General features: G+C 65.9%; 108 protein-coding genes (2 of these 108 cut by a window edge). 55 read left to right on the top strand and 53 right to left on the bottom strand.

Annotated elements, in window-relative coordinates:
* The 6 genes from DFR24_RS13500 to DFR24_RS13475 all read right to left on the bottom strand — a co-directional run.
* Positions 1-564: the 5' portion of a pyruvate carboxylase gene (locus DFR24_RS13500; protein ID WP_133881926.1), read on the bottom strand. Its footprint begins 2,880 nt before the window's first position; only the first 564 of its 3,444 coding nucleotides appear in the window; it begins with the start codon at positions 562-564; its stop codon lies off the left edge, out of view.
* 360 nt (positions 565-924) lie between these two features.
* Positions 925-1,641, bottom strand: coding sequence for a type III pantothenate kinase (locus DFR24_RS13495; protein WP_133881925.1), 717 nt, complete (start codon positions 1,639-1,641; stop codon positions 925-927).
* A complete protein-coding gene (locus tag DFR24_RS13490) occupies positions 1,641-2,621 on the bottom strand; it encodes a biotin--[acetyl-CoA-carboxylase] ligase (protein ID WP_133881924.1) in 981 nt (326 codons plus the stop codon). Before DFR24_RS13490 ends, DFR24_RS13495 begins: the two co-directional genes overlap by 1 nt.
* A complete protein-coding gene (plsY, locus tag DFR24_RS13485; RefSeq protein ID WP_133881923.1) occupies positions 2,606-3,253 on the bottom strand; it encodes a glycerol-3-phosphate 1-O-acyltransferase PlsY in 648 nt (215 codons plus the stop codon). The genes DFR24_RS13490 and plsY overlap by 16 nt, the downstream gene beginning before the upstream one ends.
* 118 nt (positions 3,254-3,371) lie before the next feature.
* On the bottom strand, positions 3,372-3,743 hold the full coding sequence (locus DFR24_RS13480) for a PaaI family thioesterase (RefSeq protein WP_133881922.1): 372 nt from the start codon (positions 3,741-3,743) through the stop codon (positions 3,372-3,374).
* A 132-nt stretch (positions 3,744-3,875) separates the two neighbouring features.
* Positions 3,876-4,616: an SDR family NAD(P)-dependent oxidoreductase gene (locus tag DFR24_RS13475; RefSeq protein ID WP_133881921.1), complete on the bottom strand. Its 741-nt coding sequence runs from the start codon at positions 4,614-4,616 to the stop codon at positions 3,876-3,878.
* Between the two features lie 81 nt (positions 4,617-4,697).
* Here DFR24_RS13475 and DFR24_RS13470 point away from each other — a divergent pair, with 81 nt between their 5' ends.
* The 3 genes from DFR24_RS13470 to DFR24_RS13460 all read left to right on the top strand — a co-directional run bounded on the left by DFR24_RS13470 (position 4,698) and on the right by DFR24_RS13460 (position 6,940).
* Positions 4,698-5,243 (top strand): winged helix-turn-helix transcriptional regulator, encoded by a 546-nt coding sequence (locus tag DFR24_RS13470; RefSeq protein ID WP_133881920.1) that lies wholly within the window; start codon positions 4,698-4,700, stop codon positions 5,241-5,243.
* A 302-nt stretch (positions 5,244-5,545) separates the two neighbouring features.
* Positions 5,546-6,040: a flavin reductase family protein gene (locus tag DFR24_RS13465; RefSeq protein WP_133881919.1), complete on the top strand. Its 495-nt coding sequence runs from the start codon at positions 5,546-5,548 to the stop codon at positions 6,038-6,040.
* Positions 6,041-6,190: 150 nt separating this feature from the next.
* On the top strand, positions 6,191-6,940 hold the full coding sequence (locus DFR24_RS13460) for an SDR family NAD(P)-dependent oxidoreductase (RefSeq protein WP_133881918.1): 750 nt from the start codon (positions 6,191-6,193) through the stop codon (positions 6,938-6,940).
* A 78-nt stretch (positions 6,941-7,018) separates the two neighbouring features.
* On the opposite strand, the gene DFR24_RS13455 is transcribed toward DFR24_RS13460, so the two are convergent.
* Positions 7,019-8,668, bottom strand: a complete 1,650-nt coding sequence (locus DFR24_RS13455; protein WP_133881917.1) for a fatty acid--CoA ligase — start codon at positions 8,666-8,668, stop codon at positions 7,019-7,021.
* A 198-nt stretch (positions 8,669-8,866) separates the two neighbouring features.
* Between DFR24_RS13455 and DFR24_RS13450 the strand changes: the two genes are divergently transcribed.
* Positions 8,867-9,472 (top strand): 2-hydroxychromene-2-carboxylate isomerase, encoded by a 606-nt coding sequence (locus DFR24_RS13450; RefSeq protein ID WP_133881916.1) that lies wholly within the window; start codon positions 8,867-8,869, stop codon positions 9,470-9,472.
* Between the two features lie 181 nt (positions 9,473-9,653).
* Positions 9,654-11,747 (top strand): 3-hydroxyacyl-CoA dehydrogenase NAD-binding domain-containing protein, encoded by a 2,094-nt coding sequence (locus tag DFR24_RS13445; protein ID WP_133881915.1) that lies wholly within the window; start codon positions 9,654-9,656, stop codon positions 11,745-11,747.
* Positions 11,748-11,984: 237 nt separating this feature from the next.
* Here DFR24_RS13445 and DFR24_RS13440 read toward each other — a convergent pair whose 3' ends face one another.
* From DFR24_RS13440 to DFR24_RS13430, 3 genes are all read right to left on the bottom strand, one after another.
* The gene (locus tag DFR24_RS13440) at positions 11,985-12,689 is read right to left on the bottom strand and encodes an SDR family NAD(P)-dependent oxidoreductase (protein ID WP_133881914.1); all 705 of its coding nucleotides are present in this window, start codon (positions 12,687-12,689) and stop codon (positions 11,985-11,987) included.
* On the bottom strand, positions 12,686-13,711 hold the full coding sequence (locus tag DFR24_RS13435) for an acyl-CoA dehydrogenase (RefSeq protein WP_133881913.1): 1,026 nt from the start codon (positions 13,709-13,711) through the stop codon (positions 12,686-12,688). The genes DFR24_RS13440 and DFR24_RS13435 overlap by 4 nt, the downstream gene beginning before the upstream one ends.
* Before the next feature lie 124 nt (positions 13,712-13,835).
* Entirely contained in the window at positions 13,836-14,993 is a 1,158-nt protein-coding gene (locus DFR24_RS13430) for an acyl-CoA dehydrogenase family protein (protein WP_210772611.1), read from the bottom strand.
* Between the two features lie 263 nt (positions 14,994-15,256).
* On the opposite strand from DFR24_RS13430, the gene DFR24_RS13425 reads away from it, so the two are divergent.
* From DFR24_RS13425 to DFR24_RS13410, 4 genes are all read left to right on the top strand, one after another.
* The gene (locus tag DFR24_RS13425; protein WP_133881911.1) at positions 15,257-16,078 is read left to right on the top strand and encodes a crotonase/enoyl-CoA hydratase family protein; all 822 of its coding nucleotides are present in this window, start codon (positions 15,257-15,259) and stop codon (positions 16,076-16,078) included.
* A gap of 110 nt (positions 16,079-16,188) precedes the next feature.
* A complete protein-coding gene (locus tag DFR24_RS13420; protein ID WP_133881910.1) occupies positions 16,189-16,974 on the top strand; it encodes an SDR family NAD(P)-dependent oxidoreductase in 786 nt (261 codons plus the stop codon).
* A gap of 334 nt (positions 16,975-17,308) precedes the next feature.
* On the top strand, positions 17,309-17,728 hold the full coding sequence (locus tag DFR24_RS13415) for a pilin (RefSeq protein ID WP_133881909.1): 420 nt from the start codon (positions 17,309-17,311) through the stop codon (positions 17,726-17,728).
* A 72-nt stretch (positions 17,729-17,800) separates the two neighbouring features.
* Entirely contained in the window at positions 17,801-19,660 is a 1,860-nt protein-coding gene (locus DFR24_RS13410; protein ID WP_133881908.1) for a tetratricopeptide repeat protein, read from the top strand.
* Positions 19,661-19,965: 305 nt separating this feature from the next.
* Here the strand turns inward: DFR24_RS13410 and DFR24_RS13405 are convergent, their stop codons facing one another.
* From DFR24_RS13405 to DFR24_RS13365, 9 genes are all read right to left on the bottom strand, one after another.
* Complete coding sequence (locus tag DFR24_RS13405; RefSeq protein ID WP_133881907.1) at positions 19,966-20,430, bottom strand: GtrA family protein; 465 nt, start codon at positions 20,428-20,430, stop codon at positions 19,966-19,968.
* 9 nt (positions 20,431-20,439) lie between these two features.
* The gene (locus tag DFR24_RS13400) at positions 20,440-20,922 is read right to left on the bottom strand and encodes a KdsC family phosphatase (protein ID WP_133881906.1); all 483 of its coding nucleotides are present in this window, start codon (positions 20,920-20,922) and stop codon (positions 20,440-20,442) included.
* Positions 20,919-21,797 (bottom strand): N-acetylneuraminate synthase family protein, encoded by an 879-nt coding sequence (locus tag DFR24_RS13395; protein WP_133881905.1) that lies wholly within the window; start codon positions 21,795-21,797, stop codon positions 20,919-20,921. The genes DFR24_RS13400 and DFR24_RS13395 overlap by 4 nt, the downstream gene beginning before the upstream one ends.
* A 28-nt stretch (positions 21,798-21,825) precedes the next feature.
* Complete coding sequence (locus DFR24_RS13390) at positions 21,826-22,860, bottom strand: NAD-dependent epimerase/dehydratase family protein (protein ID WP_168710471.1); 1,035 nt, start codon at positions 22,858-22,860, stop codon at positions 21,826-21,828.
* 71 nt (positions 22,861-22,931) lie between these two features.
* Positions 22,932-23,774, bottom strand: coding sequence for an SDR family oxidoreductase (locus DFR24_RS13385; RefSeq protein ID WP_133881903.1), 843 nt, complete (start codon positions 23,772-23,774; stop codon positions 22,932-22,934).
* Positions 23,771-24,820 carry a Gfo/Idh/MocA family protein gene (locus DFR24_RS13380; RefSeq protein WP_133881902.1) on the bottom strand — a complete coding sequence of 350 codons (1,050 nt, stop codon included), beginning with the start codon at positions 24,818-24,820 and terminating at the stop codon, positions 23,771-23,773. Before DFR24_RS13380 ends, DFR24_RS13385 begins: the two co-directional genes overlap by 4 nt.
* Before the next feature lie 14 nt (positions 24,821-24,834).
* Positions 24,835-25,710 carry a sugar phosphate isomerase/epimerase family protein gene (locus DFR24_RS13375; protein WP_133881901.1) on the bottom strand — a complete coding sequence of 292 codons (876 nt, stop codon included), beginning with the start codon at positions 25,708-25,710 and terminating at the stop codon, positions 24,835-24,837.
* A complete protein-coding gene (locus DFR24_RS13370; RefSeq protein ID WP_133881900.1) occupies positions 25,707-27,503 on the bottom strand; it encodes a thiamine pyrophosphate-binding protein in 1,797 nt (598 codons plus the stop codon). Before DFR24_RS13370 ends, DFR24_RS13375 begins: the two co-directional genes overlap by 4 nt.
* Positions 27,504-27,525: 22 nt before the next feature.
* Positions 27,526-28,716 carry an FkbM family methyltransferase gene (locus DFR24_RS13365; RefSeq protein ID WP_133881899.1) on the bottom strand — a complete coding sequence of 397 codons (1,191 nt, stop codon included), beginning with the start codon at positions 28,714-28,716 and terminating at the stop codon, positions 27,526-27,528.
* Between the two features lie 226 nt (positions 28,717-28,942).
* Between DFR24_RS13365 and DFR24_RS13360 the strand changes: the two genes are divergently transcribed.
* The 8 genes from DFR24_RS13360 to DFR24_RS13325 all read left to right on the top strand — a co-directional run bounded on the left by DFR24_RS13360 (position 28,943) and on the right by DFR24_RS13325 (position 39,078).
* Entirely contained in the window at positions 28,943-29,965 is a 1,023-nt protein-coding gene (locus DFR24_RS13360) for a glycosyltransferase family 2 protein (RefSeq protein WP_133881898.1), read from the top strand.
* 103 nt (positions 29,966-30,068) lie between these two features.
* A complete protein-coding gene (locus DFR24_RS13355) occupies positions 30,069-31,292 on the top strand; it encodes a class I SAM-dependent methyltransferase (RefSeq protein WP_133881897.1) in 1,224 nt (407 codons plus the stop codon).
* Between the two features lie 19 nt (positions 31,293-31,311).
* Positions 31,312-33,606 (top strand): GtrA domain-containing protein, encoded by a 2,295-nt coding sequence (locus DFR24_RS13350; protein WP_133881896.1) that lies wholly within the window; start codon positions 31,312-31,314, stop codon positions 33,604-33,606.
* Positions 33,603-34,373, top strand: coding sequence for a glucose-1-phosphate cytidylyltransferase (gene rfbF, locus DFR24_RS13345; protein WP_133881895.1), 771 nt, complete (start codon positions 33,603-33,605; stop codon positions 34,371-34,373). Before DFR24_RS13350 ends, rfbF begins: the two co-directional genes overlap by 4 nt.
* 6 nt (positions 34,374-34,379) lie before the next feature.
* Entirely contained in the window at positions 34,380-35,468 is a 1,089-nt protein-coding gene (gene rfbG, locus DFR24_RS13340) for a CDP-glucose 4,6-dehydratase (protein ID WP_133881894.1), read from the top strand.
* Positions 35,465-36,826: a lipopolysaccharide biosynthesis protein RfbH gene (gene rfbH, locus DFR24_RS13335; RefSeq protein WP_133881893.1), complete on the top strand. Its 1,362-nt coding sequence runs from the start codon at positions 35,465-35,467 to the stop codon at positions 36,824-36,826. The genes rfbG and rfbH overlap by 4 nt, the downstream gene beginning before the upstream one ends.
* A gap of 122 nt (positions 36,827-36,948) precedes the next feature.
* Positions 36,949-37,809, top strand: coding sequence for a TfpX/TfpZ family type IV pilin accessory protein (tfpZ, locus tag DFR24_RS13330; RefSeq protein ID WP_133881892.1), 861 nt, complete (start codon positions 36,949-36,951; stop codon positions 37,807-37,809).
* Between the two features lie 60 nt (positions 37,810-37,869).
* Entirely contained in the window at positions 37,870-39,078 is a 1,209-nt protein-coding gene (locus DFR24_RS13325) for a PQQ-dependent sugar dehydrogenase (protein WP_133881891.1), read from the top strand.
* An 18-nt stretch (positions 39,079-39,096) separates the two neighbouring features.
* Here DFR24_RS13325 and DFR24_RS13320 read toward each other — a convergent pair whose 3' ends face one another.
* From DFR24_RS13320 to DFR24_RS13300, 5 genes are all read right to left on the bottom strand, one after another.
* Positions 39,097-40,107, bottom strand: a complete 1,011-nt coding sequence (locus DFR24_RS13320; RefSeq protein ID WP_133881890.1) for an NADP-dependent oxidoreductase — start codon at positions 40,105-40,107, stop codon at positions 39,097-39,099.
* 241 nt (positions 40,108-40,348) lie between these two features.
* A complete protein-coding gene (locus DFR24_RS13315; RefSeq protein WP_133881889.1) occupies positions 40,349-40,660 on the bottom strand; it encodes a putative signal transducing protein in 312 nt (103 codons plus the stop codon).
* Between the two features lie 123 nt (positions 40,661-40,783).
* A complete protein-coding gene (locus tag DFR24_RS13310) occupies positions 40,784-41,623 on the bottom strand; it encodes a hypothetical protein (protein ID WP_133881888.1) in 840 nt (279 codons plus the stop codon).
* Between the two features lie 177 nt (positions 41,624-41,800).
* Positions 41,801-42,928, bottom strand: coding sequence for an OpgC domain-containing protein (gene opgC / locus DFR24_RS13305; protein WP_133881887.1), 1,128 nt, complete (start codon positions 42,926-42,928; stop codon positions 41,801-41,803).
* A gap of 141 nt (positions 42,929-43,069) precedes the next feature.
* Positions 43,070-43,813, bottom strand: coding sequence for a pteridine reductase (locus tag DFR24_RS13300; protein ID WP_133881886.1), 744 nt, complete (start codon positions 43,811-43,813; stop codon positions 43,070-43,072).
* Positions 43,814-43,905: 92 nt separating this feature from the next.
* Here DFR24_RS13300 and DFR24_RS13295 point away from each other — a divergent pair, with 92 nt between their 5' ends.
* Both DFR24_RS13295 and DFR24_RS13290 read left to right on the top strand, forming a co-directional pair.
* A complete protein-coding gene (locus tag DFR24_RS13295; RefSeq protein ID WP_133881885.1) occupies positions 43,906-44,691 on the top strand; it encodes an undecaprenyl-diphosphate phosphatase in 786 nt (261 codons plus the stop codon).
* A 191-nt stretch (positions 44,692-44,882) separates the two neighbouring features.
* Positions 44,883-45,182: a hypothetical protein gene (locus tag DFR24_RS13290; RefSeq protein WP_246051655.1), complete on the top strand. Its 300-nt coding sequence runs from the start codon at positions 44,883-44,885 to the stop codon at positions 45,180-45,182.
* Positions 45,183-45,317: 135 nt separating this feature from the next.
* Here the strand turns inward: DFR24_RS13290 and DFR24_RS13285 are convergent, their stop codons facing one another.
* Positions 45,318-48,071, bottom strand: coding sequence for a M16 family metallopeptidase (locus DFR24_RS13285; protein WP_133881884.1), 2,754 nt, complete (start codon positions 48,069-48,071; stop codon positions 45,318-45,320).
* Positions 48,072-48,128: 57 nt separating this feature from the next.
* Between DFR24_RS13285 and ampD the strand changes: the two genes are divergently transcribed.
* The 4 genes from ampD (at position 48,129) to DFR24_RS13265 (ending at position 51,022) form a co-directional block, all read left to right on the top strand.
* Entirely contained in the window at positions 48,129-48,695 is a 567-nt protein-coding gene (ampD, locus tag DFR24_RS13280; RefSeq protein ID WP_133881883.1) for a 1,6-anhydro-N-acetylmuramyl-L-alanine amidase AmpD, read from the top strand.
* Between the two features lie 137 nt (positions 48,696-48,832).
* Entirely contained in the window at positions 48,833-49,717 is an 885-nt protein-coding gene (gene ampE / locus DFR24_RS13275; protein WP_133881882.1) for a regulatory signaling modulator protein AmpE, read from the top strand.
* 34 nt (positions 49,718-49,751) lie between these two features.
* Positions 49,752-50,189 carry a PaaI family thioesterase gene (locus tag DFR24_RS13270; protein ID WP_133881881.1) on the top strand — a complete coding sequence of 146 codons (438 nt, stop codon included), beginning with the start codon at positions 49,752-49,754 and terminating at the stop codon, positions 50,187-50,189.
* Entirely contained in the window at positions 50,186-51,022 is an 837-nt protein-coding gene (locus DFR24_RS13265; RefSeq protein WP_246051654.1) for a helical backbone metal receptor, read from the top strand. Before DFR24_RS13270 ends, DFR24_RS13265 begins: the two co-directional genes overlap by 4 nt.
* Positions 51,023-51,083: 61 nt before the next feature.
* On the opposite strand, the gene DFR24_RS13260 is transcribed toward DFR24_RS13265, so the two are convergent.
* Together DFR24_RS13260 and tsaD are read right to left on the bottom strand one after the other, a co-directional pair.
* A complete protein-coding gene (locus tag DFR24_RS13260) occupies positions 51,084-51,647 on the bottom strand; it encodes a cob(I)yrinic acid a,c-diamide adenosyltransferase (protein ID WP_133881880.1) in 564 nt (187 codons plus the stop codon).
* Positions 51,648-51,721: 74 nt separating this feature from the next.
* Complete coding sequence (gene tsaD / locus DFR24_RS13255) at positions 51,722-52,744, bottom strand: tRNA (adenosine(37)-N6)-threonylcarbamoyltransferase complex transferase subunit TsaD (protein WP_133881879.1); 1,023 nt, start codon at positions 52,742-52,744, stop codon at positions 51,722-51,724.
* A gap of 359 nt (positions 52,745-53,103) precedes the next feature.
* Here tsaD and rpsU point away from each other — a divergent pair, with 359 nt between their 5' ends.
* The 5 genes from rpsU to DFR24_RS13230 all read left to right on the top strand — a co-directional run bounded on the left by rpsU (position 53,104) and on the right by DFR24_RS13230 (position 58,633).
* A complete protein-coding gene (gene rpsU, locus DFR24_RS13250; protein ID WP_133881878.1) occupies positions 53,104-53,319 on the top strand; it encodes a 30S ribosomal protein S21 in 216 nt (71 codons plus the stop codon).
* A 79-nt stretch (positions 53,320-53,398) separates the two neighbouring features.
* Positions 53,399-53,845: a GatB/YqeY domain-containing protein gene (locus DFR24_RS13245; protein WP_133881877.1), complete on the top strand. Its 447-nt coding sequence runs from the start codon at positions 53,399-53,401 to the stop codon at positions 53,843-53,845.
* A gap of 152 nt (positions 53,846-53,997) precedes the next feature.
* Complete coding sequence (dnaG, locus tag DFR24_RS13240) at positions 53,998-55,740, top strand: DNA primase (protein ID WP_133881876.1); 1,743 nt, start codon at positions 53,998-54,000, stop codon at positions 55,738-55,740.
* A gap of 139 nt (positions 55,741-55,879) precedes the next feature.
* Positions 55,880-57,739: an RNA polymerase sigma factor RpoD gene (gene rpoD, locus DFR24_RS13235; protein WP_133881875.1), complete on the top strand. Its 1,860-nt coding sequence runs from the start codon at positions 55,880-55,882 to the stop codon at positions 57,737-57,739.
* Positions 57,740-57,886: 147 nt separating this feature from the next.
* Positions 57,887-58,633 (top strand): ParA family protein, encoded by a 747-nt coding sequence (locus DFR24_RS13230; RefSeq protein ID WP_133881874.1) that lies wholly within the window; start codon positions 57,887-57,889, stop codon positions 58,631-58,633.
* A gap of 83 nt (positions 58,634-58,716) precedes the next feature.
* Here the strand turns inward: DFR24_RS13230 and DFR24_RS13225 are convergent, their stop codons facing one another.
* The 4 genes from DFR24_RS13225 to DFR24_RS13210 form a co-directional block, all read right to left on the bottom strand.
* Positions 58,717-59,682 carry an MBL fold metallo-hydrolase gene (locus DFR24_RS13225; RefSeq protein WP_210772510.1) on the bottom strand — a complete coding sequence of 322 codons (966 nt, stop codon included), beginning with the start codon at positions 59,680-59,682 and terminating at the stop codon, positions 58,717-58,719.
* Complete coding sequence (locus DFR24_RS13220; RefSeq protein WP_133881873.1) at positions 59,679-60,770, bottom strand: 5-(carboxyamino)imidazole ribonucleotide synthase; 1,092 nt, start codon at positions 60,768-60,770, stop codon at positions 59,679-59,681. The genes DFR24_RS13225 and DFR24_RS13220 overlap by 4 nt, the downstream gene beginning before the upstream one ends.
* Positions 60,767-61,282, bottom strand: coding sequence for a 5-(carboxyamino)imidazole ribonucleotide mutase (gene purE / locus DFR24_RS13215; protein WP_133881872.1), 516 nt, complete (start codon positions 61,280-61,282; stop codon positions 60,767-60,769). Before purE ends, DFR24_RS13220 begins: the two co-directional genes overlap by 4 nt.
* 109 nt (positions 61,283-61,391) lie before the next feature.
* Positions 61,392-62,111 (bottom strand): SIMPL domain-containing protein, encoded by a 720-nt coding sequence (locus tag DFR24_RS13210; RefSeq protein ID WP_133881871.1) that lies wholly within the window; start codon positions 62,109-62,111, stop codon positions 61,392-61,394.
* 182 nt (positions 62,112-62,293) lie between these two features.
* Here DFR24_RS13210 and sufT point away from each other — a divergent pair, with 182 nt between their 5' ends.
* The 5 genes from sufT to DFR24_RS13185 all read left to right on the top strand — a co-directional run bounded on the left by sufT (position 62,294) and on the right by DFR24_RS13185 (position 67,113).
* A complete protein-coding gene (gene sufT / locus DFR24_RS13205; RefSeq protein ID WP_133881870.1) occupies positions 62,294-62,839 on the top strand; it encodes a putative Fe-S cluster assembly protein SufT in 546 nt (181 codons plus the stop codon).
* Between the two features lie 162 nt (positions 62,840-63,001).
* Complete coding sequence (locus tag DFR24_RS13200; protein ID WP_133881869.1) at positions 63,002-63,613, top strand: YdbL family protein; 612 nt, start codon at positions 63,002-63,004, stop codon at positions 63,611-63,613.
* A 183-nt stretch (positions 63,614-63,796) separates the two neighbouring features.
* Entirely contained in the window at positions 63,797-64,777 is a 981-nt protein-coding gene (locus DFR24_RS13195) for a CobW family GTP-binding protein (RefSeq protein ID WP_133881868.1), read from the top strand.
* A gap of 298 nt (positions 64,778-65,075) precedes the next feature.
* Complete coding sequence (locus tag DFR24_RS13190; protein ID WP_133881867.1) at positions 65,076-66,236, top strand: epoxide hydrolase family protein; 1,161 nt, start codon at positions 65,076-65,078, stop codon at positions 66,234-66,236.
* Between the two features lie 115 nt (positions 66,237-66,351).
* Positions 66,352-67,113 (top strand): SDR family NAD(P)-dependent oxidoreductase, encoded by a 762-nt coding sequence (locus DFR24_RS13185; RefSeq protein WP_133881866.1) that lies wholly within the window; start codon positions 66,352-66,354, stop codon positions 67,111-67,113.
* Between the two features lie 83 nt (positions 67,114-67,196).
* Here DFR24_RS13185 and DFR24_RS13180 read toward each other — a convergent pair whose 3' ends face one another.
* On the bottom strand, positions 67,197-67,781 hold the full coding sequence (locus DFR24_RS13180; protein ID WP_133881865.1) for a peroxidase-related enzyme: 585 nt from the start codon (positions 67,779-67,781) through the stop codon (positions 67,197-67,199).
* A 115-nt stretch (positions 67,782-67,896) separates the two neighbouring features.
* Here DFR24_RS13180 and DFR24_RS13175 point away from each other — a divergent pair, with 115 nt between their 5' ends.
* A complete protein-coding gene (locus DFR24_RS13175) occupies positions 67,897-68,748 on the top strand; it encodes a hypothetical protein (RefSeq protein ID WP_133881864.1) in 852 nt (283 codons plus the stop codon).
* Positions 68,749-68,858: 110 nt separating this feature from the next.
* The gene (locus DFR24_RS13170) at positions 68,859-70,040 is read left to right on the top strand and encodes a sterol desaturase family protein (protein WP_133881863.1); all 1,182 of its coding nucleotides are present in this window, start codon (positions 68,859-68,861) and stop codon (positions 70,038-70,040) included.
* 22 nt (positions 70,041-70,062) lie between these two features.
* Here DFR24_RS13170 and DFR24_RS13165 read toward each other — a convergent pair whose 3' ends face one another.
* Complete coding sequence (locus tag DFR24_RS13165) at positions 70,063-70,419, bottom strand: DUF1428 domain-containing protein (protein WP_133881862.1); 357 nt, start codon at positions 70,417-70,419, stop codon at positions 70,063-70,065.
* A gap of 231 nt (positions 70,420-70,650) precedes the next feature.
* On the opposite strand from DFR24_RS13165, the gene DFR24_RS13160 reads away from it, so the two are divergent.
* Both DFR24_RS13160 and ligD read left to right on the top strand, forming a co-directional pair.
* Entirely contained in the window at positions 70,651-71,226 is a 576-nt protein-coding gene (locus tag DFR24_RS13160; RefSeq protein ID WP_133881861.1) for a superoxide dismutase, read from the top strand.
* A gap of 35 nt (positions 71,227-71,261) precedes the next feature.
* The gene (ligD, locus tag DFR24_RS13155) at positions 71,262-73,916 is read left to right on the top strand and encodes a DNA ligase D (protein ID WP_133881860.1); all 2,655 of its coding nucleotides are present in this window, start codon (positions 71,262-71,264) and stop codon (positions 73,914-73,916) included.
* A gap of 59 nt (positions 73,917-73,975) precedes the next feature.
* Here the strand turns inward: ligD and DFR24_RS13150 are convergent, their stop codons facing one another.
* Entirely contained in the window at positions 73,976-74,254 is a 279-nt protein-coding gene (locus tag DFR24_RS13150; RefSeq protein WP_133881859.1) for a hypothetical protein, read from the bottom strand.
* 290 nt (positions 74,255-74,544) lie between these two features.
* On the opposite strand from DFR24_RS13150, the gene DFR24_RS13145 reads away from it, so the two are divergent.
* Positions 74,545-74,937: a hypothetical protein gene (locus DFR24_RS13145; RefSeq protein WP_133881858.1), complete on the top strand. Its 393-nt coding sequence runs from the start codon at positions 74,545-74,547 to the stop codon at positions 74,935-74,937.
* A gap of 372 nt (positions 74,938-75,309) precedes the next feature.
* On the opposite strand, the gene DFR24_RS13140 is transcribed toward DFR24_RS13145, so the two are convergent.
* Both DFR24_RS13140 and DFR24_RS13135 read right to left on the bottom strand, forming a co-directional pair.
* Entirely contained in the window at positions 75,310-76,017 is a 708-nt protein-coding gene (locus DFR24_RS13140) for a S1 family peptidase (protein WP_133881857.1), read from the bottom strand.
* A gap of 299 nt (positions 76,018-76,316) precedes the next feature.
* Positions 76,317-77,267, bottom strand: coding sequence for a YihY/virulence factor BrkB family protein (locus DFR24_RS13135; RefSeq protein ID WP_133881856.1), 951 nt, complete (start codon positions 77,265-77,267; stop codon positions 76,317-76,319).
* Positions 77,268-77,733: 466 nt separating this feature from the next.
* On the opposite strand from DFR24_RS13135, the gene DFR24_RS13130 reads away from it, so the two are divergent.
* The 4 genes from DFR24_RS13130 (at position 77,734) to DFR24_RS13120 (ending at position 79,446) form a co-directional block, all read left to right on the top strand.
* Complete coding sequence (locus DFR24_RS13130; protein WP_133881855.1) at positions 77,734-78,204, top strand: hypothetical protein; 471 nt, start codon at positions 77,734-77,736, stop codon at positions 78,202-78,204.
* Positions 78,205-78,265: 61 nt separating this feature from the next.
* The gene (locus tag DFR24_RS13125) at positions 78,266-78,571 is read left to right on the top strand and encodes a hypothetical protein (protein WP_133881854.1); all 306 of its coding nucleotides are present in this window, start codon (positions 78,266-78,268) and stop codon (positions 78,569-78,571) included.
* Positions 78,572-78,601: 30 nt separating this feature from the next.
* The gene (locus DFR24_RS24455; protein ID WP_162851202.1) at positions 78,602-78,796 is read left to right on the top strand and encodes a hypothetical protein; all 195 of its coding nucleotides are present in this window, start codon (positions 78,602-78,604) and stop codon (positions 78,794-78,796) included.
* A 92-nt stretch (positions 78,797-78,888) separates the two neighbouring features.
* The gene (locus tag DFR24_RS13120) at positions 78,889-79,446 is read left to right on the top strand and encodes a pyridoxamine 5'-phosphate oxidase family protein (RefSeq protein ID WP_210772511.1); all 558 of its coding nucleotides are present in this window, start codon (positions 78,889-78,891) and stop codon (positions 79,444-79,446) included.
* A 135-nt stretch (positions 79,447-79,581) separates the two neighbouring features.
* Here the strand turns inward: DFR24_RS13120 and DFR24_RS13115 are convergent, their stop codons facing one another.
* From DFR24_RS13115 to DFR24_RS13090, 6 genes are all read right to left on the bottom strand, one after another.
* Positions 79,582-80,391 (bottom strand): sensor histidine kinase, encoded by an 810-nt coding sequence (locus tag DFR24_RS13115; RefSeq protein WP_133881853.1) that lies wholly within the window; start codon positions 80,389-80,391, stop codon positions 79,582-79,584.
* 11 nt (positions 80,392-80,402) lie between these two features.
* Positions 80,403-82,421 carry an AsmA family protein gene (locus tag DFR24_RS13110; RefSeq protein ID WP_133881852.1) on the bottom strand — a complete coding sequence of 673 codons (2,019 nt, stop codon included), beginning with the start codon at positions 82,419-82,421 and terminating at the stop codon, positions 80,403-80,405.
* A 35-nt stretch (positions 82,422-82,456) separates the two neighbouring features.
* On the bottom strand, positions 82,457-82,774 hold the full coding sequence (locus tag DFR24_RS13105) for a hypothetical protein (RefSeq protein ID WP_133881851.1): 318 nt from the start codon (positions 82,772-82,774) through the stop codon (positions 82,457-82,459).
* A 122-nt stretch (positions 82,775-82,896) separates the two neighbouring features.
* Positions 82,897-83,283, bottom strand: a complete 387-nt coding sequence (locus tag DFR24_RS13100; protein ID WP_162851201.1) for a phage holin family protein — start codon at positions 83,281-83,283, stop codon at positions 82,897-82,899.
* A gap of 58 nt (positions 83,284-83,341) precedes the next feature.
* Positions 83,342-83,677, bottom strand: coding sequence for a DUF883 family protein (locus tag DFR24_RS13095; protein WP_133882542.1), 336 nt, complete (start codon positions 83,675-83,677; stop codon positions 83,342-83,344).
* A 156-nt stretch (positions 83,678-83,833) separates the two neighbouring features.
* Positions 83,834-85,201, bottom strand: a complete 1,368-nt coding sequence (locus DFR24_RS13090) for a sigma-54-dependent transcriptional regulator (RefSeq protein ID WP_246051652.1) — start codon at positions 85,199-85,201, stop codon at positions 83,834-83,836.
* 189 nt (positions 85,202-85,390) lie between these two features.
* Here DFR24_RS13090 and DFR24_RS13085 point away from each other — a divergent pair, with 189 nt between their 5' ends.
* A complete protein-coding gene (locus DFR24_RS13085; protein ID WP_133882540.1) occupies positions 85,391-85,564 on the top strand; it encodes a DUF1328 domain-containing protein in 174 nt (57 codons plus the stop codon).
* Positions 85,565-85,865: 301 nt separating this feature from the next.
* Here DFR24_RS13085 and DFR24_RS13080 read toward each other — a convergent pair whose 3' ends face one another.
* On the bottom strand, positions 85,866-86,957 hold the full coding sequence (locus DFR24_RS13080) for a hybrid sensor histidine kinase/response regulator (protein ID WP_133881849.1): 1,092 nt from the start codon (positions 86,955-86,957) through the stop codon (positions 85,866-85,868).
* Between the two features lie 342 nt (positions 86,958-87,299).
* Here DFR24_RS13080 and DFR24_RS13075 point away from each other — a divergent pair, with 342 nt between their 5' ends.
* A complete protein-coding gene (locus DFR24_RS13075) occupies positions 87,300-87,479 on the top strand; it encodes an entericidin A/B family lipoprotein (protein ID WP_133881848.1) in 180 nt (59 codons plus the stop codon).
* A 211-nt stretch (positions 87,480-87,690) separates the two neighbouring features.
* Here DFR24_RS13075 and DFR24_RS13070 read toward each other — a convergent pair whose 3' ends face one another.
* The 3 genes from DFR24_RS13070 to DFR24_RS13060 form a co-directional block, all read right to left on the bottom strand.
* Entirely contained in the window at positions 87,691-88,164 is a 474-nt protein-coding gene (locus DFR24_RS13070; RefSeq protein ID WP_210772366.1) for an MgtC/SapB family protein, read from the bottom strand.
* Between the two features lie 28 nt (positions 88,165-88,192).
* Complete coding sequence (locus tag DFR24_RS13065) at positions 88,193-88,495, bottom strand: hypothetical protein (protein WP_162851200.1); 303 nt, start codon at positions 88,493-88,495, stop codon at positions 88,193-88,195.
* A gap of 91 nt (positions 88,496-88,586) precedes the next feature.
* The gene (locus DFR24_RS13060) at positions 88,587-88,910 is read right to left on the bottom strand and encodes a hypothetical protein (RefSeq protein ID WP_133881846.1); all 324 of its coding nucleotides are present in this window, start codon (positions 88,908-88,910) and stop codon (positions 88,587-88,589) included.
* A gap of 309 nt (positions 88,911-89,219) precedes the next feature.
* Here DFR24_RS13060 and DFR24_RS13055 point away from each other — a divergent pair, with 309 nt between their 5' ends.
* The 4 genes from DFR24_RS13055 to DFR24_RS13040 all read left to right on the top strand — a co-directional run bounded on the left by DFR24_RS13055 (position 89,220) and on the right by DFR24_RS13040 (position 92,944).
* Positions 89,220-89,546: a hypothetical protein gene (locus DFR24_RS13055; protein WP_133881845.1), complete on the top strand. Its 327-nt coding sequence runs from the start codon at positions 89,220-89,222 to the stop codon at positions 89,544-89,546.
* Positions 89,547-89,556: 10 nt separating this feature from the next.
* Entirely contained in the window at positions 89,557-90,624 is a 1,068-nt protein-coding gene (locus DFR24_RS13050; RefSeq protein ID WP_133881844.1) for a zinc-binding metallopeptidase family protein, read from the top strand.
* Between the two features lie 81 nt (positions 90,625-90,705).
* A complete protein-coding gene (gene otsB / locus DFR24_RS13045; RefSeq protein WP_162851199.1) occupies positions 90,706-91,443 on the top strand; it encodes a trehalose-phosphatase in 738 nt (245 codons plus the stop codon).
* Positions 91,436-92,944 carry an alpha,alpha-trehalose-phosphate synthase (UDP-forming) gene (locus tag DFR24_RS13040; protein WP_133881842.1) on the top strand — a complete coding sequence of 503 codons (1,509 nt, stop codon included), beginning with the start codon at positions 91,436-91,438 and terminating at the stop codon, positions 92,942-92,944. The genes otsB and DFR24_RS13040 overlap by 8 nt, the downstream gene beginning before the upstream one ends.
* Before the next feature lie 40 nt (positions 92,945-92,984).
* Here the strand turns inward: DFR24_RS13040 and DFR24_RS13035 are convergent, their stop codons facing one another.
* Together DFR24_RS13035 and DFR24_RS13030 are read right to left on the bottom strand one after the other, a co-directional pair.
* Complete coding sequence (locus tag DFR24_RS13035; protein ID WP_407075121.1) at positions 92,985-94,145, bottom strand: DNA topoisomerase IB; 1,161 nt, start codon at positions 94,143-94,145, stop codon at positions 92,985-92,987.
* A 317-nt stretch (positions 94,146-94,462) separates the two neighbouring features.
* A complete protein-coding gene (locus tag DFR24_RS13030) occupies positions 94,463-94,756 on the bottom strand; it encodes a DUF4326 domain-containing protein (protein ID WP_210772364.1) in 294 nt (97 codons plus the stop codon).
* Between the two features lie 309 nt (positions 94,757-95,065).
* Between DFR24_RS13030 and wrbA the strand changes: the two genes are divergently transcribed.
* Positions 95,066-95,683, top strand: coding sequence for an NAD(P)H:quinone oxidoreductase (gene wrbA, locus DFR24_RS13025; protein ID WP_133881839.1), 618 nt, complete (start codon positions 95,066-95,068; stop codon positions 95,681-95,683).
* A gap of 206 nt (positions 95,684-95,889) precedes the next feature.
* Here wrbA and DFR24_RS13020 read toward each other — a convergent pair whose 3' ends face one another.
* Positions 95,890-96,996, bottom strand: coding sequence for a BON domain-containing protein (locus DFR24_RS13020; protein WP_210772363.1), 1,107 nt, complete (start codon positions 96,994-96,996; stop codon positions 95,890-95,892).
* 268 nt (positions 96,997-97,264) lie between these two features.
* Between DFR24_RS13020 and DFR24_RS13015 the strand changes: the two genes are divergently transcribed.
* Both DFR24_RS13015 and DFR24_RS13010 read left to right on the top strand, forming a co-directional pair.
* Positions 97,265-98,086, top strand: a complete 822-nt coding sequence (locus DFR24_RS13015) for a mechanosensitive ion channel family protein (RefSeq protein WP_162851198.1) — start codon at positions 97,265-97,267, stop codon at positions 98,084-98,086.
* 71 nt (positions 98,087-98,157) lie between these two features.
* Positions 98,158-99,537, top strand: a complete 1,380-nt coding sequence (locus tag DFR24_RS13010) for a PQQ-dependent sugar dehydrogenase (protein WP_168710406.1) — start codon at positions 98,158-98,160, stop codon at positions 99,535-99,537.
* Positions 99,538-100,168: 631 nt separating this feature from the next.
* On the opposite strand, the gene ku is transcribed toward DFR24_RS13010, so the two are convergent.
* Positions 100,169-101,080, bottom strand: coding sequence for a non-homologous end joining protein Ku (ku, locus tag DFR24_RS13005; RefSeq protein WP_133881837.1), 912 nt, complete (start codon positions 101,078-101,080; stop codon positions 100,169-100,171).
* 137 nt (positions 101,081-101,217) lie between these two features.
* The gene (locus DFR24_RS13000; protein WP_133881836.1) at positions 101,218-101,673 is read right to left on the bottom strand and encodes a PA2169 family four-helix-bundle protein; all 456 of its coding nucleotides are present in this window, start codon (positions 101,671-101,673) and stop codon (positions 101,218-101,220) included.
* A gap of 533 nt (positions 101,674-102,206) precedes the next feature.
* Between DFR24_RS13000 and rpoN the strand changes: the two genes are divergently transcribed.
* Positions 102,207-103,703: an RNA polymerase factor sigma-54 gene (gene rpoN, locus DFR24_RS12995; RefSeq protein WP_162851197.1), complete on the top strand. Its 1,497-nt coding sequence runs from the start codon at positions 102,207-102,209 to the stop codon at positions 103,701-103,703.
* A gap of 74 nt (positions 103,704-103,777) precedes the next feature.
* Here rpoN and clsB read toward each other — a convergent pair whose 3' ends face one another.
* Both clsB and DFR24_RS12985 read right to left on the bottom strand, forming a co-directional pair.
* Entirely contained in the window at positions 103,778-105,079 is a 1,302-nt protein-coding gene (clsB, locus tag DFR24_RS12990) for a cardiolipin synthase ClsB (RefSeq protein WP_133881834.1), read from the bottom strand.
* 5 nt (positions 105,080-105,084) lie between these two features.
* Positions 105,085-105,888 (bottom strand): endonuclease/exonuclease/phosphatase family protein, encoded by an 804-nt coding sequence (locus tag DFR24_RS12985; RefSeq protein WP_407075120.1) that lies wholly within the window; start codon positions 105,886-105,888, stop codon positions 105,085-105,087.
* A gap of 189 nt (positions 105,889-106,077) precedes the next feature.
* Here DFR24_RS12985 and DFR24_RS12980 point away from each other — a divergent pair, with 189 nt between their 5' ends.
* The 3 genes from DFR24_RS12980 to treS all read left to right on the top strand — a co-directional run.
* Positions 106,078-106,989 carry a lysylphosphatidylglycerol synthase transmembrane domain-containing protein gene (locus DFR24_RS12980; protein WP_168710405.1) on the top strand — a complete coding sequence of 304 codons (912 nt, stop codon included), beginning with the start codon at positions 106,078-106,080 and terminating at the stop codon, positions 106,987-106,989.
* A gap of 340 nt (positions 106,990-107,329) precedes the next feature.
* Positions 107,330-109,273 carry an alpha-1,4-glucan--maltose-1-phosphate maltosyltransferase gene (locus DFR24_RS12975; protein ID WP_133882535.1) on the top strand — a complete coding sequence of 648 codons (1,944 nt, stop codon included), beginning with the start codon at positions 107,330-107,332 and terminating at the stop codon, positions 109,271-109,273.
* A protein-coding gene (gene treS / locus DFR24_RS12970) for a maltose alpha-D-glucosyltransferase (protein WP_246051651.1) crosses the window boundary here: on the top strand, positions 109,270-112,682 show its 5' portion. The gene runs 1 nt beyond the window's last position; the window shows 3,413 of its 3,414 coding nt (coding positions 1-3,413); its start codon is at positions 109,270-109,272; only part of the stop codon is in view: it crosses the right edge, with 2 bases visible at positions 112,681-112,682. Before DFR24_RS12975 ends, treS begins: the two co-directional genes overlap by 4 nt.

The raw sequence follows: 112,682 nt of genomic DNA, 5'->3' as shown, positions 1-112,682 counted from the left end.
GCGGCGGGCGGAATCCAGCGCCACCGGCAGGTCGGCTTCCGACTCGATGGCGCGCATGCCGCGGCCACCGCCGCCCCAGCTCGCCTTGAGCATCACCGGGTAGCCGATCTGCGCGGCGATCTTCTTCACTTCCTCGACGTCGCGCGGCAGCGTGCCGCTGGCCGGCAGGATGGGGACCTGCGCCGCCATGGCCGCCGCACGGGCGGCCACCTTGTCGCCCAGCGTGCGCAGCACCGTCGGCCGCGGGCCGATGAACTCGATGCCGGCGGCGAGGCAAGCCTCGGCGAAATGGGGGTTTTCCGACAGGAAGCCGTAGCCCGGGTGGATCGCGTCCACACCCGCTTCGGTGGCGATCCGGATGATGTCCGCGATGTCCAGGTAGGCCGCGATCGGCTTCTGGCCCTTGCCGACGAGGTAGCTTTCGTCCGCCTTGAAGCGGTGCAGCGCGAAGCGGTCTTCGTAGGCGTAGATCGCCACGGTGCGGATGCCCATCTCCGCGGCCGCGCGCATGACACGAATGGAAATCTCGCCACGATTGGCCACGAGCAGCTTCTGGATGCGCATCGTCCCGCGGTCTCCCGGTTCTTCGATTCTGTTGGCCAGAGCTTCCCTGCACGCTCCATGCCGGTGGGAGGGGCATCGTATGCGATCGGACCCCTGCTGCCGACTATGCAAAAGGGTGAGAAGGAGCGGGGTGCGAGGCGTTCCCGGAGCCCGTTCGCAACCGTAGCCCGGGTGAAACCCGGGATGCCCGGTCCGAATCAACGGCTAACGCAAAGGGCGCAAAGGAAACAGAAAGGCGCAAAGGATTTTCCCAACGATCCTTTGCGCCTTTCTTGGCTGTTCTCCGCGTCCTTTGCGCTGGCCTTTCTTGATTCCAGCCGTTTGCCGGAGAACGGGAGAAGCTCCCGGGTTTCACCCGGGCTACGCGGCCTGTGCGACGAGGAGCAGGCCTTCGAGGACCAGGCAGGGCCGTAGTTGCCAGTCACCGCCAAGGTGAGGGTGCAGCACCTGCGCATCACCGCCGGTGATCACGCGCCGGGCGCCCGGAAGCTGGGCGCTGGCGCGATCGATCGCGCCGAGGGCGGAGAGCATGGCGCCCTGGCGAACGCAGGCCTCGGTGTCCAGGCCCAGCCCGGCGTGGACCGTCAGCGGCGTCTGGCGGGTAGGGAAGCGGGTTGCGCCGAGCACGGCCTTCTCGGAGGTCTGCAGCCCGGCGGCGATGATGCCGCCGCGATGCTGGCCGTCGGCCCCGATCGCATCGACGGTGAGCGCCGTGCCGGCGTCCACCACGATGCAGTCCGCAGGCGTGTCGGCCCAGGCCGCGATCATCGCGAGCCAGCGGTCGGCGCCCAGGCGCAGGGGTTCGGCGTAGCCGTTGCGCAGGCCGAGCTGTTCGGGCTTGGTGCGCGCGAAATTCGGGGAGATCTGCCAGCGGGCGACGCAGACCTTGGTCAGCGCCAGGTCGTGCGCCGGCCCGGCGACGCTGGAAATCCAGATCTGCTCGGGCTCGTCGACGCCGAGTATCGACAGCGCGTCCGCCGGCTTGCCAGCGTGCGTGGCGGCACCGGTGTTGAAGATCACGCCCTGCGTTGTCTCGGCCCACTTGATGCGCGTGTTGCCGACGTCGAGCAGCAACATCACACGGCCCTGAGCGAGACGTCGCCTGCGTGAACGGGCCGCAATCCGGCCTTGGTCTCGATCAGGAAGGCGCCGCTGGCGTCGATGCCCTGCCCGATGCCGCGCAGCTTGTCGTCGCCCGGCACGTGGACTTCGCGGCCGCGCAGCGCATCCAGCGCGAGCCATTCCTCGCGATAGGGCTCGAAACCCTTGACCGTGTAGCGCGCCAGGCACTCGTGCAGCCCGTGCAGCAGTTCGGCGGCGAGCAGGTTGCGCGACACCGGCGGCCGGCCGGCCAGCTCCATCGCCTCGTCCACGGTGATCCACGGCTGATCGATGCCCGCGGCCTGCGACTTGTGCATCGACACGTTGATGCCCACGCCGACGATCACGCGGCACAGGCCGCTGGATTCGCCACGCTGCTCGATCAGGATTCCGCCCAGCTTGCGCTGCTGCACCAGCAGATCGTTCGGCCACTTGAGGCGCACGCCGTCGACGCCGGCCGCGTGCAGCGCGCGCGCGCAGATCACGCCGACGGCCAGCGACAGCGCCGGCAGCTGGTGCGGCCACAGCGGATAGGTCCAGGCCGTCGAGAGATAGAGGTTGGCGCCAAACGGCGAGCGCCAGTCGCGCCCGCGACGCCCGCGACCGGCGGACTGGTATTCCGCGATCACGGCCTGCGGGTCTGCCGCCGGATCGGCGTCCATCAGCACCCGATTGGTCGAGTCGGCGATCGGCAGCACGTCGATGCGCAGGTCCGGCGTCACGCCGGCGCGGATGCGGTCCGCATCGAGCCGTTCCAGCGGCCGCGCCAGCCGGTAACCCTGGCCGAACTTGGACTCGATGTGCAGGCCCCAGTCGCGCAGGTGGGTCACGCGCTTGGCCAGGCCCGCGCGAGTCAGTCCAGAAGCCAGGGCCAGCGCCTCGCCGGACTGCCACTCGCCGGGGGCGAGGGCGTCCACCAGACGCAGCAGGTCTTCTTCGACTAGCGGTCGAGCCATCGGCCGATCACTCGCAGTTTTTCGAATCGGTTCTCGGTGCCGCTGAACAGGCGTCCGATGTTCTCACGATGCTTGAACACCACCAACGCCGCCATGAATGCGGTGAACCCACCGGCCGCGGACCATGCGCCACGGGCGTCGAAGCAGGCGACGTACAGGCCGGCAGCCGCGGCCGCCGCGAGCGTGGCCAGGCTGACGTAACCGCTGATCATCACGACGAGCACGAACGCGAGCAGGATCCACGGAAGCGCCAGGGGCAGCAGCGCGCCGAACACGCCGGCCAGTGTCGCCACGCCCTTGCCGCCTTTGAACCCCCACAACGCGGGGTAGCAATGTCCGAGCGTCACGGCCGCGCCGCAGACGTAGCCGAGTTGTTCGCGATCCAGCACCGGAGGGCCGAAGGAGATCGGCAGCGACGGGATGGCGAGTGCACCGAGCAGGCCCTTGCCGACGTCGATGGCGAGCACCAGCAGCGCGAAGCGCGTGCCCTGCGTGCGCAGCGCGTTGGTCGCGCCGATGTTGCCGCTGCCGACGCGACCCAGGTCGACGCCGCGCAACTTGCCGACCAGATGACCCCCCATGACATTGCCCAACAGGTAGGCGAGGACTGCCTTGAGGATCACTTCCAGCATGCGACGGCGTTGGGCACGGGGATTGGGAACGCGCGTAGTGTCGGGCTTCCTCGCTCCGCTTGCCACAACGGCGCCGGTGGACGGCGCCTGCGGCCGGACTTTCGTCGGGCTTAAGTGCTCAAGCGGGGACGTGGCTCGTGGTCACGTCGGCGATCAGGCGGCCGTCGTTGCCGGTGACCGTCGTGCGCACGACGCTCAGGCGCTTGCCCTTCTTCACGTACACCGAGGTTGCGCGAAACACGCCGTCCTTCTGGTTGCCGAGCAGCTTGGCGTCGAGGCTGATGGCGAGCGGAAAGCCCGCGACACCCGGCTCCATCTTCGCGCCGCCGAAGGCGAGCACGGTCGCGCAGACATCGGCGAACCACAGCGTGGCGCCGGCGTGCGCCGTGCCGAAGGGATTCAGGATGCCGGCCTGCACCGGCATCTCGCCAACGACCTTGTCGGCGGACTGTTCGATGATGCTGAATTGGATGTTGCCGTTGACGTGCATGCGTTGGGACCTCGTGCTCTTGGCGCCCCCGTAGCCCGGACGAAGTCCGGGGCTTTTCTCGACGGGAAAGCGCAATCCCGGACTTCGTCCGGGCTACGTGACGGACCTTGACCGTAGCCCGGGTTACGCCGACTACCAGTTTTCCTTGTACGGCCGCAGGTCGAGTTCCTGCGTCCACGCCGAGCGATGCTGCTTGTGCAAGGTCCAGTAGTTCTCGACGATCCCGTCGACGCTCAGCAGCCCTTCTTCGCCCAGTCGCTCGACCATCGCGGGAATCGCGCCGCGCAGGCGGTCACCGTCGATGCCGCCGTCGACGACGACGTGCGCCACGTGGATGCCCTTGGGTCCGTACTCGCGCGCCATGCTCTGCGAGATCATGCGCAGGCCGGCCTTGGCGGCGGCGAAATGCGCGAAGCCCGGCTTGCCGCGCATGCTGCCGGAGGCGCCGGTGAAGATCACCGTGCCGCGGCCCAGCGGCACCAGCCGGCGCGCGGCTTCGCGGCCGATCAGGAAGCCCGAGTAGCAGCCCACGCGCCAGAAATCCTCGAACTGCGCGGCGGTGAGCTTGGTGAAATCGATGATCGCGTTGTTGCCGGCGTTGGAGATCACGACGTCGGCCGGATCGCGCCCCTCACCGGGATTCATCGCGCGATCGAACGCCGCGATCACCTGGGCCTCGTCGGTGACGTCCGTGGGCAGGGCCTCGGCACTGCCGCCGGCCGAGGCGATGGCCTTGGCCACTTCCTGAATCTTGGCCGCGGTGCGTCCCGCGACGATCACGTGGTAACCCTCGCGCGCGAAGCGCTTGCACACCGCACCGCCGATGCCGCGCTCCGATCCGACGCCGAAGACGATGGCTGTTGGCTTGCCCATTTTTTCCTTCCTCCTTCACGTGGCCCGCGACAGCGCGGACGCGATGGGGTAACTTACTTCAAATTCTGAAGTGACACCAACATGCCCGTCTCCGGCATCGGCAAGCAGACCTGTTCCGTGGCGCGCACCGTCGGCCTGATCGGCGACCCGTGGACGCTGATGGTGCTGCGCGAGCTGTTCCTGGGCAGCCGCCGTTTCGACGAGTTCCAGGTCTACACGGGTGCGTCTCCGCACCTGCTCAGCGTCAGGCTGCGCGGCCTGGTGGAAACGCAGATCGTCGAACGTCGCGCCTACCAGCAGAAGCCGCTTCGCTACGAGTACCACCTCACCGAGAAAGGCATCGCGCTGTGGCCGGTGATCACCGCGATGCGGGAATGGGGCGACCGCTGGAACGGCGTCAAGGGCGTGGCCCCGGCGAAGATCACGCACAGGCAATGCGGTGGCACGACGCGCGTGCGCCATGAGTGCGCGAGCTGCGGCGAGACCGTCGATCCGCGTGGCGTCGCGGTCGCGCTTTCGCGTGCGGCTACTTCGGAGCGGCGGCGACTGGCCGAGCGCGGGACGCGGCCTTCGGCGGGCGTCCGCGTGCGGCGCAAGCCTGCGGGCGCCGGAAAAATAGCGCCGTAGGGTGTGCAAAGCGAAGCGTGCGCACCGTGGCGGCATCGGGTCGCGACGGCGCCGTGACGGTGCGCACGCGCTTCGCGCTCTGCACACCCTGCGGGCCTGACGCGGTGACGAGTCGCGGCCTGCGACGGCACACAGCGTATCGAGCCATCGGCGCTGCCTATCGATGGAACGTCATCGCAGATTTCCGCGGCCCTTCCTTGCATCGAGTCGCTGCGCCGTCGGGGCACGCCCTCGGTCTATCGGCATCCCGCGGCGCGCGTGAGAAGATCGGACAACTCCGACCCGCAAGCCGAATCCTCCGCATGGCCACGTTCAACGACCGCGATTTCCGCAGCGCGATGAGCCAATTCTGTACAGGCGTGGTCATCGTGACCGGTATCAGCGAGGGCAGGCCCGTCGGCTTTGCCGCGCAGTCCTTCGTCTCGGTGTCGCTGGCGCCGCCGCTGGTGTCGATCTGCCCCGCGAAGACCAGCACGAGCTGGCCGCTGCTGCGCGCGGCGGGCAGCTTCGGCATCAACATCCTGGGCGCCGACCAGCATCCGCTGTGCATGGCGTTCGCAAAGTCGGGTGGCGACAAGTTCGCGGAATTCGGCTGGGCCACGAGCGCCCAGGGGACGCCCGTGCTCGAAGGCGCGCTCGGTTTCGTCGACTGCCAGCTCGAGGCGGAGCACGACGCCGGCGATCACACGCTGGTGATCGGGCGCGTGCTCGAACTCGATGTCTTCTCGGTGGATCGCTCGCCGCTGCTGTTCTTCCGCGGCCGCTACGGCGCGTTCGACGATCTGGCGAACCCGTAGCCCGGACGAAGTCCGGGGTTGCGCTCCGTGCGCGAGGGGAACCCCGGACTTCGTCCGGGTTACGTGCGTGCCCTAGATGGTTCGAGGCTGTATGGCGGGCGTATCGTCGACACCGTCCCTGGCTCGCAGGGCGAGACCCGGAGATAAAGAATGAAAGGCATCGCGATCCTCGGCGGCAGCGGCGGACTGGGTGAAGTGATCGTGCGGACCCTGGCCCAGCGCGCGCCGCTGACCATCGGTTACGCGAACAACGAAGAGAAGGCGGCCCGGCTCGTCGAGCAGGTCGCCGCGGCGGGCGGCAAGGCCAAGGCCGTGCGCGTCGACATGCGGGACGGCGCCTCGGTGAAGTCCTTCCTCGACAAGGCGGCGTCGCAGTGGGGCGGCCTGGACTCGATCGTGTCCGCCACCGGCCCGGCGATCCCGCTGTGCTCGCTGGCCGACGTCACCGACGAGGACTTCAAGCGCATCTACGACACCGACGTGTTCGGCTCCTTCCAGGTGCTCAAGCACGGCGCGGCGACGCTCGCGGCGACCGGCGGCGGCGCGATGGTGCTGTTCGTCACGACGGCGGTGCTGCGCACGCTCGAGAACGACGGCATGTCCGGCGGACCGAAGACCGCGGTGGCCGGTCTGATCCGCCAGACCGCGCGCGAGATGGGTCCGCGCAACGTGCGCTGCAACGGCGTGGCGCCGGGTGTCATCGACGCCGGCATCGTGCATTCGTCGTTCGAGGCCAACCCCGTGGCCAAGGGCGTGATCACCGACTGCATGAACAAGACGCCGATGGGCCGCATGGGCAAGCCCGAGGAGATCGCGGCGCTGGTGGACTTCCTGGTGTCGCCGGGCGCCGGCTACATCAGCGGGCAGATCATCGGCATCGACGGCGGGTACAGCGCGTAGCGCCAACCGTAGCCCGGGTGAAACCCGGGGTTGCGCTCGATATGCGAGGGGAACCCCGGGTTTCACCCGGGCTACGGCTTACGCATCGTACTTCTGCCTCAACAACTTCTTGTCCAGCTTCCCCACGCTGGTCTTCTCGATCGCATCGACGAACACCACGCGATCGGGCACGGCGTACTTCGAGATCTGTTTCTGCTCGACGAACGCCATCAGGTGCGCGCGGATGTCCTGGTCCGAAACCTTGCCCTCGAAGCCGGGCTTGAGCACGGCCAGGATCATCGGCCGCTCGCCCCACTTGTCATCCTTGAGCGCGATGGCCGCGACCTCGCTGACCGCCGGGTGACGCGAGACCAGGCTTTCGAGGTCCAGTGACGACACCCATTCGCCGCCGGTCTTGATCACGTCCTTGACGCGGTCGCAGATGCGCAGCGTGGCGTCGGGCATGAACTTGCCCAGATCGTTCGAGTGCAGCCAGCCGCCGTCCCAGAGCTCGACCGACGCTTCCTCGCGTCCGTGATAACCCTGAGTCAGCCACGGTGAACGGAACACGACCTCGCCCAGGGCTTCGCCGTCCTGCGGCAGCGTGTTCATGCTCGCGTCCACGGTGCGCACGTCGCACATCAGCGCCGGGCGGCCCGCGCGCTGCCGCAGCGGAATCTGTTCGTCGATCGGCAGCTTCAGTTCCTCCGCCGTCAGGTGATTCACCGTGGCGATGGGACCGGTCTCCGACATGCCGTAGCCTGTGAAGATGTCGATGCCGCGTTCGAGCGCGGCCTTGGCCAGGCCACCGGGCAGCGCACCGCCACCGATCAGGAATTTGCGGCCGGTGAAGTCGATCTTCGCGCTGTCCGGGTCCGCCAGGATCATGTGCAGCAAGGTCGGCACGCAGTGCGAGAACGTGACGCCCTCGGTTTCGATCCAGCGCATCACTTCCGTGGGCGTGTAACGACCCGGGTAGACCTGCTTCATGCCCAGCAGCGTTGCGGCGTACGGCCAGCCCCAGGCGTGCGCATGGAACATCGGCGTGATCGGCATGTAGACGTCGGCCTCGGTCACGCGCCCCTGCGCGGGCGCGGTGCCGAACGTCGCGAGCAGGCCCATCGCGTGCAGCACGATCTGTCGGTGGCTGTAGTACACGCCCTTCGGCAGGCCAGTGGTGCCGGTGGTGTAGAACGTCGTGGCCTGCGCGTTCTCGTCGAATTCCGGGAACTCGTATTGGTCCGACGCCTTGTCCATCAGCGCCTCGTACTCGCCGACGAACGAGAAGCGGCTCTTGGGCTGCGCGCCGTGCTCGTCGATCAGGATGAAGGTCTTGGCGGTCTCTAGCTTGTCGGCCACCGCCTCGATCATCTCCAGCATGTCGGCGTGCACGATCACGATGCGTGCCTGCGCGTGGTTGAGCGTGTACAGGATCTGCTCGGGCGACAGCCGGATGTTGACCGTCTGGATCACGCAGCCGAGCGAGGGAATCGCGAAGTAGGACTCCAGGTAGCGATGGCTGTCCCAGTCCATGACGGCAATGGTCTGGCCGGGCTTGGCGCCGCAATCCGCCAGCACGTTGGCGAGTTTCGCCACGCGGCCCGTGAACTGCGCGTACGTGAAGCGGTGACGGTCGCGGTACACGATCTCGGTCCGCGGAAGGCGCGCACGCGCAGTGGTCAGCAGTTGCTTGATCAGCAGTGGATACGAATACGCCGACGGCGTCTGCACGATGGGATCGCGATGCATGGGGTCTCTTCCAGGTTGCACTCTTTGTCGCCGGATTCTGGGGGCCGGCAGGGCTCGCGACAAACCGCGGGACGTGCGCGAGGCGTAGCCCGGACGAAGTCCGGGGTTGCGCTCCGTGTTCGAGAGCTCATCCCGGACTTCGTCCGGGCTATGGGGGCGGGGCACAATGGGGACCCGCTCCCGATCGACCCCGCTTCCATGATCGAGTTCTACTTCGACATCTCCAGCCCCTGGACCTATCTGGCCTTCCACAACGTGCAGCCCATCGCGCGCGAACTGGACGTGCGCATCGCGTGGAAGCCGATCCTGGTCGGCGGCATCTTCAACAGCGTGAATCCGGGCGTCTACGAGTTCCGCAAGCACGGCGCGCCGAGCAAGCAGCGCTACCACGAGAAGGATCTCGCCGACTGGGCGCGCCACACGGGCCTTGCGATCCGCTTCCCGCCGACGATCTTCCCGATCAACAGCGTCAAGGCGATGCGCGCCTGCATCCTGCTGGACAAGCAAGGCAAGCTGCCGGAGTTCGCGCGTGCCGCGTTCGAGGCCTACTGGGCGCGCGACGAAGACATCGCCAGCGACGACGTGCTGGCGGCGATCTGCCGCAGCGTCGGCGTCGATGCCGGTGCCGTGATCGCCGGCATCGGTGAATCGGCCGTCAAGGACCAGCTGCGACGAAACACCGACGAGTTGATCGAGCGCGGCGGCTTCGGCTCGCCGACGATGTTCGTCAACGGCACCGACATGTATTTCGGCAACGACCGTCTGCACCTGGTGCGCGAGGCCTTGCTCAGGGCGCGAGGCTGAGCATCCCCGTCGGTGCCATCCTGAACGTAGCCCGGACGAAGTCCGGGAAGGCCTGTTCGACGGTGAGAAAAAAAGCCCCGGACTGCGTCCGGGCTACGGGAAGGCCACCCCGGGTTTCACCCGGGCTACGGGGGCCGATGGTGAAGCAGCGTCTGAATCGTCATGAAACTGGAGAAGTGAGATGAGCGCAGTCCCCTACCGCGTCGAGAACGGCGTGGCCGTCCTGACGATCGACAATCCTCCGGTCAACGCCGCGTCGCGCGCCGTGCGTGTCGGCATCGTCGACGGTATCAAGCAGGCCGGTGCCGACGCCTCGGTGAAGGCCATCGTGCTGATCGGCGGTGGACGCACGTTCATCGCCGGCGCCGATATCCGCGAGTTCGGCCAGCAGCTCCAGCCGCCGCATTTCCCCGACGTCATCGACGCGCTCGAAGCTTCGACCAAGCCGGTCGTGGCCGCGCTGCACGGGACCGCGCTCGGCGGCGGCTTCGAGTTCGCGCTGTCCTGTCATTACCGCGTGGCGATCGCGTCCGCAAAGGTCGGCCTGCCCGAGGTGAATCTGGGCCTGCTGCCGGGCGCCGGCGGTACGCAGCGCCTGCCGCGCATCGTCGGCGCCGCGAAGGCGCTGGACATGATTCTCGGCGGCAAGCCGATCGGTGCGGACGAGGCGTTGAAGCTGGGCCTGATCGAGCAGATCGTGGCTGGCAAGACGCAGCCCGAACTCGAAGCAGGCGCCATCGCATTCGCGCGTGAACGCGCAGCCGTTGCCGGTCCGCATCCGCGCGCGCGCGATCGCGTCGACAAGATCCAGGGCACCGATCCGGCGCTGTTCGACGAGGTGCGTGCGAAGAACGCGAAGAAGTGGGCCGGGCGCCTAGCCGAGTTCAAGATCGTGGAATGCGTGCAGGCCGCCGTCGAGAAGAAGACGTTCGACGAGGGCTCCGCGGTGGAGCGCGACAACTTCGTGATCCTGCGTGCCAGTGCGCAGTCGAAGGCGCTGCGCTACGCGTTCTTCGCCGAGCGTGAGGCCGCCAAGATTCCCGGCCTGCCAGACGACGTGAAGCCGCGCGAGATCAAGTCCGCTGCCGTCATCGGCGCGGGCACGATGGGCGGCGGCATCGCCATGTGCTTCGCCAACGCCGGCGTCGCCGTGCAGATGCTCGACGCCTCGCAGGCCGCGATCGACGCCGGCATCGCGCGCGTGCGCGGCAACTACGCCACGTCGGTGGCACGCGGCTCGACGCCGCAGGACAGGGCCGACAAGGCGCTGGGACTGATCTCCACGACGACGCGCTACGAGGACATCGCGCAGGCCGACATCGTCGTCGAGGCGGTGTTCGAGGACATGAAGGTCAAGCACGACGTCTTCGGCGCGCTCGATCGCGTGATGAAGCCTGGTGCGATTCTCGCCACCAACACCTCGACCCTGGACATCGACGGCATCGCCTCGTCGACGAAGCGTCCCGAGGACGTGATCGGCACGCACTTCTTCTCGCCCGCAAACGTGATGAAGCTGCAGGAGAACGTGCGCGGCGCCAAGTCCAGCGCGCAGACCATCGCCAGCGTGATGGCGCTGGCCAAGACGCTGGGCAAGGTGCCGGTGCTCGCGGGCAACTGCCACGGCTTCATCGGCAATCGCATCCTGTACGTGTACGGGCGTGAGTGCGATTTCATGCTCGAGGAAGGCGCCACGCCGTGGCAGGTGGATCGCGCGCTGCAGGCCTTCGGATTTCCGATGGGCGTGTACCTGATGCGCGATCTCGCCGGGCTCGATGTGGGCTGGAGCGTGCGCAAGGGTCGTGAGGCCACGCGCGACAAGTCGCTGCGTTACTCGCCGGTGGCAGATCGCATCTGCGAGATGGGCCGCTTCGGGCAGAAGACCGGCGCGGGCTATTACAAGTACGAAGGCCGCAATGCGACGCCGGATCCGGAGATCGAGAAGCTGATCGAGTCGGTGTCGGTGGAGCTGGGCGTTCCGCGCCGCGCCGTGACGGACGAGCAGATCGTCACGCGCGTGCTCAGCGCGATGGCCAATGAAGGCGCGAAGATTCTCGCCGAGGGCATCGCGATCCGTGCGTCGGACATCGACGTGACCTATCTCTACGGCTACGGCTTCCCGCGTCACCAGGGCGGCCCGATGTTCTGGGCCGAGGAGCAGGGCTTGGCGAAGGTGCTGGAGACGGTGCAGCGCTATCACGCCGAGCAGGGCGTGTTGTGGACTCCGGCACCGCTGCTGGTGGAGCGGGCTGCGGCGGGCAAGGGCTGGACGGGTTAGCACCCGTAGCCCGGACGAAGTCCGGGATCCACGTTCGATCAATGAGCGGGAATCCCGGACTTCGTCCGGGCTACGCATGAGCTTTTCGAGATTTGAGAGACGGTCCGAAGCCAGGGGGTGCGCGTAGCCCGGGTGCAACCCGGGGTTGCTGCCCGGATCGGGGCGGGGCCCCGGGTTTCACCCGGGCTACGGCGGCGCGCTTCTCCAGAGATCGCGCGCAATCCGGGGCGGGTGGCGCTAGCTCAACCCCACGACCGGCATCACGACGCCGTGCACCGCCCCCGCCTCGTCCGAAGCCAGAAACCGGATCACGTTCGCGAGATCCTGCGCTGACACCCACTGCGTGGGGTCCGCATCCGGCATCGCCGCACGGTTCGCCGGTGTGTCGATGATGCTGGGCGCAACAGCGTTCACGTTGATGCCCTTGCCGCGCAACTCCTGCGACAGCGTCTCGGTGATCCGCGCAACGCCGCTCTTGGCCGCCACATACGCGCCCATCTGCGCCTTGCCGCTCACGGCCGACGCGGCGGCGACGTTGACGATCTTGCCGAAGCCGGTCTCCAGCATGCGCGGCACGACGGCGCGGCTCGCGTGCACCAGCGTGTTGACGTTCAGATCGAGCATGCGCGTCCAGATCTCGTCGGCGGTCTCGTGCACCGGTGTGCCCATCGTGAATCCGCCGGCGACATTGCACAGCACCAGCCGCGACGCGCCGGCAACGCGAGACGACAGCGCGACGGCGGTGGCAGCGGCATCGAGCAGATCCAGTGCGACGAGCTGGCGCCGCGCGCCATCGGGTCCATGCGCTTTCTCGAGCGCCGCGCGTTCGAGATCGACCAGCACGAGATCATCGTCCTTGAATGCCTGCGCGACGGCGCGGCCGAGCACGCCGGCGGCGCCGGTGATGACGACGGTCCTTCTGCTGGTCGCAGGTGTGTTCACGTCAGGCTCACCGCATCGTCTCGGGCGGTGAGATCCGCCCAGAACTGATCGCCGCGGGCGCAGACCCGGGCGCCCAGCACGTCGGCCCAGGCGCGGTCGTTGCCGCCCTCGGTGCGCCACGACCACAGGCGCTGCGTCGACTGGCGCAGGTCGAACTCGCGCGTGAATCCGATCGCGGCGTGCACCTGGTGGGCCGTCGACGTGGCGAAGCCGATCGCGAGATTGCAGCGCAGCTTGGCCGCCGCGATCTGGAACGACGCATCGCCACGCGTCGCGGCGCGGCAGGCGGCGCGCGTGGCGCACATCGCGGCCGCCACTTCGGCGCCGAACTGAGCGAGCTGCTGCTGCACCGCCTGGAACTGCCCGATGGCGCGGCCGAACTGCTTGCGCGTCTGCGCGTACTCGACGGATTTGTGCAGCGCCGCTTCGAGCGCGCCGGAGATCTGTGCGCAGCGGGCGAGTGCGAGCAAGTGTGATGCCTGCGTGCCGTCACTCGCCGGTCCGCAGACAGCGGGTGCGTTATCGAAAATCAGATCGTCGCGCGGCTCGTCGGCGAGGTTGTGCGCGTGGCGCAGCGACGTGGCGTCGGTGCGGCGCAGCAAGACGGTATGTCCCGGCACGACGGCGAGGATGGCATCGGCGTGGCGTCCCCATGGAACGCCGAGCAGCTTGCCATCGAAACGCGTGCCGGCTTGCTGGAGCGCACCCTCGACGCGAGTGGCCAGGCTCACGGGTCCTGACGGAAGTTCGAGCCCTGCGTCGGCGGCGAGCTGCGCCGCGATCATGTTTTCAGCCAACGGAATCGGAACGCCGTGATGACCCAGCGCGTGCAGCACGGCGCCCGCATCGTCCCAGTCGCCGCCCGCGCCGCCGTCGGCTTCCGGCGCCAATAGCAGCGGCAGGCCCATCTCGATGGTCTGCTGCCAAAGTTTCGCGTCGAAGCCTTCAATGCGCCGCGAGGTCACCGCATCCGCAAACAGGCGGTCGGCCGTGTCGGCCAGTATCTGGCGTTGTTCGCTCATCGCTGCGCCCCAGGGACTGCGAACCGCGTAGCCCGGACGCAGTCCGGGGCTCTTGCTGCTGACAACGGAAAAGCCCCGGACTGCGTCCGGGCTACGCGTGATGCCATGACCTGCGCGCTCGTGCTCATCGCAACCCCAACCCGCGCGCAATGATCCCGCGCAGGATTTCCCGCGTGCCGCCGCGCAGCGAGAACGACGGCGAGGTCTGCAGCAGCAGCGCCAGGGTCCGCACGAAATCGCTGTCCTGCTCCAGGTGGATGCCGTCGTCGGCCAGTGCCTGCACCAGCGGCGGCAGTGCCTGTTCGAAGACGTTGCCCAGGTCCTTGACGATGGCGGCTTCCACGTAAGGATCCTCGCCGCGCGCGAGCTGTCCGGCGACCGACAGCGACATCTGCCGCAAGGTCCAGATTTCCGCCGTCACGCGGCCGATCGCCTGGCGCACCGACTCCGACGGCGACGGCCCGACGACGCGCAGCAGCTCGAAGAACAACGCGATGCTGGACAGGTAGCGCTCCGGCCCGCTGCGTTCGAGCGAGAGCTCCGCGGTGACCTGCTTCCAGCCCTGGCCCTCGGTGCCGAGCAGGCATTCGGCATCGACGATGCAGTCCTCGAAGAAGATCTCGTTGAAGTGCTTGGCACCCACGAGATCGACGATCGGCTGCACGCGCAGGCCCGGCGTGTCGAACTCGAGCAGGAACTGCGACAGCCCGGCGTGGCGATTCTTCTCGTCGGCCGGCGACGTGCGCGCGAGCACGATGATCAGGTGGCTGCGATGCGCCAGCGTCGTCCAGATCTTCTGGCCGTTGATCTTCCAGCGGCCGTCGGGGAGACGCTCCGCGCGCGTGCGCACGCTGGCGAGGTCCGAGCCGGCGTTGGGTTCCGACATGCCGATGCAGCAGAAGGCTTCGCCGCGCGCGATGCGCGGCACGTGGCGCTGCTTCTGCGATTCGCTGCCGTAACGCAGGATCGCCGGCGCGGTCTGGCGATCGCCGATCCAGTGCGCGCCCACCGGCGCGCCGGCGGCGAGCAGTTCTTCCATCAGCACGTAGCGCTCGAGCGCGCTGCGTTCGTGGCCGCCGTAAGTCTTGGACCAGTGCATGCCGATCCAGCCGCGCTCGCCGAGACGCCGCGAGAAGTCTGCGTCGTAGACGGTCCAGCAGTTCGCTTTCTGCTCGGCGGGATAGTCACGCGGCATCTCGCGCGCGAGGAACGCGCGGATCTCGGCACGGAACGCCGGGATGCCGGGCGGCAGGTCGACGGGATCGAAGTGGAAGGTCTGCACGGATGCGGCGTCGCGGATCGGTTGCGGGACTTGGATCGATGATCGCCGCGGGGTGGTGACCGGGCAACCGGGTGCCGACACCAACACCGCCGTGGCCCGGGTGAAACCCGGGGGCGCTTTTCCCCGGGCCGATATCGAAGCAGAAGCCCCGGGTTTCACCCGGGCTACAGGAGACCTGCGCAATGTCCCGACTCGGAATGCCTCCCGCATCGGAGCAAAATGCGGATCCGCCTCGCGCCCTCCATCCGACACGTCCGAACCCCATGAGTGATCCCACCACCCGCGAATCCTTCGTCCGCTACGAGCAGGACGGCCGCGTCGTCACCCTGACGCTCAACAGCCCCACCACGCGCAACGCCATCGGCAGCGCGCAGGACTGCGAGGACATCATGGCTGCGCTCGCACGCGCCGAGAGCGACGAGCACATCAGCTGCATCGTGCTCACCGGCGAAGGCAGCGCCTTCTCCGCCGGCGGCAATCTCAAGGGCATGAAGGACCGCAAGGGCATCGGCCGGCTGGATACGCCCATCGCGACGCGCAACAACTACCGACGCGGCGTGCAGGCGGTGATCCGCCGCTTGTGGGACTGCGAGCTCCCGATGATCGCGGCCATCAACGGACACGCCATCGGCCTCGGGCTGGACCTGGCCTGCCTGTGCGACATGCGCGTGGCCGCCGACAGCGCCAAGTTTGCATCCAGCTTCATCAAGATGGGGATCATCCCCGGCGACGGAGGGGCCTGGGTGCTGCCGCGCACCGTCGGACTCGCGAATGCGGCCGAGCTGATTCTCACCGGCGACACGATGGACGCTGCCGCCGCGCAGCGCATGGGCCTGGTCTCGCAGGTCGTGCCGGCCGACCAGTTGATGGCAACCGCCAAGGCGCTGGCTGCGCGCGTCGTCGCCAATCCCGCGAAGGGTTTGCGACTGGCCAAGCGCCTGCTGCGTGAAGGCCAGCAGCAGCGGCTCTCCGATGTGCTGGAACTGTCCGCCGCGTTCCAGGCCATCGTCCACGAGACCGAAGACCACGCCGAGGCCGTGGACGCGTTTCTCGAAAAGCGCGCGCCGAATTTCACCGGCCGCTAGCCCGGGGGGCCCCGCCGCCGTAGCCCGGGCGAAGCCCCTCCACTCGACACAAGTCCCGGCCCCTTCGTTCGCCCAAGCTTCCCGGCCCACTTCCTCTTCCGAGCCCCGCCATGACGGACCCCAACTACCTCCGCTCCCTGTTCGACCTCACCGGCAAGACCGCGCTGGTCACCGGCGCCTCCTCCGGCCTGGGACGTCATTTCGCCCTCACGCTGGCCCGCGCCGGGGCCCAGGTCGCCCTCGCGGCGCGCCGTGCCGACAAGCTCGCCGACGCCGTCAAGGAGATCGAAGCCCTGGGCGGCAAGGCCGTGGCGGTCTCGATGGACGTGCTCGACCGTGCCAGCGTCAACGCCGCCCTGGACGAGGCCGCCTCGCGCCTGGGCCCCATCGACATCCTGGTCAACAACGCCGGCGTCTCCGGCACCCAGCGTCCGCTGGACTACGACGACGCCGAGTGGGACTGGGTGGTGGGCACCAACCTCAAGGGCGCCTGGGTCGTCGCCCAGGAAACCGCGCGCCGGATGGTCGCCGCCAAGCGGCCGGGCAACCTCATCAATATCACCTCCATCCTGGGCAGCCGCGTCACCCACCTGCTGACCCCGTACATCGCCGCCAAGGCCGGACTCAAGAACCTGACCCAGGCCCTGGCACTGGAATTCGCCCGCTACGACATCCGGGTCAACAGTCTGGCGCCCGGCTACTTCATCACCGAGATCAACGAGGACGAACTCAAGGGCGAACAAGGCGAGAAGCTGCGCCTGCGCATTCCGACGCGACGGTTCGGCGAATACGAAAACCTGGAAGGCCCGCTGCTGCTGCTCGCGTCGAAGGCCGGCGCCCACATGACTGGCACCGAGATCGTCGTGGACGGCGGGCACCTGGTGAACCCCCTGTAACCCGGGTGAAACCGGGGGGCGTCTGCGATCGCGAACAAGCATTCGAAGCCCGCTCGTCAGCGACCAACGGCACCCGATCCACCCAAGCCGGCCATCCGACCGCGACCCCTCAAAAAATCGACCCTGCGAAACGCAATGTCAGGTTCGGTCGACGAGATGTGTCAGGAAGTGACGTAAACGGCAGGCTTCATTCAGCCAAAGCCTGACGTAAGAATATGCAAGCAATTGAAAGTGCTGAGACGGCTCCAAATCCGGCCTCGTGGCATACGGAGTGCTCCGATTCCTCTGCGCTACATCGCGTAACCCGACATCAAGTACTCAAGGAGTTGCACTTATGAAGATGCAGAAAGGCTTCACGCTGATTGAATTGATGATCGTGGTCGCGATCATCGGCATCCTGGCCGCCATCGCCATCCCGGCGTATCAGGACTACATCACCCGCTCGAAGGTCACGGAAGTTCTGACCATGACGAACCCGGCCAAGGTTGCGGTCGCCGAGACGGCGTCGTCGCTGGGCTCGCTGGCTTCGGTCACCGCCACGAACAATGGCTACGAGTTCCCGGGCGCGACGAAGTTCGTGTCGAGCATCGGCATCACCGCCGGCAGCGGCATCATCACCGCGGTGTCGTCTGTGCCGAATGCGAGCGGAAACATCGTGCTCACTCCGACCCCGATCGGCTCGTCCACGGGTCAGCTGGACTGGGGCTGCACAACGACCATTGCGTCGAAGTACGTGCCGGCCAACTGCCGCTAAGCGAACAGAGCTGGAAAAAACGCCGCCCTCGGGCGGCGTTTTTTTATGGGGGAAGACATGAGGTCAGTGAGGTTGTGGCTGCTGCCGGCGGTCCTGTTGCTAACAGGCCTTCTGTATCACGGCACGCTGTCCAACGGCTTTGTGTGGGATGACAGCATCCTGTTCGTCGACAATGCCTCGCTGCGTAGCGGAGTCATTGACTGGGCGGTGTTGTCGCAGCCCGTGATGGATGGCACCACGTATCTGCGCCCGTTGGTGCTGGCGAGTTGGGCAGCCGAATTCCGGCTGTGGGGCGTCAATGCGACGGCCGCCCACGCAGTGAACCTGGCTCTGCATCTGTTGAACGTTGCCCTGGTCTACGTTCTGGCCCTGATGCTGCTGCGCCCGTTGGCATGCCCCTCTCCGGTATGGCGTGCGGGATTGGCGGCACTGATCTACGGACTGCACCCCTGCCTGCTGGAAGCGACGGCTTGGATTTCCGGTCGCTTCGATCTCATGGCCACGACGTTCATGCTCCTGGCCTTGATTGCGGATGGCGTCATCGCCGGTCGCTGGAGCCGCGCGGCGGGCATCGCATTCTCCTTTGCGCTGGCTTTGGGATCGAAAGAAGTAGCGGTCATGCTGCCGCCGTTGTTGCTGTGCCTGCGCCTGGTCCGCGAGCCCGCACCCGAGCTGCCGTTGTGGCGTGCCGTGCTGCGAATCGCGCAACGCGATTTCCCTACGGTGCTGGCCTTGGGCTTGGTGTTTGCGCTGTGGGTGATGCTGCGACTGAGCGCGTTTGGCGCTGTCGTCCATTCGGCGTCGCCGTTCGTGGGTCAGCCCTCCGGCGCCGCGCTGTACCTTCACCCCTTGCTGGTCCTCAACGCACTCCAGTTCTATCTCGCCGAGATCGTCGTTCCCTTCACCACGCTAGGTCCGCTCCACCCGTTCATCGTGGAAGACCTTGCCAGCGGCCCAGGCGTGCTGCGCGCGTCTGGCGCGTTATTGGCATTGGCCGGATTGGCCTGGTTACTTTGGAAACGCTCGCCCGTCGGCTTTCTGATTGCCTGCGTTTTGTTGGCATTACTGCCTGTGCTGCAGATCGTGCCGCTGAGTTCCACCGCCCGCAGTATCGGGAGCGACCGGTTCCTGACCTTGCCGCTGGTCTTCATCGCATTGAGCCTGGCTGCCATGCCATTCCCGCTGACACAACAGGTGAGCCTGCGGGTACAGAAGCTGGGAACAGGCCTGCTGCTGGGCGCCTGGATTTTCCTGTCGGCCGCAACCATCACGGTGACGGTGCCTCTATGGCGCAGCGACCTGTCCCTTTGGGCGTGGAGCTACCAGAAATTTCCAGATCTGCAGTTCGCTCAGAGCGCCTACTTGCACGCTCTTTCCAATGCCAAGCGTCTTGACGAGGCAGCTGTCGTATTCGAACGCCTGCGCGCCAAGGGGCCCCTGCATTCGTTCGTGCAGATCCAGTACGGGGCGTACCTGGCGTCTGCCGGGCAACTTGACGAGGCTGAGAACTACCTTCGTGGAGCGCTGAGGGCGTACGCGGTCGATGCGGACGGTAATCGCCGCGATCCCCACCATGTAAGCCCCCGTGACGGCGACAGGCCGATCCTGGCGCACGCGTACCAGGCGCTTTCCCAAATCCACAATTCGCGTGGTGATTTCGAGGAGGCGTTGCGGGATATCGATATTGCACTCAACTACAAGCCGGGCGTGCCGGTCTTTGGTGCTGCAAAAGCGCTGATGTTGCTGGCGACCAATCAGGTAGAGGCTGGTGAAGCTCTTTACACACAGTCAATGAGCCAGTTGATGCCTGAGCAACGTCTGGTGGTCGCTAATTCGCGGATCCGTTTTCTGGCTCGCCTTTGCACGCAACACAATGAGCCACGAAAAGTGATCTGCGAGGGCTACGAGCCACCGCCGCCGATACCTCATTGAAACGTAGACCGATTCGATGTGGTGGCGATGAAAGACGTGGACAGCGACAGTCTGTCTCGAGCACAGGATTTATTTCGTTCCCTCTTCTGGATGAGCGAGCTGAAGAAAGTCAACGAGACGAGCGACACGGGCTGGAGGCCACTCCTGGATACTTTGGGCGGTAACGAAGAGAGCATCGGTTATCTCATCGGAATACTGATGCTCATTCCGGTACTCGAGTCAAAGCTCCAGACGCGCTAAATTTTTCAGGAGAATCATCTTCGGCGAGAGGGAGCGAGGGCGAACGACTATCGGAAAGGGATCCTTCACCCGCGCCGTGGCTCCGGGAAAACATATCGCCTGTTGAACAGATACGAAAATATGGCGTTCGGAAGCAGGAGCGCAGCCGAAGCCACGTAAAGATTGAATCCAAGCAGCTCTGCGATTCGCATCTCGCCTACGCCGATCCCATACAGCAAAACGTAGCCGGAAGAGAATCGAAACAGGAGCCGGGGATCCCGGTTCTCGAAGACGATCCCACCCGTGGTGACGAAATTGAAGGCCACTCCAAGAATCGTCGACACCAGCCCCGCGATGGCGTAGTGCTGGCCGGCGTACAGCAGCGCGCAAAAAACGGCGTAGCCGAAGAGCGTGTTGATTCCGCCGACGACGAGAAAAAGCAGGAAGCGGCGAACGTTCTCCTTCTCGATCCTCGAGGCAATCCATTCAGGCGCAAATCGCCGGCTCACCGCGATGAGCCTTGCATCGAGCGTCTTGATCCAGCCGGACATCACGCGATGCTAGGCCTGGCCAGCCGGATCCAGAAACAGGGCGTCCAGAAATTCCCGCACCGCGCCTTCACCGCCTTTCCTGACGGTGACGACCTGTGCCACGCGAATAGCCGACGGATGCGCGTCCGCGGGAGCCGCCGCGAGCCCCGAGATGCGCATGGCGTCGACATCGTTGATGTCGTTGCCCATGAAGGCGACGGCCGCCAGCGGCGCGCCGACGCTGTCGGCGAACTGCTTCAGCGCGGCCGCCTTGTCCTTGCATCCCAGGTAGACGTTCTCGATGCCGACCTTGGCCGCGAAGCGCGTCACGAGGGGACTGTCCTCTCCCGAGATGAGGGCAAAGGCGATATCCAATCGACGCGTCCGGGAGATACCCATCACGTCGGCGAACGAGAAGCGCTTGAACTCCTCGCCGTTCGCTCCCCACGTGAACGTGTTGTCGGTCAGCACGCCGTCGACGTCGAGCGCGACGGCGCGGATCGGCTCGCTCATGCACCCACTCGACGCAGCTTCTTCATCACGGGTACTTCACTCGGAACCATGCGCTTGATGCCGTCGCCAAGGGATTCCTCCGCGATGCGGATATCGCGCACCAGCCGGGTCAGGCCGCTGGGTCCAACCGACGCCGCCTGGTCGGAACCCCACATGGCGCGATCCAGCGTGATGTGCCGTTCGATGGCGCATGCCCCCAGCGTCAAGGCGGCGACCGTCGATGCCAGGCCGGTCTCGTGACCCGAATAGCCCACGGGAATTCCGTAGCGCTGCCTCATCGCCGGAATCACCCGCAGGTTGAGTTCGCCGTACTGAGAGGGGTAGGTGCTGCAGGTGTGCATCAGGACGAGGTCCTTGGTTCCCAGGACCTCGACCGCGTGATCCACCTGCTCCTGCGTGCTCATCCCTGTCGACATGATGATGGGGCGCCCCTTGGCCCGCGTATGTCGCAGCAGGTTGTCGTCCGTCAGGCTGGCCGATGCGATCTTGTAGCAGGGCGGATTGAACGCATCGATCACATCGACCGACTGCTCGTCCCAGCAGGACGCGAACCAGGGGATGCCGACCTGGCGGCAGTAGTTGTCGATCTCGCGGTACTGATCGGGTCCGAATTCGAGGCCCCGCTTGAGGTCGCCGTTGGTAGGTCCGAACGGGTTCTCGCGCGGCTTGGCCAACTCTTCGGCCGTGTAGACCACGTCCACGGTCCGCTTCTGGAATTTCACGGCGTCGCAGCCCGATGCGACCGCCAGGCTGATCAGCTTCTTTGCGACCCCCAGGTCGCCGTTGTGGTTGATCCCGATCTCGGCGATCACGTAACTCGGCTGCCCGTCGCCGACGTTCGCGTTGCCGATCCGTACCGTCGATTGATTCGTCATTCTGTTTCTCCCTGTAATGCGATGAATTCTACGTCAGCGTTCCCCGCGCCCACGTCAAACCGTCCTGGATGGCGCGGTCCAGGCCGAGCGAGTTGGAAAGGCCCAGGGAGCGGGCGCGCGACACGTCCGGCCAGTAGGCAGCCGGATCGGGGTTCGGGGTGTTTGCACCCGCGATCAACGGGCCGGGCGACCCCGCGATTCGACTCACCCGGGTGGCGAGTTCGCCAATGGACAGCGGCTCATCCGAACCCACGTTCATCACGGCTCGCCGGGGCGCCTGCGCGAGCAGCGCCAGAAGCCAGATCGCGAGATCGGCCGGATGCAGATACGACCGCAACGGAGAGCCGTCGCCCTGGATCAGGATCGGCCGGGACATGGCGGCATCGCGCATGAAATTGCCGGCGGCGAAGTGCTTGTCCAGAGGGAGCAGGGGTCCCAAAAAAGCGAAAGGCCGCGACACCGAGTAGTTGTCCAGCGAACAGGCCAGCATCGCTTCGGCCATGCGCTTCGCGTTTCCGTACGCCTGCGCGGGATCGGCAGGATCGGGTGCGAAGCGTCCGATCTGGTCTTCCCGTGCGGGGCCGTCCGAACGCCGGCGGCTTCCATACACCGCGCCGGAACTGACGAAGTGCAGATGAGCCCCCGTGCGCTTGGCGAGCTCGATGCATCCCTCGGTTCCGGACAGGATGGTCCGCACCGTTTCTTCCGCGGTGATGGGCCGGTCCTTGGCGTGGGAACTGGCCGCCATGTGCAGGATGTGCGTGAGGTCCGCTTCGATCTGGAGCTGGTGAAAAGTGGCGGCGTCGCCTACCTGCCAGACGATGTCGGAGAGCCCGCGAAGATCCGGAAGGCGCGACGTCATCGCCGCTGGATCACGGCTGACGCAGAACGCGCGGATGGAGAAGGATCGCCGGTTGAGGTGGCGGATCGCGCGAATGACCCATTCACCGAAGAAACCGCTGGCACCCGTCACCAGAACCTTCGCGCCAACCAGCGGACGCAGCAGTTCGGGGGAGCAGCCGGCGATCGCCGTTTCCAGCGGAGCGGTGAAGAAATCGGCCATCTCGTTCAAACGCGCTCCAGGCACTCAAGGATCAATTCAGGGTCGAGCACCGAAGGCGCATTCGACCACAATCACCAGACGCTGCGACCTCCGTCCATCACCAGATTCGCCCCGTTCAAGTAAGCCGAGGCATCGGAACAGAGGAATGCGATGGCGCCACGATATTCGTCGGGCTCGGCCATCCTCCCCATCGGAATCAGCTTGGCGAGCTTGCTCACGAAGACGTCGTTCTGTCCCGCGTAGACGCCGCCCGGTGAGAGTGCGTTGCAACGGACGCCCTGTTCGCACCAGTAAGTGGCCAGGTATTTGGTCAAGCCCAGCAGGCCGTGCTTCACCACCGAGTAGGTGACGGGCTTGACCGGTTGCAGATGCTCCGCAAGCCCCTCGACGCGGTAAAGCCGCTGGTCCGGTGCAATGACGCCAAGATCGGACGCGATATTGATGATCACGCCGCCGCGTCCCGCCAGCGCCATCTGGGTCCCGAACACCTGGGCGCACAGGAACGCGCCGCCCAGGCCCACGTCCAGGTCCTGCCGCCATTGCTCGATCGGAAAATTCTCGAGACGCGAGAAGTTGCGATCGGAGGCGTCCTCCACTTTTGGATTACGCGCGGCGTTGTTGATCAGCACGTCGACCTGGCCGTGATGCTGCAGCACCGCGGCCTTCGCGTCCTCCACGGCGACAGGGTCCGTGATGTCCACGGGTCGCGTCAGTACCGGGGTGCCGAACTCGGCGATCAGGCGGGAACGGTTCCTGTCCAATGCTTCTTCGCTGATATCGAGAAGCACCGGCTTTCCGCCGAGACTCGCCACCGTCGCAGCGTGCTGATAGCCGAGCATGCCGCCGCCGCCGGTGATGATGACGACGCGGCCGTCGAGCGAGAACAGATCTCGCCCATTTGAAGAGCGGGTCACAACGCGTCTCCGGACAGCCTTACCTCCGTCCCCTGCGAGAGCGATGCCTTCGCCGCAAGCGCCATGCGCAAGCTCTGGACGCCGGTGTGCAGGCCTACCCGTGGGACCTCACCTTGCTGCACGCAAGCCAGGAAGTGGCGCATTTGCGCGAGGAACATGTCGTTGCGCTGGAAGCCAACGAATTCTGATTGCTCGATCAGCTGACCCTCGGAACTGTAGACCTGAAGGTGGTTGGCAATGAGGTTCATGATCGCTACGCCCCGGTCGCCTGCGATCTTGAATGTTCTTGCCGGCGGACGCTGGACGAAGTCCTGGTGCAAGGAAATCGGAAAGCGACCAAGGGGGCCGCGGTACTGCATCAGGGAGGTCGCGGTGTCTTCGACGTCGATTTCCAGATTGCTCAGCTTGCCGCCGCGGCAAACGATCGACTCGGGCATCCCGAAATACCAATAGATCAGATCCATCTCGTGGATCTGCGAGAGGATCACGCCACCGCCCTGGTCTTGGCGCGACGCGTACATCTGCCGATAGTCTTCATATCGGTGCCAACCCGGAAGGTATTCGCCCACCTCCGCCTGGACGCTGAAAATATTGCCGAAGAAGCCGTCATCCAGCAGTGTCTTCAGGCGCTCGAACCCCGGGTGGAAACGCAGGTTGTACCCGACGTAGCAGACCCGCCCGGTCGACTCGACGACCGCCTGAAGCTCGTCGAGGCCATCGAGCGAATGGGAAACCGGCTTCTCGAGGAAAACATGCGCCCCAGCGCGAGCGGCGGCGAGCGCAATGGGCGTGTGCAGGCTGCTGGGGTTGCAGACGAACACGACCTGCGGTTGCGTCGACAACGCAGCCTGGAGATCCGTATGAACGATCAGTCCGTAGTCCGCCTCGAGGTCGGCGTTTTCCTCGATGCTCAGGTTGTCCCGCAGCTTTTGCCGAAGCCCACGTACGCGGTAGGCATGTACTTCCAAGTCATCGCCCATCAGCGTGCGCAGATTGCGGAGATGCCGCTGGCCGATGCCACCCAGCCCACAGAATAGAACGCGCATTAATTCTCCAGGCCTTACTTAAGGGTTGCGTCGCCGCGTAGCCAACCGCAGGCGGTGGCGGAGGCCTCACGCAGCCAGTCGACCTCGTTTCCGGACGCCCCGCGCGCCACCTGCATCACGAAGTCACCGCGATAGTCGACGTCGAGCAGACATTGCCGCAGCTCCGTGAAATTCACATTGCCGGAGCCGAGTGGGACGGTCCCACCACCGAGCGCCCGGTCCTTGATATGGAAGCTGCCTATCCGGGACCCGTAGGCAGCGAACTCGTCCTGCGGCCGATATCCGAGCGACCCGCTGTTGCCCGAGTCGTAATTCACTTTCACCAGCGGGTGCGGAACGTTGTCCAGGAGCGCGCGGAAACGGAGTGGGTCCAGATCAGTCTCGAGGTGCAACTCCACGCCGGCAGCTTCGGCCTGCGGCAGTGCGCCACGCAGGCACTCCAGCACGACGGAGGCATCGGCCGCGTCCGCGATCCTCGATGCATCGACGAACGGCAGGACGATCCGCCCGATTCCCATCTCGGGGCAGATGGAAATGAGCCACGCGAGGTTCTCCCGTCGTTGCAAGCATTCCTCGCGGCTGACGCGCACGAAGGGACGATCCATGAAGTAGTCGGCGCAGATCGACACCACACTCACGCCCGACGCCGTTAGCTGCTGGCGAAGGTCAGCGCGGCCCTCTGCCGTTTCAAGAGGATTGGCGCCACTCCCGTACAGGTCGTAGATCCACTCGATCCCTCTCAACGGAACTTGCGGAGCGCGCTCGATCTCGGTTCGCCAATGATTGCGCGGGAAAGACTGGAAGCGTCCATTTTCGGGTGCCGACAATCGACCCTGCATCGTGTACAGGCCTGCGTCCGCGTAGGCTTTCAGAAATGCGTCCGCCGTCATGGTTCGAGCAAGGGAATGAGCATGTTGGCCCGCAATTCCTCGCGATCGAGAAAGGGGAAGAGATCTTCCAGCGGACTCGACACCATGCTGCCGTCACTCCTGATTCTGGAGGTGACGCGCGGGCCGATGTTCTGTTCCGGTTGGACGATCACCTCGCAGATCGCGGGTCCGTCAATGGCAAGCACCTCGCAAATTGAGCTCCGTAGCGCGGACGGGTCCTGGACACGAGCAAAAGGAATCTGAAACGCTGCAGCGAGCTTGCCGATGTCAGGGAGCGTCAGTCCCGAGCTTGGATCGCAGCCGATTGTTTCCTTGAAGTAGCCACCCTGCGATGCCCGAATCGAGGCATAGCCGTTATTGTTCAGCACGAAATACTTGATGGGTAGCTGCAGTCGACGAACGACTTCCAGTTCCTGGATGTTCATGACGAATCCGCCGTCACCGTCGACGGAAATGGTTCGTTGCCGCCCGCTACCCAGGCAACCCCCGATCGATGCGGGCAGCCCGTAGCCCATGGACCCCAAGCCGCCGGTCGCGACCGCCCGCTGGCCTTTCTTGAGTTTGACCGACAGCCAGAACGTGTCGAGGGCGGCACCGGAGCTACCAGGAATGATCTGATCGTTTTCGGCCAGTTCCTCGCATAGCGTTTCCGTGAACACGTAGGTGTTCACGAAGTCGGTTTGGTCGCGATATTCCTGCAGTACGACCGGGTATTTTTCTTTCCAGCCGCTGCATCTCTCGATCCAGTCGGTACGGGACGGCTGCGGCTCTGTTCCCAACTCCGCCAACAGATCCTGGATGAACCGCTTTGCGTCCGACACGAACGCGAGGTCGGGCAAGTCGCCCAGCTTCTGGATCTCGGCAGCGTCGATGTCGACCACGACGATCCGGGCGTCGCGGGCGAACTGGGTCCGATCGAAGCCCGTGATCGAGAAATCCATGCGGCTACCGATGGCCAGCACCAGATCCGAGTTCTGGACCGTGAAGTTGGCGCCACGCGAGGCAACGGTACCGGGCCGCCCGAAGAACAGCGGGTGCGAATACTCCAACAGGTCCGCAGCGATCCAGGTGGTCAATGTCGGGATCTGAAGACGCTGGATCAGATCGCGCAGGTCGGCCTCGGCGCCGGCGCAATGCACGCCGTTGCCCGCCAACAATACTGGCCGCCGGGCCTGCCGGATCCATTGCGCCAGCTCTGCCACGAAAGCTGCCGGCTCCTGCGCTTTCGGCGTCTGCGTCTCCGCGGGATCGAAGCCGACCAGTGCCTCCGGATCGATCGTCGTTGCCTGCACATCGAGCGGGATGTCGATCCACACCGGCCCGCGTCGCCCCTCCCGCATCAGGTGGAACGCTTTTTCCAGTTCGTAGCGGACACGCGCAGGTTCGGTGAGGCAGACGGCGTACTTCGTCAACGATCTCACCACCGTGACGATGTCGAGTTCCTGGGTTCCTAGCTGCCGAAGGCCACTGTCCCGCTTGAGGTCTGCGCGTTTGACCTGCCCGGAGATGATCACGACCGGTGTGGACTCGAACCAGGCGCCCGCGAGTCCCGTCATCGCGTTCGTCGCGCCGGGGCCCGAAGTGACAAGACACACGCCGAACTTTCCGGACGTGCGGGCGTAACCTTCCGCCGCGATCGCTGCACCTTGCTCATGGAGCATGCTGACGGCGGTGAGAGACTGCTGCCGGAGCAGTCCATTGTTCAAATGCATGGCTCCTCCTCCAGGCAGGAAGAACACATGCCCGATCTCTTGGCGGGCGATGAATGCGAATACGTAGTCGGCGACGCGCATGGCGATTCGAGGTGAGAGAAGGTCAGGCGGGCAGGCGGTTAGGGGGTACGGCATAGAGCACCAGATCCCAACCATCGGCCAGGTGCGGGCAAAATCGGTAGCGATACTGCGGATAGTACGAGTGCAGCTGCAGCAAGATTTCCCAAAGATGCGCTTGCAGGTGATAGACGCAGACTGCGACGACCGGCTGCGTGCGAGAGATGGTCTCGTGAGCGCCTGCCAGGCACTGCGGCTCGAACCCTTCGATGTCGATCTTGATCAGCGTCGGTGGGGCGGCGGTCTGCGCGAAGGCGTCGATAGTCGTCATCGCGACGGTTTCCGTACCGCTGCCGACTCTCGACGCAGGGCCGCTCTGTGTCTCGACCTGGATCTCGCCGATTCCGTCACCGAGGGCAAGCTGGTGCGTCTGGATCCGTTGTTCCCGATCGCCTAGCGAGGCCACGTACTGCTCCAGCCGTCGAAAATTGTCTGGAGAAGGTTCGAAAGAATGGACTTGCGAGAAACGCTCTCCACGGGCGCTGCGAAGGAAGCACTCCACCGAGTCACCGGTATAGGCGCCTATGTCGTAAAGCACCTCGGATTCCGACAGGCCGAAGAATTTCGGGCCGAAATAGATTTCCTCCTTCGACGGTCGCGGCAGAAGGTCGTAGTCCAGGAACAGGCGCCACTCGACGTGATCCACGAACAATCGCCGTGACTCGTCGTCGTCTAGGCAGGCGAACGCCGCGCGAATCTGGGGCGCGTCCAGGATGACTTTTGAGGGGCGGTCCAGACTGTAATGAGGCAGGAATGCTTCCGGGAATTTCCAAGCCAGGTGCCCGAACAACGCGATGTGGGAAAAGCCGAGGGTGCGCAGTGGCCCGATCCGGTCGGACATCTTGTCGGTGGCCTCACCGCACCAGATCGTCGTGATCACACCCACCTGGGACGGATCGAATCTCTTCGCCGCCTCTGAAGGTTGGAGGATCGGAACGCCGAGCAGTTCTGTACCCCACAGAGCCGGATTGTTGTCCATAAAAGCCGCCGGCTCTTTCCCAATGCGGCGCAGCGTCTTCAGTACCTTGCGCCCCAGATTTCCGGCGCCGAACAGGACGAAGGGCCTGTCGAGACCTCCGATTTCACGCTCCAGGCTGTCCCGTTCGCGTTCCAGAACGGCGTCCATGCTCTCCGACAGGAGGCGTTCGAGTCGAAGTCCGCAGTCGTCGGTTTTCAAGAAATGCTCGCCAAGTTGGGTCCGGGAATACCTGCCGCGGTGACGAGCGTAGCGGTATAGCCGCTGCGCGTCTTGACCGTATCATGGCCTCGGCGATGGACCATTCGGGTTGGTCGCGCCCGAACTGCCAGAACCCGCGTGAACCTCGCCGAATGCGACCCATCCAAAAATCCACCTGCGGTAAGCCTCCCCCCCGCTCCGGGAGAATCGAAGCCGGGTGGAGCCAATGACGCGACTGGTCAGTATCGTCTCCGGCTGCTTCAACGAAGAACAAAACGTCGAACTGCTCTACGAGCGAGTGGGCGCGGTCATGGCTAGCGAAGCTGGGTACGACTTCGAGCTGATCCTGATCGACAACGGTTCTACTGACAGCACCGCTGCAAAGATCATGGTGCTGTGCGCCCGAGATCCGCGAGTGAAGCTGATCGTGAACGCGCGCAACTTCGGCCCGGTCCGGTCGCCCTACCACGCGCTGATGCAGGCCCGCGGCGATGCTGCCATCTGCCTCGCCAGTGACCTCGAGGATCCTCCGGAGCTGATCCCGCAACTGCTGCGCGAGTGGGAAAAGGGGAGTGCGGTAGTGGCCGCGGTCTACGATCGGGCGCCCGACGGATGGCTCATGCGGCGGTGCCGCCAGCTCTATTACCTCATCCTGGAGATGGTGTCGGAGTCAGGTGCGGTACCGGGGTTTACGGGATTTGGCTTGTATGACCGTCGCGTGATTGAACTGATGCGCCGCGTCGGGGGACCCTATCCCTATGTGCGCGGATTGGTGTCGGAAATTGGGCTACCGATGGCCCGCGTCTCGTTTCAGAAGGAGCGACGCCGTTTTGGATTCTCCAAGCACACGGTCCTGTCGCTTTTCGAGGTCGCGCTACTCGGCCTGATCAGTTCCTCGCGCGCGCCGATCCGATTCGCGACACTCCTGGGCGCCGCCATGTCGGTCTTCGGTTTCATGGTTGCCGGTATCTATCTGTTGGCAAAACTTGCGTTCTGGAGTTCTTTCCCGCTGGGCCAGGCGCCGCTCCTGATTGGTATCTTCCTGTTCGGCTCGGTGCAGATCCTCATCGCCGGACTGATCGGGGAGTACGTGGCATCCCTGCATCAGAGGGCGCAGGACCATCCCCACGTGGTCGAGTTGTACCGCGTCAATTTCCCCGAGCAGGCGAGCGCGGATCCGGCGATCGGACCGTTACGTACGCCGAGCGCCTTGACCAAAGGACCAGACGCGCTTGCGGACGGCCCATGAGCAGCGACAAGACAACTCTTGACCGACTTGCTTTGCAGGAATTCTTTGTTGTGGTCATCACGCTGTGGTCCGACTGCCGCAGGCAGTTTCGCGCAGGAGAGCGATGAGCAAGATTGACGAGTTCGGCGGCATTCGTATGTTCGTGCGCGCGTGCCCGGGCTGCGGCGGGCCACGTGGGCACCGCTTGTTTGAGCAGCACTTTGCCCGCATCGAAGGCGTCAGCATCATGGACGGCTATGACGTCGTGACCTGTGGCGTCTGCGGCGTTTGTTTCGCAGACAAGATCCCCGAGCAGGCAGATTTTGATCGTTACTATCGCGATGGCTCGAAATACGAGGGGACCGGCAAAAGCGCGGAATTACCGCGCGCCACGCTGAGACGCTTCGAACAGGAAGTGTCGGATATCGAGCGCTATCTGCCTACGCGATCGCTCCGCGTCCTCGAGGTCGGCTGCGCCACGGGCGCGATGCTCGGCATGTTGAGAGACCGCGGCTATTCCAATGTCGTCGGCCTGGATCCGAGCCCGGGGTGTGCTGCTGCGGCCTGGGAGAATTACCGCGTCAAGGTTCGCGTTGGTGACTTGTCCGATGCCCGGCTGATTCCGGACGGGGAAACGGGCTACGACATGATCATCCTGATCGCCGTGCTGGAGCACGTTCGGGATATCGCAGCGGTCTTGCGCACGCTCCGCGCCGCTTTGTCGCCCGGCGGCCTCCTCTATATCGAGATACCGAACGCGGGAGGCTGGGTACGAAACGTCGACGCGCCGTTCCAGGAGTTCAGCGTCGAGCACATCAATTACCTGTCGGCGAATTCCCTGGCCGCGCTGGCGCGCTGCAACGGCTTCGAAGTCGTCGATCTGCTGGAACGCGATCGCGCGCACAACGATGAAGTCACGGCGCCCGTTGCGGCGAGCGTCCTGAAGGCGTCTGAGAAGGTCGAACCGATCGTTCCCGAACACGCAACCGCGGCGACGATCACTGCGTACATCGAGACCTCGCACCGACGCGAACGCGCAATCCGCGACTTCGTTGCCGAACTCGCGCGACGTGCCGAACCGCTGATCGTCTGGGGTTGCGGCACGCTCACGCTGCGCCTGCTAGCCACCAGCGAACTGGGCCGCGTGCCCATCGCGGCGTTCGTCGACGGAAACTCCCGCTACTGGGGAAAGACCATCAACGGGATTCGCATCCTTGCCCCAGAGGAGGTTTCCGGGCGTTCGGAAAGCATCCTGGTTTCCAGCATCGGTCACCAGGCGGACATCGCCCGGCACATTCGCGATCAGCTGTCCTACCCGCATCCGGTGCTGACTTATCCCGCGGTCTGAATCAACACTGAGTGCTTGAATGCTTGACGACGAAAAGCCGCGTTTCATCGTATGGACCGCGTCGATTGCGCTGACCGCGTGGCTGGCCTTCACGGGCTTGCTCCAGATCCTGCCGCCGAGCGTCAACCTCTGGGCGCTCTGCGCACTTTCCTATCTCTTGGCCACGACGCTGGCCTTCGTCGTTCAGCGTCGCTTCTGCCGGCAGACAGCGCCTGATTCAGGTCTTCGCCAATTCGCGAAGTTCCAGCTGGATCGCCTGATTCCGCTCGGCGTCGCTGCGCTGATGGTCAACGCGCTCAGCGCGCAGGGAATGGATTTGCGATGGGCCCAGGCCTTGGCGGTAGGACTCGTCGCTCTTTGTGAGGTTGTGCTGCACAAGCCCGCGACGGTCTTCTCGGCGGGAGCAGTCCCGGTTGTTGCCGAGACTTCCCTGCGTCGCTCGGCGCCCGGGCTCAAGGTGCTGCTTATCACTCTGGGGCTATCGCTCGTTCTGTTCGAGCTGATCTGGGGACGCTTCTACTCCGGCTCCACCTCCATCGGGCATGACTTCTCGCTGACCGGTATCGGCCTGCTCGAAGGCAAGTACTGGCTCATGAGCAACGGCGTGATCGGGGGCCTCTTCAATCCGCCATGGTTCACGCCAGCCTGGTGCGCAGGCTCGGCTCTCTACGCCGATCCGCAAGCCGCCTTCTATTCTCCGCTCCAGTGGCTCACCTACGGGGTGAATCCGTTTCTGGCGACTCACCTGGATGCGCTGCTCATCGCAGGCGTCGGATTCGTCGGCAGCTACGTGCTGGCGCGTCGAGTCTTCGGGTGGACGATTCTGGGAGCCGCTCTTTTCGCGGTGATCGGAATCGTCAACAACTTCCTGCCCCTGAGATCGGCAGTGGGAGAGGCGGGCTATCAGCCGTGGCCGCTGTGGCCGTGGCTCGTGCTGGCGCTTTGCTGGCCCGCGTCCCGCAAGCTGAGCGCCCAGGTATGGCCTGCGATCGGCGTCACCGTGTTCCTGACGGCCTGGCTGCAATTCGGCTTCGGCGGCATGCTGGTTCCGGGCGTCCTGGCTGCGTTGCTGCTGTGTTGCGTGCTGGTTCTCCGGGCCCGCGCCCATTTCTGGACGATTGCCGGTCGCCTCGTGTCGGGAGGTGTGGCGGCGCTGGTCCTCAACAGCTCGAAGATTTACGAGTCGCTGAGCCTGATGCGTCAGTTCCCTCGCGACTTCTACGAACTGCCGGGCTTCGCATCGCTGCGGGACGTGTTGACCAGCATCGCCTTGTCCCTGTTTGCCCCGTCGGAATGGGTCTATCGGTTCTCTGCCAAGGCCCTGACCGGAGTGCGCTATACGGCGCTCCCTCACGAGTGGGCCCTGGGCTTCGGCCTGGGGGCCCTGTTCGTCGGCGTCGTCGCGGGTGTCTGGATCTGGCTCCTGCGTAATCGCACGGTGCCTGCCGAAAAAAAGGGGAGCCCTTCGGCGCCGATGGACCTGGCGCGGCTCCTCTCAATGTTGGGGCTGGTGCTTCTTCTCGCGCTGCCGGTCCTGCTTCTTTGGGACAGCGGACCGGTTCGAGGACTGATCAAGGAAATCCCCATCCTCAACAGCGCAACCTGGCCGATGCGCTGGATCATCTTGTATCTGCCGCTGGTGCAATGGCTTCTGGCTTCACCCTTGCAGGCGCTGATCCTGCAGCGACCCGCGCAGGCGAATCTCATTGCCGCAGCGGCGTTCGTCCTGATCTGGTTCGGACCCGCCAAGGAGCCGTTGCAGTACTACTTCGACCCCGCCTTGCAGACCTATGACCCGCGTCCGGTGATGGAGGCCTATGCGGCCACGCTGGAAGGCCAACCGCCGATTGCCATCACCCACGTCGGCGGCGATCGGCGGGCGTTGGGCTACGGGTCCCGGAACGACACGATGATGTTGGGTATCTCCCAGGGCCTCTGCTACAACCCCCTCTACGGCTATCGCCTGGAGGCGTTTCCTCAAATCGAACGCATCCGGGACGGCGAAGCCCTCTCGACGGATGCGTCGGGGCAGAGCCTGTTGTTCAACCCGGCCTGCCTGGTCCATCCGCAGGAAAACGCCTGCGTTCCCGGTGACGGATTTCGCATGCAGGATATCCAGCAGAAAGCGCAGGCCGAACGCTTCCTGGCGCGCAGACCCTACGACTGGAAACGGCCTGCGTTGGGCCACTTCTTTTCGGTTCTTTCGCAGGCGACCTTCTGGCTGCTGTTTGCGATGATTTCGCTGCGGCTGTGGAAGGGGCTTCTGAAGTTCGCAGGTCCGCGCGCGAATTCCGCCGAGGAGAAGACGGCATGAAAGTGGTGATCCTGGCCGGGGGCAAAGGCTCTCGTATCTCGGAGGAGTCGGTCGCCCGTCCCAAGCCGATGATCGAGATCGGCGGCAAGCCGATCCTGTGGCACATCATGAAGCTCTACTCGCAGCACGGCCTTCACGACTTCGTGGTGTGCCTGGGCTACAAGGGCTACATGATCAAGGAGTACTTCTCCAACTACTTCCTGCATACCTCGGACGTCACTTTCGACCTGGCGCAGAACCGCATGGAAGTGCACCAGCGCAACGCCGAGCCGTGGCGGGTGACGCTGGTCGATACGGGGGAGGAAACGCAGACCGGCGGCCGCATGCGGCGCGTGCGCCGCTTCCTCGGCGATGAGGACTTCTGCATGACCTACGGTGACGGCGTCGGAGACGTCGACATCACGGCCCTGCTGCGCTTCCATCGCGAGCGCGGAAAGCTGGCCACGCTCACCGCCACGCAGCCGCCCGGACGATTCGGCGCGCTGCGCATCGAGGACGGCAGCGTGTCGTCGTTCCAGGAAAAGCCGCAGGGCGACAATGCCTGGATCAACGGCGGTTTCTTCGTTCTCTCGCCGAAGGTGCTCGACTACATTGCGGCCGACGACGTGCTGTGGGAGAAGGAGCCGATGGAACAGCTCGCCCACGAGAATCAGCTTTCGGCCTTCCTGCACGCCGGCTTCTGGCAGCCGATGGACACGCTGCGCGACAAGAACCAGCTCGAAGCGCTGTGGGCCACCGGCAAGGCGCCCTGGCAGATCTGGACCTGACGCGACGTGAGCGAGGATCCGTTCTGGAGCGGCAAGCGCGTCCTCGTCACCGGTCACACGGGATTCAAGGGCGGCTGGCTGAGCCTCTGGCTGCAGGAGCTGGGAAGCCGGGTGACGGGTTTTTCGCTGCCCGCACCGCCGACGGAACCCAACCTGTTCACGGTGGCGAACGTGGGCGCCTCGATGCACTCGATACCCGGCGACATCCGGGACGCTGCCGCGCTCCGCGACGCTGTCGCGCAGGCCCGGCCCGAGATCGTGTTCCATCTCGCGGCGCAGCCGCTGGTCCGTCGTTCCTACGCCGAGCCGGTGGAGACCTACTCGACCAACGTGCTGGGCACGGTCCAGGTGCTGGATGCCTTGCGCGCCGCGCCGGGATTGCGCGCGATCGTCGTGGTCACCACCGACAAGTGCTACGAGAACAACGATCGCCCGCAGGCCTTTCGCGAGGACGATCGGCTGGGCGGGCACGACCCCTACAGCAGCAGCAAGGCCTGCGCGGAACTCGTGGCGCAGTCGTTTCGGGATTCGTACTTTCCGGTTTCGCGCCACGCGGAACATGGCGTGGGGCTCGCCACTGCTCGCGCCGGCAACGTGATCGGTGGTGGTGACTGGGCGGATGACCGGCTCATCCCGGACGCGCTGCGGGCCGTGGATCGCGGTGTCACGCTTTCTCTGCGCAACCCCCGGGCAACGCGACCCTGGCAGCACGTGCTCGAACCGGTCTGCGGCTACCTGACGCTGGCCAAGGCGCTCTGGGAGCACGGCCCGTCGAAAGCCCAGGCCTGGAACTTCGGTCCATTCGCCGAAGACGCCCGCGACGTGGGCTGGATCGTTCGCGAATTCCAGACGCAATCCGGACTGCCGCTGAGCTGGAACGTCGCGGAAGGTCCTCACCCGCACGAAGCGCAGTGGCTGGAACTGGATTGGTCCAAGGCGGAACGGGAACTCGGCTGGCGTCCGCGCTGGCGCGTCCACCACGCCCTGCACCAGACGGCCACGTGGCACCAGGCGCACGCCGCCGGCCAGCAGATGCGAGCTTTCACCGTCGCGCAGATCCGCGAATACGCTGCATCCTCCTTGATCGCTCCATGACCGCTTCCACGCCCGACCCCGCTGATTCCGAATCGCTGAGAGCCGAAATCCTGCGGCTGGTCGCCCTCTTCGCGGAGAAGGCCACGGCGACGCAGCCGTTCGTTCCGGGCGAGAGCACGGTTCCGGTGTCGGGGAAGGTGCTGGGCGTCGCGGAGTTCCAGCACCTGGTCGAAGCCTCGCTCGATGGCTGGCTGACCACGGGGCGCTTCAACCAGCAGTTCGAACGCACGCTCAAGCGCTATCTCGACGTGCGCCATGCGTTGACCGCCAACTCGGGTTCCTCGGCGAACCTGCTGGCGCTGTCGGCGCTCACCTCGCCGCGGCTCGGGTCGCGCGCGCTGGTGCCGGGGGACGAGGTGATCGGTGTCGCGGCGGGCTTTCCCACCACCATCAACCCGATCCTGCAGAACGGCCTGGTGCCGGTGTTCCTGGATGTGCAGATCCCGACGTACAACATCGACACCACGCTGCTCGAGCAGGCCATCACGCCGCGCACGCGCGCGATCATGCTGGCGCACACGCTGGGCAATCCGTTCAACCTCGACGAGGTGATGCGGGTCGCCCACAAGCACAAGCTCTGGGTGGTCGAGGACTGTTGCGACGCACTGGGCTCGACCTACCGCGGCCGCCTGGTGGGCAGCTTCGGTGACGTCGGGACGCTGAGCTTCTACCCGGCCCACCACATCACGATGGGCGAGGGCGGCGCGGTGTTCACCAACTCGCCGCTGCTCAAGAAGCTGGTCGAGTCGTTCCGGGACTGGGGACGGGACTGCTACTGCGATCCGGGCGCCGACAACACCTGCGGCAAGCGCTTCGACTGGGAACTGGGGTCACTGCCGCACGGCTACGACCACAAGTACACCTACTCGCACCTGGGCTACAACATGAAGATCACGGACATGCAGGCGGCCGTCGGTCTGGCACAGCTGCAGCGTCTGCCCGATTTCATCCTTCGCCGCCGGCAGAACTTCCAGTACCTGCACCGGGTGCTCGAGCGGCTGGAGGAATTCCTGATCCTCCCCGAAGCCACGCCCGGCAGCGATCCATCGTGGTTCGGATTTCCGGTGACCTTGCGGCCGGAGTGCGGCTTCGATCGCGAAGCACTTCTGCGGCACCTGGACCGCAACAAGGTGGCGACGCGCCTGCTGTTCGCCGGCAATGTCACGCGACAGCCCTATTTCAAGGGCCGCCCGCATCGCATCGTGGGGGAGCTGAAGAACACGGACATCATCATGCGGCACACCTTCTGGCTGGGCGTGTACCCGGGGTTGACCGAGGCGATGCTGGATTACGTGGTGCAAACCATCGAAGCCTTTTTCAGGGCGCCGCGGAAGAAGAGTGTGGTCGCGCCCGCGTGAGGCTGGCGGTGCCCGCATGACATCGGCTGTGCGCCGGGGCATCTGCCGCGTTGGCCGCGGCCAACCTGTTTGATAGTGTCGGCACACATCAGCCGCGGTAGAGGTGGACGAGAAAGATGGGCTTGAAACGATGGCTGCCCGGGGTGGCGGGCCTGCGAGCCGGCGCGATTCACTTGTCGCTCAGCGTTGCGGTTGCGCTGACCGCCATGGCGGTGATCTTTCTCGTCTGGTACCCGGGAAAACTGGCCCAAGCACAAGGTGTGAGCTTCCTGGTGCTGATCATGATCGGCGTCGACGTCGTCATCGGGCCGCTGCTGACCACGCTGCTCTACAAGCCCGGCAAGTGGGGCATGCGTTTCGATCTGTTCGTCATCGCGCTGCTGCAGACCGTCGCGCTGCTGTACGGCATGAAGACGATCTACGGCGGACGTCCGGCCTACGTGGTCTTCAATGTCGACCGTTTCGACGTGGTGCCGGTCCAGGACGTATCCGCGGATTCGCTGGCCCGCGCCAAGCCCGCGTTCAAGACTTCGATGCTGCATCCACGCTGGGCCGCGGCTCGCATGCCGGAAGATCCCGAGACGCGCAGCGACATCCTGTTTTCCTCGCTCAGCGGCGGTGCCGACTTGCCGCAGCTGCCGGAATACTTCGTGCCCCTCGGAGACGAACGCGACGCGCTGCTGCAGAAGCTCCACCCGATCGAGGAGCTGCGCAAGATCAACGAACTGGACGATCCGGCGTGGAAGGCCGTGTGGGCCGGCTTCGACAGGCCGGAAACGGATCTGGGCTACCTGCCGATGCGGGGCAATGCACAGGACGGGGCCGTGATCCTGGACGCCCATAGTGGCGAGATCCTCGGTATCCGGATGCTCACGCCGAACTTCAAGTCGCCTCGCAAGGGCGACGTCGGTGACAAGAAGCCGCCCGAGGCGGCTCCTTCCGTCGAGCCGTCGGCAGATGACCCGGCCTCGGCACCGACCTAGGTACCCGGCCCCGGAATTCGTGGTCAACTGCGAATCTGGCTGACTCAAGGCTCCCCCCGCATGTCCGCGCGACCGCTGCTCCTGATCGTCCTTGGGTTGGTCGCGGGTGTCGCCGCCTGGTTCTGGCAGCCGTGGCAGGAAGGTGGCCGCAAACGTCTGTTCGCGATGGTGGAGGCCTCGCAGGCGGCGTCCGATGGTGGGCTTTCGGCGTCGGCCGTGATCTCCGATGCCAAGGGTGGCCTCGAGGCTGACATCGTCGTGCGGGATTTGTCGCTGCCCTGGGATCTGGCCTTTCTCGGCGACTCGGAGATTCTTGTCACCGAGAAAGGGGGATCGCTGTGGCGCATCGACCTCGGCAGTGGCGAACGCCGGAAAATCACCGGCACGCCCGACGTCCGCGTCCAGGGCCAGGGCGGTCTCCACGCCGTCCTCCTCCACCCGAAGTTCTCCGACAACGGCCTGATCTACCTGAGCTACGCCGCGGCCGGCGAAGACGGCAAGGGCGCGGTGACGCACTTCATGCGCGCCAGGCTCGACGGCACGCGACTCACCGAACAGAAATTGCTGCTGCGCACGAAGGCGCCGGGTGATCGCGGGCAGCACTTCGGCGGCGCGATGGTGTTCGATCGCGACGGGTATCTGTTCGTGTCGGTCGGTGAGCGCGGGTATCGCGACGATGCGCAGAAGCTGTCGTCGCACAACGGCAAGATCCTGCGACTGCACGACGACGGCAGCGTGCCGAAGGACAACCCTCTCGTGGACACGCCGGGGGCGCTGCCGGAGATCTGGTCCTACGGGCATCGCAATCCGCAGGGGCTGGCGCTGGATCCGGTCAGCGGTCGCATCTACGAGGCCGAGCATGGGCCGCAGGGCGGCGACGAGATCAACGTGATCGAGCGCGGCCGCAATTACGGCTGGCCGGTGATCACGTATGGGCGCGAGTACGGCACGGGGATCAGGATCGGCGAGGGCACGACGCGGCCGGACATCGTGCCGCCGCTGCATTACTACGTGCCGAGCATCGCGACGGCGGGCATCGCGTACTACGCGGGCGATGCTTTTCCGCAGTGGAAGAACAGCCTCTTCGTGGCGGCGCTGCGTGGACACTTGAACCGCGTGCAGCTCAATCCGGATGGGACGTTCGCGAAGGAAGAGCGGCTGCTTTCAGACCGCGATCTGCGGATCAGGGCGGTGCGCGTGAGTCCGAAGGGGGCGTTGTTCGTGGTGGCGGATGACGGAGTGATCTTGCAGGTGAGCGCAAAACCGTAGCCCGGGTGAAACCCGGGGCTACGCCCCGCCGACGCGCACCATCACCTTGCCGCGGTTCTTGCCGGCGTACATGCCGACCATGGCTTTTTCGGCGTCGGCCAGATCGTCGAAATCCTCGAAGCGCCACTTCAGCTTGCCGGTCTTCTGCAGCACGCCGATGGCCTTCAGGGCTTCGCCGTAGCGGTGCAGGTAGTCGAGCACGACGAAGCCTTCCATGCGGATGCGCTTGATGACCATCGGCAGGAAGTTGTACGGCGTGCGGTCCTTGCCCTCGGTGGCGTACGAGGACACCGAGCCGCAGAGCACGACGCGGCCGTAGAGGTTCATGCGGTCGAGCGCCGCGGCCAGCTGGTTGCCGCCCACGTTGTCGAAGTACACGTCGATGCCTTCGGGGCACAGCGCGGACAGGCGCGCGCCGAGGTCTTCGGACTTGTAGTCGATGGCGGCATCGGCGCCGAGCTCGCGCGTGATCCAGTCGCACTTCTCGCGACCGCCGGCGATGCCCACCACCTTGCAGCCCCACAGCTTGCCGAGCTGCACGACGATGCTGCCCACCGCGCCGCCGGCGGTGGAGACCACCAGTGTCTCGCCGATCTTCGGCTGGCCGATCTCGCGCAGGCCGAAATAGCTCGTGGGAGCGATGTGGTAGTAGTACCCGAGCAGGTCCTTGTTGGAGACGCCGGGCACGTCGAAGCTCGCGAAGAAATTGGTGGCCGGACCGCAGGAGTAGTCGCTCCAGGAACCCACGCCCATCACCGAGTCGCCCACCTTGAACGTGCCGGCCGCGCTCTGGGTGACCTTGCCGATGACGAAGCCGCGCATCGGCGAGCCGAGCGGAAGCGCGGGCAGGTAGCTTTCCTTCTCGCTCATCCAGATGCGGTTGGTCGGGTCCACCGACAGCCACTCGTTGCGCACGACGATCTCGCCGGGCTGCGCCTTCGGGATCGCGGACGACGTGAAGCGAAGTTCGCCGCCGGTGATCTCTCCTTCGGGACGACGCTGCAGAACCCACTGCCGGTTTTCGGCCATGACGGTTTCTCCTTGCTCTCGAATGTCGGCGCCTTGGCGGTGCGCGATGAGAGAAGACCGTACGAAGGCGGACGAGAAGCGTCTTGCGCTCAGCGGTCACGGCCGCCGTAGCCCGGACGAAGTCGGGGGAACCGGCGCGATCCGGACGAGAAAATCTCGAGAGCGCTCCGCGTGGGAATTCCGGGAATCCCGATTCGCAGATAACAAGATCCCGGACTTCGTCCGGGCTCGGATCACCGGGCTACGCAGGCACGCCACCGCACGACCAGCACGCGGCGAAGTTTCCGGGAACGCTCTCGCCGCAGCTGCAGGTCCACGCCGGCTGCGGGCGCGCCGACGACGAGGTGTACTCGGCCAGCAGTTCGCGCGCCCGGGTTTCGTCTCGCGCATCCCGCAACATCAGGCGCGGATACGCATCCGCCGCGAGTTCGCCGCGGCCCGACCAGAGCATCGAGCCGAACACGTCGCACTCGATGCGCTCGGTCGCCAGCAGATTGCGCACGATCTCGGCTTCGATCGGGTCAGCGGCGAGATAGATAGGTTGGCGGGGCATGCGCCGATTGTGGCGTGATCGCGCGGCAGTGACGTAGCCCAGGTGTTGAATTTCGCGAAGCGAAAGAGGCGGGGTTGCGCTTCGTAATTCGAGGGGACCCCGGGTTTCACCCGGGCTACGGCTTCACGGATCCGGCACGAACCCACCCGCCGGAAACGGATCGGGCCGGCGCTGCGCGTACATCCGGCGCGGCGGCGGGATCACGCCCTGGGCGACGAGGTTGGCGCGCGAGTCGTAGTAGATCGCGATGACTTCGTCGGGCTGCGACGAGGCGCGTTCGAATTCCACCTGCTGCGCCGCCGAGTCGAGACGTTCGCCGTGACCGGTGCCGATGCGCTCGGCCTTGCGGCGAGCTTCCGGTGCACGCGCACCGGCCATCGAGTCGGCGCTGGCGCCGGCACCCGCGCCGGCACGCGATTCGATTTCGGCCGATGGAGCGGCCGGGGGCTCGGCGGATTTGGCGGGGGACTCGTAACGGTCTTCGTCGTCACGCCACATGCGGCAGCACGGCGCCTGCTTTTCGCGGAACAGCGCCACGCCGATGACGCCGACATCGTCGGGTCGCCCGGTGCGCGCGGCATAGGAATCAGGAAGGCGCGTGAAATAGAAGCTCGCGACCTCGGACAAATTCTTGCGCCAGCCTTCGATACGCGTCTGTTCGTGCGAGTCCACGACGTAACCGGACTGCTCCGACGACGCGGTCTCGCCGGACAGCACGTTGACGCCGTCCACGCTGGTGACGGCGAGCAGGCGCTGGCTGCCGTGATTGCGGATGCGGATCTCGTACTCGCGACCCGGCTCGCCGATCACGTAGCGGCGGCCGTCCTTGCGATAGACCGTCAGCTCGCGGCCGTCGCGGCGATCGTGGACGGAAATGTCGGCGAGGCGGGCGGCCTGGGCCGGCACTGTGATCGCGGCCATCGCGGCCGCGGCGAGCAGCGGGTAGAAGAAGGGGAAGCGCATGGGGGACTCCGTTCGAGGTTCATGGACTCAAACGGGGCGGGTGGGGAAATGGGGTTAAGGACGATTTGCGTAGGTCCGGTCGGGGCTGACGCCCCTCCTACAGCCAACCGTAGCCCGGACGAAGTCCGGGGTTCCCCTTGCATACGGAGCACAACCCCGGACTTCGTCCGGGCTACGTTAGGCGGGCGTAGGCGCGTTGCGCCCGGCCCGCCACGCGCCGATGCGCCGATAGATGTCGGCCGTCAGGAACAAGGACAGATACCCCACGCCCATCACCAGCAGGCCGTTGGTCCCGCCCAGCGGCTGGTCGTCCTGCCCGATCAAACACAGCAGCAACAGCGCGACCGCGATGTGCACGACGAACACCCATTGCGAGGCGCGGCCGAGCATCTCCAGCGCCGGCACGCGGACGCGCCGCATCAGGTCGGACCCGAAGCCGATGCACACGCAGACCAGCGCCGCGAGGTTGACCACGCGCACCGGCGACAGCGTCCATTTGTCGATCCAGAAGAAGTAGCGCGCGGCGTCCGTAAATCCGCGCGGACCGCCGACATGGCGCCACAGCAGCAGCGCGCAGGAAATGGCGAGCGCGATGTTGAGCACGCCGCCGCCGGAGGCCAGCACCTGGCGCGTGCGTCCGAAACCAGCCGCGCCGAACCACAGGCCCAGCACCCACAGCAGTTGCCAGGCGAGCAGGTCGAAGGCGCCGGTGGCGGGAACCGGGATGTCCCATCCGACGAACCGCTCGAGCAGGGCGTACATCGCGGTGCGCAGGCCGAACTGCGCCGCGGCCCAGGCGCCGACGCTGACGGCCAGCACGCCACCCCAGCCGAAACGCGAGGCGGCCGCGCTCATCACCACCGGCGTGACCAGGAAGAACAGCACGTACATCGGCAGGATGTCGAGCAGCGGCGGCTGGTAGGCCAGCAGCGCGCTTCCGAGCATCGCGCGCTGCGGCGACTGGAAGTAGAACGCCAGCAGGTTGCGCACGGCGGGCCGCTCGTACGTGGAGGCGATCCAGGCGATGACGGTGAACGTCAGCAGCAGCAGCGCAAGGTGGAACAGGTAGAGCCGCAGCGCGCGCCCGAAGATCCAGCGGCTGGCCGCGAGCAGGCCCTTCTGCTCCTGCTGCGCGACGAAGATCTTTCCGGCGAGGCAGGCCGACAGGAACACGAAACCTTCGGCGGCGGAGATGAAACCCAGCGGCTGGCCCAGGGTGGACGACCACACCGTCGGCAGGTGGGTCATCGTCATCAGCAGCAGGAGCACCCCGCGCAGCACGTCGATCGTCGGATTTCGCTGCATCGATCGGGCGGAAGGGCTGGGGCGTGAAGGGTCGAGTATGGCCAGATCGGGCGGGAGGCTCAACGAATGGGGGTGGGCCCTTGTAGCCCGGGCGAAGTCCGGGGTTGCGCTCGGTATGCGAGGGGAAACCCCGGGCTACGGTCAGCCCAATCTCAAACCGCCGTCCACCGGCACCACCGCTCCCGTCATGTACCGCGCCTCCGGCGACAGCACGAAGCGCACGGCATGGGCGATCTCATCCGGACCTCCCAGTCTCTGCATCGGGATGCGCGCCACTTCCTGCGCCTGCCGTTCCGGCGTGAACTGGGGCTGGTCGGCCCACACCATGTGACCGGGCGCGACGCCATTCACGCGAAGGCGCGGCGCCAGTTCCAGCGCGAGCGCTTCGGTGAGCGTCCACAGCGCACTCTTGGCGGCGAGATAGGCGCTGAATCCGGCAAAGGGCCGCCGCGCCTGCGTATCGAGGATGTTCACGATGCTGCCGCCCTCGGCCAGCAGCGGCGCGCAGGCCTTCGACAGGAACAGCGGCGCGCGCAGGTTGGTGCCGAGCAGGTCGTCGAATTGCGCGGGCGTGAGCTCGGTCAGCGGCGTTGCGAAATAGCTCGACGCGTTGTTCACCAGCGCATCGAGCCGGCCCCACTGGGCGTGCGCATCGCGCGCGAGCGCGGGCAGCGCATCGACGTCGAGCAGGTCCGCGCAGAGCACGCGTGCGGAATCGGGCCGCGCGGAATTGAGTTCGGCGGCGAGCGAGTCGGCATCGGCGCGCGATCCGCGGCAATGCAGCACCAGGCGATCGCCCTGCGCGTGGAGCGCGCGCGCAATCGCAGCGCCGATGCGTCGTGCGGCGCCGGTGACGAGGATGACGCGCGGCGTCGGGTGACTCATGTCGGTCTCATCGATGGGGTGGAGTGCGCGGGTCCCGTATCATCGCGCCGATCCTAACCGCAGAGCCGCGCGCAAGGCGCCCGCTTCCTTCATTGAACAACCTGCTCGAAGCGATCCTGCTCGGCTTCATCGAAGGCCTGACGGAATTCCTGCCGATCTCCAGCACCGGTCATCTGCTGATCGCGGAGAACTGGCTCGGGCGGCGTTCCGACCTGTTCAACATCACGATCCAGGCGGGCGCGATCCTCGCGGTGACGCTGGTGTACCGCGCGCGGCTGTGGCACCTCGCCACCCACCTGCGCGAACGCGAGTCGCGTGACTACGTCATCAAGCTGGGCTGCGCCTTCCTGATCACCGCGGTACTGGGCCTGACGGTAAAGGCGCTCGGCGCCGAGCTTCCGGAGACCGTCGCGCCGATCGCCCTGGCGCTGATCATCGGCGGCATCGCGATCCTGCTGATCGAGCGCCACGTGCATCGACTGCCGCCGCGCGAGAGCGTGACCTGGGCGGTGGTCGTCGCCGTCGGCGTGGCGCAGGTCGTGGCCGGTGTCTTTCCCGGAACCTCGCGTTCCGCGGCCGCCATCTTCGCGGCGATGCTCGCTGGTCTGAGTGCGCGCCCGCGCGCGGCGGAGTTCGCGTTCCTGGTCGGCATCCCGGTGATGTTCGCGGCATCCGGGCACGAACTGCTGAGCACGTACTTCGAGCCGGGCGCGATGCAGGCGGAACCATGGATGGAACTCGGCGTCGCGTTCGTCGTGGCGGCGATCACCGGCTTCGTCGCGGTGAAGTGGCTGCTGCGCTACGTGTCGGGACACAGCTTCGTGCCGTTCGCGTGGTATCGCATCCTGCTGGGGCTGCTGCTGCTCGCGGTGACCTGAGCAGGTTCGACCGTAGCCCGGACGAAGTCCGGGGCGGGTGTTGGCAATCGGCGGGGATCCCGGACTGCGTCCGGGCTACGGGGTCGCGCGCCCGCTGCCGCGCCGCGTGCTGGAGCCCCTCCACAGTTCGTTGACAGCCTCAGGAGTGGCTCCTAAGCTGAAGCAGCATCTAGGAATCCCAGGGGAAAGCCGTGCGCAAAACCATGTTGAGTGTCGCCCTCGGGGCCTCGCTCGCGCTGTTCTCCAGCATTTCGACCGCCGACGAATACCGCGACACGCTCGATGGCAAGCCCTCTGCCGGCGCGATGGCCTTCGATCTGGTCATCGTGCGCCCGGTGAGCCTGGTGGCTACCGTGATCGGAACCGGCCTGTTCGTGCTGTCCCTGCCGCTGTCGATCATCCAGGGCGAAAGGCCGAGTGCCCCGGCTCAGAAGCTGGTGGTGGAACCGGCGAAGTTCACGTTCGACCGTCCGCTGGGCGAGATGGAATAACAGCGGGGCCCGATTCGACGAAAGCCCCCGACCGCGTTGCGGTCGGGGGCTTTTTTGTTGCTCGTAGCCCGGGTGAAACCCGGGGTTGCGCTCTGTACGCGAGGGGAACCCCGGGTTTCACCCGGGCTACGGGGGCTACCGCAGCAGCTTGCCGTCCGCATCCAGCACCTTGACCTCACCCAGCTTCAGCGCGCGGATCGGTTCCTCGATCTTCGCCAGGTCGCCGACAACGATCCACGTGAGCTGCTCGGGATGGATCAGCTTCTTGGCCGCCGCGTTGACTTGCGCGTCGGTGATGCCCTGCGCCAGCGGCACGAGGTCGTTGTAGTAGCTGTCCTTCAGGCCGTACTGGAGGATGTTGAGGAACGACGACGCCACTTCCGCGCTGGTTTCGTTCTCGCCGGGCAGGCCGACCACGAGGTTGTCGGTCGCCAGCTTGAGTTCCGTCGCGTTGATGGGCTTGTCGCGGGTGATGTCGCGCAGCTCCTTCAGGATTTCCTTGACGCTGTCGGCCGTGCGGTCGGTCTGCACCTGCGTGTAGACGACGAACGGGCGCTGTCCGCGCGACGAACCCAGCTGGCTGCCGGCGCTGTAGCTCCAGTGCTTGTCCTCGCGAAGATTCAGGTTCAGCCGCGAGATGAACATGCCACCGAACACGGACGACGCCAGGTTCATCGCCGTTTCGTCCGGGTCGGTGATCGGCGGCGCCAGGTGCGCACCGAGCAGCAGCGTCTGGCCGGCATCGCGCTTGTTCACCAGGAACAGGCGCGGTGCGGTCTGCGGCGCGACCTTGGGCACATCCTTGACCGGTCGCGCCTCGGCGGGTGACTTCCAGTCTCCGAACGCACGCTCGAGCAGCGGCTTGGCCTCCGCCATCGTGGTGTCGCCGACGATCAGGATGCGGGCGTCATCCGGTCGGATCCAGCGCGCGTGGAAGCGCTTCAGGTCCTCGACGGTGATGGCCTGCACCGAAGCCTCGGTGCCGTTGCCGGAACGCGTGCCGCCGTACGGATGATCGGCGCCGTAGATCAGCGACGGGTACAGGCGCGTGGCCATGCCCTGCGGCTGCGACTTCTCCTGCTGGATCGCGGCGAGCCGCTGCGCGCGCAGGCGCTCGAGTTCGGCGGCGGGGAAATGCGGGCGCCGCACGATGTCGGCGACCAGGTCCAGCGACTCCGGCAGCTTGGCCTTCAGGCTGTTGAGCAGGATGAACGAGGTGTCGAGGTTGGACTGCGCGCCGATCTGCGCCGACAGCTCTTCCTTGCGCTCGGCAACTTCCAGCACGTTGCGCGTGCCGGCGCCCTCGTCGAGCATCTCCAGCGTCATGCGCGCGGTACCCGGGCGATCGCGCGGATCGGCAGCCTGGCCGGCATCGAACAACAGCGACATGTGCACGATCGGCGCCGCGTGGCGTTCAGCCAGGATCACTTCGATGCCGTTGGAGAGCTTGGCGCGTTGCAGCGGCGGCAGTTCGAGCGCGGGCGCGGCGCCCACGGCCGGAAGCTTCGAGCGATCGGCGCCGGTCTTGGCGGCCTCGTAGTCGGGAATCGGCTCCACCGTCAGCACGAACTGCCCGTCGGACAGCCAGTCCTGCGACACCTTGCGGACGGCCTGCGGCGAGGCCTGTGCGATCCACTGGAATTCGCGCTTGTACCACTGCGCGTCGCCGCAGTAGACCTCGTACTGCGCCAGCGTGGAGGACTTGCCGCTGAAGCCGTCGATGCGCTCGAGGCCGCGGATGAAGTCGGCCTGCGCGCCGGTGCGCACGCGGGCGAGTTCCTTGGCGGTCGGGCCGTCCTTGAGGAAGCGCGCGACCTCCTCGTCGATGACCTTTTCGACCGCGACCGGGTCGGCGCCGGGCGCGACCATCGCGTCGATCGTGAACTGCGAGCCGATCTCGAACGGACCCAGGCCGGCGTTGATGCTGGTGGCGAGCCGGTCGCGATAGACCAGGCGCTGGTAGAGCCGGCTGGTCTTGCCGCCGGCGAGGATCTCCGAGGCCAGCGCCAGCAGGTTGGTGTCCTGCTCGCAGAAGCCCGGCACGTTCCAGACCTTGAAGATGCGCGCCTGCGGCACGCGGTCCTGCATCGCGGCGCGCTTGATCCCGCTCATCTTCGCGACCCAGGCCTCGGCGCGCGTGCGCGGCGGGCCCGACGGGATGTCGCCGAAATACAGCTCGACCTTCTTCTTGATGTCCTCGGGATTGACGTCGCCGGCAATCACCAGCACCGCGTTGGCCGCGCCGTAGTGCTCGGCGAACCACTGCTTCACGTCGTCGACGGTGGCCGCCTTCAGATCGGTTTCCGACCCGATCGAGGTCCAGGAGTACGGATGCCCCGCCGGATAGGTGGCCGCCGCGATCAGCTCCTGTGCGCCGCCGTAGGGTTCGTTCTCGTCCTGGCCCTTCTCGTTGAGCACCACGCCGCGCTGCTCGTCGAGCTTGGCCTGGCTGATGGCGCCGGCCAGGTGGCCCATGCGATCGGATTCCAGCCACAGCGTCAGATCCAGCGCCGACGTCGGCACGTTCTCGAAGTAGTTGGTGCGGTCGTACCAGGTGGTCCCGTTCATCTTGGACGCGCCGACGGCTTCGAGCGGGCGGAAGAATTCGTCGTCGTGGTTTTCCGAGCCGTTGAACATCAGGTGCTCGAACAGGTGCGCGAAGCCCGTGCGGCCCGGCCGTTCGTCCTTGCTGCCCACGTGGTACCAGACGTTCACCGCCACGATCGGCGCCTTGTGATCCTCGTGGATCAGCAGGGTCAGGCCGTTCGGCAGGATATGCTTCTGGTACGGGATGTCGGGGTTGAAAGGCGCTGCGGCGGCGGGTTTGTCGGCCGCGAGGGCCGGACCGGCAAGGCTGATGGCCAGGGCGACGCACAGCGCTCGAATCATGAAAACGCTCCAGGAAAAGACGGATCAGCGGACGCGCAGTAGAACATGGGGAACGCGATGAGTTCCTCGTGGTTCGTCGACGAGACCCATCGCCTGCGGCCGTCCGCACGCGAGGTGGTATCTCCCCATTACGACGAAAGACCGGATCCGGACGACATCGCGCTGGTCGTGCTGCACAACATTTCGCTGCCGCCAGGCCGGTTCGGCGGGCCCTGGATCGACGACCTGTTCTGCGGGCGGCTCGATCCGGACGCGCATCCCTACTTCCGCGACATCGCGCAGCTGCGCGTCTCGGCGCACCTGCTGATCGCGCGGGATGGCGCGGTCACGCAGTACGTGCCGTTCGATCGTCGCGCCTGGCATGCGGGCGTCTCCAACTGGCAGGGCCGCGAGCGCTGCAACGATTTTTCGATCGGCATCGAGATCGAGGGCAGCGACGAGGCGCCGTTCGAGGACGCGCAGTACGCGTCCCTCGTGCGGGTGCTGCCGGCGCTGTTCGCGCGCTACCGCCGGCTGGGCACGCGAAAGCTGACGGGGCACTCGGACATCGCGCCCGGGCGCAAGACCGACCCCGGACCGCATTTCGACTGGTCGCGGCTGCACGCGATGCTGGCGGCGGCTTGATCCACGTGTTCCGACAATGTCGTAGCCCGGATGCAGTCCGGGACGCACCTCCAACGAAGGCGAAAAGCCCCGGACTGCGTCCGGGCTACGAGTGGCCTAGGTAGGATGGAGCCCATGAAGCTCAACGAGCATCCGGCATGACCCTGATCGCCATCATCGTGGCGCTGGTGGCCGAACGCATGCTCGGACACGTGCCGGGCTGGGGAACGCCGCTGATCTTGCGCGGCTACGTGGCCGCCTTGCGTCGTGCGATTCCGCTCCGTTCGCTGTGGCGCAGCGCGCTGATCGTGCCGGTGCTCGTGGTGCCGCCGGTGGCGCTGTGCGGCTGGCTGCAGACCGAGATCGAGGGACCGGTCGCGCATCTGCTGTTCTCGGGACTGGCGCTGTTCCTGTGCCTGGGTCCGCGCGACCTCGCCGACGACGTCAAGCAATGGCTCGAGGCCCGCGCTTCGGGTGACAAGGTCACTGCGGATCGTCTCGCGCGCCTGCTGCAGAAAGGACCGGGCCGTTACGCCGAGAACGAATCGCCGCAGACGCGCGGGCTGCTCGGCGCGATGTTCATCCAGTCGCACGAGAGGCTGTTCGGCGCGCTGATCTGGTTCTTCATCTTCGGTGCCGCGGGTGCGGTGTTCTACCGGATCATCAGCCGTCTGCCGCGCCTGCTGACCGAAGTCGAGGATTCGCCGGCCGCGGCAGCCGCGGAGACGGTCCACGCGCTGGCCGCGTGGATGCCGGCACGGGCCACGGCCGCGCTTTTCGGCATGGCCGGCAGTCTCGACGACGCGCTCAAGGAATACCGCGTGCTGATGGAGCAGCCCTCGCACGGCTGGCGCAGCCACACCTGGGCAGTGCTGGCGGAAGTGGCCTCGGGCTCCATCGAGTTCGAGACCGAAGAAGGCGCGAGCGCGGAACCGGCGACGCTGGAGCTGGCGGCGCAGGAAGTCGTGAACCTGCAATTCCGCGCGCTGATCATCCTGCTGGCATTCGTGGCGATCTTCGCCACCGGGGATTTCCTGTCCTGAGCGTCGCACCGCTGTCTCGAAAAACCAGAACCGCATGACCCCGACATCCGATTCCAATCGCGCGGCCGTCCAGGCCGGCTTCGACTCCTGCATCTTCGTCGGCCATCTGGGCATCGTGCTGCTCGACTGCGGTCCGGGCTGGTGTGAAGCCGAGCTTCCGCTGCGCCCGGAACATCTCCAGCATTCCGGCGTCGCGCACGCGGGCGTGATCGCCACGCTGGCGGACCAGTGCGCCGGCGGCGCGGCGATGACGCAGCTCGACAAGTCGGTGCTGCTGGTGACGGCCGAATTCAAGATCAACCTGCTGCGAGCGGGCAAGGGCGAGCGCCTGCTGTGTCGCGGCACGGTGCTCAAGCCCGGGCGCAATCTGTTCGTCTGCGAGTCGGAAGTCTTCGCCATCGACAAGGGCCAGCGCGTGCTCGCGGCCAAGCTGATGGCGACGCTCGCCGTCGTGCACAGCGCGAGCTCGTGACCGGACGCATCGCGATCGCCATGCTGGTGCTGTGCCTGGCGCTGCCGGCACAGGCGGCACGCGTCATCGCACTGTCGCCCCATCTGGCGGAACTGGTCTGCGCCGCGGGAGCGTGCGACCAGCTCGTCGGCGTCGTGAAGTACAGCGACTATCCGGCGCACGTGCGCTCGGTGCCCGTGATTGGTGATGCGCATGCCGCCAACGTGGAGGCCGTGCTCGCGCTCAAGCCCGACCTGATCCTGTCCTGGGACGGCGGCACGCCGGCGCGCACGGTGCAGCAGCTGGAGCGCTTCAAGCTGCGCGTGGTGCCGATCCGCGTGAACACGCTGGACGACGTCGGCCTGGCGCTGCTGCGCATCGGCGCGCTGCTGGGCACCGAGGATGCGGCCTGCGCCGAGCAGTCACGCTATCTGGAGCGCATCGCCGCGCTGCGCAAGCGCTACGCGAACGCCAAGCCCATCAGCGTGCTCTACCAGATCGAACCCGATCCCATCTTCACGATCAATCGCGATTCGCCGATCAGCGAAGCGCTGGGCGTCTGCGGTGCGCGCAATCTGTTTGCCGACATCGAGCGTCTGGCCGGTCCGGTCGGGCGCGAGGCGGTGCTGGCGCGTGACCCGGGCGCGATCGTGTTCGGTCGGCAGGACGACGTCGACGGTATCCAGCGTGGCTGGGGGCGCTTTCCCGGCATGCGCGCGGTGCGCGCGAGCAATCTGATTCCGATCGACGCCGACAAGCTCGAGCGTGCGGCGCCGCGAATGGCGGAAGGAATCGCCGACTTGTGCGAGGCGCTGGACAACGCGCGTGAGCGCCTGAGTCGGCTCCCCCCGTAGCCCGGGTGAAACCCGGGATTCCGGTTCGATCAACGAGGAAAACCCCCGGGTTTCACCCGGGCTACGGTTGCGGTTTCTTCGAGCGGTCGCGCTTCCAGCCGGACTCGCTCGCGCCATCCGCACGTCCGAGCACGCGCGCCACGACGAACAAGTAATCCGACAGCCGGTTGAGCAGCTTCATGATCGGTGCGTTCACCGGTTCCATCTCGTGCAGCGCCCACACGGCGCGCTCGGCGCGTCGCGCCACGGTCCGCGCAACGTGACACGCAGCGGTGGCCGGACTGCCACCGGGCATGATGAATTCCTTGAGCGGCGGCAGCGTCTCGTTGAGGTCGGCCAGCGCTTGATCGAAGCCGAGCACGTCGTCTTCCTTGACGAGCTGCCCGCCGGGCCACGACAGCTCGCCGCCCAGGTTGAACAGCAGTTGCTGCGTGCTGGTGAGCTTCTCGCGAACCTCGTCGGGCAAGGTGTGCGTGAGCACGACGCCGATCTGCGAATTCAGTTCGTCGACGTCGCCCATTGCGCACACGCGCAGATGCTGCTTGGGCACGCGCGAGCCGTCGGTGAGGCCGGTGGTGCCGGCGTCGCCGGTGCGCGTGGCGATCTTGCTGAGTCGATTTCCCATCTCGTGAACCTCGGGTGCGGATGCGGGCGGCGGTCGTGGTGCCGACGTCAGGATGATGCAGGCGGTGAAGGCCCTTACGCCGCGACACCTGGCGCGCGCAGGTCCGCCAGCGGCCATCGGGGCGTGGTGAACAGCGGCCCGTCCGGTTTGCGGCCTTCGATCAGCCGGGCCGAACCGGCGCAGGCGATCATCGCGGCGTTGTCGGTGCAGAACTCGGCGCGCGGGAAGAAAGCGGTGAAGCCCTTGTCCGCCGCCAACGCCCGCAGCTTGGCGCGCAGGCGCAGGTTGGCGCCGACGCCGCCGGCCACGATCAGCGTGCGGTGGCCGGTCTGCACCAGCGCACGCCCGCACTTGATCACCAGCGTGTCGGTGACGGCCTCCTCGAATCCACGGGCCAGGTCGGCGCGCGCCTGCTCGCCCTCGGCGCGCGGCAGCGCCACCAGCACCGCGGTCTTCAGGCCGCTGAAGCTGAAGTCGAGGCCGGGGCGGTCGGTCATCGGGCGCGGGAAGCGGAACACGTCGGGCTGTCCGCGCTCGGCCAGGCGCGCGAGGTGCGGGCCGCCGGGGTAGGGCAAGCCGAGCAGCTTGGCGGTCTTGTCGAAGGCCTCGCCGACCGCGTCGTCGAGGCTTTCGCCGAGCAGCTCGTAGCGGCCCAGGCCCTCGACGGCGATCAGCATCGTGTGGCCGCCGGAGACCAGCAGCGCGGTGAAGGGGAACTGCGGCGCAGGCGTCTCGAGCATCGGCGCCAGCAGGTGACCTTCCATGTGGTGCACCGGGATCAGCGGCAGGCCGTGCGCGCTGGCGATGCCGGCGGCCACGGCGGCGCCGACCATCAGCGCGCCGATCAGCCCTGGCCCGGCCGTGTAGGCGATGCCGTCGAGGTCGCCGAAGCCGATGCCGGAGGCGGCCAGCGTTTCACGGACCAGCGGTGCGATACGCGCCACGTGATCGCGCGAGGCGAGCTCCGGGACCACGCCGCCATAGCGGGCGTGCAGGTCCACCTGGGAATGCAGCCGGTGCGCGAGCAGGCCGCGCGTGGCGTCGTAGACCGCGCAGGCGGTCTCGTCGCAGGAGGTTTCGATTCCGAGCACGGGCATCCGCACAGTTTCGGGTCTGCGGGCGGCGCTTTCCAGCGGCGGCTTGCGGAACGGCATCGAGATCTGCGCTCGAGCGGACGTGCACAGGTCGTGTGATGGCGCGGGAAACAGCGGGAATCGCCCTCTTGTGCGCCGCATGCGCCGCGAGTCCTCCCGCATCGCGGGCGGGAGACGACGCAACCTGTAGACTGCGCCCCGGTTCCGGGTCAGCGGCATTCCCGGAACCGGTCGAAGCCGTGAGTCCTCCGGTCCCGATCGAGGCGGCCCTTGCGGGCCGACCGCTCCGATCCTTTGCAATCCACCGCATCCGGGCTTAGCATCTGCGCCCTTTTTCCCACTCCCGGGAGCCGAGCCTTCTCATGCCTGCCGTCCGCGTCCGCGAAAACGAACCTTTCGAAGTTGCCCTGCGCCGTTTCAAGCGCACCTGTGAAAAAGCCGGCGTCCTGACGGACGTCCGCAAGAAGGAATTCTTCGAAAAGCCGAGCATGGAACGCAAGCGCAAGCGCGCTGCGGCCGTGAAGCGGCAGCAGAAGCGTGTTTCGCGTGACGTGACGCGTCGCACCCGGTTGTACTAAAAAATCTTCTACTCCGTCGCGGCTGCATCGCGACGGGGTTTGGATGTGATGGACCGATGGTTTTGATGTCCTCAAGCCCATGTCAGATTTGAAAACGCGCGTCCTCGAGGACATCAAAACCGCCATGAAATCGGGTGAGCGCGAACGGCTGTCCGTTCTGCGCATGCTCAATTCCGACATCAAGCAGCGCGAGGTCGTCGATTCGGTCGAGATCACGGATGCGGTGGTGATCGCGTCCATCGAGAAGATGCTCAAGCAGCGGCGCGACTCCGAGTCGCAGTTCCGCAGCGGCAACCGCCCGGACCTGGCGGACAAGGAGGCCAGCGAGATCGCGGTCCTCCTGCACTACCTGCCCCAGCAGCTCACCACCGCCGAAGTCGAGGCGCTGATTGCGCAGGCCGTCGCCGAGACCGGCGCGCAGGGCGGAAAGGACATGGGCAAGGTCATGGGCTGGCTCAAGCCCAAGGTCGCGGGCAAGACCGACATGGGCAAGCTGTCCGGGCTGATCAAGGCCGCGCTGGGCTGAGGTTCACCGAGCGGATGCGGTAGCGGTGGTAGCCCGGGTGAAACCCGGGGCTTTTCGCTCCATCCGGACCTGCGAATCCCGGGTTTCACCCGGGCTACGGTGAGGTACGCGCACGCTGGCAACCGGATACCGGAAACAGGAAACTGCGACGCATGGCCGGCGGCCGCATCCCTCAGAGCTTCGTACTCGACCTCCTGTCTCGCGCCGACATCGTGGAGGTCATCGGTTCGCGCCTGGAACTCAAGCGCGCCGGGCGCGAGTTCAAGGCCCTGTCGCCGTTCTCCAACGAAAAATCCCCGTCGTTCTTCGTCTCGCCGACCAAGCAGTTCTATCACTGCTTCTCGTCGGGCAAGAGCGGCAACGCCATCGGCTTCCTGATGGAGTACGACCGCCTGACGTTCGTCGAGGCGGTCGAAGAGCTGGCGGGGCGTCTGGGCATCGAGGTGCCGCGTGAGGGCGGGCAATTCGAGCGGCTGGTGCTCGACGGGCCGCTGGACGCGCTGGCCGCGGCGCAGCGCTTCTTCTCGGAGCAGCTGCGCAAGCATCAGCCCGCGATCGACTACCTCAAGAAGCGCGGCGTCAGCGGCGAGACCGCCAAGACCTTCGGCATGGGCTTCGCGCCGGACTCCTGGGACGCGCTGTCGCATTTCTTCGACGACCCGAAGCACGCGATCGACGCCGGCCTGCTGAAGAAGAAGGAGGAGACCGGGCGCGTCTTCGATGTCTTCCGCAATCGCGTGATGTTCCCGATCCGCGACGCGCGCGGGCGCGTGATCGCCTTCGGTGGCCGCACGCTGGCCGACGATCCGGCCAAGTACCTCAACTCGCCCGAGACGGCCTTGTTCCACAAGGGGCGCAACCTGTTCGGGCTCTACGAGGCCAAGCAGTCGCGCAAGAGCGCGCTGCCGCACCTGATCGTCGTCGAGGGCTACATGGACACCGTGATGCTCGCGCAGCACGGCATCCGCGAGGTGGTGGCGACCCTGGGCACGGCCACGACGCGCGAGCACCTGACGCTGCTGTTCAAGTCCACGTCGAAAGTCGTGTTCTGCTTCGACGGCGACCGCGCGGGCCATTCGGCTGCCTGGCGCGCGCTGGAGCAGGCCCTGCCGGAGGTCGACGAGAAGCGCGAATGCGTCTTCATGTTCCTGCCCGACGGCCACGACCCCGACTCGCTGGTGCAGGAGATCGGCGAAGAGGCGTTCCGCAAGCGCGTGGACGAGGCGTTGTCGCTGTCGACCTTCCTGCTCGGCGAGCTGAACAAGCAGACCAACCTGGCGACGCTGGACGGCCGCGCCAAGCTGGCGGGCCTGGCCAAGCCGCATGTGGCCAAGATGAAGGACAGCCCGCTGCGCAGCCTGCTGGTGGACGAGCTGTCGCGGATCACCCGGCTTCGGCGCGAAGAGTTCGGCGTGGCGGTCTCCTCCGACAGCGAGGCGCCCGCGCGGGCCCTCTCGGCGCCCCCGCTGGATGCCGGCAGCGTCCGCGTGCTGAAACTCGCCCTCCAGTATCTGGTCGAACGCCCCGACCTGGCGGATCAGGTGTCCGAGCTCGAATTGCTGGCGGAATCCGGACTGCCCGGCATCAGCATGCTGGTGGAGGCGGTCGAGTTCTTCCACGAGAACCCTTCGGCGCATGGCGGACAGCTGCACGAGCACTGGCGCGGAACGCCGAAGGCGGCCGCGCTGGAGCGCCTGGGCCCCCTTTCGGCGGCGCTGGATGATGCAGCCATTGAACGCGAGTTCACCGACGCCATTAACCACCTTCGCCACAAGGCGATGCAGTCGCGAATCGACTGGTTCAAGGCGGAGTCCGCGGTGCGAGAGCTGGGGTCTGCCGAGCTCGCCGAATGGCAGGCGTTGCAGGCGCTGTTGCCCAGGCGATCCCAGCGATGAAGGCCCGGCTCGAAGGGGTCATCGACCCCTCGATGCGTCAACTCTCACTCATTTCGCTGGTCTAAACCCGAGTCCGTCCCGTAAAATGCGCAGTTCCCCGCGACACCCCCCGGACAATGGTCCGTTCGACAGGCCGATCATGAGCCCTAACGCCGCCGAAAAGCAGTCCCAAATCAAAGTCTTGATCGCCCTGGGCAAGGAAAAGGGCTACCTCACTTATGCCGAGGTGGCCGACCACCTTCCCGAGGTCGTCGACTCCGAACAGATCGACGACATCGTCAGCATGATCGGGACGATGGGCATCAAGGTCATGGAAGAAGCTCCTGACCAGGAAGCCCAGCTCTTCTCCGAGCCTGCCGTCGTCGCGACGCAGGAAGAAGAAGAAGACGCCGCCGAAGAAGCCGCCGCGGCCATCGCCTCCAACGATGACCAGTTCGGCCGCACGACCGACCCGGTGCGCATGTACATGCGCGAGATGGGCAGTGTCGAGCTGCTCGACCGCGAAGGTGAAATCCGCATCGCCAAGCGCATCGAGGAGGGCCTCAACGAGGCGCTCTACGCGATGGCGATCTATCCCGAGACGATCGCCATCCTGCTCGAGGCCTACGACGCCGTGGGCGAGGGCAAGCGCCGTCTGGTCGACGTCGTGACCGGGTTCTTCGACCCGAATGCGCCGGTCGCGCCGCCTGAGCCGCCTCCCCCGATCGTCGAAGCGGCCGAGGAAGAAGAGGAAAAGGCCGAGGGTGTCGTCGTCGAAGGCGAGGAAGAGGAAGCCGAGCCCACCGGGCCGGATCCCGAGATGTGCCGCCTGAATTTCGAAGAACTGCAGAAGCTCTACGACAAGGCCTGGGCGGCGCTCGAGAAGTACAGCGCGGCGGACAAGAAGACCCAGGGCAAGCGCGAAGCCGTCGCCGACCTGCTGATGACCTTCAAGCTCTCGCCCAAGATCATCGACGAGATCACGCGCAATCTGCGCGGCAAGATCGAAGTGATCCGCGAGATCGAACGCTCCGTGATGCGCATCTGCTGCTCGGATGCCGGCATGACGCGTGAAGAGTTCCTCTCGAAGTATCGCGGCTCGTCGCCGACGGACCTCGAGTGGCTCGACAAGTCGATCCGCGCCAAGCGCAAGTACTCCGCGACGCTGGCCGTCAAGAAGCCGGAAGTCGAGGCGCTGCTGGCCCGGCTCACGCAGATCGAAGGCGACAACCTGATCTCGATCGACGAGATCAAGGACATCAACCGCCGCATGAACGTGGGCGAGGCCAAGGCCCGCCGCGCGAAGAAGGAAATGGTCGAGGCCAACCTTCGTCTCGTGATCTCGATCGCGAAGAAGTACACCAACCGCGGCCTGCAGTTCCTGGATCTGATCCAGGAAGGCAACATCGGCCTGATGAAGGCGGTCGACAAGTTCGAATACCGCCGCGGCTACAAGTTCTCCACGTACGCCACGTGGTGGATCCGCCAGGCCATCACCCGTTCGATCGCCGATCAGGCGCGCACCATCCGCATCCCGGTGCACATGATCGAGACGATCAACAAGCTCAACCGCATCTCGCGCCAGATGATCCAGGAAATGGGTCGCGAGCCGACGCCGGAAGAGCTGGCGGTGAAGATGGAGATGCCGGAGGACAAGATTCGCAAGGTCCTCAAGATCGCCAAGGAACCGATCTCGATGGAAACGCCGATCGGCGACGACGAGGATTCGCACCTCGGCGATTTCATCGAGGACACCAACGCGGTGTCGCCGCTGGAATCGGCCACGTCGCAGAGCCTCGCAGAAGCCACGCACCAGATCCTCGCGTCGCTCACGCCGCGCGAAGCCAAGGTGCTGCGCATGCGCTTCGGCATCGACATGAACACCGACCACACGCTGGAAGAAGTCGGCAAGCAGTTCGATGTCACGCGCGAGCGCATCCGCCAGATCGAGGCCAAGGCGCTGCGCAAGCTGCGTCATCCGAGCCGCGCGAACTACCTGCGCAGCTTCCTCGACGAGTAAGGCTTAACGCGCTTGAACGAACGGCCCCGCATTGCGGGGCCGTTTCATTTGGGCCGACCACCTGTGGATGCGGCATCGCGCCGGCCACGGTCGCGCGAGCAGTGCAGGGCGTGCTAAACCTTCCGCATCGCAGGGGAGGGATTCGTCGTGAAAACGCTCGCGATCTACAACGTCAAAGGCGGGGTGGGGAAGACGGCCGCCTCGGTGAACCTGGCCTATTTCGCGGCCGCCAGCGGGCTCAAGACACTGGTCTGGGACCTCGATTCCCAGGGCGCGTCGAGCTGGTATCTGCACGGCCAGCCGGGCGAGGAAAAGACCAAGAAGGTGCTCGCGGGCGAGACCCCCGTCGGGCGGCTGGTGAAGCCGACGCCGTTCGAAAACCTCAGCCTCATCCCCGCAGATTTTTCGTACCGCTATCTCGACGTCATGCTCAAGAAGGTGGAGCCGCCGCGTGAAGCGCTGCGCCGCCTGCTCAAGCCGTTCTCGGAAACGTATTCACTGGCGGTTCTGGATTGCCCGCCAAGCCTCTCGCACCTCGCCGACAACGTCTTCACCGCGGCCGACCTGATCCTGGTGCCGGTCGTGCCGACATGGTTGAGCCTGCGGGCGTACGAGCAGTTGCGGGATCACTTCAAGGCGGAAGGCTTCCCGGTGAAGAAGCTGCGGCCGTTCTACTCGATGGCGGACCGCCGGCGCGGGCTGCATCGCGAACTGCTGGAGGCGCCGCCCGAGATCATGAGCGCGCGGATGCAGGCGGTCGTCCCGTATTCGTCGAGCGTGGAGCGCATGGGCGAACGGCGCGCGCCGGTGGCCGCGTTCGCGCCGTCGGACGATGCGGCGGCGCTGGCGTATGCGGAGCTGTGGCTGGAGACGGCGAAGGCGCTGGGCGTCTGAAGCCCCCGTAGCCCGGGTGAAACCCGGGAGATTTTCTCGCAGATCGGGGAGAAGCCCCGGGTTTCACCCGGGCTACGCGACAGTCAGCCCCGCTTCGACTTCCTGAAATCCAGCCACGACCCGATGCCTTGCGCGTTGAGCGCGATGTCGTTGTCGAGCACCTGCGTCCATTGCGCCGGATCACCGCCCACACGGCGCGCTTCGTCGATCGCCATGCGCTCGACCCCTGCGGCGAGGCCTGCTGCGCGTTGCGCGGCGTCCGCACAGCCTTCCCATTGAAGGCCCAGCTGGGCGTGCGCCTCGACCAGCCGGTGCAGATCGACGCCTTTCTGCGGAATGCCGGTGATCTCGCTGTAGTGCGTCAGGTAGATCGCGCGCGGCTGGAGTGCCAGCAGCTTGTCGATGGACGCGTGCAGCGCGGGCGGGTCGAACTGCGTCGGCGTCGTGCTCGGGAAGATGAACTGCTCGCCGCCCTGGTCGAGTTCGCGATACGAGATGCCGAAGGTGTCGCCGGCGAAGATCGCGCGGGCCTGTTCGTCGTGCACGCAGAAGTGATGCTTGGCGTGGCCGGGCGTGTCGATGAAGGTCAGCTTGCGGCCGGCCAGCGAAACACTCGATCCGTCGGTGCCTTCGATGAGGCGTTCGCGCGGGATCGGCACCAGCTCGCCGTAATCGCGACGGGCGCGTTCTTCGCCGTAGACCTCCAGCGTCGCCGCCCAGACTTTCGACGGATCGAGCATGTGCGGCGCGCCGCGCGGATGCACGACCGCCGTGGCATGGGGCAGCGAGCGCATCAGCAGGCCCGCGCCACCGGCGTGGTCGAGATGCACGTGCGTCAGGATCACGTAGTCGACCGCGTCGACGCCGAGGCCCAGCCGGGCCAATGCTTCGAGCATGCGCGGCACGGACAGGCCGGTGCCGGTGTCGACGAACGCGGCGCGGCCCTTCTCGACGATCAGGTGAATCGCGTCGAGGCGCGGCCGCACATAGCCCGAGTCGATGGCGTGGATGCCATGCGCGCAGGCCTGCAGGCCGATGTCGCCGTTCACGACGACGACGGCGGAATCAGGGCTTCGAGCAGGGCGCGTCGTTCGAGCAGCTCGGCTTCCGACGCGGCCGTGATCGTGGCGTGCCCGACTTTGCGCTGCGGCTTGGGCGCCTTGCCGTAGAGATGCACGTGCACGCCCGGGATCGCGGCGAGCGCAGTGGTGGGCGGGGCGTCGCCGATGAAATTGAACATCAGCGAAGGCCCGCGCAACGCGGTGGAACCCAGCGGCAGCCCGGCGATCGCGCGCAGATGGTTCTCGAACTGCGAGATCTCGGCGCCTTCGATGGTCCAGTGCCCGGAGTTGTGGACGCGCGGTGCGATCTCGTTGCCGTAGAGCTTGCCGTCGGCGACGAAGAATTCGAACGCGAGCACCCCGACATAGTCGAGATGCTCGGCCACTCGCCGCGTGTGCGTCTCGGCCTCGGCCTGCAGCGGATCGTCCTGGCGCGGTGTCGACACGCGCAGGATGCCGTCGTGATGAACATTCTCGACGACCGGGTAGAACACCATCGTGCCGTCACGCCCGCGCACCGCCAGGCACGACAGCTCGCGCTCGAACGGCACGAAGGCTTCGCAAATCAGCGGCTGCCCGGCGAGCTTCTCCCAGGCGGCGTCGAGGTCGGCCTCGGTGCGCAGCACCGCCTGGCCCTTGCCGTCGTAACCCATGCGCCGCGTCTTGAGCACGCAGGGCAGGCCGATGTTGCGCACGGCCAGGTCCAGCGCCTCGCGCGCGGCCACCGGCATGTAGCGCGGCACCGGAATCTTCAGCGCGTCGAACATGCGCTTCTCGCCGAGCCGGTCCTGGCCGGCGCCGAGCGCCTTGGGCGGGGGATACATCGGTACGCGTGCGGCCACGAATTCCGCGACCTTGGCTGGCACGTTCTCGAACTCGTAGGTGGCCAGCTCGCAGGCATCGCAGAACTGCGCGAGCACGGCCTCGTCGGTGTAGTCGGCGTGCAGGTGATCGCCCAGCGGCGCGGCACAAGCCTCAGCGGCCGGATCGAGGAACACGAAGTCGAAGTCGAGCGGATAGCCTGCCAGCGCGAGCATCCGACCCAGCTGCCCGGCGCCAAGAATTCCGATCTTCATTCGAGTGAGAGCGGTTCGTCCGTCAGCACTTTTTCGGTCTGTGCCGCGCGCCAGCCATCGAGACGCTGGGCCAGCAGCGGATCCTCGATGGCCAGGATGCTGGCGGCGAGCAGGGCGGCGTTGATGGCGCCCGCACGGCCGATGGCGAGCGTCGCCACCGGAATGCCGGCCGGCATCTGCACGATCGAGAGCAGCGAATCCAGGCCGTTGAGCGCCTTGGACTGCACCGGCACCCCGAGCACCGGCAGGCGCGTCTTGGATGCGCACATGCCCGGAAGATGGGCGGCGCCACCGGCGCCCGCGATGATCACCTTGAGCCCGCGATCGACTGCGCTGCCGGCGTAGTCGAACAGCAGATCGGGTGTGCGGTGCGCCGAGACCACGCGGGCCTCGTGCGGGATGCCCAGGTCGGTCAGCGTCTGGGCGGCGTGCGACATGGTTTCCCAGTCCGAGCGCGAGCCCATGATCAGGCCCACGACGGGGGGCGGAGCAGCGGATTTGGTTCGGGCCATGACCGAGCGGGCAGCGGCAAAGCGGAATTATGACCGTGCCCGCAGGGTTTTGGCGTCCCGGGGCGCGCCCCAGGCGTGCGGATCGCGCCGCGTACGGGAGCGGCTACGGCTACGGCAGGTCCAGCTCGAACTCGGCGTTGACGGTGGCGCTGTAACGAATCTCGCCGGCGTTGATGCCCATGTCCTGGTTGCCGCCACCCCCGGCGTCGGAGCGCATCATCATCATCTTGGGCATCGGCGGCTGCGGGCCGGATTCCGAGGCGCTGATGGAGTGCACCGCGCCCACGCGCACGCCCAGCGTGTCGGCCACGATCTTGGCGCGCACCTGCGCGTCCTGCGTGGCCTTCACCAGCGCCTGCTGCTGGATCTCCTTAGCCTTCGACGATTCGAGCTGCGGCGGCTGCACCTGGTTCACGCCGGCCTTGGTGGCGCCCATGACGACGTCGCCGAGGCGGTTGAGGTCCAGTACCAGGACATCGATGTCGCGGCTCACGCGGTAGCCCACGAGGCGATTGCTGCGGTCCTTCTCCTCCCAGACGTACTCCGGGTTGATGCTCACGCCGGTGGTGTTCACGTTCTCGTCGCGCAAGCCGAGCGCGCGCGCCTCGGTCAGGAACGTGCGCACGACGGTGTTGACCTGGGATTCGGCGGCCGCCAGGTCGGGGCTGAGCTGGGTGACGCCCAGGCGCACGCGGGCGCGATCGGGGATGACGCTGGCCTCGCCGGTGCCGCTGACGTTGACGTGCCGGTGCGGCGGCTCTTCGGCCTGCAGCGTGGGGGCGGCCAGCAGGCCCATCAAAAGGACCAGCGGGAGCGGGCTCAGCTTCATTTTCGGCGTCCTGGACAGGGATTCGGGCCGCCATGATGCCCGCCCAAACTGGACGCCGCATGACCGGATTCCGTCCCTCGTGGATGCGGGTCGCGGACGCCGGGGGTTAACATGCGTACCCCTTCGCGACGCCTCTTCTCCGTCCGTTCGCCCATGCCGTCCGTTTCGCCTCCGAGCCGTTGATGTCCAGCCCTGAAACCGTGCAGCTCACCCGTGACGTGATCGGCGTGCTGATCCCGCAGGGCACCAAGGTCGAGTTGCCCGAAGCGGCGGATGCCGAGATCACGCAGGCGCTCGGCGGAAGTTTCACCGTGCTCGTGCAGGGTCACCTGTTCCGCATCGACGGCAAGGACGCGGACGCGCTGGGCAAGGAAGTGGTGCGCGGGCCGGAGCTCTCGGAAGACGCCGGCGACGCCGAGATCGAGAAGGCCGTGTGGTCGCAGCTGCGTACCTGCTACGACCCGGAGATTCCGGTCGACATCGTCGAGCTGGGGCTGGTCTACGAGTGCAAGCTCGAAGCGCTGGACGACGGCAATCGCAAGGCCGTGGTCCGCATGACCTTGACCGCGCCCGGCTGCGGCATGGGCGACATCCTGGTCGCGGATGTGAAATCCAAGGTGCTGCAGGTCCCGCGCGTGACCGAGGCGGACGTGGAGCTCACCTTCGATCCGCCGTGGACGCGCGACATGATGTCGGAGGCGGCGCAGCTGGCGGTGGGTTTCATCTAGGGCATGTCGTAGCCCGGACGAAGTCCGGGGTTGCGCTTCGACTTGCGAGAAAGATCCCGGACTTCGTCCGGGCTACGGTGGGGGCAACTCCCGTTCAAGCGCCGCTCATCACGCGCCTGCCTATACTTCGCCGTCCGAAAAATCGTGTCCCGGAGTACCCGTATGAATCGTCTGACCGCCCTGCTTCTCGCCGCCAGCGGCCTCGTGCTCGCTGCCTGCGTGACGATCAACGTCTACTTCCCCGCGGCTGCCGCGCAGGCAGCCGCTGATCGCGTGATCGACGAGGTCTGGGGCGGGCAGGCGGCGCCGGCACCGATCACGCCCGCACCGGAAGCGGCACCGACGTCGCGCCTCGAAGTCCCCGCCATGCGCGACCTCGCGGTGCAGGTGCTGGACTTCGTGATGCCGGTGGCGCGCGCCGCGGAGCCCAATCTCGACATCGCGTCGCCGGAGATCCAGCGCCTGACCGACAGCATGGAAGCGCGCTTCGCCGATCTGTCGCCGTACTACGCCTCGGGCGCCGTCGGCATGGTGGCGGACGGCTTCATCGTCGTGCGCGATGGCAATCTGGTTCCGCTGCCCGAGCGCAACAAGGTCCGCACGCTGGTCGCCAACGAGAATGCGGACCGTGCCGCGCTGTACCACGAACTCGCGGTGGCCAACGGCCAACCGCAGTGGGAGGCGCAGATCCGCGGCGTGTTCGCCAAGCGCTGGATCGCTCGCGCGAAGTCCGGCTGGTACGTGCAGGACGGCAGCACCTGGAAGCAGAAGTAAGGCTTCGTGGCCCGGGCGAAGCCCGGGATTCCACTTCGACTCGCGAGGAAAATCACGGACTTCGTCCGGGCTACGGATTACCGGACGCCGTCCCACCTTTCCGGGTAAGGGCGAGTCCGTAGACCCGTTGCGGCCTGTGCTCGGTATGCTCTGCGGTCCCGATCGCCGCCGACGTCTTCCCCCGTGCTCAACCCGCTCGCCCGCTACCCCGAAGTCCAGGCTGCCAGTGGCCGGCAGATGCTGCCGATCACGCTCATCAGCGGGTTCCTCGGCGCCGGCAAGACCACCTTGCTCAACAGCCTGCTGACGCAGGGCGATGGCCGTCGTCTGGCGGTGCTCGTCAACGACTTCGGCGAGTTGAACATCGACGCCAAGCTGATCGTGAAGGTCGAGGGCCAGCAGATGGAGCTGGCCAACGGCTGCATCTGCTGCTCGATCCGCGACGACCTGGTGGCCGGCGTCGAGAACCTGCTGGCCACCGAGCCGCCGCCCGAGCAGTTGCTGATCGAAACCAGCGGCGTGTCGGACCCGATCAACATCGTCTGCACGTTCAACACGGCCAAGGTGCGCCGCAAGATCTTCCTGGAGAACGTGGTCACCGTCGTCGACGCGGTACACGCGCTCGATGCACGCGACACCGAGTACGCGCAGCTGTTCGAACGCCAGATCCGCGGTGCCTACATGATCGTGCTCAACCGTACGCAGGCCGCCGGCCCGGAGCAGACGCAGAAGGTCCGCAAGATGATCACGGACCTGCTACCGACCGCGTCGATCTTCGAGACCGACAACGGATCCGTGCCCTTGCAGGTGCTGCTCGGCGACAGCCGCCTGGGGCAGTCCACGTTCCGGCCCGAGGCGGTGATGGACCCGGCCTCGCATCCGTTCGAGAGCATGGTCTATCGCAGCGACAAGCCGCTCCGCCGGATGGAATTCATCCGCACGATGAAATCGCTCACCGATACCGTGTATCGCGCGAAGGGCTTCCTAAACTTCAAGAACTATCCGCTGACCACGCTCTACCAGAAGGTCGGCAGCTTCGAGTCCTACGTCGACGGCAGCGCCTGGGGCGTCTCCACGCCGCGCACCGAGCTCGTGCTGATCGGTGTCAGCAGCCGCTTCGATCGCGAAGCGCTGACGGCTGCGCTGGACGCCTGCGTCGGCTAGCGGCGCTAGCGGAGCCGGGTGGGGGAATCCGGCGCGTGCGTGCATCGCCTGCCTGTGCGGCTCGACAGTGAAGATCACGCCGGGGCAGTTTCCGTATCTGCATGCGCGTGTCGCTTCGTGCTGCGGTCGGCTCGGCATGACGGTCGCGCCGGATGCGTACCTGATGTACGCGGATCGCCGCGCGGATCGGGTTGCTGCTCGAGGCGTATCGAGGGACTAAGGGCTACCCCGCGGGGTGGTCCCGCTGCGCTTTCGAGCGGGCTAGGCTTCGGGCTCGCCCCGCAGCCAGGATCCGGTCATGCCGATCGAACCGTTCAAGATCGATATTCCAGACAGCACGCTCCAGGATCTGAAGGAGCGCCTCGCGCGCACGCGCTGGCCGGACGATTTCGGCAACGACCAGTGGCAGTACGGTGCCAACACGTCGTACATGAAGGAGCTGTGCGCGTACTGGGAAAAGCAGTACGACTGGCGAGCGGCGGAACGCGAGATGAATGCGTTCTCGCATTTCCGCACGACGGTGGAAGGCATTCCGATCCACTTCATCCACGAACGCGGCAAGGGTCCCAATCCGAAGCCGCTGATCATGAGCCACGGCTGGCCGTGGACGTTCTGGGACCTGAAGAAGGTCATCCGCCGTCTGACCGATCCGGCCGCGTTCGGCGGTGATCCGAAGGATTCCTTCGACGTCGTCGTGCCCTCGCTGCCGGGCTACGGTTTCTCCACGCCGCTGCGCACCACCGGCATCAACTTCTGGCGCACCGCGGATCTGTGGGTCGATCTGATGAACCAGATCGGCTATCCGAAGTTCTACGCCGAGGGTGGCGACTGGGGCGCGCTGGTGACCGCGCAGCTCGGCCACAAGTACGCCGATCGCGTGCTCGGCGTGTACCTGCATCTGATCCTGCCGCTGACGGTCTTCCAGGATGCCGGTGCGCCGCCCGAGGACTACATCGGCCCCGCCGAACAGGCCCTGCTGAAGAAGAATCTGCACTTCTTCGCCGAGGAGAGCGGTTACTCCGCGATCCAGTGCACCAAGCCGCAGTCGATGGCCATCGGCCTCAACGACTCGCCGGCGGGACTGGCGTCGTGGCTCGTGGAGAAGCGCCGCAAGTGGGCGCACACCAACGGGGACGTCGAGTCGCGCTTCACCAAGGACGAGCTCTGCACGATCGCGACGCTCTACTGGGTGACGCAGAGCTACGGCACCTCGGCGCGCTACTACTACGAGTGCACGCACAACCCCTGGAAGCCCTCGCACGACCGCATGCCGGTCGTCGAAGCTCCGACGGGCCTGGCGTACTTCGAGCACGAGGTGGCGAACATGCCGCGCAAGTGGAGCGAGCGGATGCACAACCTCAAGCATTACTCGACGTTCGACAAGGGCGGCCACTTCGCGCCGATGGAAGAACCCGAAGCGCTGGTGGACGACATCCGGAAATTCTTCCGGACGCTGTAGAGCAGAGCCACCGTAGCCCGGGCGAAGCCCGGGATCCCGTTCCGTCGATCCGTACTAGTCCCGGGTTTCACCCGGGCTACGATCGGGCGAACGTCTCCGTTTATTCTCGAACGCCATGACCGACCTCAGCCGCTCCATCGCCGGACTCACCGCCCTCGTCACCGGCGCCGGCAGCGGCATGGGACGCGCCACCGCGCTGCTGTTCGCGGCGCAGGGTGCGAATGTCGCCGTCACCGATCGGGATGCCGCCTCCGCCGAGGCCGTCGCGCAGGAAGCCGGCGATCGCGCGAAGGCCTGGTCGCTGGACGTCGCCGACCCGGCGCAGATCACGCGGGTCGTCGGCGAGATCGCTGCTCATTTCGGCCGGCTCGACATCGTCGTCAACAACGCCGGCGTGATGGGGTTCTGCAAGCTCGACGATCCGGCCTACGACGAAACCTGGCTGCGCACGCAGGCGATCAATCTCACGGCGCACCAGCGCATCGTGCGGGCCGCGTTGCCGTGGCTGCGCAAGTCGCCGGCGGCGCGCATCGTCAACATCGCGTCCACCGAAGCGCTCGGCGCCACACCCGACGACAGCGCCTACGTCGCATCGAAGGCGGGCGTTGCGGGCCTGACGCGGGCGCTTGCCGTGGACCTGGGCCGCGACGGCATCACCGTGAACTGCATCTGCCCGGGCCCGATCGAAACCGCGATGACCGGTTTCGTGCCGGACGCCGACAAGCAGGTCTATGCGCGTCGTCGCACGGCGCTACGCCGTTACGGCAGGCCCGAGGAAGTGGCGCACATGACCTTGAGCCTGTGCCTGCCGGCGGCGTCGTACATCACGGGGGCGGTGATTCCGGTCGACGGCGGATTGATGGCGCGCAACGCGTAACCGTAGCCCCGGGTGAAACCCGGGATTGCGCTCCGTCATCGAGGGAACCCCGGCTCTTTCGCTCCGCGAAATTCAACACCCGGCTACGCCTTCGGCGTTCGTCCCATCGTGTAGAACTCGTCGTTCGGCCGCAGCCCAAACACGTTGGCGATGCGGTTCGACATCGCGAAGAACGCGCTGATCGAGCCGATGTCCCACGCGTCCTCGTCGTCGAAGCCGTGCGCCTTGAGCTCCGCGAAATCGTCTTCGCCGATCTCCTGGGCCCGCTGTGATGCCTTCACGGCGAACTCCAGCATCGCCATCTGCCGCGGCGTGACGTCGGCCTTGCGGTAGTTGGTCGCGACCTGATCCGCAATCAGCGGATTCTTCGCGCGGATGCGCAGGATCGCGCCGTGGGCAACGACGCAGTACTGGCACTGATTCAGGCCCGAGGTCGCCACGACGATCATCTCGCGGTCCGCCTTGCTCAGACCGCCGCCCGGCTTCTCCATCAAGGCGTCGTGGTAGGCGACGAACGCGCGGAACTCCTCCGGACGATGCGCGAGCGCGAGGAACACGTTGGGAACGAAGCCCGCCTTGTCCTGCACGGCGAGGATGCGGTCGCGCACATCGGGCGGAAGTTCGGCGAGCTCCGGAACCGGGAAGCGGCTGATGGGTCTGGTGGTCATGGCGTCGGTCCTCGTGAGCGTCTGCGTTGGCCGCGGACTGTAACAACGGTCGCTTCGCTGATGCGACGCAGGCGCCTCCCGCGGCGGGTTTGCCCTCATGTAGGCTGCGCCCACCGTGCGCGCCGTGCTCTATTCGATCTTCTTCGTGTGTATCGCCGTCATCGTCAGCACGGTGATGCTCGGCTACCGCGCGCGCCTGCTGCAGACGATGCCCGCGCGCCCGCCGACCGAATTTCCGCCCGAAGGCGAATACGAGATTCCGCCAGTTCCTGCGTTTCCGTCCGACCGGCCGGCCCCGGCGAAGAGCACCCCGGCAGTGCCCGCGGCCCCGGTGGAAACCGATCCGCGCCCGGCGCGCCCGCGGATGGATTTCCTGATGCGGCAGAAGATCGACACCGAGCGCTTCAATCGCGTGCTCAAGCGCTTCTACCCGGGTGAACTCGACGCGCCGGATGCGGCGCTGAGGCTCGTGATCCGCGTGGGTCCGGACGGCAAGGTCGAGGACGCGAAGACGGAGGAATCCACGTTCGCCCGTCCGGAATTCGAAGCGGCGCTGATCGACGAGGTGAAGCGCACGAAATATCCCGAGGACGATCGCTATCGATCGACGTCCTTCGCGTTCGAGTTCAAGTCGGTAAAGCCGCTGCCGAGACGGCCGCTCGCGGAAGCCGAAGCCGGCCGCGATGCCTTGCTGGCGCGGATCGAGAAGCGTCGCGCGGCGATCTTCGCGACATCGGCCGTGCCGGCGGACGCCGGGCTGAAAGTGGTGTATCGCGTACTGCCTTCGGGTGCGGTGGACGAGGCGAAGGTGGCTTCGTCGAGCTATCGCTCGACGGCATTCGGCAGGGCCGTGGTGGAAGAGATCCGCAAGCTGCGGTTCGCCGCCAATCCGGCGTACGCGCCGACGGAATTCACGTATGAGTACGCGGAAGGCAGCGCGGGCAAGGGGAACAGCGGGCGGCCTTAGCAGGCGGCGGCCAGCGGTTTCCGATCCCCGGGGCGCGGGGGCGACGCAAGCTCCCCATCGCGCGCCGGAACTTGGCTGATAATGCGGGCATCGGTCAGGGAGGCCGCCTCATGTCCCTCGAATCCTGGGTCACCAAGACGTTCGCCAGCGACGAGCCAGCCGGTTTCGGCTACGGCTGGATCAGCGGAACCTTGTCGATTTTCCTCGGCGCGCTGTCGATCTTCGCGGTGCTGTGTTTCCGCTGGCCCGATTACTTCGTCATGGAGGAGATGCGCGGGAAGTATCCGATCCCGCTGATGCGCGCGATCCTCGAACTCTCGATCGGCCTGTCGTTCTTCCTTGCGTTCCTGAGCGCGATGCTGCGTCGCAAGAAGGTGCTCGCGGTGAGCGGCATCCTGCTCGCACTGGTGGCGGTGGCGCTCGGCGGGTCGGATGCGGCGCTGGGCAGCTACAGCGAGAACCGCAGGATCTACCTTGGGCTGGACTGGTTCATCCTCACCTTGCTGGTGCTGACGCTGATCTTCGTGCCGATGGAGCGCATCTTCCCGTACCGGCGCGAGCAGAGCGTGTTCCGGCGCGGCTGGTTGACGGACATCCAGCACTTTTTCGTCAGCCACCTGCTGGTGCAGGTCCTCACCTACCTGACCCTGCTGCCGGCGACGGTGATCTTCGCGTGGCTGATCGGGCCGCAGCTGCAGACGGCGGTGCAGTCGCAGCCGCTGTGGCTGCAGTTCATCGAGATCATGATCGTCGCGGACCTGGCGGAGTACGCCATCCACCGCACGTTCCACACGACCGCTTGGCTGTGGCGCATCCACGCCGTGCACCACTCGGTGGAACACATGGACTGGATCGCGGGTTCGCGCCTGCATCTGCTGGAGATCGTCGTCTTCCGCGGCGGCACGTTCCTGCCGCTGTACATCTTCGGCTTCTCGCAGCCGGCGGTGTACGCCTACCTTGCGTTTGTGTCCTTCCACGCGGTGTTCCTGCACACGAACACCGGCTTCCGGCTGGGCTGGCTGGAGCACGTCATCGCGATGCCACGCTTTCACCACTGGCATCACAGCTCGGAATACGAGGCGCTGGACAAGAACTTCGCGCTGCACTTCCCGGTGATCGATCAGATCTTCGGCACCAAGCATTTGCCGGACGGCCGCTGGCCCAAGACCTATGGCGTTCTCGGCTACAAGCTGCCGGAAGGCTGGTGGGCGCAGCTGCTGTGGCCGTTCCGCAAGGACGGCAAGGCGCCTCCCGCCGTCGAAGCCCACGAGCCCAAGCCGCAGGACGGCTGAGGCTCGTGATCCGAGACCTTCGTCAGCCGCTGACGAAGGTCTTGAAGCCGCCGAAGATCAGGCGCTTGCCGTCGAACGGAATATTCTTCGGATCCATTCCCTGCATGAAGGGATCCTGCATGACCTTCGCATTCACCTTGTCGCGCTGCGCGCGCGACTTGTAGACGATCCACGCGAAGACGACGACCTCGTCCGGCTTGAGCTTCACGCTCTGTGGAAACGAGGTCCACTTTCCGGGCTTCACGTCGTCTTCGATGCACTCGACATACTCGAGCGCGCCGTGCTCGCGCCAGATCTTCGAAGCCTTGCGCGCGAGCTTGCGATAGTCATCCAGCTTCGCGCGGGGGACCGGCAGCACGAATCCATCGACGTAGGCCATGGGTTCCTCCTGGGTGTTCTTCGTGGGGACGGGAAGTATGACGCGGGAAGCAGGCCTCCCTGCACGGGCGTCATGCAAATCACAAGGGCATCCGTGAAGAACGCATGGCTGCGGCAGCGCGAGGATCGCGGGACCTGCTGAATTCGCGGCGCCTTTCCCCGTTCACTCCCCGGTCCGTTTGTTGCGCTATAAGAGACGGATCACCTCAACGCACCGCAAGGAACGAAGACCATGGCCCTGACCCTTCCCGAGCTTCCGTACGCCAAGAACGCCCTGGCGCCGCACATGTCGGCGGAAACGCTCGAATTCCATCACGACAAGCACCACAAGAAGTACGTGGACACCGCGAACAAGCTGATCGCCGGCACCGAGTTCGAAAAGATGGAGATCGAAGAGATCATCCGTCGCTCCTCGGGCAAGATCTTCAACAACGTCGCGCAGGCCTGGAATCACGCTTTTTTCTGGAACTGCCTGACGCCCGACCAGAAGTCCCCGAGCGAAAAGCTGGCCGAAGCGCTGAAGAAATCGTTCGGCAGCGTCGACGAATTCAAGAGCAGCTTCAGCAAGACGGCGACGGAAGCCTTCGGCTCCGGCTGGGCGTGGCTGGTGAAGGACACCGACGGTTCGCTGAAGATCATCAGCACGTCCAACGCCGACACCCCGATCAAGGGAGATCAGAAGCCGCTGCTGACCTGCGATGTCTGGGAGCACGCGTACTACATCGATTACCGGAACGAGCGCCCGAAGTACCTGGAGCATTTCTGGAACATCGTGAACTGGGATTTCGTCGGAAAGAATCTCGGTTGAGTTCCGCTGCGTAAGCGGCGGCAGCTGGTTTCGACATGGCCGCCGTGCGTCGCCGATATCCCTCCCCCTCCCGCCGTGCAGCGGGGAGTGGAGCGAAGACGCCGGCGGGAGCGGCGGCAAGCCCGCACAAGCGATCCGGCGACGCGCTGGCGACGTACCGCAGCAAGCGCGCGTTCAACATCACGAGCGAGCCCGCGGGAACCAAGGCCGTGCGCGCTGGCGGTCGCAGCTTCGTCGTGCAGAAGCACGATGCGAGTCACCTTCATTACGACTTCCGGCTGGAACACGGCGGTGTGCTGCTGAGCTGGGCCGTGCCCAAGGGGCCGAGCCTGTCGCCGAAGATCAAGCGTCTGGCCGTGCAGACCGAGAACCACCCGGTTGCCTATGCCAGCTTCGAAGGCAGCATTCCCGAAGGGCAGTACGGAGCGGGTGACGTCCTCGTCTGGGATCGCGGCCGCTGGGAACCGGATATCGATCCGGATGCCGGCCTGCAGAAAGGCCATCTGTCGTTCCATCTCCATGGCGAACGGCTCGAAGGCGCGTTCGATCTCGTGCGCACGCGCGGCGGCAAGGCGGCCCAGGGGCCGGGCAGCACCTGGTTGCTGATCAAGCATGCGGACGAGCATGCGCGCGCTGCGGACGAACCGCCGATCACCGAGCAGTTCGAGGACAGCGTGATGAGTGCGCCCGCACGCGCGAAGACGCGAACCGCGAAGAAGCAAAGCGCGAAGGCGCTGCCGCCGTCGAAGCGCGCCTCCAAAGCCAAGGTCGCGAGCGGCAGGAAGGGCGCGCGTACCGCGATGGCGCTCGAAGACATCGAGTTGCAGCTCGCGACCGCGGTCGAGAGTCCGCCCACCCGCGGATCCTGGGTCTACGAGATCAAGTTCGATGGCTATCGCCTGCTCGCTGCGGCCGATGGCGACGACGTGCGACTGCGCTCGCGCAATCACCTCGACTGGACCCGCACGTTTCCGGCGGTCACCGCCGCCCTGCAGGCGCTGGATCTGCCGTCGTGCGTGCTCGACGGCGAACTGTGCTTCGTGAAGCCGGACGGCACGACCAGCTTTCAGGAACTCCAGCGCGTGCTCCCGCGCGGCGGCCACAAGGGCACACCGCCGGTCGAGCAGGCGCACCTGGTGTTCCATCTTTTCGATCTGCTGTTCCACGACGACGAGGATCTGCGAGCGCTGCCGCTGCTCGAACGAAAATCACGATTGCGCGCGCTGCTGCCCAAGAAGCCCGTCGTACCTCTGGCGTACAGCGATCACGTCGCCACCGACGGTCGCACTGCGCTGTCGCAGGCCTGCCAGGCCGGTCTCGAGGGACTGATCGTCAAGCGGTCCGACGCCGCGTATGTCGGCGGACGTTCGGTGCACTGGCTCAAGCTCAAATGCCGTCGTCGACAAGAGTTCGTCATCGTCGGCATGGCCAGCGCCCAAAGCGGCAAGCGCACCGGTTTCCGGTCCTTGCTGCTGGGGCTGCGCGAGGAAGACGGCACGCTGCGCTACAGCGGCAAGGTCGGCACCGGGTTCGACGAGACCTTGCTCTCGGATCTTTCGAAACGACTCGGCAAGATGCGCGTCGACGCGACTGCGGTGAGGAATCCGCCGAAGGAACGAGGGCTCGTCTGGGTGCGCCCGGAGCTCGTCGCCGAAATCGATTTCGCGGAATTCACGCGCGACGGCCTCGTACGCCAGGCCTCGTTCCAGGGTCTGCGCCTCGACAAGCCGGCGACCGACGTCAGGCGTGAGCGCGCGGCGCCGGTGCGCAGCGTCGCCGGCAAGAAGAGCCGGGCCGCGAGTCCGGACACGGACGCTTCGGGTCCGCTCGTCGTCGAGGACGTGAACATCACGCACCCGGGACGCGTCGTCGACTCGCCTTCGGGGCTGACCAAGGGCGATCTCGCGCGCTACCACGAGCGGGTGAGCGAACTGATGCTGCCGTACGCGGTGGACCGGCCGCTGGCGCTGGTGCGTTGCCCGGACGGTGACGCGAGCCCGTGCTTCTTCCAGAAACAGAAGCCGCGTGGCACCGGAAAGTCGGTAGGTCACAAGCGCGTCGGCGCCCACGAGATCCTCTACGCGCGCGGTGCGCGCGGCATCCTGGAACTGGTCCAGTTCAACGCGATCGAGTTCCACGGCTGGGGCGCGCGCGCCGCCAAGCCGCACCGGCCCGACTGGATCGTGATGGATCTCGACCCCGATGCCGGCTTGTCCTTCGCAAAGGTGGTGGATGCGGCGCTGGAGATGCGGGAAGCCCTCGCGTCGATCGGCCTCGAGAGTTTCGTGAAGGTGACCGGCGGCAAGGGCCTGCATGTGGTGGCGCCGATCGTTCCGCGAGCCGGATGGGACGAGGTGAAGGCGTTCGCGCACGGCATCGCGACCGCGTTCGCGGAGCGTTCGCCGGAGCGCTATGTCGCGACGATGAGCAAGGCCAGGCGAAAGGGAAAGATCTTCATCGACTACCTGCGCAACGGAGAAGGGGCCACCGCCGTGCTGCCGTATTCACCGCGCGCGCGGCCCGGCGCGCCGGTCGCGCTGCCGGTCAAATGGCGCGACCTGAAGCACGTCGATCCCGCGGAATTCACCGTGCGCGAAGCAACCCGCTGGCTGCGCAAGCGTCGTGTCGATCCCTGGGCAGACTTCTTCGAGTTGCAGCAGGAACTGCCGGAGATGCCGCAGGATCGCTGAGGGGTGACGCGCCGGGATCGATCCCTTCCACCGAGGTCCGGATGATCTCGCGCCGCGACTCAGCGCGCCGAGGCGCTCGCCTGACGCGGATCCAGTTTTCCGATCGCGTCGGTGGCGGCGCCTGCCGTTGAGTCGGCATGCAGCGCTGCCGGCACGGCCCAGTTGTCGACTTCGCCTTCGCTGACCAGGGCCCACGGCGAGGGCTCTTCGTTGCTCACCTGCGTCATTCGCAAGGACTCGGGTGAGACGGCGTTGACGGACACCATCGGAAGCGACGCCGCGGAAATCAGCCCGATGACGATCGCGATGATCAATCCAATGTCGGTCCAGGAATTCATCGCTCGCCCCTTGCGTACGCATTGCTGACTCTCCCCTGAAGCAGAAGTCGTGCCGCGGGTGCAGCGCAATTTCCGCGGACGCAAGCTCCCGCAGCGCCTGTTCGGTCTGCATTTCGCGACGCGATGAGGTTCAGTCTTGCCGGGTGCAAGATCAGGCGCGAAGCCCGGCGCAGAGAACGCCACGCGTGCACGAAATCGGGGGTGGAGGCGCACCGTTATCGCCCGATCGACGGCCCGGGTACGCATCCTGTTGCGCCTGCTTCCACCTCTACGAAGAACAAGGAACGCCCATGAAGTTCGAAACCATTTCTCGCCAGCAGTCGGCGGCCGTTGCCATTCTCGCCTTGGCGGGAAGCCTGATGCTGGGCGCCTGCAATCGTCAGGAAGATCCTTCCCAGACGAGCCGCGACATTAGCGAGGCGCGCACGGAAGGCAACGAGAAGGTCGGTGAGGCGACGAAGGACGCCGTCGAGAACTTCGAAGACGGCGCCTCCGCCAAGACCGTCGTGAACGACGTCCATCGAATCGAGGTCGAGAAGATTCGTGCGGATCACGAGGTGGCCAAGCAACGCTGCGACGGCATCGTCGCGGCGGACCAGGACAAGTGCCGCAGCGATGCCGATGCCACATACGATGCTGCGATGAAGCTGGCTGACGAGAAGCGCAAGGCGAACGGAGGTTGATGCCGCCTTCCCGCGAGAGCGGATGTTGCCGTCGCCTGCAATGAGCGGGTACGGCGTTTGCGCCGCTTGCTGATGCCGCAGGCTGCGGCGCCAATCCAAAGGAATGGATGCATGAGCTGGTCGATGCCGATGGCCCGAGATGCCTTCCTGCGTAGCAGTTGCCGGGTTCACGCAGGCCCGTCGTACGAAGCGCTGAATGGGGCTGCTGCTGCCGCGAACGGGCCCCAGCCGGGTGGGGTGCCGGGGCATCAGCCCGCGCCAGAAGTGCCTGCCCGGGAGCATCCGCTGCCGTCGCCGCAGGAAGTGCCGGCGAGCCAGCCAGCCGAAATCCCGGTGGAGGTTCCGCAGTCGCCAGGGCCCGCGGCCCTCTAGTCAGGGCGCCGCTGCAGGGGTCAGGTGCGGTGGCGCGGGCGGGCCCATCTCGAGCCTCGGTTCGGTTGCGCGCGTCACCGCCTGTTGAAGCTTCTCCACCGGAATGGCAACCCCGGGATTCACGAGTTCGCGGGTCTGCGTCAGCAAGGTCACGACCATGCCGACCAGGCGATGCTCGGAGTCGAGCACCGCGCCGCCGGATTCACCCGGAAATATTTCCTTGTCGATGCGCATGAAGCCCCGCTTGTCGAGCGCGCTCGGCTGGATGTCGGCGGCTGAAACGATGCGTGCGCGCTCTGCGGTCAGCGACTTCAACGGATAGCTGCAGACCAGCACCTCGCCGGCAGCAGGGGTCTCGGGCGCCAGCGTCAGCGCCGTGATGTCGCGATCCAGAAGGCCGATCCAGAACTTCATGACGGCCGGATCCTTGGGCTCCAGCAGCGCGATGTTGTTTTCCGGATCGATGAAAACCACGCGAAGTTCAACCAGACGGATGATGAAGATGCGATCCGCGTGGGTGACGACATGCGCCGGAGCCAGATACAGCCAGCGTTCCCGATCCAGCAGAATCGCGGTGCCGAAGTTCTCCTGCAGCACATTGTCGGCGTTGGTCAGCCGCAGCGGGAACACGCTGTCCTGGCACTCGGCGGCATGCGCGGACACGAACCACGTCGACGCCAACAGCGCGAGTGCTAGCTTCCGGAGCATGTGCGGGGTCTGTACATCGGACTGGGGAGCACGGTAAGCCGGAGGGCGTGCCGCGTCTGGCCGCGGCAGGATCGTCGGATGGAATCAGGCGTTGGGCGGTCGTTGGCGACCATGCGGACGTGACTTCTCGAAACCGGGTGGGAGTGGAATGCTCGTGAACGATTCCACACCGGCCCAGGCCGGTGGAAGCGCTCCGTTGCGCCGGGCGTTTCGAGTGCAAGCCCCGCATGTCGAAAGACCGATCCGCCATTGTGACCGGAGTGCGGGGCGCGCAGGAGGCTGCGCGGGGAGAAGCGCCGTCAGCGTTTCAGCGCCGGGATGTCGAGCCGCCCGCCGTCTTCGGTCGAATCCGACCGTCCGAGCCGCGAGCCGTGCAGGCGCGAATATTCGTGCGTGAATTCGGCGCCGAGCAGGAAGATCTGCGCCGAGTAGTAGACCCAGACGACGATGGCGACCAGTGCGCCTGCGGCACCGAACGACGACGACACCGCGGCAGTTCCCAGGTACAGGCCAATGAGATACTTGCCCGCCGAGAACAGCAGCGACGTCAGCGCCGCGCCGACCCAGACGTCGCGCCAGGGAATGTGGACACTGGGCAAGGCCTTGTAGATCAGGGCGAACAGGCTGGTGATCAGCGCGAAGCCCAGCAAGGTGTTCAGGAACTGCAGCAAGGTTTCGGCGCCGACGAACCATCGGCTCCAGAAGTCGCCGAAGGCGGTGATGGCCGCTGTCAGGACCAGGGAGACGGCGAGCAGGAAGCCGACGCCCAGGATCAGTCCGAAGGACATCATGCGGACGCGGACGAGTTGTCGGACGGCGCCGCCGGTCGCATCGGACTTCACGCGCCAGATGCGATCGAGATCGTTCTGGAGTTCCGCGAACACGGTCGTTGCGCCGACCAGGATCATCACGATGCCGATGGCGAGCGACAGGATGCTGCCCTGCTGCTGGCTGGATGCGATGAGGATGGCCTCGACCGCCTGCGCGCCGGTGACGCCGAACAGCTCGCGCAGTTCGCCGATCAAGGCGCCGCGCGCCGCGTCCTCTCCAAAGAACAGGCCGGCGACCGTGATGACCATCAACAGCACCGGTGCCATCGACAGCAGGCTGTAGAACGCCAGTGCCGCACCCATGCTCGAGGCGCCATCGTCGATCCAGCGCGTCACGCTGGCGCGTGTCAGGCGCCAGCCAGCGAAGACGGCACGGGGCAGCCGTGCGGCCAGGGCCTGCGCTTGGAATGAAGGGGTCATGACGATCTCGGGATCGAGGCCGGGCGCATATCCGTGTCGGCGTTCCGTGTGAAGGCGATCGCATCGAGGGTGGCGAACGGCCCGGGGTCCGGCGTGGAAGAGGCAGTTCGCATCGTTGCGCGGCTCATGCCCGGAGCGCGCGCTCAGTTCCTGGCGGAATCGGGAATCGGGTGGAAGCGTTGTCTGCTGCGCAGCCCGCAGCCATCGAACGCCGTTGCGCGTGCACCTTGCATGAAGGGTCTTCGCGCAAGCCGCTGCAAGGCGGCGCCTGAGGATTCCTGATCGGCGAAAGCGGCATGACGTCCGGATACGAAAGCGTGTTCACGGCCGGACGTTGGGCAGATCGCGTGCCCGGGCACAGCGATTGCGCGATCCCGTCGCGCCCCGGCGGAGCGCAGGACCCCACGGAGCGTCGACATGCGACTCCACGCCCGACGTCGTTTCCACCCAAGCCAGGAGCTCACCCATGACCCTTCACCGTCGCCTTCATCCGACGACGCTCGCACGGGCGGCCGCGCTCGCTTGCGTCACCGTCCTGACACCTGTTGCGATTGCCGCGGAGCCGCCCGCCTCTTCGAAAATGCTCAGCGGCATGCCGCCTGCACCCGAGGTGCGCCGGGAGAACGGCATCGACTTTCTGACCGGCGGTGTCGGCATCGATGGTCGCGCCCAGCTCAAGCCACTGGTCAGGGACATGAACCTGCAGCTCGTCTTCGCCGAGAAGAAGACCGGCGGCTATCTGGCCGATGTCGAAGTGGTCATCGAAGACCGCAAGGGCGGGGAGATCCTGAAGGTCAGCAATTCCGATCCCATGGTGTTCGCTGCGCTGGAACCCGGTACCTATTCGATCAAGGCGAGGACCGCGCACGGCACGCTTGAACGCGAGGTGAAGGTGCCGGCTTCCGGTCGTCGCACCGAACTCTTCCTGTGGGGCTGATGGCACGCCGGGCCCGCGTCACCTGCGCTGATCCACCGAATCCATCTACGAGCATTCCGTCATGAACGCCCTCGAACTGCCGACTGCGAACGCCGCGCTCTCCACCCGCCTGCTTCGCGGCGCTTCACATGTCTTTCTCGAACCGGTGGTCGATCTGGAGCGAACGCGCTCCAGGCCGCTGCTGGTGGCCGCGCTGATCGCGATCATTGCTCTCGGAGGCGTGTGCATGTCGCAGAACATGCGAGTGCTCTTGCCTGCGATACCGCCGACATCGCAGCAGCACGTCACCCGCAGCGACGGCGGATCACTCGACCCGCAAGCGCAGGAACCGGTGGCGCCGAAGGTTCACATCGCCGCGGCGGGTTGAACGGTCGCAAGCAAAGCCAGGAGTCGTGCCATGAATCCAGACGTCGACATGCTGATGCGCGAACCCATCTACGTGTTGCCCGCCATGCAGGGACCCATCGTGCCGCCTGCGCCGGCCGAGCCGGGTTCGCCAAAGCCCTATCCCCCGCCCGACACGCCGGATCCGCCGGTGCCGCCAATGCCTCCACCGGTGATGCCGCCGCCCCAGTCTCCCATCCCGATGTAGCGACGGGACCGGCACAGAAAAGCAGCCCCGATCCATTCGGCGGGCCGAATCCACCGGCCTGCCCAAGTTCCCATTTCCACGAGGAGCCTCACATGAACGATTCAACTGCAACCGACCACGGCGATGTCGCGAAGTCCAAGGCCGAGCGCATGAGCAAGCTGCGCGAACTGATCGACAACATCTCGATTGCGTCTCTGGTGACGATGGACGCGGATGGCGTGATGAGAGCGCGTCCGATGGCCACGCAGCAGCTCGACGAGAACTCGGAGCTGTGGTTCTTCACCAACGATTACTCGGCGAAGGTCGACAACGTGCTCGTTCATCCGCAGGTCTGCGTCAGCTACGCCGATCCGGGCAAGAACAGCTACGTGTCGGTGTCGGGTCCGGCGGAACTGGTGCGCGACAAGGAGAAGATCCGCGAACTGTGGAAGCCCATCCTCAAGGCCTGGTTTCCGAAGGGCGTCGACGATCCGGATATCGCACTGCTGAAGGTCGACGCCGTCAGTGCCCAGTACTGGGATGCCGCCAACAGCAAGCTGGTGCAGTTGTTCGGCGTGCTCAAGGCGCTCGCGACGGGCCAGGTGGCCGACGTGGGCGAGAACGAGAAGGTCAATGTGCGCCAGCGGATCGGGTCGGATACGGCGACCTGATTCCGGGTTGGAGCCGGGACCCTCTGCGTACCTGATCCATTCCGGCCGAAGTGCGGACGAGACGCTTCGCACTGCGGCCGGATGTTGTCGCTCGTGCGGCAACAACGTCGGCGCGGGAGCCTCACGAAGCGGACTTCACAACTGAAGCGTCACCTCTCGTGCCGGGTCTTCTGCATCCTTCACCACGTTCATGGAGAGCGATCCGCCTTGCAGTTCCGCCAGCCGGCGAATCAGCAGCCATCCGATATCGGCCCTTCGCGACTCGGGATCGCCGGACGTCGTACGTTCCTGTGCCGGCGCGCCGTCGCTGGCGATGCCGGGCGTGTTCGCCTGACACGTCACGCGCAATTTCAGCGCATCGCGCGTTCCGGCAAGCGTCACCCGGATCTCGCTGTCTCGCGGCGCCGATGCGAGAGCGTCGGTCAGCAGCAGACGCGTCATCTGTTCCAGCCGGGATGCGTCGGCCCGGATCCGTTCCGGCGCATCGATCGTGACGAAGACCAGCTGCACCCCGCGTGCCGAGGCCGCATCGCCTGCGTGGGCAATCGCGGCTTGAATCGCCGGGGCAGGCGATATCTCCGCGATATTCAATTCAACGCTGCCATCGAGCACGCGCGCCTTGTCGAGCAGTTCTTCGATCAGCCGTGCTTGCTGTTCGACGCCGTTCCTGATGCCGGCCAGCGCGCGCACCATCGGTGCGGGTGCGTCGGCGGGAATCTGCATCTGCAGGACGTTCGCCCAGCTCTGGATGCCATTGAGCGGCGAGCGCAGGTCATGCGCCGTGATCGCGAGAAAATGGTCGCGTGCCTGCGCCGCAAGTTCGGCCTGCTCGCGAGCAGCGCGTTCAGCGGCGAGGCTCGAGGCGGCAGCGGCGCCACGGTCCTCCGCCTCATCCGGCGGTGCGGCGAGAGGATTCGACGGAGGCGCAGCCGGAGAAGAAGGCATCGGGATCGGGTTCAGGACTTGTCGTCTGCCGGCCGCTTCTTGGCGGGCGCCGCATTATCGGATGCCGGCTGCTTTGCTTCATCTGCCGTGCGCTCGGCCGCGGCGACCAGCGACTTGCAGTCCGCGTTCTCGCCGGGACCGGTCTCGATCAGCGGCAGCAAGGCGGCCAGCGGATTGACCAGCGCGGCGAGCGCCGCCACCGCGCCGCCCTTGATCAGCAGCGCGCGATCGGGCCGCAGCTTGGGCTCCTTGAACGTTCCGCGCACATGCAGCGGCGTGCGCAGGCTCAGCGGACTCCAGTCCTTGGGCAGCGGATGCACCGTCAGGTCCAGTTCCTCCTTGCCCATGTCCACGGATCCCTTCACGTTGATGTTCGTATCGGTGGTATCCACGACGAACGCGCGGGGCTTGAACACGCCGTCCGTGGCCTCCAGGTCCAGCACGGCGCAGCGTACCCGCACCGTGCGATCGCCGCGTACCAGGAAGCCGAGGGCCTCCGCCGCGTCCAGACCGGCGCCCTCGAGCAGCAGATTGCTGAAGCTGCCGCCGCGCATGGCGATACCGAGTTCACCGTCCGCATGGCCGAGCAGTTCGGCCGTCGAAGACCCGTTGCTCTTGAGGTTGGCGCGGCCGCCGATCAGGCCGGTGCTGCGCTCGACGAGGGCATTGCCCGGCAACAGCTTGGCGAGATCCAGGCGGGTGAAGTTCGTCCGTGCCTCCAGCGCGAGCCTGGCCTGGCGCGCATCGATGCTCATGTTCGATTCGATGCGCCCGCCGGCGACGCCGAAGTTCAGCGGCTCCAGTTTCAGCAGCCCTTGTTCGAGCGTGAGATGGGTCTTCAGGTTGTCGATCGGCAGATCCTTCTTCTTGATGCTCAGCGCGGTGAACTGCACGTCCGCATCCATCGATCGCAACTGCGCGAGATCCACCGGCGTGTCCGGCAACACGCGCGCTTCCTTCTCCTCGCGTTTGGCTTCCACCTTCTGTTCGGCGGACGCCGTCTCGCCGGGACCGGTCGACGGCGTGGCCCCGACGAAGCCTGCAAGGTCGTCGATATCGAGCTGTTTGGACTGCAGCGTGGCCACCAGCCGCGGACGCTCGTCGATGTATGTCGCGGTCAGGCTTCCCGACAGATCGCTGTCACCAACGTTGCCGACGAAGTCGTTGAAGCGCCACTCCTCGCCCTCGTGCACCAGCAGCCCGCGGATGCGATACGGCGGTGTCTCCGGCAGCACCAGGTGGGTCAGCGGATGCAGCGCGGCCAGCGTCTCGCCTTCGATGTCCAGTTTCAGCTTGGCAGCGGTGAAGGCCTGCAGTCCGGTGACGGATCCTTCGATCGTGGCGCGCGTGCGTCCGGCGGTGAACTTGGCGTCGAAGGGATAGGGCGAGTCGGTGTCCGTCAGGCTCAACACCGGGCCGCCATGGGCTATCGCTTCCAGCGGCAGGCCGCGCAGCCTGCCCTTGGCACGCAGCATCAGGCTGCGCGCCACGCTGCTACCGGATTGCGTGGCGATGTCGACCTCGACATCGGTCTTGTCGGCGGGATCGAAGTACGTGAGCTTGCCGCGATCGATCGACAGCTTCCCGATCTGCGGCGCGGTCTTGCCGTTCTCTTCTGCGGGCGCCTCGTCGCCCCGCCTGGGCGTTGCGATCTGCCAGTTGCCCCCTTCCGGAGCGTTCTGCAGGTCGAGGCGGGGTGCCGTGAGCGCAATACTGGGAAAGCTCATGCGACCCGCGAGGAGCTCGCGCAGATCGATCGTCACGTCGGCGCGTTCGGCGCCGAGCATGTCCTTGGCACGCGCCCACGGTGCGTTGCCGAGATGGACATCGTCGAGGATGACGCGAGGATTCCAGCCGAGGTCCACGTCCAGATCGCCACCGATGCGAAAACTGCGGCCGGTCTGCTGCTCGACGCGCTTCTCGATCGGACGCTTGAACCATTTCCAGTCCCACAACAGGATCAGGGCCACGATGGCGACGATCAGCGTGATCACCGCGATGCGGCCCTTCGACCGGGAGCCTGGGTTCATGGCGACTCCGCCCCGGTGGATGCGGTCATGGGTGTTCAGCGCGACCGCGCGCGCGAGACGGTCGACATCGCCCGTCTGCGAGCCGGAGCGGATGGCGTGTCCGGCGCTGGCGGTTCGAGCCAGCGACCGAGCACCTGCATCGAGATGCCCGCGAGCAACGTCGTTTTCGAGCGACGCACATTGCTGAGCCACAGGCCCAGGCTCACGGCACTTCCCGCAAGCAACAGCCAGTGCAGCGACTGCCGTGTGAGCGCCAGCGTGCGCTGGGCCGTATCGACGGTATGCGCAAAGCTTCGGACCGAACCCGCGAGGCGCTTGAGGTCCGAACGATCGTCGACGAGCTTGTCGAGCAACGCGCGACGCCTCGCCGCGTCCGCGTCATCCGGCGCTCTCGTACCCCGTACGACCATGACGGGCGACGAAGCCCTGACGGCAGCTTCGTTGTCGGGAAAAAGTGTCTGCGTGGACACCGGTTTCACGATGACTTCTCCATGGCCTCGTCCAGCGCCACCCGATCCTTCTGGAGTTCCTCGAGGCTCGTGACGAAGATCGGCTTGGGGCGTTTCCTGGCTGACAGGTAGGCCCGGTACGCAAATCCGGTGGCGGCCGCGGCTGCGGCGGTCAGGGCCACCATGGCGTGGGTGCGCCAAGGCGTGTCCCACGCCAGGGCCAGGACGACCAGGGCGATGAACTGCAGCGCCAGCAACGCGAGCAGGGCCGTGACGACGAGCCAGGCCAGCAGGCCGAGGAGCCGGTCCGTTTCCTCGCCCACCTCGGCCTGCAGCAGCTTCAAGCGATTCTGCGCGGCGTCGATGAAACCCTCCGCGATGTTGCGGAGGGTGTCGGTGAGATCGTGCTTCACGGGCCGGATCCGGGTTCTTCGGGGGCGACGCCGAAACCCTCGTGCGGGATCACGTCGATCAGGCGCGGGTCGACGAACTGCGGGAGGCGAACGATCCGCCTGCAACGCCGAGCGCGAGGCCGGCGACCAGGCCGATCGCAATGGCCTGCCAAGGATTCTCGCGAACGTAGGAGTCGGTCTGCTCGACGGCCTTGCGACCACGATCGAGCGTGTCGGCCTGGAATTTCCTGATCGATTCGCCGGCGACGCTCAGGCTCTGGCGCAACTGCTCGCGTGCCACGGCAATGCTCTCGGTCGAGATCGCCGTCGTCTGATGCATCAGTTCCTGGGCATGACCCGCCAGGGTCTGCAGGTCGCTGACGAAGCGCTCACGCGCATCGTTTGCTGCATTCATCGCCTGATTGAGGGATACGTCCGCATCATCACGGGCGGCGGTGGTGTCATCTGTTCTCACGGGCATGCTCCTGGTGACGGGTCGCGGCTGCCGCGACCCACGCTCAGGTTCCGCAGAACTTGTGCCCGTTGCCGCCCAAGCGACGTGATGTGGCGATCAGGCGGCCGAGCCTTCCTTGGTCAGCTCGTACTGCTTGCGTTTGCGATACAGCGTCGAGCCGTCGATGCCCAGGATCTTGGCGGCGTTGTCGAGCGTGGACGTTGCACTCATTACCGCGAGGATGTGGGCACGCTCCAGTTCTTCGAGCGACACCGTGTCGCCGGCGCGCAGGCCCGGGCCGGGCTTGGCGGCGGACTCGGTGTGCGTCGGCAGATATTCCAGGCCGATCGACTCCTGGTTGCACAGGATCACGGCGCGCTCGACGACATTGCGCAGCTCGCGCAGATTGCCGGGCCAACCGTACTGGCGCAGCCAGTTCACCGCCTGCTCGTTGAATCGGCGGGCCGGGCGATCGTACTGGCGCACGAAAGTCAGCAGCATGCCCTCCGCCACCGACACCAAGTCCTCGGTGCGTTCGCGCAGCGGCGGCATCGTCAACGTGATGACATTGAGCCGGTAGTAGAGATCCTCGCGAAACTGGCCCTCGGAGATCATCTTCTTCAGATCGCGATTGGTCGCCGCGATGATGCGCACGTTCGCCGTACGCGTATGCGGGTCACCGACGCGCTCGTATTCGTGATCCTGGATGAAGCGCAGCAGCTTGGGCTGGATCGCCAGCGGCAGATCACCGATCTCGTCGAGGAACAGCGTGCCGCCATCCGCGATCTGGACGCGTCCCTGGCGATTGTCGGTGGCGCCGGTGAAGGCGCCGCGCACGTGGCCGAACAGTTCGCTGGCCAGCAGCTCGGGCGACAGCGAGGGGCAGCTCACGGTGGCGAACACGGCCTTGGCGCGATTGCTCCAATCGTGGATCGCACGCGCGAGCGCGGTCTTGCCGGTGCCGCTCTCGCCGAGCAGGAGCACCGTGGCGTCGGTCGCCGCGACCTGGCGCGCGGATTCGAACTGCGCCATCAGCGAAGTGTTCGAGGTGGTGAACTTGTGCGCCTCGCGAGCGGTGTTGTCGCTCTCCAGCGATTCGATGCGCTTCTCCAGCCGGCGCGCCTGCGCCTGCTGGTCGACGGCATGCGTGAGCTGCTCGGGCGTGCAGGGCTTGACCAGGTAGTCGCTGGCGCCCGTGCGCACGGCGTTCATCGCCACCTTCACGTCGTCGACGGCGGTCACCAGGATCACCCGCATCCACGGCGCCCATTCGCGCAGCCGCGGCAGCAGGTCCAGTCCGTAGACCTCGCCCAGATTCAGATCGAGCGTGCAGATATCGAATGCGCCACGACCGATGGCGGCCTCGGCCTCGATCGCGGATTGGGCCGTGACGACGGTGTAGCCCTCCTCTTCGAGAGCCCGGCGGAAAGCGCGTTGGATCGACGCGTCGTCGTCGATCACCAGAATGCGAAGAGGAACAGTCACAAGCAGCTCCCGAAGGTGGAGGGCGTGCCCCGCAATATGCAAAGGGCCTCAGCGGACTCGATGCGGAAAGCGTCGCTTCGAGAACCGCGAAGCGGACGCAACGCATTGTCCGAAAAGAATTCCTTGATTGGGCACAAAAGGTGGAATGAAAGCGCCGTTGCCCTTTCAAGTCCGCTGGAGGAGATTCCCATGTTGAGATATGCAGTCATCTTTTTCGTCATTGCGATCATTGCGGCGGTATTCGGCTTCGGCGGAATTGCCGGTGCAGCCACCGAAATCGCGCGCATCCTGTTCGTCGTCTTCATCGTGCTGTTCCTCGTGTCCCTGATCTTTGGTCGTGGACGCGGGGGAACGGCGATATAGCGAGCGGAACCTGGTCCGGACGAATGGCCTCATCCTTAAGGGGTGAGCGCCATTCGACGGGCACGGCAAGGATGGCAACGGTTATGCCATGAGAAAAACAGCGTTTTTCAGCGGTCCGGATGAAAAGGCCTCTCGCGAAGGCCATGCAGAAAGCGGTTCCAGAACGAGCGCTTTCGCAATATGCAATGTGAACCTTTCCGCCCGCTGAGCCAGCGCGGACGGTGACGGCGTTCCACGATTCCCAGGCAGATCTTCCTTTCGTACGCCGGCTGGGAGCCGTGTTCGCAGGACGCGCTCAGCCTCAGGGCGCTGGAAGATCGAAGCCGAAGACGCTGCCACCCCCTTCGCGCGATTCGTACCAGAGATAACCCCCCATCTGCGTGACGTCGTGCTTGGCGATGGACAGGCCCAGTCCCGATGAGTACTGACTGCGTTCGGCGGGGCTGGCCACGCTGAGAAAGCGGGTGAACAGCTTCGCGCGGTCCGTTTCCCTGATGCCGGGTCCGCGATCCATGACCCGGCATTGAGCGAAGCCGGTGGGCATCCGGCTCACGGCGATCTCGATGGTCTCGCCCTTCGGCGAATACTGGATCGCATTGGCGATCAGGTTCTGCAGCACGTTGCGCGTGATGTCCGGATCCACCAGCGCTTCGGCTTCGACACCCGTGACTTCGAGCCGCACGTCGCGCGCTTCGGACGCGACGCGTTGCGATTTCACGGCGCTGTGGCCCAGTTCGAGCAGATTGACTCTTCGGGCCGCGAACTCGCGCAGTCGCTTGCCTTCCGCGCCACGCGCCAGGAAGCGCTGGATGAACTCCAGCGTGGATCGCGCGTTGTCGAGGATCTCGGCCACCAGTTCCTCATCGCGCTCCGTCTTGCGGTTCGGCCGCTTCAGGAACTCGGCGGCGAACAGGATGCAGGTCAGCGGGTTCTTCAGATCGTGTGCGACGACGCTGGTGATCTCCTCGCGGTCCTTCAGCATCTGCCCCAGCCGGTCGCGCGACAGCTTCAGGTCGGCATGCGTGCGCACGCGCGCCAGCAATTCCTCGAGCAGGAAGGGCTTGGTCACGTAATCGCGGGCGCCCGACGCGAAGGCGCGCACGATGCCGGTGCGCTCCGACGAACCGGTCAGGAAGATCACCGGGATGTCCGCCAGCCCCGGCAGCCGGTGCAGCCGCTCGCAGGTCTCGAAGCCATCCATGCTCGGCATCCGCACGTCGAGCAGAACGAGATCCGGCGGCGTCTTCTGGGCGAGCGTCAGCGCGTCGGGGCCGCTGTGTGCGACCACGGTTTCGTAACCCGCGTCCTGCAGCAACAAGCTCAGCGCTTCCGCGCCGGAAAGCTCGTCGTCCACCACGAGGATGACTGCCTTCCTGGAGGCCGTCGTTGGCATTCCGAATGATCTCTCCCGACCGGAGCCTCATTCCGTGCCGCATCGAGATGACGTGGCCCAGATCGGAACGAGTGCCCAATACGTTGTCGATTCTGTCACGCGCTTGCGCTCGTGCAAAAGAAAGGGGACGCAGAACCGAACAAATATTTCGATGGAAGCGCACATGTGCTTCGAATGCGTTCCATATGCAAATAGGTGTGGTGTGGACACGTATAGGCGGTGGTCTGCCTGAGTCGAGGCGAAGGCCATTCCCCGTGGCGGTGCAGCGGGTCGCTGTCGGGGGACATCGGGCACGACGCCTGCGATGACGTTTGTCCCTACGTCACATCCCAGGAGCGGTCTATGAAGAAGTCGTCGCTGGTTCCCGTGCTGGCCCTGTTGTCGGTATTCGGCTCTTCGCTGCTCGTCGGTTGCAATACCGTCGAAGGCGCAGGCAAGGACGTCGAGGCTGCAGGCGAAAAGATCCAGTCCGCCAACTGCACGGGCGAGGATGCGAAGACCGATTCCCGCTGCCAGAAGTAGTTTCCATCGGTGCCTCGTTTGCACGCGGACCGATGGTCGCGTGCAAACGAGGGCTGCCGATCCGGTTCGAAAGCACGGTCGGGCGATGCGTAAGGGTTTCCCCACTTCCGAAAGCCCCGAGCAACCGCGTCAGGTTCGAAACGGGCGCGTCAGACAGCGGCAACGGGCTTCGCTCGGGTTTGAAGAACACGGACCTCCGCAGCGGACGGCCCTAGGGTTCTTCTGAATTCTTTTGTGCCGCGCGACGGCGTTCGATCGCACGCTCGAGCGGTCCGCCGGCCTTGACGATCAGCATCGCCAGCACGACGCCGATGACGGCCACGGCCCAGGCGCCCAGCCCACACACCACGCCCAGTGCTGCCGTGAGCCACACCAGCGACGCGGTCGTCAGGCCTTTCACATGATCCCGGCGAGTGTGCAGGATCACGCCGCCTCCGAGAAATCCGATGCCGGCCATCAATCCCTGAATGGCTCGGCCGACATTCTCGTGGTCGCCGGCGAGCGCAAGGTCGTAGCGTTCCACCGCCACCACCAGCGCGCACGACGCGATGGCCACGACGCCGAGCGTGCGAAAACCCAGCGGCTTGCCGAGCAACTCCCGATCCAGTCCGATCAATGCGCCGACGAAGGCTGCGGCGAGGAGACGCAGCGCATCGTCGGACCACTCGATCAGCGACAGCTCCATGCAGAAGCCGTGTCGTGTCCGGGAACCGCTAGGCCGACGTGCTTGCAGCCGGCATGTCGACCAGGACCGCCGGCATCGCCATGACGGCGCCCGCTGCCGACGGCAGCGCGCTCTCATTCGCCGCATCGGTCGAACCTTCGTCACTGGTGCCGAGAAAGCTGGCGATGGCGAGCAGGCAGGAGAGCTCCTGCCTGCCCAATGTACCTTTGACTTCGATGGCCTTGCCGCGGCCCCAGAGGCGTACCGAGGCATCGAAGCCGGACAAGCCGTGCTCGTCGAGGATCGATTGCACGTGAGACATGTCCTCGTCGCTCAGAAACGTGGTCTTCATTGCCGTGTCCATCGATCAACTCCCTGCAGACGAATGAGTGGTGCGGTGTTTAGCGAAAAACGGAACGGCCGTCGGCATCGAGACCAGGAAATCAGGTGCCTGTCTCGGCTGTGCGCGTGATCCAGAACGCGCTCGCGAGCAATGCGACCACCATGGCGGCACGCAACGGGTACTGACGTACGAAGCCCGCGGTGCTCACGAGCATCGGCTGCAGGCGTTGCCATGCGTTGTCGACGTGGACGCCGCCGATCGCGTTCTGCGCGCGATCGATGCTTTCCTTGGCCTGTTCGTAGAGGGCATCGGCAGCGTCGTGCGCACGGTCCGCGGCGAACTGCACCAGCGGGCTCGGCGAATGACCCGTGCCATTGCTGCGAGGGATGGACGTGCTCGACTTGCGGCTGGTCGAACGCTTCATGAGGCGGTTCTCCTTCTCGTCGCAGAACGCGTTTCGCGATCTGTAGTGGCGCATTGCACTGCGGAATTCATGCCACTTCGGCGGGCCTGCAAAATCAGTCGGGAGCGCTGAAAACCCGGTGCAAAGTGCAGCGCAACAGGACCGCTCTCTGCGGCTTGCACACCCGCTGGCCGCGCGCGAAGACGCTACGCACCCATGGCACGGCCGATGCAGTGATCGCCGGCCCTTTGCCCCGCGACCTGCTTCCATGCGCACGAATCCGTCAGCCGATGCACGTCACGCCCGCCGGCGCGATGTTGGGAGCCGCGCATGTTGACCGAGGCCATCGGATGGACCGCCGCACTGCTGCTGCTGGTCACGATGATCCGGCAGGTGTGGTCGCAATGGGTCAGCGGAGCGGTCGGGGGTGTGTCACGCTGGCTCTTCATCGGGCAGGTCGCAGCCTCCGCTGGATTTACCGTCTACAGCGTACTGCTCGACAATGTCGTGTTCGCGCTCACCAATGGACTGCTGACGATCAACGCGATCACCGGATTGCTGATCGACCGGCGCAACCGGCGGCATCAGGCAGAGCGCAAGGCGCAGGCCAGTGACAGCGCACCGGACGCGCTCCGGGGAACCACGACCACGTTGTGAAGAAGAACCCATGAAACGATTTCACTGCACCCGCTGCGGTCTGGTTCTCGCGCTCGAGAACGACTTGTGCACGAGTTGCGGATTGCGCCTGACATTCATTCCCGATGTGCAGAAAATGGTGTCCTGGGATCAGGCCGCGGGAGATCCGCTCGAATTCGACGGCAAAGCCTATCGACCCTGCGTCAATGCGCTTCCACATGCGGTCTGCAACTGGGCCGTGGCGCAGGACGACCCCAGCGAGTTCTGCCTGTCGTGCCGTCTGACGGTCGTGATTCCGGACCTGGGTCTTCCGCAGAACGTCGAACGATGGCGGCGGCTCGAGATCGGAAAACGACGGCTGGTCATCGGACTGATGAGCCTCGGCGTCTTGACGCGCGAAGAACTGATGGCCGAAGAACCGTCGATGCGTTTCCAGTTTCTCGCGGATACGCCTGGCCATCGTGGACCGGGCACCGTGCTGACCGGACACGATCAGGGCCTGATCACGATCAACGTGGCGGAAGCCGACGACGCCGAGCGCGAGCGCCGCCGCGTCGAACTCAAGGAGCCATACCGGACCGTGGTCGGTCACCTGCGGCACGAGGTCGGTCACTACTACTGGGACCAGATGATCGGGCCGACGCGGCGTCTCGCCCAATTCAGGGACGTGTTCGGCGACGAGCGCGCGGACTATGCGAAGGCGCTGGAGGTGCATTACCGCGAGCCGCGAGCGGACTGGCGGGCACATTTCGTCAGCGTCTACGCGAGCGCGCATCCCTGGGAGGACTGGGCCGAGACATGGGCGCACTACCTGCACATGATCGATAGCCTCGAGACCGCGTACGAGAGCGGCCTCTGGATCAATCCGCGTCGCGGTTCCGATCCTCACTTCGCGCCCAAGCGCCCGTTCAGCGCCAATCACGTGGGGCCGTTTCCGCGAATGATCGCGCGCTGGATGTCGTTGACGTACATCCTGAACGACTTCAATCGAGGTCTCGGATTGCAAGATGCCTACCCGTTCGTACTTTCCGACGATGTCATCGGCAAGCTTGAATTCGTTCACGAAACCGTGGCCGGCTACCGGCGAAAGGGGCGCTAGGATTCCGGGCACCCAAATTGCGCCAGCCTGCTCATGCTGCAGACCGAGTTACCCACCGGGCACGAGCAAAGGGAGCTTCCCGTGCCGCCCCTGCTGACGCGTGACCAGGCCTTGTTCCTGGACGTGGATGGCTGCCTGATCGAACTTGCGCCGACACCCACCGAGGTCGTGGTCCCGCCGTGGCTCGCGGGTCTGCTGACTGACCTCGGCGAAGCACTCGATCAGGCGGTGGCCGTCATCAGCGGACGCAGCCTCGATGTCGTGGATTCGTTGCTGGCGCCCTGGCACGCGGCCGGCGCCGGCGTGCATGGCGCCGAGTTGCGTCTGCCGGGTTCCCATCGCATCGACGCCGCGCCGCGTGGCGCGGCCAGGATCGTCGAGCGCCTGCGTCGGCAATTCATCGATGTGCCGGGCGTGCTGATCGAGGACAAGGGTGCGGCGGTGGCGATCCACTTCGCCCGCTGTCCCGAACGCGAAGCCGAGTGCGAGGCCGCACTCGCGGACGCGATGCGTGCCGTGCCGGGCATGCGCATGCAAGCCGGCCGGTTGGTTCGCGAGGCCCTGCCCGCGACGGCAGACAAGGGCTCGGCCTTGCGCACGCTGATGGAACATCCGCCGTTCGCCGGCCGCGTGCCGGTCTTCGCGGGCGACGACCGCACCGATGAAGCGGCATTTGCCGAAGCGGAAAAGCAGCGCGGCTTCGGCGTGAAGGTGGGTGCAGGTTCGACGGCGGCCTTGTATCGGCTCGGCACGCCCAACCAGGTGCTGTTGTGGCTGCAGGCGAGCCTGGCGTCGATGCGAGGTGAAAACGATGAGTAAGACCGCTGCAAAGGGCAGATTGATCTGCGTGTCCAATCGCGTCGGGACCGTTCGCGGTGCGCCGCTGGCCGGTGGACTGGCCGTTGCGCTCAGCTCGGCGCTGATCGCCAATCGCGGACTGTGGTTCGGCTGGAGTGGCAAGACGGCATCCGAAGCGGGCGCCGTGGTGCTCGAGGAAATCAATGGCATCAACGTCGCCACGCTGGATCTGCCGACGGCCGACTTCGACCATTACTACGCCGGCTACGCCAATGGCTGCCTGTGGCCGCTATGTCATTTCCGTCTCGATCTCGTCCAGTTCGCACGCGAGCACTATGACGCCTACCGGCGCATCAACGCGCTGATTGCCCGACGTCTTGCCGATCTGCTGAAGCCGGACGACCGCATCTGGGTTCACGACTATCACCTGATCCCGCTGGCCGAAGAACTGCGCGCGCTGGGTTGCCGCAACCGCATCGGCTTCTTCCTGCACATCCCGACGCCGCCGCACGAATTGCTGGCCGCGTTGCCGCGCCATCGCGAACTGATGGGCAGCCTGCTGCATTACGACGTCGTCGGGCTGCAGACCGAAGCGGATCGCCATCGGCTGCACGACTACGCGGTACGCGAATTGGGTTGTTCGGTGACGGATGACGGGATGAACTGCGGGACGCGGCGCATTCGTACCGGCGCATTTCCGGTCGGCATCGATGTCGATGAGTTCGTGGGTTACGCCACGTCGCCACGCGCACTCCAGGAATCGCGGCGCATGAGCAAGCTGCTCGATGGACGCACGCAGGTCATTGGCGTCGATCGTCTCGACTACAGCAAAGGCCTGCTTCGCCGTGCCGCCGGGTTCGAGCGGCTGCTGGAGAAATATCCGCGCGCGCAGCGCAATGTCGAGTTTCTGCAGGTCACACCGATCAGCCGCGGAGAAGTCCGCGCGTATCAGGACTTCCGCACGGAGCTCGAGGCACTGGCCTCGCACATCAACGGCCGTTTCGGCACGTTCGACTGGACGCCGCTGCGATACCTCAACAAAGCGCTGCCGCAGCGAACGCTCGCGGCGCTGTACCGCGCGAGTCGCATCGGGCTGGTCACGCCGATTCGCGACGGCATGAACCTGGTCGCCAAGGAATACGTCGCCGCGCAGGATCCGGAAGATCCGGGCGTGCTGATCCTCTCGTCCTTCGCCGGTGCGGCGGAGCAGATGGGCGATGACGCGCTGCTGGTCAACCCCTACGATCCGGACGATGTCGCCGACGCGCTGGAGCGCGCGCGATGGATGTCGCTGGAAGAACGCATCGAGCGGCATCGCGACCTGATGGCGGGGATGCGACGCCAGAGTGCAGATCATTGGCAGCGCAGTTACCTCGAGGCGCTGGATGGCGACGCGCCGGCAGTGCCCGCCGGCCACATCACCGTCGCCGCGGCGCCGGCCGGCTTCACCGGAAAGGGCGTGCCGGGCACGAGCACTCCGAACAGGCCCGCAGGTCACAGGGCCCAAGCCGTTTCTCCGTAGCTCGCGCGGCGGGCCTTCGCGGCCCGCGGGATCGCAACGCTCAACGCCGTTTCGCACCTTGCAGGAATCGCAGGGCGCTTTTCTCGACCGCGCGTGATCCGGCGCGGAAGTGGCAGGTGAACGACTTCTGCAGCCGTCCTTCCCGCCAGCCTTCGAAGACCGCGGGATTGATGTACGACTTGCGACAGACGGCCGGCGTGTTGCGCAGTTCGTCCGCCACGGTACGAATCGCCTGGACGATGCAGGCATTCATCGCCCGCTCGGTGGGCGGCTCCGGCAGCGGTGTGCAGGCCATCAGCGAGATCGCACGCAACGTCGCACCCCAGGTGCGGAAATCCTTGGCGGTGAAATCGCGTCCGGTGACCTGCTTCAGATAATCGTTGACCATTCCCGAGTGAATGGGGCGCCGGTGTCCGTCTTCATCGAGGTACTGGAACAGGCGCTGACCGGGCAGGTCGTGGCAGCGACGAACGATGCGGGCGAGGCGCTGGTCGTCGATGGCCAGGTCGTGTTCGGTTCCTCCCTTGCCTCGAAAACTCAGTCGCAGACGCCCTCCGCTGAAATCAGCGTGACGGTCTCGCAAGGTGGTGAGCCCATAGCTGCGGTTGTCGCGCTCGTAGACGTTGTTGCCGATGCGCAGGCGTGTGGCATCCAGCAGCGCCACGATCAGCGCCAGGACCTTGTCGCGTGAAAGTCCGTGCAGCGCGAGATCCTTGCGCACGCGACGACGGATCGTCGGCAGCGCGGCGCCGAACTCGATCATGCGATCGAACTTGTGGGTGTCGCGCGTGACGCGCCAGTCCGGGTGATACCGGTACTGTTTGCGTCCTCGCGCATCGCGACCGGTGGCCTGCAGATGGCCACGCGGATCGGGGCAGATCCACACCTTCTCGTACGCAGGCGGGATCGCCAGACGCGCGATGCGGCGTAGCGTTCCCGGATCCCGCACCGGACGTCCACGCACCGACCGATACTGGAACGCACCGGGTGCGCCGTCGCGCCGGATGCCGGGGCCTTCGTCGTCGACGTGACGAAGCCCGGCGACTCGGGCCGCACGCAGGGCGCGGGTGCGCGAGGATTTCATCGGGTGACGCGCCGACCGTGCTCGCGACGCCAGCGGGGTGCTGCTCACGAACGGCGTCGCCAACCCGGTTCGCGCCCGTCGAGGGGCCGCAGATGGAAACATCGCGGGCATCGCCATCCGAGCAGTACCGGACGCGGGACGCGATGCCGCTGCTGACAATCCGTGCAGCAGGCGAGATAGCCGGTGGCCGCGGTTCCACGCGTGAGCCGTGTTTCGACAGGCGCGCCAGCCAGGGCATCGGCCGGAGGGTGCGGCGGCAGTGTGGAAGCAGCGTAAGAAGGACGGACGAGCATGGAGATCGATTGCAACAGGCGGACGATCGGCCAACGCATCGGGCGTGCCCGAGCGGGCTTCGGTCCGCAGCGTTCGGAAAGCGCTTGTCCAATGCGAAAACAAGAACGCCGCTTCGCACCGAGCCGAAGACGTTTGCGCGATCAGCGCTCGCGATTGGCGAAATGCAGCAACACGTCCGCATGGCAGGGCTTGTCGAGATCGCACCAGCAGGCGAGATCGCGACCGCGCAGTTCTTCCACACGATCCAGCAACGGCACGCCGGCCTTGTCCAGAAGCTGTGCTTTCACCAGCGCGTCCTGGTAATGCGCAACGGCGGTGGCCGGATCGAGGGCGCCGTGGGCCTTGCCGCCGACGCGCCACGGATTGCCCCATTCGGTCGGGCGTCCCACATAGAAGACGCCGGGCGGCTTGCGCCACCCCGCGGTTCTGCGCATCTGTACGCGTCGCGGCATCGTCGAAGAAAGATCGATCAGCTGGAGGTCCGATTGTGCGCCGTTCAGATGAATGAATGCCGCAACCGCTCTCCGACCGGATTCATGAATACGCCCACTCCGCACGCATCCGAAGTCATCGTCCGGTCGCCGGCGTCGGGCTGCCGCCATGCCGCGACGACAAGCACGCCGATCAACCGAAGCCGCTCGGCGGCGGCGCCGGGCGCGTCGCCTGCGGCGTGGCATTCTGGGTCGGCACGCCGCTCGGCGCGCGGGGTGGATCCATCACGAAACTTCCAAGGAGAACGACCGATGAGTGCGAAAATCCTGGTGCTCTACTACTCGAGTTATGGGCACGTGGAGAAGATGGCGGAAGCCATTGCCGAGGGCGCGCGCGGTGCGGGCGCGAACGTGGACATCCGGCGCGTGCCGGAGACCGCACCTGAAGACGTAGCGAAGAAATCGCACTTCAAGCTCGATCAGACGGCACCGATCGCAAAGGTGGACGATCTTGCGCGCTACGACGCGATCATCGTCGGCGCGCCGACGCGGTATGGGCGCATGTGCTCGCAGATGGCGGCGTTCCTCGATCAGACCGGTGGCCTGTGGGCGAGCGGCGCTCTGGTCGGCAAGGTGGGTTCGGTCTTCACCTCCACCGCCACACAGCACGGCGGCCAGGAGATGACGCTGTTCTCGATCATCACCAACCTGCTTCACTTCGGAATGGTCATCGTCGGGTTGCCGTATTCGTTCCAGGGCCAGATGAAGCTCGACGAAGTCACCGGCGGCGCGCCGTACGGTGCCACGACAATCGCCGGCGGAACGGGGGAGCGGCAGCCGAGCGCCAACGAACTCGACGGCGCACGCTTCCAGGGTCGCCACGTCGCCGAGGTCGCCGCCAAGATGCTGCGCGGGAGTGCGAAATCCTGAGGCGGGCGTTGCGACTCGTCTGCGACCGTAGCCCGAGATCGTCGAGCACTGACGCGTCATCCATTGAACCCTGAGTTCCCCGGGCTTCGCCCGGGCTACGGAGCGCTCACCCAAAAAAAGAGGCCCGAACCTCAAAGGTCCAGGCCCCTTCCCCGTCGGATGCGGCTCGTCCGCCGCGAAATATTCCGGGTGTCAGCAGACGCCGCTCAATGCGGCGTGCTGCCGGGCGTCGTGCCTTTCTTGGACGACGTGAGCACCCTGTTGCTGGCGCGCTCATCGGCATTGCCTTCGTCGCGAGTCCGATCCGCCGAAAATCCCGACGAGGTCTCGCGTACCACGCGAATCCGGTTGTCGACGTCGTTGACGCCGATGCAGTGCTCGCAGAGATCCTCGATCCGGTGCTTCATGCGGCGGTCGGAAACCGTGCCTTCCAGCGTGATCGTGCCGTTCTTCGATTCGACACTGACGTCGCTCACGTCGATGTCGTGCGCGCGATACAGCGTCTCGCAGACGTCATCGCGAATACGTTCATCCGATCGCGTATAGCCCTTCGGGGTGCGACCACCCTGGCGGGCGCCGGGCGCGGACGTGCGGCGTGGGCCTTGTTGCCAGTCCTGATCATTGGCCCAGTTGCTGCCGCTCCAGTGGTGCGTGCCGTCGCCATCCCAGGTGCTGTTGAAGCGGTAGCCGCCGGGGTCGTTGCCCGATGGAATGCCGTAGCTCCGGTTGTTGCCACTCCAGGCGTCGCGTCCGCCGGCAAACGATTCTCCGCTCCAGTCCGGCTGTCCGGATCGGCCGTAGCGAGGATCGCCGGATCGCTCCGGTTCGAAGCCGCGTCGATGGGCGAGCGTGCGCGGGGCGAAGTTGCTCGGTCCATTGGGACCGAACTGCGAACTGCCGCCGTAGCGGTTGTGCCAGTAGTAGCGATCCGGTCCTCGCGACCAGTCCGCGCCGGCCGATTCTGCTGATCCGGCGCGTCCGCCCTGAACGTCGTGGCGATGACGTCCCGGCTCGGGATAAGCCAAGCCCTCCTCATCCCACGCAACCGGATGCCCGCCGTGATGCTGCGGGTCGTAGCTTTCGCCGTGGCCGTAGTTCCCGGTGTAGCCGCCGAAGCGATCATCGCCTGCGCCCATCTGGCGGCCTTGTGCGGAATCCGGGTCCCAGCTGCTTGCGCGCCCACCATCGCGGCTGCCGAACTGCGAGCGGTAATGCGTCGGATCGCCCATCTGATGACGCTCTCGATCATTGGGACCATTGCTGCGAGGCCGCTGCGTACCGCGTTCGACTCGATTGGGTTTCTGGTTGTTCATCGTCTCTCCAGTGCTTGCCCGTTCATGAAGTGAAGTCTCGAACCCTGCAAGTAAGTCCGATGGATCAAGGGCCGCAACGCGCATGCCTCGCCGAGCATTCCGGATATCGGGCGATACACGCGCGAGCAACAGCCCTCTGCGTGGCGACGGTGCGCAGAATCCACGGATCCGGGTACGCGACCCGCGAATTTGCAGACTCTTAGCGGGCACGTTTCCTGCGCGCGCCGGCTCCCGCCTTCAAGGCGACGGGCTGACAAAGGAGTTGGAGATGCTGGAGGGTTTCAACGAGTGGATCTTGGCGATGTCGCAGTGGGACGTCTCGCTGTTCACGCTCGACCAGACGTCGGTGCGCGTCAGCACCATCCTCAAGACGATGCTGGCGCTGGTCGTTCTGGTGGCCGTCACGCGCTGGTTGCGCAATCGCGTCGTCAAGCTGTTGCAGCACAGTCCGCTCGATGTCGGTACGCGGATGACGATCGCCACGATGCTGCAGTACGTGCTGCTGATCTTCGGCATCTCGCTGATCATGCAGAACGTGGGCCTCAAGCTCAGTGCGCTCAGCGTGCTCGCCGGCGCCATCGGTGTCGGCCTGGGTTTCGGCCTGCAGAACATCGTCAGCAATTTCGTCAGCGGCCTGATCGTGATGTTCGAGCAGCCGGTGAAGATCGGAGACCGCATCGAGATCGGCGGCATCGAGGGCGACGTGGTGGCCATCAACGCCCGCAGCACCGTGTTGCGGACGGTACGCGGTGCGGCGGCGATCGTGCCCAACCAGAAATTCATCACCGAGACCGTGCGCAACTTCGCCAACGGCGACGGCGTCAGCGCTTTGCAGCTCACGTTCAAGCTGGCCAATTCGCAGGATCCCGAAGAAGGCTTGAAGGTCATCCGCGAATCGCTCAAGTCCATCCAGGACGCGCTGGCGCCGCGCGAACCGGAGGTCAACATCACCGGAATGGACGCCGGGGGCGTGACGATCGAGACCGTCGCCTGGGTCCGGGGCGATGTCTCTCGACGCGGCCAGCTACAGTCGAGATTGCTGGTGGAGATCCGCCGACGCACGCACGCAGGCGAACTCACGCTGGCATGAGGATGCCGACGGGCAGGACCTGCGTCGCAGTGCCGCAACGCGATCGAGACAACCAACGGAGCATTCGAGTCATGAAGCCCCTCTTTCACCTGGCGCTCGCGCCGCTGTTGTTGCTCGGGCTGCTGGCATGTTCCGCACCGGCCAGCCTGCCGGTCTCGGACGGCACGGGGCCGTCGCCGAAGCTGCCCGCGCCCGCCAAGGCGATGTTCCCGACGGTGAACATCGCGAAGGCGAGCGGCTGGCCGCAGGGCATGGCGCCGAAGGCCGCCACCGGCCTGCAGGTGAACGCCTTCGCCGAGGGCCTGGACCACCCGCGCTGGCTCTATGTGTTGCCCAATGGCGACGTGCTGGTCGCAGAGACCAACGCGCCGAAACGGCCGGACGAAGGCAAGGGCTTCAAGAACCGGATCCAGGGCTTCGTCATGAAGCGCGCAGGCGCGGGCGTGCCCAGCGCCAATCGCATCACGTTGCTGCGCGATACCGACCACGACGGCGTTGCCGACGAGCGCCTGCCGTTTCTCGAAGACCTCAATTCTCCGTTCGGCATGGCGCTGGTCGGTGACCGTTTCTACGTCGCCGACGCGGACGCGCTGCTGCGTTTCCGCTACACGCCGGACGGCGTGGCAGACAAGACCACGCGCGAACTCGTGGCCGAACTTCCCGGGGGTCCGCGCAACCATCACTGGACCAAGAGCCTCATCGCCTCGGCCGACGGCAGCAAGCTGTACGTCGGTGTCGGCTCCAACAGCAATGTCGCCGAGCACGGACTGGAGATCGAGACGGAACGCGCTGCGATTCTCGAGATCGATGCCGCCAGTGGTGCACGCCGGATCTACGCGGACGGGCTGCGGAATCCGGTGGGCATGGCGTGGGAGCCGACCAGCGGTGAGCTGTGGGTGGCAGTCAATGAGCGCGACGAGATCGGCAGCGACCTGGTGCCGGACTACATGACCGCGGTGAAGGAGGGCGGTTTCTACGGCTGGCCGTGGAGCTACTACGGCGCGCATGTGGACGATCGCGTGAAGCCGCCGCGTCCCGACATGGTCGAGAAGGCGCTGGTGCCGGACTACGCGCTCGGACCGCATACCGCGTCGCTGGGCCTGAGCAGTGCAAGGGGCAGCCAACTGCCGGAGCCGTACACGCAAGGCATGTTCGTGGGCCAGCACGGCTCGTGGAACCGGAACCCGCGCAGCGGCTACAAGGTGATCTTCGTGCCGTTCGCGGACGGCAAGCCGGTCGGTCCGCCGCAGGACGTGCTCGTCGACTTCCTCGACGAGGAGGCGGGCGAGGCGCGTGGCCGGCCGGTGGGCGTCACCATCGACGCACAGGGCGCCCTGCTGGTTGCGGACGATGTCGGCAACCGCATCTGGCGGGTCACCGCGAACGCAGCGGCATCGTCGGCCTCGCCGGTGCCCGCGGCCATCGCGCCGCCGGCGCCCACGGTCCACTGATCCCTTCTCACCGCTCGCGGCGCCGTTCACGAAAAAGCCCCGGCTCGTCGATGCGAGCCGGGGCTTTTTCTGCGTTGGTGCTGTCAACCTGATCGGAGGACCTACTCCCCGTGCAATACATTCGGATTGTTACTTCTCACCGAACAGGAGGTCAGCGAAATCGTCGGGGCAGAGCGTGAGTCGGTGTGTCGATCGCCTGAGCCTGCAGCCTTGTAGCGAACACTGTGCCAAGTGGTTGTTGCAAGCGTTGGTCAGCAGAAACTGCGAGAAGTTCAGAAGCTTCGTACGGCGCGGCACGCGACGGGGTCATCCGGTGCCGCACGCGGTGTTTCGATCCGCAGGATACGGTCATGGCGACAGTGCAAGAGGCGAGGACGCCGCGGTACTGCCTCGGTACCGGGCCGTTCCTTCTCCCGCGGGGAGAAGGCGCCCCGAAGGGGCGGATGAGGGAGTGTCCGGGAACTTCGAACAGACGCTCCCTCATCTCCAGCCCCTCTCCCTGTGGGAAAGGTTCGCGTCAACCCGAAGGCAGGTGGAGCGTAGGGTGCGCCCCGCGCACCTCACCGACCGCCGGCGGGGATCGCGTGCGCGGAGCGCACACTACAGAAGCGCGGGGGCGCAAAGGCTACCTTCAACGTGCCCGCGCCTTCGCCTTGCGCGCAGGAGCCGGGTGTCGTCGTGCCACCGCGGTCTTCTTTGCTTTCGCCCCCGCCTTCTTCGTCGCAGCCGGCGTGCGCTTGTTGTCCGCGATGCTCTTCTTCAGCAGCGCCATGAAGTCGACGACCTTGCCGGACTCCTGATGTTCGTCGTGAGCATCGGTCACGGGCTCCACGCGCTTCTTGCCCTTGCCCTTGGCCTTCACGCGCGCCTGGATGACCTTGGAAAGACGGTCACGGAATTCATCGCGGTAGTCCGACGGCTTGAACGGTGCGGACATCGACGACACGAGCTGGCGCGCCATCTCGCGCTCGCGCGGCGCGATCTTGTAGCTGCGGTCGCTCTTGCCCGGAAAGCTGTACTCGTCGCGATCGACCAGTTCCTGCGGGAAGCGCAGCAGGTGCAGCACCAGCGCCTCCTCGTCCGGCAGGACCAGTGCCAGATGCTCGCGCGTACGGATCACGACGCGCGCAAGCCCGGCCTTTTTCAGATCCCGCAACGTCTCGCGCAACAGGACATAGCCCTTCTCCGACTTTCGGGTCGGCACCAGGTAGTAGGGACGGTCGAAATACATCGGGCCGAGCTCTTCGGGATCGACGAAGGCCTCGATGTCCACCGACTCCTTGCTCTCAGGTGCGGCGTTGCGGATGTCCTCTTCTTCGAGTACCACGTAATTTCCCTTGCTGTATTCAAAAGCCTTCACGACGTCCTTCCACGGCACTTCCTCGCCGGTGTCGGCATTCACGCGCTCGTAGCGCACGCGCTTCTGGTTGCGGCTGTCGAGCATGTGGAAACGCAGATCGATGCGCCGTTCCGCCGGCATGAGCTGAACCGGGATATTCAGGAGGCCGAACGAGATCGCGCCGGTCCAGATGGGTCTTGCCATGGGGTTGCTCCTGCGGGCGAGGGCGTGAAGACGAGATGACGGCAGAAAAAAAGCGGGGCCGGACGACAACGTATCCGGCCCCGCCTCGATGTCGCGTGTTCCGCGGATCGGCGATGCGCGCCGTCCGCGTCGTCGCGTCAGTGCTTCGACGCGCGGTACTGGTTGCGAAGATCGCGCACGCGGTCGTGATTGCGCAGCACGCCCTGGTACTGCAGATCGATCGTCTGGCGAATGTCGGCGGGCAGATCGGCCTTCAGCGCCTTGGCGTAAGCGCTCTTGGCGACGTCTTCGCCCCGCTCGACTTCCTCGAGCACCGCGACATTGTTGTCGCCCACCGCGGCGCGGACCTTGGTCCAGCCGCGATGGACGGCGCCAGCAATGGTGCCGCTGTCTTCGGGCGTTCCGCCCAGTGAGCGGATCAGACCCTGCAATTCGCTGGTCGCACTGGCACAGCTTCGCGACCGATCCTGCAACAGGCTCTTGAGACCCGGGTCATCCGCCTTCTCTGCGGCGGCCATGAACCCCATCTCGCCGTCGCGCGAGATTTCGATCAGGTTGTTGAGCGTGGAAACAGCTTCCTGGTTGTTCTTCATCGAGATGACTCCTTTGCTTGAGTGATTTTCCGTAGTTCTGCAGCAACGGAGTCCTCAAGGAATGTGCCCGGTGCGGCGGGATACACGCGCAACGCGCACGGCCGGCCGGACAAAAAAAAGAGAGGCAGCCGGGGAGCTGCCTCTCTGAACATGGAACGAACATGCAATCGAAACATGTTCACTCCAGCAGCGGCCGCACAGGGAGGAGAGGCCGCTGCAGGACCGTCTGGGGGGCGGTCCGGACGTCACGCGAGCATGTCGTCCGCTGTTCTGGTTCCACGCATCGTGCCAATGGCAGTCGTCTCCGAGTGTCGTTGTTATTGCAGGAGTTTCCGTTTCCCCCGGGTGACGGTGGCGTGCATCTTCCGCGCAGGATGCAAGCCGCACGTGCAGGCGCCATGCAGCTTGCGAGCGTGATGCCGGCCGCTTCTCCGGATCACGGGATACGCCGCTCCGACGTGATCCGGCGATGGCATGGGCATTGCCATGAACGGTTCAGAACACTCATCCAAAAACTGGAATCAGGAGACCGTATGTCTGTATCACTGGGACTCGGCACGAGACAGAACCTCACGATCTCGCCGCGCATGCAGCAGGCGATCCGCTTGCTCCAACTTTCCGCCGTCGACTTCGAATTGGAACTGCGCAATTCGGTGATGACCAATCCCTTCCTCGAGGAATCCGAGGAAGTCGAAGCCGCAACCTCGACCGCCACACCCGATATCGACGCCGTCACCGAAGCGGCTCCTACCGCCGACGCGATGATGGAACCGGCCGCGCTGGTCACCGATGGTACGGAGAACACGGCGCTCGCCGAAGCCGATCCGATGGTGGAGCGCGCCGAAGGCTTGCAGTCGGATGCGCCGCCGGATGATTTTGCGTTCGAGCGCACGCCAGGCGCAGCGTCGAGCGACGAGGACGGACCTCAGCTCGGCTGGGTCGGTGAAACCAGGGGACTGCGCGACTTCCTGCGCAGCCAGCTCTACGCCTCGCGTTGCAGCGAGCGTGAAGTGCTCGCCGCCGAGGTCGTCATCGAGACGCTCGACGACGACGGCTACCTGCGCGAGGACGTGCAGTCCTCGCTCGACCAGGTGGAGATCTCGCCGCCGATGACGACCGAGGAGATGCAGGCCGCCATCGCGCTGGTGCGTACGTTCGAGCCCGTCGGCGTCGGCGCCACCTCGCTGACCGAGTGCCTGTTGATGCAGTTGCGCGCGAAGGACCCGGAGACGCCGGGGCTGGAGCTGGCCCGCACGATTCTCACCGAGCACATCGACGTGCTGTCGCGTCGTGATTTCCAGAGCCTGCGCAAGCGGCTCGACTGTGAAGAAGAGGCGATGCGCGAAGCCTTGGCGCTGATCCGCAGGCTGGATCCGGATCCGGCGAGCCGCTACCAGGCCAAGGCGCCGGACTACGTGATTCCCGACGTGATCGTCTACGAATCCAAGGGCAAGCTCACGGCCGCGCTGAACCCGTCGATCCGCTCCGGTGCTCGCTTGAACCGCAGCTACGTCGACATGTTCCGTGGCTGCCGCCGCAGCGCGCATCCGCAGATGAGCCAGCAGTTGCAGGAAGCGCGCTGGCTGGTGCGCAACGTGGAACAGCGCTTCGATACGATCCTGCGCGTTGCGCAATTCATCGTGGAACGCCAGCGCGCATTCTTCGAGCAGGGTGACATCGCGCTCAAGCCGCTGGTGCTGCGTGACGTCGCCGTCGAGCTGGGTCTGCACGAGTCGACGGTGTCGCGCGCCACCGGCAACAAGTACATGAGCACGCCGCGCGGGTGCTTCGAGTTCAAGCACTTCTTCTCGCGCGAACTGCCGCGCAAGGACGGCCCTGCCTGCAGCGCGGCGTCGGTGCGCAACATCATCCACGGGATGATCGGGGCGGAACGCCGCAGTCAGCCGTTGTCGGACGTGGATATCGCGGCGCTGCTGCAGCAGCAGGGCATTCGCATCGCGCGACGCACGGTCACCAAGTACCGGCGCATGTTGAAGGTGCCGCCGGCGGAATTCCGCAAGGTGATGTAAGTGATGCAGCCCGGGGTGCCTCTCTGATCCGGAGCGCAACCCCGGGCTTCGCCCGGGCTACGTCTTCGCAGTGGCTAGGCGCGCGTCGCGGTTGCGTCGACGGACTCGGCGGGCGGCTCTGGCGGAGGCGCCAATTCGACAGCCTTCGTCGCCGGCAGGATGGGTTGCTCCCGATGCGGCAGCCAGCGATCCCAATACGGAAACTGGCGCATCAGGTGGAATACGACAAATCCCGCCCAGCGACGCCACGCAGCCTCTTCGTGGAAATCCTTGCGTTCGATGCTCAGGCAGTGGTGCTCGATCAGCGTCTCGATCTCGTCCCTGAGCAGCGAGGCGAAACCCGCGTGATGCGTGATCACGTTGGCCTCGAGATTCAAGGACAGGCTGCTCGGGTCGAGATTGCTCGAACCCACGGTCGCCCATTCGTCGTCGATGACCGCGACCTTACCGTGCAACGGGCGTTCGCAATATTCGTACACGGCGACACCGGCCCGTGCGAGGTAGCGATAGAGCGAGCGGGCGGCATACGTCGGCAGCGCCTTGTCGGCTGATCCCCCCTGCAGCACCAGGCGCACACGCACGCCGCGGCGAGCGGCGCGGCGCATGTCGCGAACCAGCCGATAGCCGGGAAAGAAGTAGGCGTTCGCGATCAGGATGTCTTTCTTCGCCTGCCGGATCGCGGACCGGTAGTGCAGCTCGATATCATCCTTGTGACGGTCGTTGTCACGCCAGACGGCGAGCGCGGGCACTCCTTTTTCCATCGCGCGGTCCGAGGAGACCGGCGAGACCCGGCTGCGCCACCAGGGCTTGTTGCGTGGGAACGGGCGATTGTTCAGGAGACCTTCGACGAGCAGGCGGAAGTGCTCGACGATGGGGCCCTTGAGTTCCACCGCGTAGTCCTGCTTGGACTCCGCTCCGTGCTTGCGAAGGTGATCGATCGAGTAGTTGATGCCGCCGACGAAAGCGCGCTGGCGATCGACGACGACGATCTTGCGGTGCAGGCGCCTGAACATGTTCGTGCGCACACCCATCAGGCGGGGTTGCGGATCGAAATAGCGGAAGTCGACGCCGGCGTCGATCAGCTCGGTGATGAACTCGCGTGGCAGGTCGGGCGAGCCGTAGTGATCGATCGTCGCCACGACCCGGACGCCGCGTCGGGCGGCGTCCTCCAGAACCTTCTTGAGTTCGCGACCGACCTCGTCGTCGAACACCAGGAAGCTCTCCAGCAGGATTTCCGTGGACGCTTCGTTCATGGCCGCAAAGACGGCGGGGTAGTACTCCTCGCCGTTGACCAGCAGCCGGACGTCGTTGCCGTAGGTCCAGGTGCCCGGTCCGTCGTCGGCAGCGCCTGGTTTCCTGTGGGTTGCCGTCGTCACGGTGTTCAAATCGCCACCTCGACGAGCAGTCCCGCATGGTCGGACAGGTGCGACCAGGGACGCAGCGACAGCACCGACATATCGCGGACCGAGACGTTGCGCACGTACACGCGGTCCAGGCGCAGCAACGGCCACCGCGCCGGGAAGGTCCGCGCGGACTGCCCGCGATGCTCGAGAAACACTTCCCGCAGCTGCGCGCGCTTCCACAGGCGTGCATTGGCACGGATGCGCCAGTCATTGAAGTCGCCGGCGACGATCAGCGCCGCATCGGGTGGAATCTCGCGTTCGATCAGTTCGCACATCATGTCCATCTGGCGCAGGCGGTGGGACCCACGCAGGCCCAGATGCACACAGATGGCGTGCAGCGGGTGCGAGCGCCCCGGAATGTCGATCGCGCAATGCAGCAGTCCACGCCGCTCGGGACCGCCGACGGAGACGTCGTGGTTCTGCTGGCTGAGGATCGGAAACTTGGACAGCAGCGCATTGCCGTGATGGCCTTCCGGATAGCTCGCATTGCGGCCGTAGGCATGCGCCTGCCAGATCGAATCGGCGAGAAATTCGTACTGCGATTTTTCCGGCCACAACGGAAAGCGCACCGGATGCGCACTGTGTTCGCCGATGACTTCCTGCAGGAACACCAGGTCTGCCGAGACGCCGCGGACAGCGTCGCGCAGTTCGTGCAGCACGAGACGGCGATTGAAGGACGTGAAGCCCTTGTGCGTGTTGAGCGTGAGGATCTTCAGCACGCTCGGCCCGGCATCGGCCGGGGCCTCGGGGAGCGGAAGGTTCTGCGCGGGCGCGACGGTCACGATAGAGAGATATCCGGTTGGCGAAGCTGGACACAAGCAAGCAACGTTCCGCGTGGGCGGGTACGCCGATTGCGCACGCCGGTCCGGATGGATTCTGCACCTGCTGTCCCCGACGCCGCTTCGACGCACGCGGCTGGGATACCGCTCGCCGGCCCTCCCCCGAGACGAATCCGGGCGGTGATCTGGCGGGTGCTGATCATCCTCTTCTTCACCGGCGTGGCGACACTGATCTTCGCGCGCGCGCGTCAGGTCGACTGGGAAGCCGTCGGCGACGCGCTTGCCGGCTATACCGCGTTCGAACTGGGACTGGCCTTCGTCGCGGCCGCGCTCGGCCATCTGTGTTCCGGCAGCTACGACCTGATCGGCCGCTGGTACACGGGCCACTTCATGCCCAGGCGCCGGGTGTTCGCGATCAACGCGATCGCGTATGCGTTCTCGCTGAATCTCGGCGCGCTGGTCGGCGGCTGGGCGTTTCGCGTCCGCCTCTATACGCGATTCGGGCTTCCGGTGGCGGTCGTAGCGCGCATCATCGTGCTCGCGGTCGTCACCAACTGGAGCGGATTCACGCTGCTCGCGGGCCTGTTGCTGCTGTTCTGGCCTCCTGCGCTGCCCGAGGCCTGGAACATACCCGTCGTCGCGATCCGTGGCGTGGGCGTGCTGATGCTGGCAATCATCGGCGCCTACCTCGCCGCCTGCGTCATCGGTCGCCGGCGCGGATGGACCTGTCGCGTGCGCGGCCAGCAGATGCGCATGCCGACCTTGCCGATGGCGGCGGCGCAGCTCTCGCTGTCGTCAGTGAGCTGGCTGCTGATGACGGTGTCGCTGTGGATGTTGCTGCCGGCGCACCTGACGTTCGTGCGCGTCATCGAGGCCCTGTTCGCGTGCAGCATCGCGGGTGCGGCGCTGCACGTGCCGGGCAATGTCGGTGTCCTCGAAGGCAGCTTCACGACATTGATGGCGACCGATCTCGACGAGGTCCAGGCGCTGGCCGGCATTCTCGCGTTCCGTGCCGTCTACTTCCTGGTTCCCTTTGCCGCCGCCGCGGTGGGCTACGGGTTCATGGAAGTGTTCGCGCGCCGGCATCGCAAAACGAAAGGCTGAGCGCGGCGTTCATGCGTCCTGCATGCCTTCCGGGCGGGATACGCGCATTTTTCGGAATGAACCGCGAATAAACGCTGCGAATGCCGGGTACGAATCTTGTGCCCCAGGGAAACCCTTCGCCACTCCGAAGGTTCCCTCGTCATCAGCTGCGGACTCCGATCATGAGCCTCACTCAGGATTCAGCGCCTGCGCGTGCGTCGTTCTTTCGCGTTTCGCGTCCTCTTTCTTTCCACAACGCGGCCGTCACGTCGCCCCTGCGTCGCGGGGTGCTCTCGTGAATCTCCAGGCCCGCAAGGCGCCGGTCGCCACCGACCGCGCACAACAGCTTCTCGAGCGCTCGATGCGATCGCCGCGCGTGGTCATCGACCGTCTCCAGCCTTCTGTCGACGATGGACGCTTTCCGGCGAAGGCCACCGTGGGACAGCCGCTGGTGTTCGAGGCCGATGTGTACGCGGACGGACACGAGGCGATTGCCGCCGAGCTGATCCTCCGCCAGCCCGGTGGCGAAGCACAGCGTCTGCCGATGCGCTCGCTGGGCAATGACCGCTTTCGCGTTCAGATGCTGCCGACGAAGACGGGCCGCCACCTGTTCACCGTCGAAGGATGGATCGACGCCTGGGGCAGCTACCGGCGCGTTCTGCTTCGACTGCAGGCCGCGAACAAGGTGAGCGAACAGGATCTGGTCGATGGCGTCGAGCGGATCCGCGCGGCGTCGCGCGACGCCGATCCCGACGCGCGTCTGGCCACGTTGCTCCTGCGGCTCGAAGACCTGTCGCCACCCGAGAAGCTGATGCTGCTGCTCGACGAAGGTGTCGCCGAGTTGATGTCCGCCCGGCTGCCGCGCGGCTTTGCGTCGCGGCATGCGAGCGAGTTCTGCGTGATCGTCGAACGCACGCGTGCAGGCTTCGCGAGCTGGTACGAACTGTTCCCGCGATCGCAGGGCGCGCCCGGTCAGCACGCCACGTTCGACGATGTGATTGCGCGACTGCCATCGATTGCGGCAATGGGATTCGACGTTCTCTACATGCCGCCGATCCATCCGATCGGAACGACCAAGCGCAAGGGACGCAACAACAGCCTCGTCGCGACGCCGACCGATCCCGGCAGTCCGTATGCGATCGGCAGCTCCGAAGGCGGCCATGACGCGGTGCATCCGGCGCTCGGCGGCATCGAAGCGCTGCGGCGTCTGCGTGATGCAGCAGCGGGCTACGGCATGGAGCTGGCGCTCGACATCGCCATCCAGTGTTCGCCCGATCATCCCTGGCTGCGCGAGCATCCCGAATGGTTCACGTGGCGCAGCGATGGCAGCGTGCGCTGTGCGGAGAATCCGCCGAAGAAATACGAGGACATCGTCAACGTCGAGTTCTACAACGAAGGCGCGCTGCCCTCGCTGTGGCTGGCATGGCGCGACGTGATCGAGCACTGGATCGCGGAAGGAATCCACACTTTTCGCGTCGACAATCCGCACACCAAGCCGTTGCCGTTCTGGGAGTGGCTGATCGCCGACATCCACACGCGTCATCCGGATGTGCTGTTCCTGTCGGAAGCCTTCACGCGGCCCGCGATGATGTATCGCCTGGCCAAGATCGGGTACTCGCAGAGCTACACGTACTTCACATGGCGCAACAGCAAGCGCGAACTCGGCGAGTACATGACCGAGTTGACGCAACAGGCGCCGCGGGATTTCTACCGGCCGCACTTCTTCGTCAACACACCCGACATCAATCCACGCTTCCTGCAGGACGCAGGGCGTCCGGGTTTCCTGATCCGCGCGGCGCTGGCCTCCACGCTCTCCGGCCTCTGGGGCATGTACAGCGGGTTCGAGCTCTGCGAAGGCGCCGCGTTGCCCAACGGCGAGGAATACCTGGATTCGGAAAAATACGAGCTGCGCCATCGCAACTGGGGCGCGCCCGGCAACATCGTGGGCGAGATCACGCGCCTGAACCGCCTGCGCCGCGAGCATCCGTCGCTGCAATCGCATCTGCATTTCCAGCTCCAGCATTCGGACAACGACCAGGTGCTGGTCTACGCGCGCCAGCTCCCGGGCGCGGACGAGCTCGTGCTGGTGGCGGTGAGCCTGGATCCGCACGCGGCGCAGGAGACGCAATTCGATCTGCCGTTCGATGCGCTCGGGGTCGCGGCGGGCGGGGCGCTCGAATCCGAGGAACTCATGTCGGGCCGGCGCTTCGTCTGGCACGACCGCCGCCAGCACTGGCGCTTCGTGCCGCAGGAGATGCCGTTCGCGATCTGGCACCTGCGCCGCGCCGCGGGAGCACACGCATGAACGATCCCACGATGATCAAACCGCGCCCGCGGCGCAGCCGTCGCGCAAAGCCCGAACCGGCCTTCAGCCAGGATCCGCTCTGGTACAAGGACGCGGCGATCTATCAGCTGCATGTGAAGTCGTTCTTCGATTCGAACGACGACGGCATCGGCGATTTCAACGGGCTGATCCAGAAGCTCGACTACATCGTCAATCTGGGCGTGAACACGATCTGGCTGCTGCCGTTCTATCCCTCGCCGCGTCGCGACGACGGTTACGACGTGGCGGACTATCGCGGCGTCAGTCCGGACTACGGGACGATGGCCGACGCGCGCCGCTTCATCGCCGAGGCGCATCGCCGCGGCCTGCGCGTGATCACCGAGCTGGTGATCAATCACACCTCGGACCAGCATCCGTGGTTCCAGCGCGCGCGCAACGCCCCGCCGGGTTCCGTGCATCGCGACTTCTACGTGTGGACGGACGACCCGGTGAAGTACACCGGCACGCGCATCATCTTCGTCGACACCGAGCCGTCGAACTGGACCTGGGATCCGGTCGCGAAAGCCTATTTCTGGCACCGCTTCTATTCGCACCAGCCGGATCTGAATTTCGACAATCCGCAGGTGATCCGCGCCGTGCTCAGCGCGATGCGCTTCTGGCTGGAACTGGGCGTCGACGGCCTGCGCCTGGACGCGGTGCCGTATCTGATCGAGCGCGAGGGCACCAACAACGAGAATCTCGCCGAGACCCACGCGGTGCTCAAGCGCCTGCGGGCGGAAGTCGACAAGGACTATCCCGGCCGCATGCTGCTGGCCGAGGCCAACCAGTGGCCCGAGGACGTGCAGCACTACTTCGGCGGCAAGGTGTCCGACAAACCGGTCGCGCCGGGCACGGCGCCGGAGATCCTCGGCGACGAATGCCACATGGCGTTCCACTTCCCGCTGATGCCGCGCATGTACATGGCGGTGGCGCAGGAAGACCGCTTCCCGATCACCGACATCCTGCGCCAGACGCCGGATATCCCGTCCAACTGCCAGTGGGCCGTATTCCTGCGCAACCACGACGAGCTGACGCTCGAGATGGTCACCGAGAGCGAACGCGACTACTTGTGGAACACCTACGCGGCCGATCGCCGTGCGCGCCTGAACGTCGGTATCCGCCGTCGCCTCGCGCCGCTGGTGGAGCGCGATTTCGCGCGCATCGAACTGCTCAACTCGCTGCTGCTGTCGATGCCCGGCACACCGGTCATCTACTACGGCGACGAGATCGGCATGGGCGACAACATCTACCTGGGCGATCGCGATGGCGTGCGCACGCCGATGCAGTGGTCGCCGGATCGCAACGGCGGATTCTCGCGCGCCGATCCTGCGCGCCTGGTGCTGCCGCCGATCCAGGATCCGGTCTACGGATACCAGGCGAACAACGTCGAAACGCAGCAGCGCGATCCGCATTCACTGCTGAACTGGACGCGCCGCATGCTGGCGACGCGCAAGCGCTTCAAGGCTTTCGGGCGCGGCACGATCAAGCTGTTGTATCCGGCCAATCGCCGCATCGTGGCGTATCTGCGCCAGTACGAGCCGCCCGAGGGCGGGCCGTCGGAGCTGATCCTGTGCGTGGCCAACCTGTCGCGTTCGGCGCAGGCGGTCGAGCTGAACCTGTCGCTGTTCTCCGGGCGCGTACCGGTGGAGATGCTCGGCGGATCCGCGTTCCCGCCGATCGGCCAGCTTCCGTATCTGCTCACGCTGGCGCCGTACGGCTTCCACTGGTTCGAGCTGGCCGAGAAGGCCCACATGCCCACGTGGTATGCGGTGCCGCCCGAGCCACTGCCCGAATACACGACGTTCGTGCTGCGCGGCGGCCTGTCGGAACTGATGGAAGAAGCGCCTCGTCGCCGCCTCGAGCGCGAAATCCTTCCGGCCTACCTGCCGCGCCGGCGCTGGTTCGCCGGCAAGAACCAGCAGCTCGATGAAGTGCGTATCGAGCAGATCATCCCGATTCCGCACGCCCAGAAGGAGATGATGCTGTTGCAGCTCGCCGTCGATTCCGGCGAGCAGGTCGATCGCTATCTGCTGCCGCTGGGCCTGCTGCCCGAGACCTCGGTGATCAGCGCGCTGCCGCAGCAGCTCGCACTGGCGCGCGTGCGGCGCGGCGCCAAGGTGAGCCTGCTGACCGATGCGATGACGATCGATGCGCTGACCCAGGCGCTGCTGTCGATGCTGCGCAGCCAGACGCACCTTCCGCTCGCCAACGGCGAATTGCACTTCCTGCCGACGCCGGCTTTCCTGGCGATGGAGATCCCGGAGAACGCGGAGATCCGGCGCCTGTCGGTGGAGCAATCCAACACCTCGCTGGTGGTGGGCGATCACGCGATGGTGAAGCTCTACCGCAAGCTCACGCGCGGCGTGCACCCCGAGGCGGAGATGGGGCTGGCGCTGGCCGAACGCGGCTTTCGCAACACGCCGCCGCTGCTCGGCCAGATCGTGCAGGTCGATGCGGACGGCACGCCGACGGTCCTGGGCGTGGTCCAGCGCTTCCTCCACAATCAGGGCGACGCCTGGAGCTGGGTACAGAACATCCTGCAGCGCGCACAACGCGATCTCGCGATGGCTTCCGCGGAAGCGCGCAGCAGCGCGCCCGCTCCGCTGGGCGAGTTGATGGCATTCGCCGCAACGCTCGGCGGACGCCTGGGCGAGATGCACATGGCCCTGGCGGCGCCTGTCGATTCGGCGGCCTTCAATCCCGGTCCGATGCAGCCGCAGGATTGCGAGCGCCTGGCGCAGCGTGTCGCCGCACGGCTCGACGAGGCCTGCGCCCATCTGACGCGGCTGCTCGAATCACCGACGGCGCCGCTGTCGGCAGATCTGGCGCAACTGGCGACGCACGTGCTGGACAAGGCTGCGCAGGTGCGCGAGCGAATCCCGGCGCAGGCGCAGCGGGCGCAGGGCGGCATCCAGATCCGCATCCACGGCGATCTGCACCTGGGGCAGGTGCTGGTGGCCCAGGGCGACGCGTATTTCGTCGACTTCGAAGGCGAGCCGGCGCGGACGCTGGAGGAGCGTCGCGCGCTGAGCACGCCGCTGCGCGATGTCGCCGGCATGCTGCGCTCGTTCGAGTACGCGGCCGAGGTCTGCGAGCGCGCGCAGACGCGTTCGGAGGATCCGAACGCGGCCGATGCGCGGCGCGCCCTGTTCGAATCGTTCCGGCAGGGTTGCGGTCCGGCCTTCCTGGATGCCTGGCGCGCGGCCTGCGCGCAAATGCCGTTTCCGCCGGCCGATCCCGCCGATGCGGACGCGCTGCTCGAGCTGGTCCTGCTGGAGCGCGCGGCGCATGAAATCGTCTACGAGGCGGCCAATCGGCCGGACTGGCTGGTGGTCCCGCTGCGTAGCGTCGTGGCGCTGGTGGATCGCATTGCGGGAGCCGACCGTGGATA

Origin of the sequence: Panacagrimonas perspica, from assembly GCF_004364935.1 — a bacterium.
Classification (GTDB): Bacteria; Pseudomonadota; Gammaproteobacteria; order Nevskiales; family Nevskiaceae; genus Panacagrimonas; species Panacagrimonas perspica.
The sequence above is the reverse complement of the archived record's forward strand: the minus strand, read 5'-3'. Positions and strand labels throughout refer to the sequence as shown.

What these genes read in the sequence shown, in the direction of transcription:
- DFR24_RS13495 (WP_133881925.1), bottom strand. Translation starts at nt 1,641, where the DNA reads ATGTTGCTGCTCGACGTCGGCAACACGCGCATCAAGTGGGCCGAGACA.
- DFR24_RS13490 (WP_133881924.1), bottom strand. Translation starts at nt 2,621, where the DNA reads ATGGCTCGACCGCTAGTCGAAGAAGACCTGCTGCGTCTGGTGGACGCC.
- plsY (WP_133881923.1), bottom strand. Translation starts at nt 3,253, where the DNA reads ATGCTGGAAGTGATCCTCAAGGCAGTCCTCGCCTACCTGTTGGGCAAT.
- DFR24_RS13480 (WP_133881922.1), bottom strand. Translation starts at nt 3,743, where the DNA reads ATGCACGTCAACGGCAACATCCAATTCAGCATCATCGAACAGTCCGCC.
- DFR24_RS13475 (WP_133881921.1), bottom strand. Translation starts at nt 4,616, where the DNA reads ATGGGCAAGCCAACAGCCATCGTCTTCGGCGTCGGATCGGAGCGCGGC.
- DFR24_RS13470 (WP_133881920.1), top strand. Translation starts at nt 4,698, where the DNA reads ATGCCCGTCTCCGGCATCGGCAAGCAGACCTGTTCCGTGGCGCGCACC.
- DFR24_RS13465 (WP_133881919.1), top strand. Translation starts at nt 5,546, where the DNA reads ATGGCCACGTTCAACGACCGCGATTTCCGCAGCGCGATGAGCCAATTC.
- DFR24_RS13460 (WP_133881918.1), top strand. Translation starts at nt 6,191, where the DNA reads ATGAAAGGCATCGCGATCCTCGGCGGCAGCGGCGGACTGGGTGAAGTG.
- DFR24_RS13455 (WP_133881917.1), bottom strand. Translation starts at nt 8,668, where the DNA reads ATGCATCGCGATCCCATCGTGCAGACGCCGTCGGCGTATTCGTATCCA.
- DFR24_RS13450 (WP_133881916.1), top strand. Translation starts at nt 8,867, where the DNA reads ATGATCGAGTTCTACTTCGACATCTCCAGCCCCTGGACCTATCTGGCC.
- DFR24_RS13445 (WP_133881915.1), top strand. Translation starts at nt 9,654, where the DNA reads ATGAGCGCAGTCCCCTACCGCGTCGAGAACGGCGTGGCCGTCCTGACG.
- DFR24_RS13435 (WP_133881913.1), bottom strand. Translation starts at nt 13,711, where the DNA reads ATGAGCGAACAACGCCAGATACTGGCCGACACGGCCGACCGCCTGTTT.
- DFR24_RS13425 (WP_133881911.1), top strand. Translation starts at nt 15,257, where the DNA reads ATGAGTGATCCCACCACCCGCGAATCCTTCGTCCGCTACGAGCAGGAC.
- DFR24_RS13420 (WP_133881910.1), top strand. Translation starts at nt 16,189, where the DNA reads ATGACGGACCCCAACTACCTCCGCTCCCTGTTCGACCTCACCGGCAAG.
- DFR24_RS13415 (WP_133881909.1), top strand. Translation starts at nt 17,309, where the DNA reads ATGAAGATGCAGAAAGGCTTCACGCTGATTGAATTGATGATCGTGGTC.
- DFR24_RS13405 (WP_133881907.1), bottom strand. Translation starts at nt 20,430, where the DNA reads ATGTCCGGCTGGATCAAGACGCTCGATGCAAGGCTCATCGCGGTGAGC.
- DFR24_RS13400 (WP_133881906.1), bottom strand. Translation starts at nt 20,922, where the DNA reads ATGAGCGAGCCGATCCGCGCCGTCGCGCTCGACGTCGACGGCGTGCTG.
- DFR24_RS13395 (WP_133881905.1), bottom strand. Translation starts at nt 21,797, where the DNA reads ATGACGAATCAATCGACGGTACGGATCGGCAACGCGAACGTCGGCGAC.
- DFR24_RS13390 (WP_168710471.1), bottom strand. Translation starts at nt 22,860, where the DNA reads ATGGCCGATTTCTTCACCGCTCCGCTGGAAACGGCGATCGCCGGCTGC.
- DFR24_RS13380 (WP_133881902.1), bottom strand. Translation starts at nt 24,820, where the DNA reads ATGCGCGTTCTATTCTGTGGGCTGGGTGGCATCGGCCAGCGGCATCTC.
- DFR24_RS13375 (WP_133881901.1), bottom strand. Translation starts at nt 25,710, where the DNA reads ATGACGGCGGACGCATTTCTGAAAGCCTACGCGGACGCAGGCCTGTAC.
- DFR24_RS13370 (WP_133881900.1), bottom strand. Translation starts at nt 27,503, where the DNA reads ATGCGCGTCGCCGACTACGTATTCGCATTCATCGCCCGCCAAGAGATC.
- DFR24_RS13360 (WP_133881898.1), top strand. Translation starts at nt 28,943, where the DNA reads ATGACGCGACTGGTCAGTATCGTCTCCGGCTGCTTCAACGAAGAACAA.
- DFR24_RS13355 (WP_133881897.1), top strand. Translation starts at nt 30,069, where the DNA reads ATGAGCAAGATTGACGAGTTCGGCGGCATTCGTATGTTCGTGCGCGCG.
- DFR24_RS13350 (WP_133881896.1), top strand. Translation starts at nt 31,312, where the DNA reads ATGCTTGACGACGAAAAGCCGCGTTTCATCGTATGGACCGCGTCGATT.
- rfbF (WP_133881895.1), top strand. Translation starts at nt 33,603, where the DNA reads ATGAAAGTGGTGATCCTGGCCGGGGGCAAAGGCTCTCGTATCTCGGAG.
- rfbH (WP_133881893.1), top strand. Translation starts at nt 35,465, where the DNA reads ATGACCGCTTCCACGCCCGACCCCGCTGATTCCGAATCGCTGAGAGCC.
- DFR24_RS13325 (WP_133881891.1), top strand. Translation starts at nt 37,870, where the DNA reads ATGTCCGCGCGACCGCTGCTCCTGATCGTCCTTGGGTTGGTCGCGGGT.
- DFR24_RS13320 (WP_133881890.1), bottom strand. Translation starts at nt 40,107, where the DNA reads ATGGCCGAAAACCGGCAGTGGGTTCTGCAGCGTCGTCCCGAAGGAGAG.
- DFR24_RS13315 (WP_133881889.1), bottom strand. Translation starts at nt 40,660, where the DNA reads ATGCCCCGCCAACCTATCTATCTCGCCGCTGACCCGATCGAAGCCGAG.
- DFR24_RS13310 (WP_133881888.1), bottom strand. Translation starts at nt 41,623, where the DNA reads ATGCGCTTCCCCTTCTTCTACCCGCTGCTCGCCGCGGCCGCGATGGCC.
- opgC (WP_133881887.1), bottom strand. Translation starts at nt 42,928, where the DNA reads ATGCAGCGAAATCCGACGATCGACGTGCTGCGCGGGGTGCTCCTGCTG.
- DFR24_RS13300 (WP_133881886.1), bottom strand. Translation starts at nt 43,813, where the DNA reads ATGAGTCACCCGACGCCGCGCGTCATCCTCGTCACCGGCGCCGCACGA.
- DFR24_RS13285 (WP_133881884.1), bottom strand. Translation starts at nt 48,071, where the DNA reads ATGATTCGAGCGCTGTGCGTCGCCCTGGCCATCAGCCTTGCCGGTCCG.
- ampD (WP_133881883.1), top strand. Translation starts at nt 48,129, where the DNA reads ATGAGTTCCTCGTGGTTCGTCGACGAGACCCATCGCCTGCGGCCGTCC.
- ampE (WP_133881882.1), top strand. Translation starts at nt 48,833, where the DNA reads ATGACCCTGATCGCCATCATCGTGGCGCTGGTGGCCGAACGCATGCTC.
- DFR24_RS13270 (WP_133881881.1), top strand. Translation starts at nt 49,752, where the DNA reads ATGACCCCGACATCCGATTCCAATCGCGCGGCCGTCCAGGCCGGCTTC.
- DFR24_RS13260 (WP_133881880.1), bottom strand. Translation starts at nt 51,647, where the DNA reads ATGGGAAATCGACTCAGCAAGATCGCCACGCGCACCGGCGACGCCGGC.
- tsaD (WP_133881879.1), bottom strand. Translation starts at nt 52,744, where the DNA reads ATGCCCGTGCTCGGAATCGAAACCTCCTGCGACGAGACCGCCTGCGCG.
- rpsU (WP_133881878.1), top strand. Translation starts at nt 53,104, where the DNA reads ATGCCTGCCGTCCGCGTCCGCGAAAACGAACCTTTCGAAGTTGCCCTG.
- DFR24_RS13245 (WP_133881877.1), top strand. Translation starts at nt 53,399, where the DNA reads ATGTCAGATTTGAAAACGCGCGTCCTCGAGGACATCAAAACCGCCATG.
- dnaG (WP_133881876.1), top strand. Translation starts at nt 53,998, where the DNA reads ATGGCCGGCGGCCGCATCCCTCAGAGCTTCGTACTCGACCTCCTGTCT.
- rpoD (WP_133881875.1), top strand. Translation starts at nt 55,880, where the DNA reads ATGAGCCCTAACGCCGCCGAAAAGCAGTCCCAAATCAAAGTCTTGATC.
- DFR24_RS13220 (WP_133881873.1), bottom strand. Translation starts at nt 60,770, where the DNA reads ATGAAGATCGGAATTCTTGGCGCCGGGCAGCTGGGTCGGATGCTCGCG.
- purE (WP_133881872.1), bottom strand. Translation starts at nt 61,282, where the DNA reads ATGGCCCGAACCAAATCCGCTGCTCCGCCCCCCGTCGTGGGCCTGATC.
- DFR24_RS13210 (WP_133881871.1), bottom strand. Translation starts at nt 62,111, where the DNA reads ATGAAGCTGAGCCCGCTCCCGCTGGTCCTTTTGATGGGCCTGCTGGCC.
- sufT (WP_133881870.1), top strand. Translation starts at nt 62,294, where the DNA reads ATGTCCAGCCCTGAAACCGTGCAGCTCACCCGTGACGTGATCGGCGTG.
- DFR24_RS13200 (WP_133881869.1), top strand. Translation starts at nt 63,002, where the DNA reads ATGAATCGTCTGACCGCCCTGCTTCTCGCCGCCAGCGGCCTCGTGCTC.
- DFR24_RS13190 (WP_133881867.1), top strand. Translation starts at nt 65,076, where the DNA reads ATGCCGATCGAACCGTTCAAGATCGATATTCCAGACAGCACGCTCCAG.
- DFR24_RS13185 (WP_133881866.1), top strand. Translation starts at nt 66,352, where the DNA reads ATGACCGACCTCAGCCGCTCCATCGCCGGACTCACCGCCCTCGTCACC.
- DFR24_RS13180 (WP_133881865.1), bottom strand. Translation starts at nt 67,781, where the DNA reads ATGACCACCAGACCCATCAGCCGCTTCCCGGTTCCGGAGCTCGCCGAA.
- DFR24_RS13170 (WP_133881863.1), top strand. Translation starts at nt 68,859, where the DNA reads ATGTCCCTCGAATCCTGGGTCACCAAGACGTTCGCCAGCGACGAGCCA.
- DFR24_RS13165 (WP_133881862.1), bottom strand. Translation starts at nt 70,419, where the DNA reads ATGGCCTACGTCGATGGATTCGTGCTGCCGGTCCCCCGCGCGAAGCTG.
- DFR24_RS13160 (WP_133881861.1), top strand. Translation starts at nt 70,651, where the DNA reads ATGGCCCTGACCCTTCCCGAGCTTCCGTACGCCAAGAACGCCCTGGCG.
- ligD (WP_133881860.1), top strand. Translation starts at nt 71,262, where the DNA reads ATGGCCGCCGTGCGTCGCCGATATCCCTCCCCCTCCCGCCGTGCAGCG.
- DFR24_RS13150 (WP_133881859.1), bottom strand. Translation starts at nt 74,254, where the DNA reads ATGAATTCCTGGACCGACATTGGATTGATCATCGCGATCGTCATCGGG.
- DFR24_RS13145 (WP_133881858.1), top strand. Translation starts at nt 74,545, where the DNA reads ATGAAGTTCGAAACCATTTCTCGCCAGCAGTCGGCGGCCGTTGCCATT.
- DFR24_RS13140 (WP_133881857.1), bottom strand. Translation starts at nt 76,017, where the DNA reads ATGCTCCGGAAGCTAGCACTCGCGCTGTTGGCGTCGACGTGGTTCGTG.
- DFR24_RS13135 (WP_133881856.1), bottom strand. Translation starts at nt 77,267, where the DNA reads ATGACCCCTTCATTCCAAGCGCAGGCCCTGGCCGCACGGCTGCCCCGT.
- DFR24_RS13130 (WP_133881855.1), top strand. Translation starts at nt 77,734, where the DNA reads ATGACCCTTCACCGTCGCCTTCATCCGACGACGCTCGCACGGGCGGCC.
- DFR24_RS13125 (WP_133881854.1), top strand. Translation starts at nt 78,266, where the DNA reads ATGAACGCCCTCGAACTGCCGACTGCGAACGCCGCGCTCTCCACCCGC.
- DFR24_RS24455 (WP_162851202.1), top strand. Translation starts at nt 78,602, where the DNA reads ATGAATCCAGACGTCGACATGCTGATGCGCGAACCCATCTACGTGTTG.
- DFR24_RS13120 (WP_210772511.1), top strand. Translation starts at nt 78,889, where the DNA reads ATGAACGATTCAACTGCAACCGACCACGGCGATGTCGCGAAGTCCAAG.
- DFR24_RS13115 (WP_133881853.1), bottom strand. Translation starts at nt 80,391, where the DNA reads ATGCCTTCTTCTCCGGCTGCGCCTCCGTCGAATCCTCTCGCCGCACCG.
- DFR24_RS13110 (WP_133881852.1), bottom strand. Translation starts at nt 82,421, where the DNA reads ATGAACCCAGGCTCCCGGTCGAAGGGCCGCATCGCGGTGATCACGCTG.
- DFR24_RS13095 (WP_133882542.1), bottom strand. Translation starts at nt 83,677, where the DNA reads ATGAATGCAGCAAACGATGCGCGTGAGCGCTTCGTCAGCGACCTGCAG.
- DFR24_RS13085 (WP_133882540.1), top strand. Translation starts at nt 85,391, where the DNA reads ATGTTGAGATATGCAGTCATCTTTTTCGTCATTGCGATCATTGCGGCG.
- DFR24_RS13080 (WP_133881849.1), bottom strand. Translation starts at nt 86,957, where the DNA reads ATGCCAACGACGGCCTCCAGGAAGGCAGTCATCCTCGTGGTGGACGAC.
- DFR24_RS13075 (WP_133881848.1), top strand. Translation starts at nt 87,300, where the DNA reads ATGAAGAAGTCGTCGCTGGTTCCCGTGCTGGCCCTGTTGTCGGTATTC.
- DFR24_RS13070 (WP_210772366.1), bottom strand. Translation starts at nt 88,164, where the DNA reads ATGGAGCTGTCGCTGATCGAGTGGTCCGACGATGCGCTGCGTCTCCTC.
- DFR24_RS13065 (WP_162851200.1), bottom strand. Translation starts at nt 88,495, where the DNA reads ATGAAGACCACGTTTCTGAGCGACGAGGACATGTCTCACGTGCAATCG.
- DFR24_RS13060 (WP_133881846.1), bottom strand. Translation starts at nt 88,910, where the DNA reads ATGAAGCGTTCGACCAGCCGCAAGTCGAGCACGTCCATCCCTCGCAGC.
- DFR24_RS13055 (WP_133881845.1), top strand. Translation starts at nt 89,220, where the DNA reads ATGTTGACCGAGGCCATCGGATGGACCGCCGCACTGCTGCTGCTGGTC.
- DFR24_RS13050 (WP_133881844.1), top strand. Translation starts at nt 89,557, where the DNA reads ATGAAACGATTTCACTGCACCCGCTGCGGTCTGGTTCTCGCGCTCGAG.
- DFR24_RS13040 (WP_133881842.1), top strand. Translation starts at nt 91,436, where the DNA reads ATGAGTAAGACCGCTGCAAAGGGCAGATTGATCTGCGTGTCCAATCGC.
- DFR24_RS13035 (WP_407075121.1), bottom strand. Translation starts at nt 94,145, where the DNA reads ATGGCGATGCCCGCGATGTTTCCATCTGCGGCCCCTCGACGGGCGCGA.
- DFR24_RS13030 (WP_210772364.1), bottom strand. Translation starts at nt 94,756, where the DNA reads ATGCGCAGAACCGCGGGGTGGCGCAAGCCGCCCGGCGTCTTCTATGTG.
- wrbA (WP_133881839.1), top strand. Translation starts at nt 95,066, where the DNA reads ATGAGTGCGAAAATCCTGGTGCTCTACTACTCGAGTTATGGGCACGTG.
- DFR24_RS13020 (WP_210772363.1), bottom strand. Translation starts at nt 96,996, where the DNA reads ATGAACAACCAGAAACCCAATCGAGTCGAACGCGGTACGCAGCGGCCT.
- DFR24_RS13015 (WP_162851198.1), top strand. Translation starts at nt 97,265, where the DNA reads ATGCTGGAGGGTTTCAACGAGTGGATCTTGGCGATGTCGCAGTGGGAC.
- DFR24_RS13010 (WP_168710406.1), top strand. Translation starts at nt 98,158, where the DNA reads ATGAAGCCCCTCTTTCACCTGGCGCTCGCGCCGCTGTTGTTGCTCGGG.
- ku (WP_133881837.1), bottom strand. Translation starts at nt 101,080, where the DNA reads ATGGCAAGACCCATCTGGACCGGCGCGATCTCGTTCGGCCTCCTGAAT.
- DFR24_RS13000 (WP_133881836.1), bottom strand. Translation starts at nt 101,673, where the DNA reads ATGAAGAACAACCAGGAAGCTGTTTCCACGCTCAACAACCTGATCGAA.
- rpoN (WP_162851197.1), top strand. Translation starts at nt 102,207, where the DNA reads ATGTCTGTATCACTGGGACTCGGCACGAGACAGAACCTCACGATCTCG.
- DFR24_RS12975 (WP_133882535.1), top strand. Translation starts at nt 107,330, where the DNA reads ATGCGATCGCCGCGCGTGGTCATCGACCGTCTCCAGCCTTCTGTCGAC.